General features: G+C 61.1%; 112 protein-coding genes and 1 tRNA gene (1 of these 113 running past the window's edge). 83 read left to right on the top strand and 30 right to left on the bottom strand.

Annotation, left to right across the window (positions count from 1 at the left end):
- Window positions 1–107 precede the first annotated feature (107 nt).
- From C0V73_RS06140 to C0V73_RS06195, 12 genes are all read left to right on the top strand, one after another.
- Window positions 108–407, top strand: coding sequence for an STAS domain-containing protein (locus tag C0V73_RS06140; protein ID WP_102019613.1), 300 nt, complete (start codon window positions 108–110; stop codon window positions 405–407).
- Complete coding sequence (gene cheY1, locus C0V73_RS06145; protein WP_006726298.1) at window positions 404–769, top strand: chemotaxis response regulator CheY1; 366 nt, start codon at window positions 404–406, stop codon at window positions 767–769. Before C0V73_RS06140 ends, cheY1 begins: the two co-directional genes overlap by 4 nt.
- A 16-nt stretch (window positions 770–785) precedes the next feature.
- On the top strand, window positions 786–3,044 hold the full coding sequence (locus C0V73_RS06150; protein WP_102019125.1) for a chemotaxis protein CheA: 2,259 nt from the start codon (window positions 786–788) through the stop codon (window positions 3,042–3,044).
- Window positions 3,045–3,048: 4 nt separating this feature from the next.
- Window positions 3,049–3,519: a chemotaxis protein CheW gene (locus tag C0V73_RS06155; RefSeq protein WP_102019126.1), complete on the top strand. Its 471-nt coding sequence runs from the start codon at window positions 3,049–3,051 to the stop codon at window positions 3,517–3,519.
- On the top strand, window positions 3,516–4,418 hold the full coding sequence (gene cheR / locus C0V73_RS06160) for a protein-glutamate O-methyltransferase CheR (RefSeq protein WP_102019127.1): 903 nt from the start codon (window positions 3,516–3,518) through the stop codon (window positions 4,416–4,418). The genes C0V73_RS06155 and cheR overlap by 4 nt, the downstream gene beginning before the upstream one ends.
- Window positions 4,418–5,464, top strand: a complete 1,047-nt coding sequence (cheB, locus tag C0V73_RS06165; protein WP_102019128.1) for a protein-glutamate O-methylesterase CheB — start codon at window positions 4,418–4,420, stop codon at window positions 5,462–5,464. Before cheR ends, cheB begins: the two co-directional genes overlap by 1 nt.
- Window positions 5,464–5,853 (top strand): response regulator, encoded by a 390-nt coding sequence (locus C0V73_RS06170; RefSeq protein WP_006726293.1) that lies wholly within the window; start codon window positions 5,464–5,466, stop codon window positions 5,851–5,853. Before cheB ends, C0V73_RS06170 begins: the two co-directional genes overlap by 1 nt.
- A complete protein-coding gene (cheD, locus tag C0V73_RS06175; protein ID WP_102019129.1) occupies window positions 5,850–6,404 on the top strand; it encodes a chemoreceptor glutamine deamidase CheD in 555 nt (184 codons plus the stop codon). Before C0V73_RS06170 ends, cheD begins: the two co-directional genes overlap by 4 nt.
- A gap of 13 nt (window positions 6,405–6,417) precedes the next feature.
- Window positions 6,418–6,807: a hypothetical protein gene (locus C0V73_RS06180; RefSeq protein ID WP_102019130.1), complete on the top strand. Its 390-nt coding sequence runs from the start codon at window positions 6,418–6,420 to the stop codon at window positions 6,805–6,807.
- A gap of 160 nt (window positions 6,808–6,967) precedes the next feature.
- Window positions 6,968–8,662 (top strand): flagellar basal-body MS-ring/collar protein FliF, encoded by a 1,695-nt coding sequence (fliF, locus tag C0V73_RS06185; protein WP_102019131.1) that lies wholly within the window; start codon window positions 6,968–6,970, stop codon window positions 8,660–8,662.
- A gap of 322 nt (window positions 8,663–8,984) precedes the next feature.
- Window positions 8,985–9,677, top strand: coding sequence for a helix-turn-helix transcriptional regulator (locus C0V73_RS06190; protein ID WP_245407919.1), 693 nt, complete (start codon window positions 8,985–8,987; stop codon window positions 9,675–9,677).
- Between the two features lie 10 nt (window positions 9,678–9,687).
- Window positions 9,688–10,437 carry a helix-turn-helix transcriptional regulator gene (locus C0V73_RS06195; RefSeq protein ID WP_102019133.1) on the top strand — a complete coding sequence of 250 codons (750 nt, stop codon included), beginning with the start codon at window positions 9,688–9,690 and terminating at the stop codon, window positions 10,435–10,437.
- Between the two features lie 7 nt (window positions 10,438–10,444).
- On the opposite strand, the gene C0V73_RS06200 is transcribed toward C0V73_RS06195, so the two are convergent.
- The 6 genes from C0V73_RS06200 to motA form a co-directional block, all read right to left on the bottom strand.
- Window positions 10,445–10,885, bottom strand: coding sequence for a hypothetical protein (locus tag C0V73_RS06200; RefSeq protein ID WP_102019134.1), 441 nt, complete (start codon window positions 10,883–10,885; stop codon window positions 10,445–10,447).
- 5 nt (window positions 10,886–10,890) lie between these two features.
- Window positions 10,891–11,973, bottom strand: a complete 1,083-nt coding sequence (flhB, locus tag C0V73_RS06205; RefSeq protein WP_102019135.1) for a flagellar biosynthesis protein FlhB — start codon at window positions 11,971–11,973, stop codon at window positions 10,891–10,893.
- 180 nt (window positions 11,974–12,153) lie between these two features.
- On the bottom strand, window positions 12,154–13,191 hold the full coding sequence (fliG, locus tag C0V73_RS06210) for a flagellar motor switch protein FliG (RefSeq protein WP_102019136.1): 1,038 nt from the start codon (window positions 13,189–13,191) through the stop codon (window positions 12,154–12,156).
- 28 nt (window positions 13,192–13,219) lie between these two features.
- Window positions 13,220–13,846 (bottom strand): flagellar motor switch protein FliN, encoded by a 627-nt coding sequence (gene fliN, locus C0V73_RS06215; protein ID WP_102019137.1) that lies wholly within the window; start codon window positions 13,844–13,846, stop codon window positions 13,220–13,222.
- 61 nt (window positions 13,847–13,907) lie between these two features.
- Entirely contained in the window at window positions 13,908–14,861 is a 954-nt protein-coding gene (locus C0V73_RS06220) for a FliM/FliN family flagellar motor switch protein (protein ID WP_102019138.1), read from the bottom strand.
- The gene (motA, locus tag C0V73_RS06225; RefSeq protein ID WP_102019139.1) at window positions 14,858–15,736 is read right to left on the bottom strand and encodes a flagellar motor stator protein MotA; all 879 of its coding nucleotides are present in this window, start codon (window positions 15,734–15,736) and stop codon (window positions 14,858–14,860) included. Before motA ends, C0V73_RS06220 begins: the two co-directional genes overlap by 4 nt.
- A gap of 225 nt (window positions 15,737–15,961) precedes the next feature.
- On the opposite strand from motA, the gene flgF reads away from it, so the two are divergent.
- From flgF to folD, 38 genes are all read left to right on the top strand, one after another.
- Window positions 15,962–16,696, top strand: a complete 735-nt coding sequence (flgF, locus tag C0V73_RS06230; protein WP_102019140.1) for a flagellar basal-body rod protein FlgF — start codon at window positions 15,962–15,964, stop codon at window positions 16,694–16,696.
- Window positions 16,697–16,714: 18 nt separating this feature from the next.
- A complete protein-coding gene (gene fliI, locus C0V73_RS06235) occupies window positions 16,715–18,103 on the top strand; it encodes a flagellar protein export ATPase FliI (RefSeq protein WP_172450075.1) in 1,389 nt (462 codons plus the stop codon).
- Window positions 18,104–18,105: 2 nt separating this feature from the next.
- Window positions 18,106–18,672, top strand: a complete 567-nt coding sequence (locus C0V73_RS06240; RefSeq protein WP_102019142.1) for a flagellar protein — start codon at window positions 18,106–18,108, stop codon at window positions 18,670–18,672.
- Between the two features lie 75 nt (window positions 18,673–18,747).
- On the top strand, window positions 18,748–19,143 hold the full coding sequence (gene flgB / locus C0V73_RS06245; RefSeq protein WP_102019143.1) for a flagellar basal body rod protein FlgB: 396 nt from the start codon (window positions 18,748–18,750) through the stop codon (window positions 19,141–19,143).
- Window positions 19,143–19,565 (top strand): flagellar basal body rod protein FlgC, encoded by a 423-nt coding sequence (gene flgC, locus C0V73_RS06250; RefSeq protein WP_102019144.1) that lies wholly within the window; start codon window positions 19,143–19,145, stop codon window positions 19,563–19,565. Before flgB ends, flgC begins: the two co-directional genes overlap by 1 nt.
- Entirely contained in the window at window positions 19,562–19,900 is a 339-nt protein-coding gene (locus C0V73_RS06255) for a flagellar hook-basal body complex protein FliE (protein ID WP_102019145.1), read from the top strand. The genes flgC and C0V73_RS06255 overlap by 4 nt, the downstream gene beginning before the upstream one ends.
- Before the next feature lie 15 nt (window positions 19,901–19,915).
- Window positions 19,916–20,704 carry a flagellar basal-body rod protein FlgG gene (gene flgG / locus C0V73_RS06260; protein WP_102019146.1) on the top strand — a complete coding sequence of 263 codons (789 nt, stop codon included), beginning with the start codon at window positions 19,916–19,918 and terminating at the stop codon, window positions 20,702–20,704.
- Window positions 20,705–20,721: 17 nt separating this feature from the next.
- The gene (flgA, locus tag C0V73_RS06265) at window positions 20,722–21,198 is read left to right on the top strand and encodes a flagellar basal body P-ring formation chaperone FlgA (RefSeq protein ID WP_102019147.1); all 477 of its coding nucleotides are present in this window, start codon (window positions 20,722–20,724) and stop codon (window positions 21,196–21,198) included.
- Between the two features lie 35 nt (window positions 21,199–21,233).
- Window positions 21,234–22,316 carry a flagellar basal body P-ring protein FlgI gene (locus tag C0V73_RS06270; protein WP_245407920.1) on the top strand — a complete coding sequence of 361 codons (1,083 nt, stop codon included), beginning with the start codon at window positions 21,234–21,236 and terminating at the stop codon, window positions 22,314–22,316.
- Window positions 22,313–22,849, top strand: a complete 537-nt coding sequence (locus tag C0V73_RS06275; protein WP_102019149.1) for a MotE family protein — start codon at window positions 22,313–22,315, stop codon at window positions 22,847–22,849. The genes C0V73_RS06270 and C0V73_RS06275 overlap by 4 nt, the downstream gene beginning before the upstream one ends.
- Window positions 22,846–23,565: a flagellar basal body L-ring protein FlgH gene (gene flgH / locus C0V73_RS06280; protein WP_102019150.1), complete on the top strand. Its 720-nt coding sequence runs from the start codon at window positions 22,846–22,848 to the stop codon at window positions 23,563–23,565. Before C0V73_RS06275 ends, flgH begins: the two co-directional genes overlap by 4 nt.
- A gap of 20 nt (window positions 23,566–23,585) precedes the next feature.
- On the top strand, window positions 23,586–24,104 hold the full coding sequence (locus tag C0V73_RS06285; RefSeq protein WP_102019151.1) for a flagellar basal body-associated FliL family protein: 519 nt from the start codon (window positions 23,586–23,588) through the stop codon (window positions 24,102–24,104).
- Window positions 24,101–24,838, top strand: a complete 738-nt coding sequence (gene fliP / locus C0V73_RS06290; RefSeq protein WP_102019152.1) for a flagellar type III secretion system pore protein FliP — start codon at window positions 24,101–24,103, stop codon at window positions 24,836–24,838. The genes C0V73_RS06285 and fliP overlap by 4 nt, the downstream gene beginning before the upstream one ends.
- 248 nt (window positions 24,839–25,086) lie before the next feature.
- A complete protein-coding gene (locus tag C0V73_RS06295; RefSeq protein ID WP_102019153.1) occupies window positions 25,087–26,004 on the top strand; it encodes a flagellin in 918 nt (305 codons plus the stop codon).
- Between the two features lie 402 nt (window positions 26,005–26,406).
- Window positions 26,407–27,405, top strand: coding sequence for a flagellin (locus C0V73_RS06305; RefSeq protein ID WP_102019154.1), 999 nt, complete (start codon window positions 26,407–26,409; stop codon window positions 27,403–27,405).
- 222 nt (window positions 27,406–27,627) lie between these two features.
- A complete protein-coding gene (locus tag C0V73_RS06310) occupies window positions 27,628–28,626 on the top strand; it encodes a flagellin (protein ID WP_102019155.1) in 999 nt (332 codons plus the stop codon).
- 304 nt (window positions 28,627–28,930) lie between these two features.
- Window positions 28,931–29,890 carry a flagellin gene (locus C0V73_RS06315; RefSeq protein WP_102019156.1) on the top strand — a complete coding sequence of 320 codons (960 nt, stop codon included), beginning with the start codon at window positions 28,931–28,933 and terminating at the stop codon, window positions 29,888–29,890.
- Between the two features lie 263 nt (window positions 29,891–30,153).
- Window positions 30,154–30,807: a GTPase gene (locus tag C0V73_RS06320; protein ID WP_102019157.1), complete on the top strand. Its 654-nt coding sequence runs from the start codon at window positions 30,154–30,156 to the stop codon at window positions 30,805–30,807.
- Entirely contained in the window at window positions 30,804–32,150 is a 1,347-nt protein-coding gene (locus C0V73_RS06325; RefSeq protein WP_102019158.1) for a MotB family protein, read from the top strand. Before C0V73_RS06320 ends, C0V73_RS06325 begins: the two co-directional genes overlap by 4 nt.
- Window positions 32,151–32,152: 2 nt before the next feature.
- A complete protein-coding gene (gene motC / locus C0V73_RS06330) occupies window positions 32,153–33,481 on the top strand; it encodes a chemotaxis protein MotC (RefSeq protein WP_102019159.1) in 1,329 nt (442 codons plus the stop codon).
- A gap of 2 nt (window positions 33,482–33,483) precedes the next feature.
- Entirely contained in the window at window positions 33,484–34,884 is a 1,401-nt protein-coding gene (locus tag C0V73_RS06335) for a flagellar hook-length control protein FliK (protein ID WP_102019160.1), read from the top strand.
- Window positions 34,808–35,389: a lytic transglycosylase domain-containing protein gene (locus C0V73_RS06340; protein WP_102019161.1), complete on the top strand. Its 582-nt coding sequence runs from the start codon at window positions 34,808–34,810 to the stop codon at window positions 35,387–35,389. The genes C0V73_RS06335 and C0V73_RS06340 overlap by 77 nt, the downstream gene beginning before the upstream one ends.
- A 280-nt stretch (window positions 35,390–35,669) precedes the next feature.
- Window positions 35,670–36,341, top strand: coding sequence for a winged helix-turn-helix domain-containing protein (locus C0V73_RS06345; protein WP_102019162.1), 672 nt, complete (start codon window positions 35,670–35,672; stop codon window positions 36,339–36,341).
- 143 nt (window positions 36,342–36,484) lie between these two features.
- The gene (locus tag C0V73_RS06350) at window positions 36,485–37,693 is read left to right on the top strand and encodes a flagellar hook protein FlgE (RefSeq protein WP_102019163.1); all 1,209 of its coding nucleotides are present in this window, start codon (window positions 36,485–36,487) and stop codon (window positions 37,691–37,693) included.
- A gap of 21 nt (window positions 37,694–37,714) precedes the next feature.
- Window positions 37,715–39,169, top strand: a complete 1,455-nt coding sequence (flgK, locus tag C0V73_RS06355; RefSeq protein WP_102019164.1) for a flagellar hook-associated protein FlgK — start codon at window positions 37,715–37,717, stop codon at window positions 39,167–39,169.
- 6 nt (window positions 39,170–39,175) lie between these two features.
- Window positions 39,176–40,240, top strand: a complete 1,065-nt coding sequence (locus C0V73_RS06360; RefSeq protein WP_102019165.1) for a flagellar hook-associated family protein — start codon at window positions 39,176–39,178, stop codon at window positions 40,238–40,240.
- A 36-nt stretch (window positions 40,241–40,276) separates the two neighbouring features.
- Entirely contained in the window at window positions 40,277–40,624 is a 348-nt protein-coding gene (gene flaF / locus C0V73_RS06365; RefSeq protein ID WP_102019166.1) for a flagellar biosynthesis regulator FlaF, read from the top strand.
- Window positions 40,621–41,070, top strand: coding sequence for a flagellar biosynthesis repressor FlbT (gene flbT / locus C0V73_RS06370; RefSeq protein WP_006726382.1), 450 nt, complete (start codon window positions 40,621–40,623; stop codon window positions 41,068–41,070). Before flaF ends, flbT begins: the two co-directional genes overlap by 4 nt.
- Window positions 41,061–41,516 carry a flagellar hook assembly protein FlgD gene (flgD, locus tag C0V73_RS06375; protein WP_102019167.1) on the top strand — a complete coding sequence of 152 codons (456 nt, stop codon included), beginning with the start codon at window positions 41,061–41,063 and terminating at the stop codon, window positions 41,514–41,516. Before flbT ends, flgD begins: the two co-directional genes overlap by 10 nt.
- 58 nt (window positions 41,517–41,574) lie before the next feature.
- Window positions 41,575–41,841 (top strand): flagellar biosynthetic protein FliQ, encoded by a 267-nt coding sequence (locus C0V73_RS06380; RefSeq protein WP_102019168.1) that lies wholly within the window; start codon window positions 41,575–41,577, stop codon window positions 41,839–41,841.
- A 105-nt stretch (window positions 41,842–41,946) separates the two neighbouring features.
- Window positions 41,947–44,034, top strand: a complete 2,088-nt coding sequence (flhA, locus tag C0V73_RS06385) for a flagellar biosynthesis protein FlhA (RefSeq protein WP_102019169.1) — start codon at window positions 41,947–41,949, stop codon at window positions 44,032–44,034.
- Complete coding sequence (gene fliR / locus C0V73_RS06390) at window positions 44,031–44,780, top strand: flagellar biosynthetic protein FliR (RefSeq protein ID WP_102019170.1); 750 nt, start codon at window positions 44,031–44,033, stop codon at window positions 44,778–44,780. Before flhA ends, fliR begins: the two co-directional genes overlap by 4 nt.
- A 10-nt stretch (window positions 44,781–44,790) precedes the next feature.
- Window positions 44,791–45,201 carry a hypothetical protein gene (locus tag C0V73_RS06395; protein ID WP_102019171.1) on the top strand — a complete coding sequence of 137 codons (411 nt, stop codon included), beginning with the start codon at window positions 44,791–44,793 and terminating at the stop codon, window positions 45,199–45,201.
- Between the two features lie 34 nt (window positions 45,202–45,235).
- Window positions 45,236–45,796: a rod-binding protein gene (locus C0V73_RS06400; RefSeq protein ID WP_102019172.1), complete on the top strand. Its 561-nt coding sequence runs from the start codon at window positions 45,236–45,238 to the stop codon at window positions 45,794–45,796.
- A 28-nt stretch (window positions 45,797–45,824) separates the two neighbouring features.
- Window positions 45,825–46,190 carry a hypothetical protein gene (locus C0V73_RS06405; RefSeq protein WP_102019173.1) on the top strand — a complete coding sequence of 122 codons (366 nt, stop codon included), beginning with the start codon at window positions 45,825–45,827 and terminating at the stop codon, window positions 46,188–46,190.
- Window positions 46,190–46,729, top strand: a complete 540-nt coding sequence (locus C0V73_RS06410; protein ID WP_102019174.1) for a flagellar basal body-associated FliL family protein — start codon at window positions 46,190–46,192, stop codon at window positions 46,727–46,729. The genes C0V73_RS06405 and C0V73_RS06410 overlap by 1 nt, the downstream gene beginning before the upstream one ends.
- 132 nt (window positions 46,730–46,861) lie before the next feature.
- The gene (locus C0V73_RS06415; RefSeq protein ID WP_102019175.1) at window positions 46,862–47,686 is read left to right on the top strand and encodes a WecB/TagA/CpsF family glycosyltransferase; all 825 of its coding nucleotides are present in this window, start codon (window positions 46,862–46,864) and stop codon (window positions 47,684–47,686) included.
- 122 nt (window positions 47,687–47,808) lie between these two features.
- Entirely contained in the window at window positions 47,809–48,711 is a 903-nt protein-coding gene (folD, locus tag C0V73_RS06420; protein ID WP_102019614.1) for a bifunctional methylenetetrahydrofolate dehydrogenase/methenyltetrahydrofolate cyclohydrolase FolD, read from the top strand.
- A gap of 23 nt (window positions 48,712–48,734) precedes the next feature.
- Here the strand turns inward: folD and C0V73_RS06425 are convergent, their stop codons facing one another.
- Window positions 48,735–49,760, bottom strand: coding sequence for a substrate-binding domain-containing protein (locus tag C0V73_RS06425; RefSeq protein ID WP_102019615.1), 1,026 nt, complete (start codon window positions 49,758–49,760; stop codon window positions 48,735–48,737).
- A gap of 280 nt (window positions 49,761–50,040) precedes the next feature.
- On the opposite strand from C0V73_RS06425, the gene C0V73_RS06430 reads away from it, so the two are divergent.
- The 8 genes from C0V73_RS06430 (at window position 50,041) to C0V73_RS06465 (ending at window position 59,614) form a co-directional block, all read left to right on the top strand.
- On the top strand, window positions 50,041–51,393 hold the full coding sequence (locus C0V73_RS06430) for an ABC transporter substrate-binding protein (RefSeq protein WP_102019176.1): 1,353 nt from the start codon (window positions 50,041–50,043) through the stop codon (window positions 51,391–51,393).
- Window positions 51,394–51,488: 95 nt separating this feature from the next.
- Window positions 51,489–52,730 (top strand): sugar ABC transporter permease, encoded by a 1,242-nt coding sequence (locus C0V73_RS06435; protein WP_102019177.1) that lies wholly within the window; start codon window positions 51,489–51,491, stop codon window positions 52,728–52,730.
- A gap of 14 nt (window positions 52,731–52,744) precedes the next feature.
- Window positions 52,745–53,908 carry a carbohydrate ABC transporter permease gene (locus tag C0V73_RS06440; RefSeq protein ID WP_102019178.1) on the top strand — a complete coding sequence of 388 codons (1,164 nt, stop codon included), beginning with the start codon at window positions 52,745–52,747 and terminating at the stop codon, window positions 53,906–53,908.
- 37 nt (window positions 53,909–53,945) lie between these two features.
- Window positions 53,946–55,601: an alpha-glucosidase gene (locus tag C0V73_RS06445; RefSeq protein ID WP_102019179.1), complete on the top strand. Its 1,656-nt coding sequence runs from the start codon at window positions 53,946–53,948 to the stop codon at window positions 55,599–55,601.
- Between the two features lie 14 nt (window positions 55,602–55,615).
- On the top strand, window positions 55,616–56,704 hold the full coding sequence (gene ugpC / locus C0V73_RS06450; protein WP_102019180.1) for a sn-glycerol-3-phosphate ABC transporter ATP-binding protein UgpC: 1,089 nt from the start codon (window positions 55,616–55,618) through the stop codon (window positions 56,702–56,704).
- A 155-nt stretch (window positions 56,705–56,859) separates the two neighbouring features.
- Window positions 56,860–57,267 carry a hypothetical protein gene (locus C0V73_RS06455; protein WP_102019181.1) on the top strand — a complete coding sequence of 136 codons (408 nt, stop codon included), beginning with the start codon at window positions 56,860–56,862 and terminating at the stop codon, window positions 57,265–57,267.
- 124 nt (window positions 57,268–57,391) lie between these two features.
- Window positions 57,392–58,096: an SDR family oxidoreductase gene (locus tag C0V73_RS06460; RefSeq protein ID WP_102019182.1), complete on the top strand. Its 705-nt coding sequence runs from the start codon at window positions 57,392–57,394 to the stop codon at window positions 58,094–58,096.
- Window positions 58,097–58,282: 186 nt separating this feature from the next.
- Entirely contained in the window at window positions 58,283–59,614 is a 1,332-nt protein-coding gene (locus tag C0V73_RS06465) for a DUF2778 domain-containing protein (protein WP_102019183.1), read from the top strand.
- An 86-nt stretch (window positions 59,615–59,700) separates the two neighbouring features.
- Here C0V73_RS06465 and C0V73_RS06470 read toward each other — a convergent pair whose 3' ends face one another.
- Window positions 59,701–60,486: a DUF4394 domain-containing protein gene (locus tag C0V73_RS06470; RefSeq protein WP_102019184.1), complete on the bottom strand. Its 786-nt coding sequence runs from the start codon at window positions 60,484–60,486 to the stop codon at window positions 59,701–59,703.
- A gap of 263 nt (window positions 60,487–60,749) precedes the next feature.
- Between C0V73_RS06470 and C0V73_RS06475 the strand changes: the two genes are divergently transcribed.
- Window positions 60,750–61,301: a sigma-70 family RNA polymerase sigma factor gene (locus C0V73_RS06475; RefSeq protein ID WP_102019185.1), complete on the top strand. Its 552-nt coding sequence runs from the start codon at window positions 60,750–60,752 to the stop codon at window positions 61,299–61,301.
- Window positions 61,298–62,005 (top strand): anti-sigma factor, encoded by a 708-nt coding sequence (locus C0V73_RS06480; protein WP_102019186.1) that lies wholly within the window; start codon window positions 61,298–61,300, stop codon window positions 62,003–62,005. Before C0V73_RS06475 ends, C0V73_RS06480 begins: the two co-directional genes overlap by 4 nt.
- 43 nt (window positions 62,006–62,048) lie before the next feature.
- Here C0V73_RS06480 and C0V73_RS06485 read toward each other — a convergent pair whose 3' ends face one another.
- The 7 genes from C0V73_RS06485 to C0V73_RS06515 form a co-directional block, all read right to left on the bottom strand.
- On the bottom strand, window positions 62,049–63,854 hold the full coding sequence (locus tag C0V73_RS06485) for a methyl-accepting chemotaxis protein (protein WP_102019187.1): 1,806 nt from the start codon (window positions 63,852–63,854) through the stop codon (window positions 62,049–62,051).
- A gap of 277 nt (window positions 63,855–64,131) precedes the next feature.
- Complete coding sequence (gene edd, locus C0V73_RS06490) at window positions 64,132–65,949, bottom strand: phosphogluconate dehydratase (protein WP_102019188.1); 1,818 nt, start codon at window positions 65,947–65,949, stop codon at window positions 64,132–64,134.
- A gap of 122 nt (window positions 65,950–66,071) precedes the next feature.
- Complete coding sequence (gene pgl, locus C0V73_RS06495; RefSeq protein WP_102019189.1) at window positions 66,072–66,770, bottom strand: 6-phosphogluconolactonase; 699 nt, start codon at window positions 66,768–66,770, stop codon at window positions 66,072–66,074.
- Between the two features lie 11 nt (window positions 66,771–66,781).
- The gene (gene zwf / locus C0V73_RS06500; protein ID WP_102019190.1) at window positions 66,782–68,254 is read right to left on the bottom strand and encodes a glucose-6-phosphate dehydrogenase; all 1,473 of its coding nucleotides are present in this window, start codon (window positions 68,252–68,254) and stop codon (window positions 66,782–66,784) included.
- 86 nt (window positions 68,255–68,340) lie between these two features.
- Window positions 68,341–68,724 (bottom strand): hypothetical protein, encoded by a 384-nt coding sequence (locus C0V73_RS06505; RefSeq protein WP_102019191.1) that lies wholly within the window; start codon window positions 68,722–68,724, stop codon window positions 68,341–68,343.
- Between the two features lie 2 nt (window positions 68,725–68,726).
- Window positions 68,727–70,013: an FAD-binding oxidoreductase gene (locus C0V73_RS06510; RefSeq protein WP_102019192.1), complete on the bottom strand. Its 1,287-nt coding sequence runs from the start codon at window positions 70,011–70,013 to the stop codon at window positions 68,727–68,729.
- A 13-nt stretch (window positions 70,014–70,026) separates the two neighbouring features.
- Entirely contained in the window at window positions 70,027–71,463 is a 1,437-nt protein-coding gene (locus tag C0V73_RS06515) for a glutamine synthetase family protein (RefSeq protein ID WP_102019193.1), read from the bottom strand.
- Window positions 71,464–71,585: 122 nt separating this feature from the next.
- Here C0V73_RS06515 and C0V73_RS06520 point away from each other — a divergent pair, with 122 nt between their 5' ends.
- The 3 genes from C0V73_RS06520 (at window position 71,586) to C0V73_RS06525 (ending at window position 75,895) form a co-directional block, all read left to right on the top strand.
- Window positions 71,586–72,767 carry an NAD(P)/FAD-dependent oxidoreductase gene (locus C0V73_RS06520; protein ID WP_102019194.1) on the top strand — a complete coding sequence of 394 codons (1,182 nt, stop codon included), beginning with the start codon at window positions 71,586–71,588 and terminating at the stop codon, window positions 72,765–72,767.
- A 172-nt stretch (window positions 72,768–72,939) separates the two neighbouring features.
- Window positions 72,940–73,089 carry a hypothetical protein gene (locus C0V73_RS23050; RefSeq protein WP_172450079.1) on the top strand — a complete coding sequence of 50 codons (150 nt, stop codon included), beginning with the start codon at window positions 72,940–72,942 and terminating at the stop codon, window positions 73,087–73,089.
- Between the two features lie 280 nt (window positions 73,090–73,369).
- Window positions 73,370–75,895: a HAMP domain-containing methyl-accepting chemotaxis protein gene (locus C0V73_RS06525; protein ID WP_245407895.1), complete on the top strand. Its 2,526-nt coding sequence runs from the start codon at window positions 73,370–73,372 to the stop codon at window positions 75,893–75,895.
- A gap of 55 nt (window positions 75,896–75,950) precedes the next feature.
- Here the strand turns inward: C0V73_RS06525 and C0V73_RS06530 are convergent, their stop codons facing one another.
- A complete protein-coding gene (locus tag C0V73_RS06530) occupies window positions 75,951–76,172 on the bottom strand; it encodes a hypothetical protein (protein ID WP_102019196.1) in 222 nt (73 codons plus the stop codon).
- Between the two features lie 89 nt (window positions 76,173–76,261).
- On the opposite strand from C0V73_RS06530, the gene C0V73_RS06535 reads away from it, so the two are divergent.
- The gene (locus C0V73_RS06535) at window positions 76,262–77,137 is read left to right on the top strand and encodes a LysR family transcriptional regulator (protein ID WP_102019197.1); all 876 of its coding nucleotides are present in this window, start codon (window positions 76,262–76,264) and stop codon (window positions 77,135–77,137) included.
- A gap of 103 nt (window positions 77,138–77,240) precedes the next feature.
- On the opposite strand, the gene C0V73_RS06540 is transcribed toward C0V73_RS06535, so the two are convergent.
- The gene (locus C0V73_RS06540; RefSeq protein WP_102019198.1) at window positions 77,241–77,489 is read right to left on the bottom strand and encodes a hypothetical protein; all 249 of its coding nucleotides are present in this window, start codon (window positions 77,487–77,489) and stop codon (window positions 77,241–77,243) included.
- Window positions 77,490–77,617: 128 nt separating this feature from the next.
- Window positions 77,618–78,907 (bottom strand): isocitrate lyase, encoded by a 1,290-nt coding sequence (aceA, locus tag C0V73_RS06545; RefSeq protein ID WP_102019199.1) that lies wholly within the window; start codon window positions 78,905–78,907, stop codon window positions 77,618–77,620.
- Window positions 78,908–79,146: 239 nt separating this feature from the next.
- On the opposite strand from aceA, the gene C0V73_RS06550 reads away from it, so the two are divergent.
- The 5 genes from C0V73_RS06550 (at window position 79,147) to C0V73_RS06570 (ending at window position 84,802) form a co-directional block, all read left to right on the top strand.
- Entirely contained in the window at window positions 79,147–80,574 is a 1,428-nt protein-coding gene (locus C0V73_RS06550; RefSeq protein WP_102019200.1) for a helix-turn-helix domain-containing protein, read from the top strand.
- 138 nt (window positions 80,575–80,712) lie between these two features.
- Entirely contained in the window at window positions 80,713–81,813 is a 1,101-nt protein-coding gene (locus tag C0V73_RS06555; RefSeq protein ID WP_102019201.1) for a polyamine ABC transporter substrate-binding protein, read from the top strand.
- Between the two features lie 84 nt (window positions 81,814–81,897).
- Complete coding sequence (locus C0V73_RS06560; protein ID WP_102019202.1) at window positions 81,898–83,052, top strand: ABC transporter ATP-binding protein; 1,155 nt, start codon at window positions 81,898–81,900, stop codon at window positions 83,050–83,052.
- A 12-nt stretch (window positions 83,053–83,064) separates the two neighbouring features.
- Complete coding sequence (locus C0V73_RS06565; protein ID WP_102019203.1) at window positions 83,065–83,970, top strand: ABC transporter permease subunit; 906 nt, start codon at window positions 83,065–83,067, stop codon at window positions 83,968–83,970.
- Window positions 83,971–83,980: 10 nt separating this feature from the next.
- On the top strand, window positions 83,981–84,802 hold the full coding sequence (locus C0V73_RS06570; protein ID WP_102019204.1) for an ABC transporter permease subunit: 822 nt from the start codon (window positions 83,981–83,983) through the stop codon (window positions 84,800–84,802).
- A 21-nt stretch (window positions 84,803–84,823) separates the two neighbouring features.
- Here C0V73_RS06570 and C0V73_RS06575 read toward each other — a convergent pair whose 3' ends face one another.
- Together C0V73_RS06575 and C0V73_RS06580 are read right to left on the bottom strand one after the other, a co-directional pair.
- Window positions 84,824–85,066: a DUF6460 domain-containing protein gene (locus C0V73_RS06575; RefSeq protein ID WP_245407896.1), complete on the bottom strand. Its 243-nt coding sequence runs from the start codon at window positions 85,064–85,066 to the stop codon at window positions 84,824–84,826.
- An 84-nt stretch (window positions 85,067–85,150) separates the two neighbouring features.
- Window positions 85,151–87,022 (bottom strand): AsmA family protein, encoded by a 1,872-nt coding sequence (locus tag C0V73_RS06580; protein WP_102019206.1) that lies wholly within the window; start codon window positions 87,020–87,022, stop codon window positions 85,151–85,153.
- A gap of 149 nt (window positions 87,023–87,171) precedes the next feature.
- Between C0V73_RS06580 and C0V73_RS06585 the strand changes: the two genes are divergently transcribed.
- Window positions 87,172–89,124, top strand: a complete 1,953-nt coding sequence (locus C0V73_RS06585) for an acetoacetate--CoA ligase (protein WP_102019207.1) — start codon at window positions 87,172–87,174, stop codon at window positions 89,122–89,124.
- 243 nt (window positions 89,125–89,367) lie between these two features.
- Here the strand turns inward: C0V73_RS06585 and C0V73_RS06590 are convergent, their stop codons facing one another.
- Entirely contained in the window at window positions 89,368–90,942 is a 1,575-nt protein-coding gene (locus tag C0V73_RS06590) for an iron ABC transporter permease (RefSeq protein ID WP_245407921.1), read from the bottom strand.
- 202 nt (window positions 90,943–91,144) lie between these two features.
- Window positions 91,145–91,786, bottom strand: a complete 642-nt coding sequence (locus C0V73_RS06595) for a LysE family transporter (RefSeq protein WP_102019208.1) — start codon at window positions 91,784–91,786, stop codon at window positions 91,145–91,147.
- Between the two features lie 338 nt (window positions 91,787–92,124).
- On the opposite strand from C0V73_RS06595, the gene C0V73_RS06600 reads away from it, so the two are divergent.
- From C0V73_RS06600 to C0V73_RS06610, 3 genes are read left to right on the top strand one after another with little or no spacing between them, the layout of a single operon-like run.
- On the top strand, window positions 92,125–93,606 hold the full coding sequence (locus C0V73_RS06600; RefSeq protein WP_102019209.1) for a DUF4173 domain-containing protein: 1,482 nt from the start codon (window positions 92,125–92,127) through the stop codon (window positions 93,604–93,606).
- A gap of 46 nt (window positions 93,607–93,652) precedes the next feature.
- Window positions 93,653–94,351: a response regulator transcription factor gene (locus C0V73_RS06605; RefSeq protein WP_102019210.1), complete on the top strand. Its 699-nt coding sequence runs from the start codon at window positions 93,653–93,655 to the stop codon at window positions 94,349–94,351.
- Window positions 94,348–95,370: a HAMP domain-containing sensor histidine kinase gene (locus C0V73_RS06610; RefSeq protein ID WP_102019211.1), complete on the top strand. Its 1,023-nt coding sequence runs from the start codon at window positions 94,348–94,350 to the stop codon at window positions 95,368–95,370. Before C0V73_RS06605 ends, C0V73_RS06610 begins: the two co-directional genes overlap by 4 nt.
- Before the next feature lie 18 nt (window positions 95,371–95,388).
- Here C0V73_RS06610 and C0V73_RS06615 read toward each other — a convergent pair whose 3' ends face one another.
- Window positions 95,389–99,096, bottom strand: coding sequence for an ATP-binding protein (locus tag C0V73_RS06615; RefSeq protein ID WP_102019212.1), 3,708 nt, complete (start codon window positions 99,094–99,096; stop codon window positions 95,389–95,391).
- Between the two features lie 248 nt (window positions 99,097–99,344).
- On the opposite strand from C0V73_RS06615, the gene C0V73_RS06620 reads away from it, so the two are divergent.
- From C0V73_RS06620 to C0V73_RS06630, 3 genes are all read left to right on the top strand, one after another.
- Window positions 99,345–99,785 (top strand): phasin, encoded by a 441-nt coding sequence (locus tag C0V73_RS06620; RefSeq protein WP_102019213.1) that lies wholly within the window; start codon window positions 99,345–99,347, stop codon window positions 99,783–99,785.
- Between the two features lie 164 nt (window positions 99,786–99,949).
- A tRNA-His gene (locus C0V73_RS06625) sits at window positions 99,950–100,026 on the top strand.
- A 185-nt stretch (window positions 100,027–100,211) separates the two neighbouring features.
- Window positions 100,212–100,514, top strand: a complete 303-nt coding sequence (locus C0V73_RS06630) for a PilZ domain-containing protein (protein ID WP_172450081.1) — start codon at window positions 100,212–100,214, stop codon at window positions 100,512–100,514.
- Here the strand turns inward: C0V73_RS06630 and C0V73_RS06635 are convergent.
- The 6 genes from C0V73_RS06635 to C0V73_RS06660 all read right to left on the bottom strand — a co-directional run bounded on the left by C0V73_RS06635 (window position 100,501) and on the right by C0V73_RS06660 (window position 105,329).
- Window positions 100,501–100,800, bottom strand: coding sequence for a DUF6074 family protein (locus C0V73_RS06635; RefSeq protein ID WP_102019215.1), 300 nt, complete (start codon window positions 100,798–100,800; stop codon window positions 100,501–100,503). The two genes, C0V73_RS06630 and C0V73_RS06635, sit on opposite strands and share 14 nt — an antisense overlap.
- A 149-nt stretch (window positions 100,801–100,949) precedes the next feature.
- The gene (locus C0V73_RS06640) at window positions 100,950–101,804 is read right to left on the bottom strand and encodes a DUF6671 family protein (protein WP_143708312.1); all 855 of its coding nucleotides are present in this window, start codon (window positions 101,802–101,804) and stop codon (window positions 100,950–100,952) included.
- A gap of 183 nt (window positions 101,805–101,987) precedes the next feature.
- Entirely contained in the window at window positions 101,988–103,091 is a 1,104-nt protein-coding gene (locus C0V73_RS06645; protein ID WP_102019217.1) for a branched-chain amino acid aminotransferase, read from the bottom strand.
- A 158-nt stretch (window positions 103,092–103,249) separates the two neighbouring features.
- Window positions 103,250–103,855: a HupE/UreJ family protein gene (locus C0V73_RS06650; RefSeq protein WP_102019218.1), complete on the bottom strand. Its 606-nt coding sequence runs from the start codon at window positions 103,853–103,855 to the stop codon at window positions 103,250–103,252.
- A 97-nt stretch (window positions 103,856–103,952) separates the two neighbouring features.
- The gene (locus C0V73_RS06655) at window positions 103,953–104,834 is read right to left on the bottom strand and encodes a LysR family transcriptional regulator (RefSeq protein ID WP_102019219.1); all 882 of its coding nucleotides are present in this window, start codon (window positions 104,832–104,834) and stop codon (window positions 103,953–103,955) included.
- A gap of 33 nt (window positions 104,835–104,867) precedes the next feature.
- On the bottom strand, window positions 104,868–105,329 hold the full coding sequence (locus C0V73_RS06660) for an Rrf2 family transcriptional regulator (RefSeq protein WP_102019220.1): 462 nt from the start codon (window positions 105,327–105,329) through the stop codon (window positions 104,868–104,870).
- Between the two features lie 136 nt (window positions 105,330–105,465).
- On the opposite strand from C0V73_RS06660, the gene C0V73_RS06665 reads away from it, so the two are divergent.
- The 5 genes from C0V73_RS06665 (at window position 105,466) to C0V73_RS06685 (ending at window position 110,711) form a co-directional block, all read left to right on the top strand.
- Window positions 105,466–106,371, top strand: coding sequence for an NAD(P)/FAD-dependent oxidoreductase (locus C0V73_RS06665; protein WP_102019617.1), 906 nt, complete (start codon window positions 105,466–105,468; stop codon window positions 106,369–106,371).
- A 106-nt stretch (window positions 106,372–106,477) separates the two neighbouring features.
- Window positions 106,478–107,974: a CoA-acylating methylmalonate-semialdehyde dehydrogenase gene (locus tag C0V73_RS06670; RefSeq protein WP_102019221.1), complete on the top strand. Its 1,497-nt coding sequence runs from the start codon at window positions 106,478–106,480 to the stop codon at window positions 107,972–107,974.
- A 107-nt stretch (window positions 107,975–108,081) separates the two neighbouring features.
- Window positions 108,082–108,474: a GFA family protein gene (locus C0V73_RS06675; protein ID WP_102019222.1), complete on the top strand. Its 393-nt coding sequence runs from the start codon at window positions 108,082–108,084 to the stop codon at window positions 108,472–108,474.
- A gap of 121 nt (window positions 108,475–108,595) precedes the next feature.
- Window positions 108,596–109,663: a DUF898 family protein gene (locus tag C0V73_RS06680; RefSeq protein WP_102019223.1), complete on the top strand. Its 1,068-nt coding sequence runs from the start codon at window positions 108,596–108,598 to the stop codon at window positions 109,661–109,663.
- The gene (locus tag C0V73_RS06685; RefSeq protein ID WP_102019224.1) at window positions 109,653–110,711 is read left to right on the top strand and encodes a M48 family metallopeptidase; all 1,059 of its coding nucleotides are present in this window, start codon (window positions 109,653–109,655) and stop codon (window positions 110,709–110,711) included. Before C0V73_RS06680 ends, C0V73_RS06685 begins: the two co-directional genes overlap by 11 nt.
- 91 nt (window positions 110,712–110,802) lie before the next feature.
- Here C0V73_RS06685 and C0V73_RS06690 read toward each other — a convergent pair whose 3' ends face one another.
- Window positions 110,803–111,840, bottom strand: coding sequence for a Fe(3+) ABC transporter substrate-binding protein (locus C0V73_RS06690; RefSeq protein ID WP_102019225.1), 1,038 nt, complete (start codon window positions 111,838–111,840; stop codon window positions 110,803–110,805).
- A 170-nt stretch (window positions 111,841–112,010) separates the two neighbouring features.
- Between C0V73_RS06690 and rirA the strand changes: the two genes are divergently transcribed.
- Window positions 112,011–112,487, top strand: a complete 477-nt coding sequence (rirA, locus tag C0V73_RS06695; protein WP_102019226.1) for an iron-responsive transcriptional regulator RirA — start codon at window positions 112,011–112,013, stop codon at window positions 112,485–112,487.
- A 183-nt stretch (window positions 112,488–112,670) separates the two neighbouring features.
- A protein-coding gene (locus C0V73_RS06700; protein WP_102019227.1) for a GMC family oxidoreductase N-terminal domain-containing protein crosses the window boundary here: on the top strand, window positions 112,671–113,706 show its 5' portion. Its footprint extends 629 nt past the window's final position; the window shows 1,036 of its 1,665 coding nt (coding positions 1–1,036); its start codon is at window positions 112,671–112,673; its stop codon lies off the right edge, out of view.

A 113,706-nucleotide genomic window follows, 5' to 3' on the forward strand; every position in this document is an offset into this window, starting at 1 on the left:
AAGGAAGTTAAGGGCGGGAATTTCGGCAATCTGTCCGGGGGAATGGTTCTCCCGGGACCCACGTTTGGGCCTGGTTGCCGCAGCCTCGGGACACAAGGAAAGAAATGATGGCAAGTAAGAAAGGCGAACAGAAGGCCCTGAAGCTGGCCGCTGTGTTGGACCTTAATGAGGCCTCCAATCTCAAGGCCAATATTCTCTCGATGCGCGGTGCTCCTTTGACGATCGACGCGTCCGGCGTCGAACGTGTCGGTGCTCAGTGCGTGCAGGTTCTGATGGCCGCGGCCAAGACCTGGGAAGCCGAAAAGCACCCCTTCTCGTACGGAAAGGCCTCTGAGGCTTTTCTGAAAACCCTTCAACTAATTGGCGTGAACATCGACCATCTGCTCGCTAAGGAGATCCGGCAATGAAGAAAAAAGTGCTCACAGTGGATGACTCCAGAACCATCCGAAACATGCTTCTGGTTACCCTCAACAATGCTGGCTTCGAGACCATCCAGGCCGAAGATGGCGTCGAGGGCCTGGAAGTGCTCGAGGAATGCAATCCCGACGTCATCGTGACCGACATCAACATGCCGCGTCTCGACGGCTTCGGCTTCATCGAGGGTGTCCGCCGGAACGAAAAGTACCGCGCTGTCCCGATCCTGGTTCTGACCACGGAAAGCGATGCCGAAAAGAAGAACCGCGCTCGCCAGGCCGGCGCGACAGGCTGGATCGTGAAGCCCTTCGATCCGACCAAACTGATCGATGCCATCGAGCGTGTAACCGCCTAAGCCGGGATTTTCTCCTATGGATATGAACGAAATCAAAGAGATCTTTTTCCAGGAATGCGAGGAGCAGCTCGCAGAACTGGAATCCGGTCTTCTGAAAATGAATGATGGAGATCGGGATCCGGAAACGGTGAACGCCGTGTTCCGCGCGGTCCACTCCATCAAGGGCGGTGCTGGCGCCTTCGGTCTCGACGACCTGGTCGCCTTCGCGCACGTCTTCGAGACGACTCTTGATTGCGTTCGTTCCAACAAGCTGGAACCCGGCCCTGAAGTCATGAAGGTGATGCTGAAGTCGGCCGACGTTCTGGCCGACTTGGTCAGCGCTTCGCGCGACGGCGGAAGTGTCGACGAAAGCCGTTCGAGCGGCCTGGTCAAGGAACTGGAAGCGCTCGCCAACGGCGAGATGCCAGCTCCCTCTGCAGCGCCTGTCGCCGTAGCCAAGCCGGCTCCGAAGGCCGCTGCACCGGCCCCAGTGGCCGCGCCGAGCGATGACAGTGGCTTCCAGCCGATCCCCTTCACCTTCGACGGCTTCGGCGGCGAAGATGAAGCAGCCGCTGAAATCTCCACATTCGACGTGACTTTCAAGCCACGCCGCGACCTCTATTCGAAGGGCAACGAAGCCGCCCTCCTGTTGCGCGATCTGTCCCGCCTCGGCGAGATGAGCATCAACTGCAACATGGACGACCTGCCGTCGCTCGACGACATCGATCCGGAAGCCGCCTATTTCCACTGGACCATCCAGATCAAGGCGGAAAAGGGCGAAGAAGGCATCCGCCAGGTCTTCGAATTTGCCGAGTGGGACTGCGACCTCGACGTAAAGCTCCGCGAGCCTGAAGCAGCCGCCCCGACGGAAGAACTGCCGATGGTGCCGGTTCCATTCGACCTGTCTGCTCTTGACGACAGCGCCGACGCTCCGGAAGAAACCGTAGCAGCAGCCGTCGAAGCTGCCGAGACGGCCTCCAACGTCATGAAAATGGCGGCAAGTGCTGCCAAGACCGAGAAGAAGGAATCGCCTGCCGCCGCCGCTGCAGCCGCAGCAGCCGCTGCCGCCGCCCAGGCCAACAACACGGCCGGTCAGACCATCCGCGTTGATCTCGACCGCGTCGACCGCCTGATCAACCTGGTGGGCGAGCTCGTCATCAACCAGGCAATGCTCTCGCAGAGCGTTATCGAAAACGATGCAACCGGCACGTCCGCCGTCAACATGGGCCTCGAAGAGCTGCAGCAGCTCACCCGCGAGATCCAGGACTCGGTCATGGCGATCCGCGCGCAGCCGGTGAAGCCGGTCTTCCAGCGCATGTCGCGTATCGTTCGCGAAGTGGCCGATATGGTCGGCAAGTCGATCCGCCTGGTCACGGAAGGTGAAAACACCGAAGTCGACAAGACGGTCATCGACAAGCTCGCCGAGCCGCTGACCCACATGATCCGAAACGCCGTCGACCACGGCATCGAAAGCCCCGAAAAGCGTGCGGCCGCCGGCAAGGAGCCGGAAGGCACGATCAAGCTGACGGCAAAGCATCGCTCGGGCCGTATCGTCATCGAACTCGTCGACGACGGTGCCGGTATCAACCGCGAACGCGTCCGCCAGAAGGCCATCGACAACGAACTGATCGCTGCCGACGCCAATCTGACCGATGAAGAAATCGACAACCTGATCTTCGCACCGGGCTTCTCGACCGCCGACAAGATCTCCGACATTTCCGGCCGTGGTGTCGGTATGGACGTGGTCAAGCGTTCGATCCAGGCACTTGGCGGTCGTATCTCGATCACCTCGCGTCCGGGCCTCGGTTCGACCTTCACCATGAGCCTTCCGCTCACGCTCGCCGTTCTCGACGGCATGGTGGTCACGGTCGCCGGCCAGACCCTGGTCGTCCCGCTCACCGCGATCGTCGAAACGCTGCAGCCGGAAGCGCAGAACATCCACTCCTTCGGTGCCAACCAGCGCCTGATCTCGATCCGCAACTCCTTCTGCCCGCTGGTGGATGTCGGCCGGATCCTGAACTTCCGCGGCATTCAGGCAAACCCCATGGAAGGCGTCGCCCTCCTGGTGGAATCCGAAGGCGGTGGCCAGCGCGCCCTCATGGTCGATGCGATTCAGGGCCAGCGTCAGGTCGTCATCAAGTCGCTCGAAGCCAACTACACCCATGTCCCGGGCATCGCAGCCGCAACCATCCTCGGTGATGGTCGAGTGGCACTCATCCTGGACGTGGATGCCGTCGTCGCCGCCTCGCGTGGTCAGTCACTCAAGCAGGAAATGTCGTTAGCCGTCGCAGGGTAATAGTATGTCGTATGCGGTCAAAAACTTAGGTCAGGGAAACCGTGAACTCATCGCCTTCCGTATCGGCGATCAGGAGTTTTGCGTGAACGTCATGTCGGTGCGTGAAATCCGGGGTTGGTCCCCGGCGACCCCGCTGCCGCACTCCCCGCACTATGTCTTGGGCGTCATCAACCTGCGTGGTGCCGTCCTGCCGATCATAGACCTGTCTTTGCGCCTGGGCATGAAGCCCGCTGAACCGACCGCCCGCCACGTGATCATCGTGGCCCAGGTCAAGTCCAGGATCGTGGGACTGCTCGTCGAAGCAGTCTCGGACATCCTGACCGTGACCGACGACGACATACAGCCGACGCCGGAGGTCTCCTCCGACCTCGAACGACAATATGCCCGAGGCATTCTCGCCATCGACAAGCGGATGATCTGCTTGATCGAGCTTGGTGCACTTTTCAACGAAGCCGCCGAAAGCGAGGCTGCATGACCTTTGCAATGAGTACATCCCGTCAATCGGACGACGAGGTCCTGGCCAGCGGCGAATACCCGCTGACCCGGCGGGATTTGAACGAGATTGCTGCCATGATCTATTCGGATGCGGGGATCGCGCTGAACGACAGCAAGGCCTCGCTTGTCTACTCGCGCCTTTCCAAGCATATCCGCAATCTCGGCCTCTCCGGCTTCCGCGCCTACTGTCAACTCGTCGCTTCTCAGGAAGGGGCAGGCGAGCGCCGCGAAATGCTGTCGCATCTGACGACCAACTTCACCCGCTTCTTCCGCGAGAACCATCACTTCGAGCATCTGCGCGACGAGGTTCTGCCGGGTCTGATCCAGCGCGCGAAGTCCGGTGGCCGAGTGCGTATCTGGTCGGCAGCAAGCTCTGACGGCCAGGAACCCTATTCGATCGCGCTCACCGTCTTCCAGGCCTTCCCGAACGTCCTCGACTACGACTTCAAGATCCTGGCGACAGACATCGACCCCAAGATCCTCGCCATCGCCCGACAGGGTGCCTATGACGAGCAGGCGCTCGAGACGGTGTCGCCCGCCATGCGCAAGCAGTGGTTCAAGGAAGTCGAAATCGCCGGACGTCGCAAGTTCCAGGTCGACGAGCGCCTGAAGCGGCTGATCACCTATAATGAGCTCAACCTGATGGCCCAATGGCCATTCAAGGGCAAGTTCGACGTCATCTTCTGCCGCAACGTCGTCATCTACTTCGACGAACCGACACAGATGCGGATCTGGACCCGCTTTGCGGACCTGCTCCCGATCGGTGGCCATCTCTACATCGGCCATTCGGAGCGCGTTTCCGGCGACTCGAAGAACGATTTCGACAATATCGGCATCACGACCTATCGCTACCTGGGCAAGAACGGAGGGCGCAAATAATGGCAGCACCTGCTCGCGTTCTCGTCGTCGACGATAGCCCGACCATGCGCGGCTTGATCACGGCCGTGCTAAGTCAGGACCCGGATGTCAGCGTCATCGGCCAGGCCGGCGACGCCATGGAAGCCCGCGCGGCCATCAAGCAGCTCAATCCCGATGTCGTTACACTCGACATCGAGATGCCGAACATGAACGGACTGGAGTTCCTGGAAAAGATCATGAAGCTCCGGCCGATGCCGGTGATCATGGTCTCCACCATGACCCACCGCGGCGCCGAAGCAACGCTTGCGGCCTTGGAAATCGGTGCTTTCGACTGCGTGGCAAAGCCGCAGCCGGGTGATGCCCGTCCCTTCGGCGAACTGGCCGAAAAGGTAAAGGCTGCGGCCCGCTCTCAGCACCGCCACCACGCCGCACCGCATGTGCAGCCCGTGTCGGCAGCCCCGGTCGCGGACTTCCGGGTCGGCCGCAAGATCGTCGCGATCGGTTCGTCGACCGGTGGCGTGGAAGCACTGATCGCCGTGTTGCAGAAGTTCCCGCGCAATTGCCCCCCGACGGTGATTACGCAGCACATGCCGCCGACCTTCACCAAGAGCTTTGCCGAACGTCTCAATCGTCTCTGTGCCCCTGTGGTGGAGGAGGCCACGGATGGTGCAAGGCTTGAGATCGGCAAGATCTATCTGGCTCCGGGTGGGGAACGGCATCTGCAGGTGTCGAATGCCTCGGCTCCCTGCTGCCGCCTCGTCGAGCGCGCGCCGGTCAACGGACATCGTCCTTCGGTGGATGTCCTGTTTGATTCCGTCGCAGAACTCGCTGGCCGGAACGCCGTCGGGGTTATCCTGACGGGCATGGGGCGCGATGGTGCGTCCGGCCTATTGAAGATGCGTCATGCCGGTGCTCGCACCGTTGGCCAGAACGAAAAGACCTGTGTGGTCTATGGGATGCCTCGAGTCGCCTATGAGCTGGGCGCTGTCGAGCATCAACTACCTCTCTCCTCCATTGGCGAGGAAATCCTCAAACTCACTGCTGCCCGAAAAGAAGGTATCGAATAATGTCCCTAGCTGAAAAAATCAAAGTTCTGATCGTCGACGATCAGGTCACAAGTCGCCTGCTGCTCAGCGACGCGCTGACCCAGCTCGGCTTCAAGCAGATCACTGCCGCCGGCGACGGCGAGCAGGGCATGAAGATCATGGAGCAGCAGCCCCATCACCTGGTCATCTCGGACTTCAACATGCCGAAGATGGACGGTCTGGGTCTTCTGCAGGCCGTGCGCACCAACCCGAATACCAAGAAGGCCGCCTTCATCATTCTGACCGCGCAGGGTGACCGCGCGCTGGTCCAGAAGGCCGCACAGCTGGGCGCCAACAACGTCCTGGCAAAGCCGTTCACCATTGAAAAAATGAAGGCAGCCATCGAGGCTGTATTCGGAGCCCTAAAATGACTGAAGACGGTGCAGCAAAGCGCGTCCACATAATTCAAGGGGAGTGGAAGGTCAGCAAGGACCCAAACGTGGTTCTGTCGACCATCCTCGGTTCGTGTGTTGCTGCCTGTATTCGGGATCCGATTGCAGGGGTAGGTGGCATGAACCACTTCCTGCTGCCGGGTTCGGCCGTGCCGGGAGCCGGTGGCGGTGACGCCACCCGCTACGGGGTTCACCTGATGGAACTCCTGATCAACGGTCTTCTGAAGCAGGGCGCCCGCAGGGACCGCCTTGAGGCAAAGATCTTCGGTGGCGCCAAGACGATCGCGACCTTCTCGAACGTCGGCGAACAGAATGCCGCCTTCGCCCAGCAGTTCCTGCGCGACGAAGGCATCAAGGTGGTTGGGTCCTCCACGGGCGGAGACCACGGCCGCAAATTGGAATTCTGGCCGGTCAGCGGTCGGGCAAGACAGTATCCGCTCACGGGCGCAGAAACACAGAAGACGGTGGCGCTGGAGCAGCGTCCAGTTCCTGTTTCGAAGCCGGTGGAAACTTCAATCGAGTTCTTCTAGTACTGGACATCGGATGCAAAACGAACACTTGGCGGGAAACCAGGACACTCAGGAAGAACTTCCGGAGATCCTCATGCGCATCGTCAGCGAGCTGCACGACGTAGCTTATCTGATCGAGCGTGTGGAGCCGCACCTCCTTGAACTCGGTGGTCCAACGGTGCTGCAGCATCCCGAAAGCCTGAAAGTATTGCAGGGCATTGACCTGGCTGTTCAGAAGACACGGGGCCTGGCCGAATTCGTCGATACCATCACGGCGACGATCCCGTCCGACTGGATGATCGACATGACGACGGCGCTGAGCCTGGTGAAGCTTGCCGACATGCAGAAGGCCCTGGGGGCAGGTCTTCGTCATGGTCATTCCCAACCGCTCGTCAAGGCGGCTGGCGACTTCGACTTCTTCTAACCGTCCTCTAAAGGACGGCCGGGCCGCAGATTCTGCGTTTGCGATCAGCCGAAATGAATTCGGCTTTCCCGCCCCGCGAAACGTTCGCACAAGTTTCGATTTCTATTGTCGCGCCAAGGGCAAAAACGCCCGAACCTTCTTGTAGATGGTGCGAGACAGAATGAATCTGTTAAATCAATTACTTCAGATACCAAAAAATTTCGCGGCGATGGGTCAGGCGAAGATTTTGGCGATGGCTGGTGTGGCCGTTGTCTCCTTTGCGATCATCATTGCCGGCGCCCTCTACGTCAACAAACCCTCCTACGAGAACCTTTACGTCGGTCTGGAACCCGTCGATCTGAACCAGATCAGCATTGCGCTGGCTGAGTCGGGCATCGATTTTGAAACGGGTGCGGACGGTCAGAGCATCAGTGTGCGCGCCGGCATGACCGGAAAGGCGCGTCTTTTGCTCGCCGAACGCGGCCTGCCCAACAGCGCCAATGCCGGCTATGAACTTTTCGACAATGTCGGCTCCCTCGGCCTGACCTCGTTCATGCAGGAAGTAACCCGGGTTCGCGCTCTGGAAGGTGAAGTCGCACGCACCATCCAGCAGATCTCGGGCATTGCCGCAGCACGGGTTCACATCGTCATGCCGGATATCGGCAACTTCCGAAGAGGCGAACAGAAGCCGACGGCTTCCGTCATGATTCGTGCCTCCTCGGATGCCGGCCGCAAGGCTGCTGCATCCATTCGTCAGTTGGTGGCCTCTTCCGTCCCAGGCCTCGATGTCGAGGACGTCACGATTCTCGATTCGACCGGCCAGCTTCTGGCAGCCGGCGACGAGACGGGCGGCGAAGCCTCGCGTTCGCTCGGCGTCGTCCAGTCCGTCCAGCGCGAGATCGAGACCAACATCGACAAGGCGCTCGCACCATTCCTCGGGATGGACAACTTTCGCTCCAGCGTCACGGCCCAGATCAACACCGACAGCCAGCAGATCCAGGAAACCATCTACGATCCGGAATCGCGCGTCGAACGGTCTGTCCGTGTGACCAAGGAGCAGCAGAAGTCGCTGCAAAGCCAGTCCGATACGGCAGCCACGGTCGAACAGAACATTCCCCAGGCGGCACCTGAAGCAAGTGGCGGCGGTCCTCAGTCCTCGGATGAACAGGACAAGAAGGAAGAGCAGACCAACTACGAAATCAACAGCAAGACGGTCGCCACGGTCAAAAATAGCTACACCGTCGAGAAGCTGTCGGTTGCCGTTGTCGTCAACCGCGGTCGCATCGCCAAGATGGTCGGCGAGCCCGTCGACCAGGCGAAGATCGACGCCTATCTTGCCGAGATGCAGAAGATCGTCAGCTCGGCTGCCGGCCTCGACGGCGAGCGCGGCGACGTGGTCACTCTGACCGCCATGGACTTCCTCGAAAACCAGCTGTTGGAAGAATCCGCGACCGGCCCCGGCTTCATGGAAATCCTCAGCCGCAACCTCGGCGGCATCATCAACTCGCTCGCCTTCGTTGCTGTCGCTTTCCTGATCGTCTGGATGGGCATCCGTCCGATGATCCGCACCGCAGGCGGCGGCGGAGCAGAAACGGCACTCGCTGGTGGTATCGGCGAGCAGGCCGCGGGTCTCGAGCTTCCGGACTTCTCTCCGGCGCTGGGCGGTGGATCGAGCGGCGGCCTTATGGATGGCTTCGGTTCGGATTTCGGTTTCGACTCGACCGACGACCTACTCACCATGGACGACGATCCGAATGGCGGCTTCAACCGCCGGGTCAAGGAAGGTCCCGAGCGGCGCCTGTCGCGCATGGTGGAAATCTCGGAAGAGCGCGCCGCCAAGATCCTTCGCAAATGGGCTGTGGACAACGCAGCCTGACAATCAAGAACAAACGAGTACCAACCGCGCCCCCTGGGCGCGGTTTTGCGTTGTAAGCCCATCAGCATGCGGGATTGCAACATGGCCCACAGACGGGCATGCTTCCAGCCGTCCAAGATTACCGAAGACACCTGTGACCTTTGCCACTTTATATTTTACAGTGAACATGATTCGGTAGCTTGAGATTACGGAGCGGTCTGAGTCGTCCGTGATCTTTCGCGGGGAAGACTGCGATACTGCAAGGCTGTTCAAAGGGGCACATTGAATGGATGCCGAGCTGACAACGGAGGGCCAAGAGGGGCGGGCTCGTGCGGCTGCTCCTATGGAGCCTCCGCAAAAAGGCTCTTCGTCGAAGGACGTCTTGATCCGAAAGCTGGCAACGCCGGCGCTTTCGGGCGATATGGGGCAGTGCCTGCGGGTTCTGTGTGACTATGTCGGCGCCTCGCGTCACCTTCTGGCGCGTTACGACCTTGTCCAGGAAGAAGGCCTCGATTTCGTGGTCGCTGCCGATTGGCCGTTTGACCTCGTCCGTCGCCTCGAAAGCGAACTGGCCACCAGCTATTCCCAATCGACCGAGCTGGAGAAATGCCTCTCGGTCCTGCAGCCCAAATACGCGATCCTGCCCGACGACGCGCATGTGCCGCTCGGCATCAGCCGTCAGTACTGCACGGTGACGATGAATGTCGGCCGCACCCGTCTCGCTTTGATGCTGCTGTTCCCGCAGGACTATGTGCTCTCACCCGAAAGGCTTCGGGAAGTCGGGCTGCTCGCAGGTTATGCGCTCAGCCTCTCCACGAACAAGGGCCACAAGAGCGATCGTGATTTCGACCTGACCGATCGCGAGCTTGAGTGCCTTTTCTGGATTGCAGAAGGCAAGACGAGCGACGAAATCGCGACGATCCTTGGCATCTCGCGCAATACGATCAACAATTACATCACCAGCGTCATGCGTAAGACAGCAACGAAGACACGCTCGGAAGCGATCGCTTATGCGGTCCGCAACAATCTCGTCTAAGGGAGCAGGAATGGCCACCAATACCAGACCAGGCGGAGCCATCCTCGAAGATGCGACTTGGTCCGGCCAGCGCCCCGTTACCTCCCGCTCGGACATCTTCCCAAAACTGGTATCCCTGCAGCGGTCATTGAACGCGCGCGGTTTTGCAGCATTTCGTGTCGGAGGCGCAAGCCTGCCGCACAAGCGGCGTCTCGACCCCGAATTCGAGAACTGGAGCAGCGGCCTCAGCAGCGGCCGTGACGCCTTCGTCGCCGCGTATGGTGACATCTTGCTCGCGCATATCGAAACATCGACCCTGCCGCTGCTCTGGAGCGCAGAGGAGAAGACGAGCTTCCTCGATGCCTCGGACTTCACCCCGTTTGCCGTCCAGCTGCAGGAGCGCCTGCTGCCCTATTCCGGCGTCGCATTCCCTGTCCGCCTCGGAGCTGTCGGAAACGGCTATGTCGTCTTCCCGACGATCGGTGGGGCCGATCTTCCTGGTGAACTCATCCTTGCCGTGCACAGCCGTTGCTACAAGGTGATGACGGACATCCTGTCGCTGGACGAGCGGCGTGCAGCACCGTCGGAGACCTTGAGCGAACGCGAGATCGCCTGCCTTCAATTGGCCGGCGACGGTCGTATCAGTGAAGAAATCGCTGAGCGCCTCGGCCTCTCGGTCCATACCGTCAACGCTTATCTCGGCTCTGCCACGATTAAGCTTGATTCGGTCAACCGCATCCAGGCGATCGCCAAGGCGATCCGCCTCGGCTACATCACCTGATCAAACCTCATCCGTAGAGGGGGGACGTCTGTCCCTTTACGAAACGCGCCTCCTGCAGGCGTTCTTCGAGCATGCGCGTGTTGGTGTCCGGATCGCCGGACGAATCGTGAAACGCGATATGCTTGATGTCGAGCCCGGCCTGCTCGTTGGTGAGCGTCAGCTGGGAATAAATCGTGATGCCGCGCGGCTTGATCTCGAGATCCAGCACGATTTCCGGTGGGCCACCCCATTCCAGCCGATAATCTCCACCTGCACCGAAAACCACGGTGCCCGGGTGGAAATAGAGCTCTGCTGCCGACGAGACGAGGTCCGACAGATTGCCATAAAGTTCAAAACGCAGAAGTGAAATAAGGTCGGCAGCATCGAGAAGGCGCAACTCGCTCGCGACGGGGCTGATCGCCTCGGCCACAATGCGTTCACGCTGGTTGGTATATGAGCATTTCTTCATCGGGCCTAGCGTATCCGTCTTTTGGGGGCCTTCGACGCATAGACCCGGTGCACGAGTTCTGCGACTGCCTTGTAAAATATTGACGGAATGACGCTATCCACCGAGACTTGCGCAAACATGGAGCGCGCGAGCGGCGGGTCTTCAAAAATTGGAATGTCGTGTTCGCGGGCAATCTCGCGAATCTTGAGCGCAACCAGGTCCTGCCCCTTGGCAACGACCACCGGAGCATCGCCTTCCTCGCGGACATAGCGCAGTGCCACGGCATAGTGGGTCGGGTTGGTGATCACCAGTGTCGCACGCGGCACGCTCGCGATCATGCGCTTGCGGGCGCGGTCACGTGCGATCGATCGCTGGCGCGCCTTGACGATAGGGTCACCCTGCGCCTGCTTGTACTCTTCCTTGACCTCCTGCTTGGTCATGCGCAGCTGTTCATACCAATGATAGCGCGTCCAGAAGACGTCGACGGTCGCCAGTAGCGCCGTTGCCATCACCACGATGATCATCATCTTGTTCAGGATTTCCGAGAACTTGACGAAGATGACCTGCGGGTCGGAGAACATCGTGTCGATGACGCCGAAATAGTCGCTCTTCAGGGCAAAAACCATGATCACGGAGAGCACGACGATCTTGAAGATCGATTTGCCAAACTCCACCATGCCCTGGGCGCTGAAGATCCGCTTCCAGCCGGCGAACAGCGAAATCCGGTTCATCTGCGGCCTGATTCGCTCGAGCACGAAGTAGGGCATGTTCTGAGCGACGTTCGCGCTTACCCCCAACAGCACCAGCATGATCAGCATCGGTGCCAGGAATGCACCGATTTCCCATGCCAGGTGGGTAAAGAGCGACACCACGTCGACGGCCGTCCCGAGATACCATTGGTCGGGACGCTCAAAGATGTCCTTCAGGGTCTGCCCGAGGCGGCCAATGGCATCGGGCAGAAAGAAGACGGCGTAGAGATAGAAACCAAGCGCGGTGGCAAAGAGCGGCGCCTCGCGCGAGGTCGGGACATTCCCCTTCTCGAGCGCGTCCCGAAGCTTTTTCTCGGTCGGGTCTTCTGTCTTGCTGTCTTCGTCGTCATCTTCGGCCATGACCGCTGCCCTCCAGGAGGCGTGCACCGGGCGGGATCGATGCCCTGGCTGATCCAGTCACCGGTGGCGGGCACCGACGGCTCGCCGGAGAACTCCCGGCGACATGAACGTAAACACCCGCCGATTGGGGTTCAATCGGCGGGTGACAGAAAGCTTGTGGTTTTCAACAGAGGTGACCGATCAGGCCGCCTGCGTATCGCCCTCGGTTTCCTTGAGCTGGATCTGACCGGCATTCGCAAGGCGGATGGCTTCCTGGGCAACGGCGCGTCGTGCGATGGCGATCTCGCGCGGATTGATGCCGGCAGTCCCTGCCTGCAGATCCGATTCGATCATGCGGCGTGAGCGCGGGCTGATGGAGGCCAGCACGCATTCCTTGATTTCCGCGCTCGCACCGCGCAACGCCATGGTCAGGATTTCGCCCGAGATGTCGTTGAGGAGCAGGACGCGGCTGCGCTGCGGCATGACGAGCAGATCCTCGAACAGGAAGATCTTCGGACGAACCTTGTTGACCGATTCCTTGCTGATCGATTCGAGCGAGGTGAGCAGCGTGTCGACTTCGGTCTTTTCCAGTTCGTTCATCAGTTCCGCGACCTTGGCCGAACCGGTGGAGTTCTTCTCGGCTTCGATTTCCGCAATCAGGTCATGGACCCGGTTTTCGATGATCTGGGCAGCCTTCGGGCTGACGTTCTTCAGGTTGACCGTGCGGTTCATGATGTCAGCGCGCCGGCTTTCCGGCAGCTTGAGCAGAACCTTTGCACCGAAGGAGGAGGGCAGCATCGAGAGAATGTAGGCAACGGTCTGGGGATGCTCGCGCATCAGGAACCGGGCGATGAAATCGGGATCGGCATCCTGAAGGCGATCCCAGATGGATGCTTCGAACGCCTGGAAGGCGGTGCGACGACCGAGCAGTCCGTCGACTTCTTCCGGCGTCAGGCCTTCCTCGAGAATGCTCTCGATGGCCTTCGCATTGTCCATCAGGCCGGCGCCCTCGGTGAAGAGGTCCTCGAATTCGTTGACGAGTTCGGTCAGTTCATCCGGCGGGATCGTGCGAAGGGTCTGCGCAGACGCAATAATCGTCTGCAGCTCGGCCTGCGTGAAATACTTGAGCAGCTTGCCGGCGACACCCTTCCCCATGGCCAGCAGCACTGCGGCTGCCTTATCGGCCTGGGAGAGGGGTTTTCCGGTTAAGGGGCCGCCAAAATCGTCAAAGTCCATCATGGTCTTGTCCTCTCTGGCCCATCATGGGTCAGGATGTCTTGGTCGCCATCACTTCAATCAGTTTGACACCAAATCGCGTATCGTCGTTTTCGAGAACGGTGATCTCGCCGCGCGCGATGCGGCGGCCATTTACCATGATCTCGACAGGCTCGCCGATCTTCTTGTCCAGCGCGATGATGGCGCCTTCCTCGAGGTTCATAAGCCCTGAAACCTGCATGCGGCTGGATCCGAGCACGATCTGGACCTCGATCGGAATGTCCATGATCAGGTCGAGATTGGCGCTGAGACCGCTGCCTGGCTCCTGCTGGCTGCCGGTCGAGCCGCCAAAATCGCCACCGCCAAAGTCATTCGACCCGCCGAAATCGCTGGAGCCACCGAAGTCGCTACCGCCGCCGAGATCGCTGGAACCGCCGAAATCGCCCAGTCCGAAGTCATCGCTCGGGGCCGCTGCAGCGCCGCCGCCGAAATCTGATTCGAACGCTGCCAGCGGATCGTCCTTGAGGCCGAGATCGGAACCGAAATCGCCCAGTCCGCCGTCTGCATCTGCCTTCAGGACGCCGCGAAGGTCATCGACCGCTTGGTCGAAATCGCTGTCGCTCGCGCCCGGCATCGCCAGCGCGTCGTCATCCTTCGGTGGTGTCTTCTTCGTTGCCATGGATTGATTATTCCTCTTGAAACTTGCCTCAAGCTGCCGTGGGTCAAGCCCGGGTAAATTGCTAGCTCATCAAATGTTTTAGAATTTCATCTTCGCTGCTCACATTGTCCTTCACCCGGACCGTGTAGCGGTCGCCCGCCCGGCCGAATTCGCAGACGTAGAGGTTCTTGCCGTTGGCGCTGACATCGACCATCACGTCGCCCTTGTCGCGGAACGGGATGACATCGCCGGCGATCAGGCGGGAGACGGTGGCCAGCGTCAGCGAGTCGAGCCGGATCCGCGCTTCCAGGGTGACCTGGGAGCGACGCACCTGTTCGGCGATCTGCTCCTGCCACTCCTTCTTCGACTTGCCGGCCTGGCCCTTGGACTTCGGCATGGTAACGACGGTCTTCAGCAGCGCCTTCTGCGGAATGACCAGATAGAATTCGGAGGTCACCGTGCCGAGTGTAATGCCGAGCTTGACCGTCACGGCATATTCGTCGACGTGATCCTCGTCCGGCTTCGGGCGATCTTCAGCGTTGTGAGCCTTTTCGAGCAGCGGCTCGAAGCCACCGGCAGCGTTGACGCCGGAACGCAGGACATTGGCGATCTTGTCGTAGACCATCACGGCCAGATCAAGTTCGATCTGGGAAAGCGGGCGTTCGATCGGCTCCTGAATGGTCTCAGGCAGGGCGCCGAGCAGGTTCTCCATCAAGGTGATGACGAAACTGTTGCCGCAGGCGAGCACGAAGTTCGGCGACCAGTTGCGCAGCTGTCCGTCGGCCAGCGAGACATTGTCACCGAGATCGGCGATCAGGTCCGTCATGAGGCCGCTTTCGTGGCCGTTATAATGAACCTGCATCGTCAGGCCCGTCTCGCTGTGGAAGACGTCGGGCAGGAACTCCACGTAAAGCTGGCCGAAATCTGCGCAAAGCTTCTGCAGCGTCTTGGAATCACCCAGCCCGCCGGTCAGCTTGGCGAGAAGGGCGCGGTCCATCTGCGGTGCTGTGTCAGTCTGTGCTTCCGTCATGATCAGGCCGCCTTGCTCTCACCGCCGCCACCGGGGTTCATCATTTCCTGCTCAACGGCGTCGATAGACGGACGCTCGTAGGAAGAAATGGTCTTGCGGCCGTATTCCAGGGCCACCTGCGGAACAGAACCGTTCATGTAGGCGAGCAGTGTCTGCTTCACGATGATGTAGAGGCGGTGCTGCTTGGTGCGAACCATCTTGATCTGGGCGATGATCGGGTTGCAGAGGCAGTAGGACAGGAAGATGCCGAGCATGGTGCCGACGAGCGCGGCGCCGATCAGGCCCCCCAGAACTTCCGGGGATTCGTTGATCTTGCTCATCGCCTTGATAACCCCGAGAACGGCCGCGACGATACCGATTGCCGGGAAGCTGTCGCCCATGGCGGTCATGGCGTGGTACGGCTTCATCTTGTCGTAGTGGATGGTCTCGATTTCCTCATCCATCAGCGCTTCGATCTCATGGCTTCGGGCGTTGCCGATGATGATCAGGCGGACATAGTCACAGATGAATGCGGTCAGCTCCTTGTTCTTCAGGAGGTTCGGCGCTGCCGTGAAGATCGAGGACTCTTCCGGGTTGTCGATATGCGCTTCGATCTCGTTGCGCGACTTGGTGCGGAGGTCGCGCATCAGGGAGTACAGCACGCCGAGAACGTCGAGATAGTCGCGCTCCTTCGGAACCGTCTGCTTAAAGGCCTCGCCCATGGCCTTGCCAGTGTCTTTGATGACCTTCATCGGATTGGCCATGATGAAGCCGCCGACACCGGCACCGCCGATGATGACGAGCTCGAACGGCTGCACGAGGACGTCTAGGTGGCCGCCCATGGCCATGAAGCCGCCGAGGACGCAGCCCAGTGTGATGATGAAACCGACGATTAAGTTCATTTTGCCCGCACCCGAACGTTACTATTCACCGTAAGCGATAGAGCCCCTGCCTTGCGTGAGGCTGAATCACGGAGCCAATTTTGGGCTGCGCTTCCCCCCGGATTTCCGGGCGTTCCCTCGACAGTTTCGCGCAAGCCTTTTGCCGCAAGAAGAGTGGAATGGAGCGTAGGCTATCCTGCGTTAAATAATGATTTACTGATATTCTTCACCTGCGGAGGCAAAACAGTGCAATCCGGTATCTACGTGTCCCTGTCGTCGCAGATGGCCCTCGAGCGCCGTCTCACCACGATCGCCGACAACATGGCCAATGTGAACACGGTCGGTTTTCGCTCGACGGATGTGAAGTTCGACGAGATGCTGAGCCGCACTGGCAATGAAATGAATGCCAAGATCGCCTTCGTCAGCCAGGGCAACGACTATCTCTCCACGAAGAGCGGGGAGTTGATGGAAACCGGCAACGTCCTCGACTTTGCAATCAAGGGAGACGCCTGGTTCGCGATCGATACGCCGGTCGGTCAGGTTCTGACGCGGGACGGCCGTTTCACGATGACCGATACCGGAGAGCTCGTCTCCACCCGCGGCTATCCCGTCCTGGATGCCGGCGGCGCGCCGATCCAGCTCAACCGTGCCGGCGGTCCGCCGGAAGTCGGTGCCAGCGGTCAGATCATGCAGGACGGCCGTGTGGTCGCAACCCTCGGCGTCTTTACGGCCGACGTCCGCAACGGCTTTCTCCGCTTCGAAAACAGTGGCGTGACTACGGTCGACGATCCGCAGCCGGTTGTCGACAACCCGGAAATCTCGATCCTTCAGGGATATGTCGAGAACTCCAACGTCAACGGCATCAGCGAGATGACGCAGCTTATTCAGGTGAACCGCGCCTTCGAAGCGATCAGTGCCCTGATCAGCACCAGCGAGAGCACCACGAGCGAGGCGATCAAGGTCCTCGGCGGCGGCAACTGAGCCTGAGATCGGATGGACATGAGCGCGCCGACACCAGACGAATTTCCGCTTTCCCCCAAGCTCGGACAACTGGCGGCATTGTCGCAGCGTTATTCGCGCCCGGCTAATTCTGTGACCCAGGGCGGGCATGTCCGCACGATCGCTGCCGGACATTATACGGTGACCGGTCTGTCGCGGCATGTGCGCCTCGGCGAGTTCGTCGCCCATCGCTCGGCCACCGGCGTACATCTGGGCGAAGTCGTCCGCGTCGAGCCTGACGTTTGCTATGTCTGCCCCATCGAGCCCGGAGAACCGATCGGCATCCATGACGTCGTGATCCGCAAGGGCGCCTTCCGTGTCGCGCCTGATGACAGCTGGTGTGGCCGCACGATCAACGCGTTGGGTGACCCGATCGACAATGGACCGGCGCTGGCACCCGGACCGGAGCGGCGGCCGATTTCGACGACGGCACCACCGTCCATGACCCGCAGCCGCGTGGAAACGGGCTTCAAGACAGGCGTCCGCGCCATCGATATCTTCTCGCCGCTCTGCCTTGGCCAGCGCCTAGGCATCTTCGCGGGCTCCGGCGTGGGTAAATCCACGCTTCTGTCGATGCTCGCGCGTGCCGATGCCTTCGACAAGGTCGTCATCGCCCTGGTCGGCGAACGCGGTCGCGAAGTCCGCGAATTCATCGAGGACACGCTCGGCGACAACATGGCGAAGTCCATTGCCGTGGTCGCCACCAGCGATGAAAGCCCGATGCTGCGCAAGATGGCGCCGCTGACGGCGATCACCATTGCCGAGCATTTCCGCGACAAGGGCCAGAACGTTCTCTTTATCGTCGATAGCGTGACCCGCTTCGCCCATGCGATCCGCGAAGTCGCGACCGCAGCCGGCGAGCCGCCGATTGCCCGTGGCTATCCGGCTTCCGTGTTCACGGAACTGCCGCGCCTACTTGAGCGCGCAGGTCCCGGTGCCGAAGGTGCCGGTACGATCACTGCGATCATCTCGATCCTTGTCGATGGCGACAACCACAACGACCCGATCGCCGACTCCACGCGCGGTATTCTCGATGGCCACATCGTGCTCGACCGTGCGCTCGCCGACGAAGGGCGCTACCCGCCCATCAATCCGCTCACCTCGATTTCGCGTCTCGCCCGCAAGGCCTGGACCTCCGAGCAGGAAAAGCTGGTGTCGCGCCTGAAGGCGCTGATCCACCGCTTCGAGGAAACCCGCGATCTCCGCCTGATCGGCGGTTACCGAAACGGTTCCGACCCCGATCTCGACATGGCGATCAAGCAGGTGCCGGTCATCTACGACATTCTGAAGCAGACGCCCGGCGAAAAGCCGGTGCTCGATGCCTATGCCGATCTGGCCAATGCCTTGAAGGCGGCCGCCGGCGGGCAGGGTATGAGACAAAGGGGCTGACCATGACCGATTTCGATGCTGACGAGCCCGTGGCTCCGCTGCGCCCGGTCTTCACCCGTCGCCGGATCCCGACAATCGACCGCGTGTTGGCCATGACCGGCATCGCGCTCGCCTGCGGCGCGGCCTTTTTTCCCTGGTACGTCTTCTTCAACGAAGAGAAATTCGGCATCCAGGTTGCCGATTGGGAACGCACCCGCGATTTGCCGGAGGGCCCGGGCCGAGACGTTTTCAGCGTTTCCCCGCTTGCTCTGGTCGATCGTGACGACGAAGGCGGCGATGGTGAAGGCGACCCCGAAGTCGATCAGATCGTCACCGCGACTGTTCCGACCCTCGGTCTGGAAAAGCCCGAGGGTCTGGACACCGCGGCCACACAGCCCTTCCCGGGCAAGTCCGGCTTCCGCCTGCTGCATGTCGCCAATGGTCGTGCGCTGATCGAGGACAAGGCCGGCATGTATCTGGTCCGCATCGGCTCCATCCTGCCCGACAACAGCCGCGTTGCGACGCTTGAACAGCGTGAGGGCAAGTGGGTCATCGTCACCTCTACGGGTGAGGTTGTCCAAAACAATTGAAGAAGTGTGGGACGGGCAAGTCCCACGCAAGATTACTGGCCTAGGCTCCGATCAATAATAGACGGAGTGATGTGAATGAATCCCATCCAGTTGTTCGAGCTGGCCTCCCGACAGGCCGAGTGGCTCTCGGTGCGCCAGCAGGTTGTTGCGACCAATATCGCCAACGTCAACACGCCGAAATTCATGGCCAAGGATATCACGCCCTTCAGCGCGGTTCTGGACAAGACCGGCATGGTGCAGGGCATGGCCGTGACGCAGCCGGGCCATATGGCCGCTGCCGATTACAGTGACCGTAACATCGCTGTCGAAGAAGAAGATCTCAACAAGGAGATCGGCATCCAGGAATCGGGCAACACCGTCGCCTTGTCGGACGAGTTGCGCAAGACGGGTGAGATCAAGCGCAATCACGAGCTCAATACCTCGCTGATGTCTTCCTTCCATCGCATGATGCTAATGACGGTGAAACGCTGATGACCGATCCCCTGCTCGCAACGCTGAAGGTTGCCGGAAGCGGGCTTGAAGCCCAGTCGACCCGCCTTCGCATCGTTTCCGAAAACATCGCCAACGCCCGCACCACCGGTGACACGCCCGGCGCCGATCCATACCGCCGCAAGACGGTGAGCTTTGGTGCCGAACTCGATCGCATCACCGGTGCAGAGACCGTCGAGGTCAAGAAGCTCGGCGTCGATCTGGCCGATTTCATCGAGGAATACGACCCCGGCAATCCGGCCGCGGATGAGCGAGGCATCGTCAAGATGCCGAACGTCAATGTCCTGATCGAAATGGCGGACATGCGCGAATCCAACCGCAGCTACGAAGCGAATCTGCAGACCATCAAGCAGACACGCGAGATGATTTCCCAGACCATAGCGCTCCTGAAGGCCTCGCAATGATTGAATCCGTGACCAAGACCAGCGCTCTTTCAGGCATCAACGGCCTGGACTCGCTTTCAAGCTCCTTCTCGACCAAGGGCCTCACCGCCGAGGGCACAACGCCTGGCACGGCGACCGGAGAAACCTTTCTCTCGGCGCTCAACAGCATGGCGATGCAAGCATCCGACAATCTGAAGCAGGCCGAACAAACCTCCTTCGACGGTCTGATGGGCAAGGCGAACACCCGTGAGGTCGTCGATGCCGTCATGCAGGCCGAGCAGTCGCTCCAGACGGCGATCGCGTTCCGCGACAAGATCGTCAACGCCTATCTCGAAATCACCAAGATGCAGATCTGACAGGGGTACCAAACTATGAGAGCGCTCGCCATCGCAGCCACGGGTATGGACGCCCAGCAGACCAATCTTGAGGTCATTGCGAACAACATCGCCAACATCAACACGACCGGCTTCAAGCGGGCGCGTGCTGAATTCTCCGACCTTCTCTATCAGACGGAGCGCGCCCAGGGCGTGCCGAACCGTGCCAACCAGGCCATCGTGCCGGAAGGCGCCAATATCGGTCTCGGCGTGCAGACGGCGGCCGTCCGCAACATCCACACCCAGGGTCAGCTGACCCAGACGGGCAACGAACTCGACCTCTCGCTGATCGGTCGCGGCTGGTTCCAGATCGAAAGCCCTGACGGCACCACGCTCTACAGCCGCTCGGGTGCATTCAACATGAATGCCGAAGGCCAGCTCGTGACGATCGACGGCTACCTGGTAACGCCGCAGATCACCATTCCGCAGGATGCCAGCGAAGTCGTCATCAGCCGCACCGGCCAGGTTCAGGCGCGCATCGGCAACGATGCCGACTACACCGACCTTGGACAGCTGACGATCGCCAACTTCGTCAACGAGGCGGGCTTGAAGCCGCTCGGTGACAACCTGTTTGCCGAAACCGCAGCCTCGGGTGCCGCCATCGTCGGCGCGCCGGAAGATCCGGGCTTTGGCTACATAAAGCAGTCCTATCTGGAAGCATCGAACGTCGACTCGGTGAAGGAGATCACGGACATGATCTCTGCGCAGCGCGCCTACGAGATGAATTCCAAGGTCATCACCACTGCCGACGAGATGGCTCAGATCGTCAGCAAGAACCTCAAGTAAGACAACTGGAGGCAAACATGAGGTTTCGCCGGATATTCGGACATGCCCTGCGGGCGGCGGCAATCGCCGTCGCAGCGTTTGGCTTCGCCGCCGGCACTGCGCTGGCACAAAACACGGCTGTGATCCCCAAACAGGTGATCTATCCGGGCGAAACCATTTCCGCCGAGCAGATCGACGTCGTCGCTGTCACCAATCCCAACCTCGCGGGCGGCTACGCCCGTGTGCGGGAAGAAGTGGTCGGCATGGTCGCCAAGCGCACGCTGCTTCCCGGTCGAACCATTCCGGTGCATGGCCTGCGCGAAGCCTTTGCGGTGAAGCGCGGCAGCAGCGTTCGTCTGACCTTCGCCATCGGCAACATGTTGATCAGCGCAAGCGGTACCCCTTTGACCGACGCTTCCGTCGGTGAGGTCGTCAAGGTCCGCAACATCGATTCCGGCTCGATCGTCTCCGGCACGGTCATGGCCGATGGTACCGTACAGGTGATGGCAAAATGAAACTGATTGCACCCATACGGATCGCATTCTGTGCAATGGCGCTGGTTCTGGCTCCTCTTGAGCCGGCACTCAGCGCCAATTCGCGCATCAAGGATATCGCCTCGCTGCAGTCTGGCCGTGATAACCAGCTGATCGGCTATGGTCTCGTGGTGGGCCTGCAGGGAACCGGCGACAGCCTGCGCTCCTCGCCCTTCACTGACCAGTCCATGCGCGCCATGCTGCAGAACCTCGGTATTTCCACCCAGGGCGGCCAGTCGAACGCGAAAAACGTGGCGGCCGTCATGGTAACGGCCAATCTGCCGCCGTTCGCCAGCCCCGGTAGCCGTATCGACGTGACCGTGAGCTCGCTCGGTGACTCGACCTCGCTCCGCGGCGGAACGCTGGTCATGACTTCGCTCACCGGTGCTGATGGCCAGATCTATGCCGTGGCGCAAGGCTCAGTGGTCGTTTCCGGCGTCAACGCGCAGGGTGATGCTGCAGCCGTCCAGCAGGGCATCACGACCTCCGGCCGCGTGCCGACAGGCGCGATCATCGAGCGTGAGCTGCCGTCCAAGTTCAAGGACAGCGTCAATCTCGTGCTGCAGCTCCGCAATCCGGACTTCACCACCTCCTTGCGCGTGGCCGACACCATCAATGCTTATGCCGCCGCCAATTACGGCGCGCCGATCGCCGAAGCCCGCGACAGTCTGGAGATCGTGGTCCAAAAGCCCCGGACCGCAGACCTCGCAAGACTGATGGCCGACATCGAAAATCTCGTCGTGGCGACCGACTCGCCGGCACGCGTTGTCATCAACGAGCGCACGGGCACCATTGTTATCGGCGCCGATGTCCGCGTCTCGCGCGTTGCCGTGAGCTACGGCACCTTGACCGTGCAGGTCCAGGAAACACCGCAGGTCATTCAGCCAGGACCGTTCTCCCGTGGGGAAACGGCGGTCCAGCCTCAGACCGATATCTCCATCCGCCAGGAAGGTGACCAGATCGCCATCGTCGATGGCCCTGATCTCAGAACCCTCGTGAGCGGCCTCAACAGCATCGGCGTCAAGCCGGACGGCGTCATCGCGATCCTTCAGGGGATCAAGTCCGCCGGCGCCCTGCAAGCGGAGCTCGTCCTGCAATGATCAAGCCGAACCAGCTTCATTTCTCTCGCGTGGCACTGCGCAACGCTGTGGCAGTCCTCGCGATTGTTACCCTTCCGGCCTTCGCGCAGACAGCCCTTGGCCAGCAGCAGCCCCCGGAAAGTGCGACGGAAGCCGAAATCCGCCAGTTCTGCACCGGCATCGCCGATGCCGCACGCGATCAGCGTTACCTCTTGCAGAAGCAGGAGCTGGAAAAGCTCCAGGCCGATGTCGACAGCCGCATCGCCATCCTGGAACAGCGCCGCGCCGAGTATGAGGACTGGCTCACGCGCCGCAACGAATTCATGAAGCAGGCCGAAGGCCAGCTCGTGGAGATCTACAAGAAGATGGCGCCGGATGCGGCAGCACCCCAGCTCGAGGAGACGAATGTCATCCTCGCCGCCGCCATCATCATGAAGCTGCCGCCTCGCCAGTCGAGCCTCATCCTGACCGAGATGAGCCCGGACAAGGCGGCGGAAGTCGCCTCGATCATGTCGAGCGCCGGCGACCCCAATACATCGAAGGACCCATCATGATGAAGCGTTTCCCGGCTCTGCTGGCCGTTCTCCTCCTCGCTGGCTGCCAGAGCCAGACCATCAAGGAAATCGGCAACGCGCCTTCCATGAGCCCGATCGGGTCCGGACTGCGTTATAGCCAGACGCCGCAGATGGCCATGTATCCCAAGCAGCAGGCCCAGACGGCCAGCGGCTATTCGCTGTGGAGCGACAGTCAGTCGGCCCTGTTCAAGGACGCCCGCGCGCTGAACATCGGCGATATCCTGACAGTCAACATCGAGATCAACGACCGCGCCTCGTTCAACAACGAAACGGACCGGAGCCGTGACAACAACACCGGCCTGTCCTGGGGTGCGGAGATCTCGAACTTCCTCGGCTTCTCCACGGACACCGGGACGTCGGGCGATCTCTCGACCGATTCCACCACCAGTTCGTCCGGCAAAGGCTCGACCGAGCGCTCGGAACGCTTGAACCTGCTCGTCGCAGCCGTCGTCACCGGCGTGCTCGAAAACGGCAACCTCTTGATTAGCGGTTCCCAGGAAGTGCGGGTGAACCACGAACTGCGCATCCTCAACGTTGCCGGTATCGTTCGTCCGCAGGATGTGAATGCAGACAACGAGATCTCCTACGACCGGATTGCCGAAGCACGCATCTCCTATGGTGGCCGTGGCCGTCTGACCGAGGTCCAGCAGCCGCCGATCGGCCAGCAGGTCGTCGACATCTACTCGCCCTTCTGACCGGATCCGAGGACAGTTAAATGGAAGAACCTCAGGAAGGCGAAGGCAAGAAGAAGTCGGGCATGATGGCGCTCGTCATCCCCCTCGTCGTGCTGACGGCTGTCGGCGGCGGTGGCGGCTGGGTCATCGGCAATATGCTCGCCCCGCAGGTGAAGCAGGCCGAAGATGCAGCCAAGGCTGCAGAGGCGGCTGCTTCAGGCGGGGAGGGCGAGGCCAAGAAGGAAGAGGAGGGGCTCCCTCCGATCTCGACGGAAGCCAACGGCGTGGTCGCGCTTGAACCGATCACCACCAACCTTGCCTACCCCTCGGAGAACTGGATCCGGCTTGAAGTCGCGTTGATGTTCAACGGGCCTCCGGACGTCAAGATTGCCGAAGATGTCCACCAGGACATCATGGCCTATCTGCGCACGGTATCACTGCAACAGGTCGAGGGCCCACGGGGCTTTCAATATCTCAAGGATGACCTTCAGGAGCGAGTTGACCTGCGCTCGGAAGGCCGCGTATCCAAGGTAATGTTCAGAACGCTCGTGATCGAATGATTCGGTTTCTCATCTTCGTCGCCGTCATGATGATGGCGCCGGAACTGGCTGTGGCCCAGCAGTTCCCGACGGATATCTTCAACACCCCGATCGATGGATCGGTGGCGGCGTGGATCATTCGTACCTTCGGTCTGCTCACGGTGCTGTCGGTGGCGCCGGGCATCCTGATCATGGTCACGAGCTTCCCGCGTTTTCTGATCGCCTTTTCGATACTTCGCTCCGGCATGGGGCTTGCGACCACTCCTTCCAACATGATCCTGACCAGCATGGCCTTGTTCATGACCTTCTATGTCATGGCGCCCACCATGGACCGGTCGTGGCGTGAAGGCGTGCAGCCGCTGCTCAGCAATCAGATCACGGAAGGTGAGGCCGTCGCCCTCATCGCAGAGCCCTTCCGGACCTTCATGACGGCGAACACGCGTGACAAGGATCTCGCGCTCTTTGTCGACATCGCCAACGAACGTGGCCAGGCAACCATCGTCGACGGCAAGGTCGACTACCGGGTGCTCATCCCGGCCTTCATGCTGTCGGAAATCCGCCGCGGTTTCGAGATCGGCTTTCTCATCATTCTGCCGTTCCTGGTCATCGATATGGTCGTCGCGACCATCACCATGGCCATGGGTATGATGATGCTCCCGCCCACCTCGATCTCACTGCCGTTCAAGATCCTCTTCTTCGTCCTGATCGACGGGTGGAACCTGCTTGTCGGCAGCTTGGTCCGATCCTTCGTTTAAGTTAACTATAAGCGCTTACGATTGCTTCACCACGCTCTCTTACGGACGATTCACCACGTCCCAAGCGCCCCTTGGGCTACCTCAAAATGTAAAGAAGTTGGCAAGTATTGGCTGCGAGTTTGGAGCTCGCACGACGGGTCTGGTAGCAACGAAAAATACCAAAGGCATGATGCCGAACGTCCGTGACCGGTAAATTTTTGTAAGTCCGGTATGTCCCCTCTTGTATCTCGTTTAAGGGACAAATTGACATGGCCAGCATTCTGACCAACTCCAGCGCGATGTCCGCGCTCGCCACCCTGCGCTCGATCTCTTCCAACATGGAAGCGACGCAGAACGCCATCTCGACCGGCCTGAAGGTTTCCAAGGCATCTGACAACGCTGCTTACTGGTCGATCTCGACGAGCATGCGTTCTGACAACATGGCACTGTCCGCTGTGACCGACGCTCTCGGCGTCGGCGCTGCAAAGGTCGATACCGCCTATGCCGGTATGGATTCCGCAATTGACGTCGTCAAGGAAATCAAGGTCAAGATCGTTGCCGCCAAGGAAGAAGGCGTCGACAAGGCCAAGATCCAGGACGAAATCACGCAGCTCCAGGAACAGCTTGTCTCGATCGCGAAGAGCTCGTCCTTCAACGGCGAAAACTGGATCGCGGGCACGGCTGACACGAAGACTGTTGTCAGCGGCTTCGTCCGTAACTCTGACGGCAACGTCAGCGTCAAGACGACCGAATACACCATGGACAACACGTCCATGCTGTACACCTTCGACGCCGACGGCGAAGTTGAAGATGACAACGGCATTCTCGGCGCAAACGGCGACACGATCACCGTTGACGGCACCGACTACACAACCATCGCTGTGAAGGACATCGACGTCGAGAACGACGATATCGACGCCGCACTGGTTTCGGTTGATGCCGCACTCGAGAAGATGACGAGCGCCGGCGCAAAGCTCGGTTCTATCTCTTCCCGTATCGAGCTGCAGACCGACTTCTCCGAGAAGCTGTCTGACGCCATCGAAAAGGGCGTTGGCCGTCTCGTTGACGCCGACATGAACGAAGAGTCCACCCGCCTCAAGGCCCTGCAGACCCAGCAGCAGCTGGCAATCCAGGCGCTCTCGATCGCCAACAGCGACTCGCAGAACATCCTGTCGCTCTTCCGTTAATCGAAAGAACGGGCCGGCCCGTACGGGCCGGCTAGACTGTCCCGACGCCGATATGCCTTGGTGGCTGACCAGAGGCGTGCGAAGGGAGAGCTTCAACATCCGGGGGCTGACCTGGACACGAGGCAAGGCAAAGGCCGCATTCGGAAACGAATGCGGCCTTTCCGTTTTGTTAAACATAATCTGCTACGCGCGCGCACGCGTGAAGGTTGCAGAAATTTTCAGAAAAATTCGATTTCCCGTTTTCGTTTAGGCCTTCATTAACCTTGATAGTTTTATCTAGGCCTATCGAAGCGGCGAGCTAACTCTTAAAAATCAGCCAGTTAGCAGGCATGATGCTGTGCGCCGTTACCGGAGAGACCGGAATGTCCCTTCTTAGTCAGCCATTCAAGGGGCAATACTACTATGACGAGCATTCTCACCAATATCGCCGCCATGTCCGCACTCCAGACGTTGCGCTCTATCGGCAGCAACATGGAAGACACACAGGCCCGCGTTTCCTCCGGTCAGCGCGTCGGCGAAGCCTCCGACAACGCTGCCTATTGGTCGATCGCCACCACCATGAAGTCCGACAACATGGCGCTGTCTGCCGTGTCTGACGCACTCGGTCTCGGCGCATCGAAGATCGATACTGCCTATGCCGGTATGGAATCTGCCATCGACGTCGTAAAGGAAATCAAGGCCAAGCTGGTCACCGCCACTGAAGAAGGCGTCGACAAGGCTAAGGTTCAGGAAGAAATCGACCAGCTGCAGCAGCAGCTCATGTCGATCGCAGAATCGGCTTCGTTCAGCGGTGAAAACTGGATCGCTGGCGGCACCGACACGGCAACCGGCGCTGCCGATGTGACCGTCGTTTCCGGCTTCGTTCGCGACGCTGGCAACAACGTATCGGTCAAGACCACGACCTACTCGCTCGACGCTACCACTGCTGGCGAAATGACCATCCTGTTCGGTGGCGACGCGACGGGCGCAATCGACGAAGTGACCGGTATCCTGGGTACTGTCGGTTCCGACTGGACCACCACGACCTTCACCCTGCCCGACGGTACGACCAACTCTGGTGCGACCACCGACGTAGCCGGCATGTCTGTCTACACGCTCGACATCACCGACTTTGAAAACGACGACATGGCAGAAGCCCTGACGCTCGTTGACGCAGCGCTCGCCAACATGACCAGCGCTGGCGCAGACCTCGGCTCGATCTCCATGCGTATCGAACTGCAGGAAGACTTCGTCAACAAGCTGTCTGACTCGCTCGACTCCGGCGTTGGCCGTCTCGTCGACGCCGACATGAACGAAGAGTCCACCCGCCTCAAGGCACTGCAGACCCAGCAGCAGCTGGCCGTCCAGTCGCTCTCGATCGCCAACTCTTCCACAGAAGTCATCCTCTCGCTCTTCCGTTAAGACTGAAGAGCTCCAATATGGAAGCCGCCCTCCGGGGCGGCTTTTTTTCGTATTAAGGATTTTTACAGTTTCGATTAACCATGCGTTAACCATAAGCCGGTTACATGAGGTCATGTAACGATGAGTTAACCAAGACGAAGAAATGGTTAAGGGCATTACGCCGCGTCATCGTTCCCGGAAAGACCGGGATGTCCCCAGATCTAGCCATTAAGGGACACGACCGTGACCAGCATTTTGACAAACAACGCAGCGATGGCTGCACTTCAGACACTCCGCTCGATCGACTCGAAGATGCAGGACACCCAGGCGCGTGTATCCTCCGGTCTGCGTGTCGGCGACGCCTCTGACAACGCCGCCTATTGGTCGATCGCAACCACCATGCGCTCCGACAACATGGCGCTCTCCGCCGTCCAGGACGCTCTCGGCCTCGGCGCCGCGAAAATTGACACCGCCTACGCCGCGATGGAAAGCTCCATCGAGGTGATGAAGGAAATCAAGGCCAAGGTTGTTGCCGCCACCGAAGAAGGCGTCGACAAGACCAAGATCCAGGAAGAAATCGACCAGCTGCAGGAGCAGCTTCGCTCGATCTCCGAATCCGCAAGCTTCAGCGGCCAGAACTGGGTTGCTACCGGCACCGACACAGTGACTGCCCCCGTGGATGTGACGGTCGTTTCCGGCTTCATCCGCGACTCCAGCGGCAATGTTTCGGTTTCGACGACGCTCTATTCCCTCGATGCGACGACGCCGGATGGCATGACCGTCCTGTTCGGTGGTGATGCGGCCGGTCTGATCGACTACAACTCCGGTATCATCGGCAGCATTTCGGACACCTTCGACGCCTTCGTCGACTGGGACAATGACGGAACGGCCGGTGTCGCAGCTGCCGAAATCGCAGGCGTTTCCATCGACCAGCTCGACATCACCGGCCTGACGACCGCCGGCATGCAGGAAGCCCTGTCACTCGTCGAATACGGCCTTCAGCAGATGACCAGCGCGGCTGCTGCTCTCGGCTCGATCTCCATGCGAATTGGCATGCAGGAAGACTTCGTCGCGGCTCTCACCGACTCGATCGACAGTGGTGTCGGTCGCCTCGTGGATGCCGACATGAACGAAGAATCGACCCGCCTGAAGGCACTGCAGACCCAGCAGCAGCTGGCCATCCAGTCGCTCTCGATCGCCAACACCTCTTCCGAAAGCATCCTGACACTCTTCCGTCAGTAAGCGGCGCTCTGGCTAGGGGCGACTTCGTCCCGCCCTGACTGTGTCGGATGTTATCGGTTTGAATCCGCGCCTCGCAAGAGGCGCGGATTTTCGTTTGAGCCTTGCGCGAAACTTTTGGCATTTTCGTTTGGACTACAAAAGACAATCCGATGCCTTGCCATGCCCTTGGTCTCTTTGTTAACTGCCGCTGTTAACGATTTGTTAACAGTGACGGGGACCGCGCGCTTAAGTGGTCTGCATGATGCCCTCCCGTCTTGCCGGCCAGCGCCGGATGCGCAGTCCTGAACGCTTAGGGGCACCAAGCATGACCAGTATTATGACCAATGCGGCCGCCATGGCGGCGCTGCAGACGCTTCGTTCGATCGACAACAACCTCGAGACGACCCAGCGGCGTGTTTCCTCGGGCTACCGGGTAGAAACCGCAGCCGACAATGCCGGCTATTGGTCCATTGCCACCACGATGCGCTCCGACAATGCGGCGCTCTCGACCGTTTCCGACGCGCTCGGCCTCGGTGCGGCGACCGTTGATACCGCTTACACGGCGCTCGACAACGTCGTCGACGTTATGTCGAGCATCAAAGCGAAGCTCGTGGCCGCCAGCGAGCCGGGCGTCGACAAGAACAAAATCAACGAAGAAATGACGCAGCTGAAGAATCAGCTGATCTCCGCAGCGCAGTCCGCATCCTTCTCCGGTGAGAACTGGCTCTACAATACCAATGCAGCGGAGCTCGGCACGAAGCAGGTTGTCTCGTCCTTCGTTCGCGGTGCCGATGGCAGCGTTCAGGTCACGACACTCGACTTCGATACCGAAGAATCGGTCCTGATCGACATCCAGGATGCCTCGCGAGGCTTTCTGACGAAGTCGATCGATGCCGATGTGCTGCGCAACACCGGTACGGGTGCCCGCGAATACTATCTCCTCGACATGGGCGCACCGACCAGCGGCGATGAAATCGCGATCGACACCAACACGACCAAGGAACAGCTAGACGACATGATCGCCGTCGTCGACGACGTCATCCAGCAGCTGACGGATGCCGCCGCCACGCTCGGCGCGATCACCTCGCGCATCGAGATGCAGGACAATTTCGTCTCCAACCTGATGGACGTGATCGACAAGGGTATCGGACGTCTGGTCGATGCCGACATGAACGAGGAATCGACACGCCTGAAGGCCCTGCAGACCCAGCAGCAGCTCGGCATCCAGGCCCTCTCGATCGCCAACAGCAGCGCCGAAAAGCTTCTCACCCTCTTCCAGCGCTAACAGTTGAGACGCCGGATGCGCAAGCGTCCGGCGCACTCGTGTCGATTTGAAGCAGGTGGCCGCAAACGTCATTCATCTTCGCGCAAGTTTGAACCCCTAGTTTTAGGAAAGCACGTGGCACAAGAGCGCCAATCCGTGCCGAACGAGCTTCGAATAACTTCGGAAGATGAGAGAACGCGTACGGATATGCTGAAGTTTGATCTTCTTCTCGCGGAAGGCCGCGTTTCCTGGCCTCGCCATGTCGCCGATGGAGGCGATTGCCGATGAGCATGCCACTGGCCCGTTATCTCAAGGATTTTTCCAGCGACGTTGCGCCGCCGGCACCGCCGACGTCGGCGCCGACTTTCGATCTGCCGAGCGTCGATGCGTTCGACATGGACTTTCCGGCACTGCCCGAACCTGACCCGATTGATGTCGAAGCTCTCAGACGCGAAGCCTATGCCGAAGGGCATGAGGCTGGCGAAAAGGCTGCCGCCGAGCGTTTCGAGGTCGACCGACAGGCGATGGAGATTGCCCACGCCCAGGCGCTCGCCGAACGCGACCAACGGCTGCGCGACGAGTTCGCAACCATCGTCGGCACGAAGCTTCCCGAGTTGATCCAGAAGCTTTCTCTTGCCGTTAGCGAACAGGCGGCTGTTGCCCTGGCGCCGGTGATCGGCGAGGCGCTTGCGGAAAAGGCGGTCAAGGATCTCGCCGTCGTGCTCCAGGCAGCCATCTCCTCTGGCGACGCGGGTACGATCGAAGTGAAGGGTCCGCGCCTGCTGTTCCAGAAATTGCAGTCCGAAATGCCAGAGCACATGAGCTTCCTTCGCCACACGGAGGATGACGATCTCGACCTGACGGCCGAGTTCGGTGACGCGGCGCTTGTGACCCGCATCTCCGCCTTTACGGCGAGCCTGAAGAAAGTGCTGGCATGAGCGACGAAAATCACCACCACGGCAAAAACGAGATCATCATCGTCAAGCGCCATAAGGGTGACCACGATGGTGCCCATGGTGGCGCCTGGAAGATCGCCTATGCCGACTTCATGACCGCGATGATGGCCTTCTTCCTCGTCATGTGGCTGGTCAACGCCGCGAACGAGGAAACCAAGGCCTCGGTCGCCAGCTACTTCAATCCGATCAAGCTCTCTGACGAAAAGCCCACAGAAAAGGGCCTGGAGAAACCGGTCGAGACCAGCGAAGGCGAAGAGAAGAAGGAACGGTCCCAGGTCGACGAGGACGAGGACAAGGTCGGTTCGGCCGCCGCAACTGGCGACGATCAGACGGCGTCGTCCGGCGACGAGGCCAACTATTCCGAGGCCGATTTCTTCGAAAATCCCTATTCCGTTTTGGCCGAAATCGCGCAGGAAGTTGGCCAGCAGGCCAATGTCAGCGCCAAGGGCGAGGGCGGTGCAGCCGATTCCGGCCCGTCGACCGGTGCGCAGGGCGGTGAAGCCTATCGCGATCCCTTCGATCCCGACTTCTGGACCCAGCAGGTGCAGACGGCCAACGGCCCGCCGGGTGAGCCGACCGATGCGCCGACACCGGCGGAGCAGGCCCAGACCGCAGCACAGCCGGCGACCGAACCGGTTGATCCGTCAACCGAGCCTGAGCAGCAGATCGCCCTTGTCGTTCCCGGACAGAAGCCTGTGGATCCGGCAACCCCCTCCGAGGCATTGACTGGCGACAAGCCGGCGGAAGCCGACATGCCGAAAAGCGACGTCGGCGAAACCGACCAGTCCGAGACCAAGACCGAAGACAAGGTTGAGACCGCCAAGGTAGATGCCACGGCAGAGGCGCAGCTCGAGGTCCAGCTCGCCGCAGCCGACAAGTTGAAGGCAGAGATTGAGGAAACGCTCGGCGGCGCCGCCGGCAAGCTCGCCGAAGGGCTCCTGGTCACACCGTCGGAAGGCGGCTTGCTCGTCACCATCAGCGATCAGAGCGACGCTGCCATGTTCAATGTCGGCTCGGCCGTCCCGCGCCGCGAACTGGTGCTGGCGATGGAACGACTGGGCAAGCTTTTGCAGGACAAGCCCGGCCGTATCGTCATCCGCGGTCATACCGACGCCCGCCAGTTCAAGGGTACGGAAAACGACAACTGGCGCCTCTCCATGGCCCGCGCCCACAGCGCATACTACATGCTGGTGCGTGGCGGCCTGAGCGAGGACCGCGTCGAACAGGTTTCCGGCTTTGCGGATCGCCGCCCACAGGTTGCCGATGATCCGCTCGCGGATGCCAACCGCCGCATCGAAATCCTGATCGAAGCGGACGAGGGCTGAGCATGGCCATTCGGCGACTGTCCCTCTGCGTTCTGCTCTCCGGTCTGGCGGCTTTTGCTGCCGGATCGCCGAGCCATGCGCAGTCGGTGGACGAGACGCTCGAACCCTACCGGATGCTGCGTTCGCTGCAATTCGTCCAGGATACCGTCATCAGGGGTGACCATTCCGCAGCAGACATGCAGCGTTTCATGCTGGGCACGATCGACGAGCGGCTGCGCACGGCCGATCCGAAGATCTTCCAGGATCCGCGCAACGTCGATGCGGCCCTGATCTATGCGATGAGCGGCGGGAATCCCGCGACGCTGGAATTGCTTGTTGCCCGTGACATCGAAGGCAATTTCGACAACCGCGTCAGCGATGCCTTACGCAAATATCTGACCGGCAAGGGCACCTTGATCGCCAAGACACTGGGCGACATGGCCGTCGAATACAAGAACGCCAAGATCGGGCCGTATCTCGCGCTCGTTGCCGGCAATGTCACCCTTGCCAAGGATCCGGCTGCCGCCTTGAAGTTCTACGACTGGGCGCGCCTCACGGCTCCCGGCACCATTGTCGAAGAGGCAGCCCTTCGCCGTTCGCTCGCCGTCGCCGTCGACGCCAAGATCGTCGACAAGGCGTCGCTCTATGCGAATGGCTACGCACGCCGCTTCCTCTATTCGCCCTATGCCAGCCAATTTGCCGATCTTTTCGTCCGGTTCGTCGTCGAGCACTACGATGTGCTGAAGCCCGCCGACATCGACGCGACGCTGGGCTATATGGATATCGACCGGCGCCGTGAGGTCTACCTCCGCGTTGCGCGCGAAGCGGCGATCGCAGGTCGCAAGGAACTCGCCACCATGGCCGCCGACCAGGCAAAGCTCCTGTCCGGCAGCGAAGAGGGCGCAGACGCCCTTGCCAAACTCTACGGCAGCCTCGTCGGCGTCCCGACCGAGAATGTCGACGATGCCATGGCTGTCCTGATGAATATCCCGGAAGACGCGCTTTCGCCTCGCGACCGCGCGCTGCGCCAGGCCGCCGAAACCGTGGCCAAGGAGGTTCTGCGCAAGCCGGAACCAGCCGCCGCCCCGCAGGCGCCCCCGCCGGTAGACGCTCCGCAGGCAGGCGAAGCGGTTGAGGCTGCTGCGACCGACCAGGAGCTGCAGGATCCCTTTGCCCAGCCGCAGGCGGCAGACGCAGCCCCCGGTGAGGCTGAAGTACAGCCCGCGGCGGCAGAGTCCGGTACGCCACCGGCCGAGCAGGCCGAGATCGATCCCGAACTGCGAACCTTCGTCGATGCGGGACGGTCCAAACTCGATGCCATAGACGATCTTCTCCAGAAAGAAGGCCCCTGATCATGATGGATGCACTCTCAGCTCCCAGATTGCCTGTTTCGGATGGCGCCGCGTCGCAATCCGCCTCCGGTCGTAGTGACAGGGCGGAAGACGGCGGCAGCTTCTCGAAGGTACTTTCGAGCTCGGGAGAGCAGGAGCGTGGCACGTCGCAGGGCGGAAATTCTGACGAAGATGCGGCAAGCGTAGACGCCGACGGTGATCTTCCGGCGGCCAAGACCTCCACGCGCGGCGCCGACCCATCCCTGTTTGGCATCGACGATGCCTTGCTTGCAGAGCTCGAAGCTCTGCCGGACGACGTGTCCATGGGCGACCTCGTGCGCCTTCTGGCAAACGCCAAGGCGCAGGGCAAGGGAAGCGCCAAAGAGGGCAAGGAGCCCGAGGTCGAGATCGAAGGTCTCGATCCCGCACTCAAGGCTGAGCTCGCCAAGGCCATGGCCGCCGTTCGCGACCGCAAGGGCGAGGAAGGCACCGAGGAGGTTTCGGCCGAACAGGCATCCGGCGAGACTGCAGGCGCCGAGGCGAAGGCCACTGACCTCGCAGATGTGCTGCAGCTTTTGGCCGGCGGTGAAGCCAAGATCGCAGAGAAGAACGAGGAACCCGTCAAGGGCGAGAAGAGCGCTAAGGCAGATCAAAAGGCCGTTGAAGGCCTTGCCGTGGCCGCCGTCTCAGAGGGGGAGACAGATGCCTCCACCGCGGATGACAGTGGCTCGGAAGGCAATCGCGACTTCCGCTTCGTTAGGGCTGATGGCAAGGGAGAGCCCGTACTTCTGCGCAGCGAAGGATCTGAACAGACCGAGCAGAAGGCAGTCGAGACGGTTACCGTGGTCGACAGCCGACGCTATATCGCGCCGGTCTCGACGACCAACGGTGCTTCGATCACAGCGGCCATGCTGGGCGACAGTGAGTGGGTCGGCGCCATGTCACCGGGTTCTGAACTGGCCAACGCTGCGACCCAGTCCAGCCAGGGCAAGGTCGTGCATACCTTGAAGATCCAGATGACACCGATCGACCTTGGAAGTGTCACCGCGACCTTGCGGCTATCGGGTGAGGAGCTGAGCGTCCAGTTGACCGTTGACAATCCGGCAGCGCTGCGCCAGCTCTCCAACGATCAGAGCGACATCCTGAAGGCCCTGCGCGCGCAGGGTCTGGTGGTCGATCAGGTGCAGGTGAACATGCAGGTCGCGACTGTCGATCGCAGCGCCGATACCGGTCAGAACAGTGCGCAAAACCAGCAAGCTGGCCAGCAGACATTCCAGTCCGGAAACCAGGGTGGCAGCGAACGGCAGCAGCAGGGTGAGACTGCAGGAAACGGGGTACGGACGGCAGATGAGCGCCTGGTTCAAACGACGGATACTCCGGCTACCGACGCTCGCAGCACTCGCCCTGATCAGCTTTACGTCTGAGGCAGCGGCAAGCCTTGGGGCCTGTGAGGGCGCCATCAGTGCGGCCGCCGCCAAGTTCGGCATACCCGAAGGCATCCTCTATTCGGTGGGTCTCACCGAGACGGGGCGCAAGGGCAGCCTTCAGCCCTTCGCCATGAATGTCGAAGGCAAAGCCTATTACTTCGATGAGTTGGAGGAAGCGCTCGAGGCGTTCCAGCGGGCGAGGGAAGGCGGCGCGGTCCTCATCGACGTCGGCTGCATGCAGATCAATCAGCACTTCCACGGAGAGCATTTCAGCTCCGTAGAAGCGATGTTTGACCCTCGGCGAAACGTGGAATATGCAGCGCGCTTTCTCAGCAATCTGCATAGCCGTCACGAAACGTGGACCATGGCTGTTGCAAGGTACCACGCGGGGCCGAACAACGACCCGGCCCAGAAGCGCTACGTGTGTCGCGTGATCGCAAATTTGGTGGCGACGGGCTATGGAAGCTGGACGCCCAATGCGCGACAATTTTGCGGTGAATAACAATCGAAGGTTGTTTGACAGCCACGATTGTGCCGATTTGCGAAATGTGGCGAGACTGCGATGAAAGAGGCATTAGCAAGAGCTTGTGCGAAACTTGCGTTAACTTTTCCACTGGAAAATAGTGCCTTACAACCCGGATAGCTACTATATCTAGTTCAAATCGGCACCAAATGGTTAATCAATCGTTAATTACTATGGTTAAGTTCTCCTAGTTGTTCATAAATCCCCCGATTCGTACCCATGGTGCATCGAAACACCACACTGATTCGGAGGCGGCTGAATGATCGTCGTGGTAGATGAGCGCGAGCTCGTGAAAGACGGATACACATCACTATTTGGGCGCGAGGGAATTCCCTCGACGGGTTTCGACCCACGCGAGTTCGGGGAATGGGTCAATACGGCGGCCGATTCCGACATCGCGGCGGTTGAAGCATTCCTTCTCGGACAGGGCGAGGCGACCCTGGAACTGCCGCGGGCAATCCGCGACCGGACCCAGGCACCTGTGATCGCAGTCAGCGATCAGCCATCCCTGGAGGCAACCCTCGCACTCTTCGACTGCGGCGTCGATGATGTCGTGCGCAAGCCGGTCCATCCTCGCGAAATCCTGGCACGCGCTGCGGCCATCCGCCGGCGTCTGCGGGCGATCACCAATTTCACCGAGATCGGCCCGATCAAGGTCTTCTCCGACGGCCGCGATCCCGAGATCGCCGGCGACGTCTTCCCCTTGCCGCGCCGCGAGCGCCGCATTCTCGAATATTTGGTCTCCAACCGCGGTCGTCGCGTCTCGAAGACCCAGATCTTCAACGCGATCTACGGCATCTTCGACGAAGAAGTCGAAGAGAACGTCGTCGAAAGCCACATCTCCAAGCTTCGCAAGAAGCTTCGCAAGAAGCTCGGTTTCGACCCCGTCGATTCCAAACGCTTCCTCGGTTACTGCATCGACTGGAGCTGATGATTACATCCCGCGGCCGCCCTTGTGCGGCCGCAGTTTTTTCCTCGCCACGAGGTGAAAAAACGGCAGGGCCCTCCAGCCAGACAGCTTCACGCAAGGCCCACCTCATACTCTCCCATTGACTATAAAACGAGGATTTTGACATGAGCCTTTACGGAACCATGCGAACGGGTGTCTCCGGCATGAACGCCCAGTCGAACCGGCTGAGCACTGTCGCTGACAACATCGCCAATTCCAGCACCGTCGGCTACAAGAAGGCCTCGGTGCAGTTTTCATCCATGATTTTGCCGACCACGAACGGCGCCTACAATTCCGGCGGCGTCGAGACCGATGTCCGCTACTCGATTTCGAGCCAGGGCACCTTCAGCTACACGACCTCCGAGACGGACCTCGCAATCAATGGCGACGGCTTCTTCATCGTGAAGGGCGACGACGGCACTCCCTACATGACCCGTGCGGGTTCCTTCGTTCTCCAGGATGACGGCACGCTCAAGAACACCGCAGGCTATACCCTCCAGGGTTACGAATACGATTCCACGGCTGATCCGACCATCGTCGTGAACGGCTTCGATGGACTTGAAGACGTAGATTTGTCCGGTTCGGGCATCTCCGCTGTCGCCTCGACGACGGGTACCCTCAACGTCAACCTGCCCAACGGTGCGGAAGACGGTTTTGTGCAGACGACCTCTCTGAAGGTGTTCGACAGCCAGGGTTCCAGCCGCCTCATTGAATTCACCTACACGAAAGTCACCGACAACGAGTGGACGGTAGAAGCAACCGGTCCCGGTGTTCCGGCCACGGTACTCGGCGTGACCAGCCTCTTCTTCACCACGGACGGCCAGCTTGATACGGCATTGAGCCCGACGCCCCTCACGCTGCAGACCTTCGATATCGACGGTGCTGTGGTGCCGGATATCACCTTGGAAATCGGCGACACGACGCAGCTCGCGTCTGCCTTCTCCGTTGAAGAAGGCAAGGTCAACGGTAACGCTGCCTCGAAGGTCAAGGGCTACGAGATCGACGACAAGGGCGTCGTCTCGATCGCCTACGAAAACGGCGACCTGGTGCCGAAGTTCCGCGTCGCTCTTGCGAGCGTCCAGAGCCCGGACAACCTCAATCCGGTTGCCGGCAACATGTACACCCAGTCGAACGATTCCGGTGTCGTCATCCTCGGTTATGCCGGCTCCAGCGGCTTTGGCACGATCCTGTCCGGCGCTCTCGAAGACTCCAACGTGGACGTCGCTGAAGAGCTGACGGCCATGATCGAGTCCCAGCGGAATTACACCGCAAACTCCAAGGTTTTCCAGACCGGCTCCGAATTGATGGAAGTCCTGGTCAACCTGAAGAGATAATCGAAAGAGTAGGTTAGTCCTATGTCGCTTGCATCGTCGCTCAATACGGCCAATTCGATTTTCCGGAATACGTCCCAGCAGACGTCCGTAATCTCGACGAACATCGCCAACACCGGCAACGAAAACTACGTTCGCCGTGACGCGGTGGTCACGCAGTCCGTATACGGTTTCTCGTCGGTGCAGAACGAGCGGTCGCAGCAGATGGCTCTGTTGCGGCAGATGTCATCCTCGACTGCGCAGCAAAGTGCGCAGTCGACCCTGCTCGATGGACTGACCACGCTTTCCGATGCGCTCGGCGGCAATGACTACGAACTCTCGCCGTCTGCCTATCTTGCCAATCTGCAGAGCAGCCTCCAGTCGTTTGCGGCATCGCCAGGCGAATATGCACTCGCCTCCACGGTGGTGACGGATGCGATCGACGTGGTGAACTCGCTCAACAACGCGACCACCACGACGCAGGAATTGCGCGAAGACACCGACGCTCAGATGTTCGAGCAGGTGGAGACGCTGAACAAGCTGCTCGCCGAGTTCAAGATCGTCAACGACACGGTGGTGCGCCAGACGGCAACCGGCGGGGCTGCCGACGACTATCTCGATCGCCGCGACACGCTGCTCAAGGAAATCTCCGGGATCATCGGCGTTTCCGTGAACATGCGCGACAACAGCGACATGGTTCTCTACACCTATGACGGCACGACGCTGTTCGAGACCGATCCGCGCGAAGTCAGCTTCGTCCGCACCTATACCTACGACGCAACCGTGTCCGGCAACGCGATCTACATCGATGGCACACCGGTCCGCGCCGGCGTCGGTGGCAATACGGACGGCCAGGGTTCGCTGGCTTCGCTGGTTCAGATCCGCGATGTCATCGCTCCGACCTTCCAGACCCAGCTCGACGAAATTGCTCGTGGCCTGGTCGAGGCCTTCCAGGAGACCGACACAGGTGGCGGTGGTGAACTGCCCGGCCTGTTCACCTGGCCGACCGGCACTGTTCCGGCAACAGGCACTGTCGAATCTGGACTGGCTGCCCTCATTCAAGTCAACCCGGCCGTTCGCTCCGATGCCGGCGGCGACCCGATGCTGATCCGCGACGGCGGGATCAATGGTGCGGCCTATGTTCAGAATGTCGATGGTTCCTCGGGTTTCACCGACCTCATCAACTCCTATGTGGATGAGCTGGCGGCCAACCGCAGCTTCTCCGCCGATGCCGACCTGAAGACGGATGCAAGTGTCCTGTCCTTCGCCAGCAACTCGATCGGCTGGCTCGAAGAACTGCGCTCGAACGCGACGACGGCGAACGAAAACAAGCAGGCGCTCTATGAGCGGACCTTCCAGACCTACTCTTCCAAGACGGCAGTCAGCCTCGATGAAGAGCTATCGCTGCTGCTCGATGTAGAGCAGTCCTACAAGGCCGCGGCCAAGCTCGTCTCTACCGTTGACGAGATGCTGAAGGCCGTTCTCGAAATGGCGGGGTAATCCCTGATGTCGACAGCCAGCGTTTCTAACCTATCGACCCAGACATCGATGCGCCTGACGATCCGGCAGGCCCAGAACGAACTCCTGAAGTCCCAGCAGGAAGTCAGCACGGGTTTCTACGCCGACATTGGCGCCGAGCTCGGCAGCAAGACGTCGACGGTGGTCGACCTCAACCGGGAAAGCCTGCGGCTGAACTCGATGATCAGCAACAACTCGATCGCGACCCAGCGTCTCTCGGCCTCTCAGGAAGCCTTGAAGCAGATTGCTACGGCCGCCGAGGATATGAACAACGCGCTGATCACCATCTCCGGTTCGTCGAACAGCGACACGATCGAAACCACCGTCATGACGGTGAAGAATTCGCTGTCGACCATGACCAGCATGGCCAATCAGTCGGCCAACGGCGAATTCCTGTTCGCCGGCATCAACACCGACGTCCAGCCGCTTGCCGAATACACCGAGACTTCGGCCGCAAAGACCGCGTTCGACACGGCATTCACTGCCTATTTCGGCTTTGCGCCCACCGACACGGCCAATACGGCAACGATTGCGGCTAGCGGTGCAGCGCCCAGCATGGAGGACTTCATCACCTCCACGCTCGAGCCGATGTTCACCGGTCCGGACTGGAACACCAACTGGTCCAGCGCCACCGATGAGGCGATGACGAGCCGCATCACGCAGTCCGAAACCGTCCAGACCTCTGCATCCGCGAATGAAGACGGCTTCCGTTACTTCGCGCTGGCTGCAGTGTTGACCACGGAACTTATGAGTATCGGGGCTCCGGCCAATGCTGTGACGGTCGCGATCAACAAGGCCATCGACTACACCGGCCGCGCAATCACCGGCATCAACTCCACGCGCTCAGAACTCGGTCTTTCTCAGAACCGAGTTGAGAAGGCGGATGCCTCGCTCAAGGTTCAGGTGGATATAATCGAGACCAGCCTGTCGAGCAAAATTGAAGTAGATGCGTACGAAGCCTCGACTCGCGTTAACTCTCTGCTTTCCATGGTGGAAGCATCTTACACGCTGACCTCGAAGATCCAGGCGCTGAGCCTTGTCAACTACCTTTGATGAGCAAAGGGTGAAATGAACCTGAAGGGCAACTGAATGTACCAGTTCTCATATGCCGAAATTATGGAGGATGGCGTCGCTGACGCCAAGGATCGCGAACGTCAGGCCCTTGACCGTTGCATCCAGCTTCTTAGCGCGGCGCGGGACAAGAAGGGTTACTCCCGCGAAGCGATCGAGGCACTTTTCTATACGCGCCGGGTCTGGGTCCGGCTGATCGAAGATCTGCAAAACCCGGAAAACCAGTTGGGCGAGGAAATCCGCGCCAATCTGATTTCCATCGCCATCTGGATTTTGAAAGAATGTGACCGGATCCGCAAACGCGAGTCGGAAAACTTCCAGGGCATTATCGACGTGACAACCATCATCAGGGATGGACTTAAATGAAGAGCACTTTGCGCATCTCGCTCAAGTCGGGCGAACGTATTTTCATCAATGGAGCGGTTCTGCGCGTCGACCGCAAGGTTGCCCTCGAGTTCCTGAACGATGTGACTTTCCTGCTTGAGAACCACGTTCTCCAGCCCGAACAGGCCACGACCCCGCTGCGTCAGCTGTACTTCATCGCTCAGATGATGCTCATCAATCCGGAAGGCAAGGATCAGTCGCTTGCGATGTTCCGTAAGTCCGTGATCATGCTGCTGTCGTGCTTCGAGAACGAGGAAATCCTCGCCGAACTGAAGCGCATCGACGGCATGGTGTCATCCGGCCGCGCCTTTGATGCTCTCAAGGCCATCCGTCAGCTGTATCCGATCGAGGACCGCATCCTGAACAATCAGGAAATGGCGCCGGCAACGATCGAACAGATCCGCAAGGAAATTGCGCCATGGCGGTAGACGCAGTCACCGGCACGACCACCACAACGAGCACGACATCCACGTCGTCGACATCCAGCAGCGCGGCAAGCCAAGCCTCTGCCAAGGCGTCTCTGGATTATGACAGCTTTCTGCAGCTGCTCATTGCCCAGATGAAAAACCAGGATCCGACGGATCCGATGGACGCCAGCGAGCAGATCGCCCAGCTTGCCACCTTCTCGCAGGTCGAGCAGTCGATCCAGATGAACTCGAACCTCGAGACTCTGATCACCGGCAATGCTCTGACCAATGCCTCGTCCTACATCGGCAAGACCATCACGAGCGCCGATGAAAAGACCAGCGGTGTCGTGGCCTCCGTCCGCGTCTACAGTGACACGATGGTTGCGACCACGACGGACGGCAAGGAAATCCCGATTATTGTCGGCGTTCGCGTCGGCACTGCAAGCACCACGACGACCGGTTCTTGATATGCTAGGCCTTTCGGGGTGGATGGCATGATTCGCCGCTCCGAAAGGATACCGTCTCATGAATGAGGCAGACGCTCTCGACATTCTCCAGGCTGCGATCTGGACCATCATCATCGCGTCCGGCCCGGCCGTTGCGGCGGGCATGATCGTCGGCGTCGTCATCGCCCTCATCCAGGCGCTCACCCAGGTTCAGGAAATGACCCTGACCTTCGTGCCGAAGATCCTCGCGATCATGATTACCATCGGCATTTCGGCCCCCTTTGTCGGGGCGCAGATCAATCTCTTCACAACGCTGGTCTTCTCGCGAATACAATCCGGGTTCTAGCCGGGCGCCTGACACCCTCGCGCAAGCTTCGACCGTTATCTCTCTGGGGCAGACTGCCGGAAGCATGATCTTCCGGATGACTTCTCATGAAGAGATGGAACGGAAATGGCGCAACCTCCTGCACTCGTAATTCCGAAGGTAAGCCCCAGCGGGCGTGACATCGGCTTCGCGCTTGGGATCGTGATGATCCTGTGCATCCTGTTCCTGCCGATCCCGCCTTTCCTCATCGACGTCGGTCTCGCTTTCTCGATCGCGCTTTCCGTTCTGATCCTGATGGTCTCGCTGTGGATCCAGCGACCGCTCGATTTCTCGTCCTTCCCGACCATCCTGCTGATCGCCACCATGATCCGCCTGTCGCTCAACATCGCGACGACGCGCGTGATCCTGACCCATGGCCACGAGGGCCATAACGCAGCTGGCGGCGTCATTGCAGGCTTCTCGAACCTCGTGATGGGCGGCGACTTCGTCATCGGTCTGATCGTCTTCTTGATCCTGATCACGGTCAACTTCATCGTCATCACCAAGGGCGCCACCCGTATCGCGGAAGTTGGCGCCCGCTTCACCCTCGATGCCATCCCCGGCAAGCAGATGTCGATCGATGCCGACCTGTCCGCCGGTATCATCGACGAGAAGGAAGCCCAGCACAGACGTCGCGAACTTGAGCAGGAAAGCTCCTTCTTCGGCGCCATGGACGGTGCCTCGAAGTTCGTCCGCGGCGACGCCATCGCCGGCCTGATCATCACCGCGATCAACGTCGCCGGCGGCATCATCATCGGCTACTTCCGCCACGGCATGGAACTCGGCGAAGCAGCCGACGTCTTCGTCAAGCTCTCCGTCGGTGACGGTATCGTCTCGCAGGTTCCGGCCCTGATCGTCTCGCTGGCAGCCGGCCTTCTGGTCTCGCGCGGCGGCACACCAGGCTCGACCGACCAGGCCGTCGTCAATCAGCTGAGCGGCTATCCGCGCGCGCTGTATGTGGCAGCAGGCCTGATGGGGGCCCTCGCGATCGTACCGGGCCTGCCGTTCATTCCCTTCGTCGCACTCGGTGGCCTCATGGCCTTTGGTGCATGGTTCATCCCCCGCCAGCTCGAAGCGGAAAACCAGCTGAAGCGCGATCAGGAAGAAAAGAAGGTCATCCAGAACAAGGAAGCCGAGAAGGATTCGGTCAAGTCCGTCCTCAAGACCTCGGAAATCGAACTCGCGCTTGGCAAGCTCGTCTCGACCCGTCTTCTGGGTGCACACCAGGAACTGGCCTTCCGCGTCGGCAAGATGCGTAAGAAGTTCGCCAGCCAGTACGGCTTCGTCGTGCCCGAGATCAAGGTGACAGACGACATCATGATCCCGGAAAAGGCTTACCAGATCCGTATCCACGGCACGACGGTCGCCTCCAACAACCTGCGCGTCGGCGAAGTCCTCGTCGTCACTGGTTCCGGCCGCAGGCCCAATGTTCCCGGCGACGAAATCCGCGAACCCGCCTTCGGCATGCCGGCGGTCTCGGTCCTCGAAACCTTCACTGAGGAACTGAAGCGCGAAGGCTTCCACCCGATCGACAACGTCTCTGTCGTCTTGACCCATGTCTCGGAAGTCATCCGCAACAACCTGCCGCAGCTCCTGTCCTATAAGGACGTCAAGGTCCTGATCGATCGCCTCGATCCCGAATACAAGAAGCTCGCCGACGAAATCTGCTCGTCGCACATGTCCTATTCGGGTCTGCAGGCTGTGCTGAAGCTGCTGCTGGCCGAACGCGTCTCGATCCGCAACCTGCACCTCATTCTGGAAGCCGTGGCAGAGCTTGCGCCGCATGTCCGCAAGACTGAGCAGATCGTCGAACACGTCCGTGTCCGCATGGCCCAGCAGCTCTGCGGCGACCTCACCGACAACGGTGTCCTTCGCGTCCTGCGACTCGGCTCCAAGTGGGACCTCGTCTTCCACCAGGCCCTCAAGCGCGACGCCAAGGGCGAGATCGTCGAATTCGACATCGATCCCCGCAGCCTGGAAGAGTTTTCCGAGCAGGCAAGCCAGGTAATCCGTGAATTCATGGACCGCGGTCTGCCCTTCGTGCTTGTCACATCGCCCGAAACGCGGTCCTATGTGCGCATGATCATCGAACGACTCTTTGCGACCTTGCCCGTTCTGTCCCATGTCGAACTGGCCAAGGGCATCGAGATCAAGATTTTGGGCTCCATTTCATGATTGCTGACCCGCAGGGGACTGTGCTGGTGCTGGTGGCGATTTTCTGTCGCATCGGCGCCTGCATCATGACCCTTCCGGGTTTTTCCTCTGCCCGAATCTCGACCACCATCCGGTTCTTCCTCGCGTTTGCCGTCTCCATGGCCATGACGCCGCTGCTCTTCGACACGATCTACCCGAGCGTCCAGGGTACCGCGGCGACCCTCGTCGGCGTGATCTTCGCCGAGCTGCTGATCGGTGTGATGTATGGCCTCGTCCCGCGCCTCTATGTGCTGGGACTGCAGTTTGCCGGCTCGGCGATATCAATGGCGATCGGTCTCAACACACCGGGCGCCACCGACATTCTGGAAGACACCTCCGAAAACCAGATGACCAACCTCATCTCGTTCAGCGGGCTCCTCGTCCTTTTCATGCTGGATTTCCATCACGTGGTGTTTCGTGCGCTGGTCGATTCCTACACCGTGATGCCGCTGGGCGGCATGCCGGACAGCCAGAAGATGCTGATCACGCTGACCGATACGCTGTCGCAGACCTTTATGCTGATGCTGCGCCTCGCCAGTCCGTTCCTGATCTTCGGCTTGATGTTCAACTTCGCCGTCGGCCTCGTGAACAAGCTCGCTCCCCAGGTGCCGGTCTTCTACATCTCGACCCCGTATCTGCTGCTCGGTGGCCTGATACTGGTTTATTTCACCATTGCTGCCATGGTGATGCAGTTCGGTCAGTATTTTCCGATGATCTTCAACTTCTGAAGAGGACGCCATGGCAACACAGAAGAAATCCGACAAGCTGAAGCGTCTGGTCGCGGTGCAGCGCCATATGGAGCGCATGGCCGAAAGCGATCTTGGAATTACCGCCCAGCGCATCGAGGAGAACGCCCGCTCGATGGAAAACGTCATGGAGGCGATCGGCTCGCTCGAGCCGCTGCACCGGCTGTTTGCGCAGAATTATGCCGACCGCTTCGACCGCCTCTCCAACACGGACAAGCAGTTGCACGGCCTGCAGCAGGTTCAGGAAATGAAGCTGATGCGCGAGCGTGCCAAGGGCGACCGGCTGGAAGAAAACATGAAGGATGCCCGCGATCACGAAGAACGCGAGCGTGACGACGACGCGATCTACGACCTGATCGACATCAAGTTCGCCACACCAGCCTCCAGCAAGCTTCACGAGTGATAGTCGCCTCGAACAAAAAATCGAGGATGTCACCGTGGCCATTTCTCCTCCGAGCGATCTGGTGCTGGACGTGATCCGCGCCGCCGATCCGGCGCAAGTCGCCGCCGCCCAGGAACAGTTGAAGATCAATCGCGCCAACTTCATGGCGTCCAGTCTCGCTGAAAAGGGCGCAGGTTTCGGCGCGACCGTCGACATCCTGAACCGCACCACCAATGCAGCTCGCACGGAAGCGACGGCCGAGAAGGTCGAAGACACCGGCAAGCCACCGAAGATCTATCGCGATTTCGAGGCCGTTTATCTGACGAACTTCGTCCAGAGCATGCTGCCGGACGAGAGCGAGGAAGTGTACGGCAAGGGCAATGCTGGCGAGATGTGGAAGAGCATGATGGCCGAACAGCTCGGCTCGACCATTGCTGAGTCAGGCGGCGTGGGCATTGCAGAGCAGATGTATGAGACAGCTCTTCAGCGCGTTCGTGGTGAGGACGCCGACGCCGTGAACGCCTCCACCGACGAGACTGATCGCGGTCTGGCGATGAGCTGGGTGACAGATCTTGAGCGCCGCACCTTGGGTGCCGGCGCTGACGGCAACAACTGATTGTTTTAGGAAGATAGGGCAGAATTTCATGGAAGTTGTTTCGAGCGAATATCGCGTCAAGACGGTACTGAGCCGCCTGGAGCGCATCATCGACAACGAAAACGAGCGCATCGGTAAGGATCCGGAATTCGACTTCAAGGTCTCCAACGCGCACAAGAGCCGTTGCCTCTACGAATTGACGATGCTGTTCCGTGACACCGATCCGCGCGAGTTCGCCGTCAACTATGTGGAGCAGCTCCATGCTCTCAAGGAAAAGCTCGCCCTCAACGCGCGCCGTGTCGAGGCCCACCTCGCAGCCGTTCGCGCCGTCGCCGATCTCCTGAAGAATGCTGTCCGTGACGCCGATGGTGACGGCACCTATTCTCAGGAACAGTTCCAGTTCAGCGAGTTCTGATGGGCAAGATACTCGGAATCGGCCTTTGGGTCTGCATCGTCACGCTGGGAGCCGTCTACGGCTCGATCTTCCTGGCGACAGCCCCTGCCGGCCCGAGCGAGGAAGAAACCAAGAAGGCCGCCCTGGAGCTGATCCGGGGCGAGCCGATCACCATTCCCGTCATCGGTAATGGCGATGTCACCGGCTACTTCCTGACCCGCATTTCCTTCATGATGGACAAGGAAAAGGTCAAGGGACAGGACTTGCCCACGACCGAACTGATGACCGACCAGCTCTTCACCCTGCTTGTCGGCAACAAGATGGTCGACATCGGCAACGTCTCCGCCTTCGACGTCAATGACTTCCGCGAGAAGATCAAGGTCGAGATGAATGCGAGACTGGGCGAAGGCATGGTCGATCAGGTGCTGATCGAGCAGCTCGACTATGTCTCGAAGGACGCCGCCCGCAAGGCCGCTGACGGTGGGTCCAAGCCCATGGAGATGACCACTGTCGTCGAAGGCGAGAAGGTCGAAGAGGCGCCGGCTTCGTCTGGCCACTGATCAGGCTTAGGCCTCGTTTTGCCAACATGGTGAACGAAGCCTTAATCCGATCCTGAGAGTTTTAGCCCCGTTTTTCACTTGAATTTCAGCGATGGCTGATAGGTTCCGAGCCTCAGATCTTCGGGACCCGCCATGCGACCTTCTTCATCTTCCGCCCGGAAGCAGCCGGTAGAAATTTCTGCGGTCGGCTCCGCCGAGCGTGCAATTCCTGTGCTGCCCATTCTCGGTATGCCGGTCCGTGATCTCGGCTGGAACGAGGCTCTGGTGCATCTGGAGCAGAAGCTGGTCGCCCGAGACGGTTTCACCCACATTGCCTTCCTGAATGCCAACAACGCCAATGTCATGGTGGGCGACCCGGAATACCGCGCAGTTCTGGAGCGCTCTCTGGTCCTGCCGGATGGTATTGGGGTGGATATCGCTGCGCATTTCCTGCACGGCGGTCGCTTCTCCGCCAATCTCAACGGCACTGATTTCGTGCCGGCAGCGCTGACATTCATCTCCAGGCCCCTGCGGGTAGGGCTGCTCGGAGCGACCTCTGCAGTTCTGAAGTCCGCGGCGACAAACCTCCGCCGACAGACTCCCTGGCACGAATTCGTCGAAATCTCGGACGGCTATTTCGACCGGGCCGATCCGGCCCTGATCCTGAAACGCATCGAGACTGCCCGCATCGACCTGCTGCTCGTTGCCATGGGCACGCCCTTGCAGGAAAAATGGGTAGACCGGCACCTAACCAGTGAACATGCCCGTGTTGTGATCAGCGTGGGCGCATTGCTCGATTTCGTCTCCGGGCGGGTGGCGCGTGCGCCGCGCTGGATGCGACGGCTGCGGTCCGAATGGCTCTTCCGCCTGTGGCTTGAGCCCTCGCGTCTCTGGCGGCGCTATGTTCTCGGCATTCCCGTGTTCCTTGCCCATGTGGTGAGCTACCGGCTGCGCCATCAAAACACGCCTACCACCTGAGGCACCCCGCAAATTCCTGCCTTGCAATATGCCGCAATTTGACAGCATAGGACGGTGACAGGCAAATGGTGCCCCTGCGTTGGCGCTAGCTTGCTGCCAGTGGAAGACGGGGATTGAGCACAGTGACGACCACGGTAATCGATGGAAAGGCAGCCGCCGCTTCGGTAATCGAAGCGGTAACCTCAGCGGCAACGACGCTGAAGACCTCCGGCCACCGCAAGCCGGGCCTTGCAGTCGTCATCGTCGGGGATGACCCGGCAAGCCATGCCTATGTCGGCGCCAAAAGCCGGATGGCCAAGCAGTGCGGCTTCAATTCAATCCAGCACACGCTGCCAGAGGACACCTGTCAAGCCGACCTCATGGCGCTGGTTGCCTCGCTCAATGACGATCCTGACATCGATGGCATTCTCGTTCAGCTGCCGCTGCCCAAGCATCTCGACAGCGAGCCCGTCATCCAGTCGATCCTGCCGGAAAAGGATGTCGATGGCCTGCACATCGTCAACGCCGGCAAGCTGGCAACCGGCGACCTGAAGACCGGCCTTCTGTCCTGCACCCCGGCTGGCGCCATGATCCTGGTGCGCCAGATCCACGGCAACGATCTCTCGGGCCTCAACGCCTTGGTGATCGGCCGCTCCAACCTCTTCGGCAAGCCGATGGCGCAGCTCCTTCTCAATGCAAACGCCACCGTCACGATCGGCCATTCGCGAAGCCGCGATCTGCCCGAACTCGCCCGTCAGGCCGACATCTTGGTCGCCGCCGTCGGCCGCGCGGAAATGGTCAAGGCTGACTGGTTGAAGCCGGGTGCGACCGTCATCGACGTCGGCATCAACCGCGTGGCGGCACCCGAAAAGGGCGAGGGCAAGTTCAAGCTGGTGGGTGACGTCGCATTTGCCGAATGCAAGCCCGTCGCCAAGGCCATTTCCCCGGTTCCGGGCGGTGTCGGCCCGATGACCATCGCCATGCTGATGGCCAACACCGTGATTGCCGCCCATCGTCGGGCGGGTGTGGCAGCGCCGAGCTTCTGACGGATTGAACTGGGCGCCGTGTCTTAGGCCGGCGCCGGTCCCGTCGAGGCCCGCACCACCAGCTCCACCTTCCACAATTCCTGCTCCGGCAAGGCCGGTTCGCTCTGGTTGATCATGGCAATCAGTCGCTCGCCGACCCGTTTTCCTGCTGCCCGCAGCGACGACCGGGTCGTGGTCAGCGGCGTCGAGAAGTTCTCCGGCTTCAGCAGCGGCAGCTCGTCGTCATGGGCGATCAGCGATATGTCGGTCCCGAGCTTCAGCCCGAATTCGTTCATCGCTCGGACGGCCCCAAGCGCAAGCACGGTACTGGCACACAGAACCGCGGTCGGACGATCGGGTAAGCCCAGGATCTCCTTCATGCCGCGATAGCCCTGCTCGTCGCCCATGAAACTGTGCCGGGTATGCCGGGGATCGAGCAGGAGCCCTTTCTCAGCAAGCGCCTTCTCCGTTCCAAGTCGACGCCGATAGGCAAAGTCGAGCTCCGCCTGACCGTTCAGGAGCGCAATGCGCTTGTGCCCAAGCTGGAGCAGGAAGCGTGTCGCATCGTAAAAGGCGCCTTCGTTGTCCACGTCGAGGAAGGGGTAATCCAGATCGAGACCGGAGGATCGTCCGTGCACGATGAAGGGCAGGGACAAGGACTTCGCCATCGCGATCCGCGGATCCTTCTCGCGCACATAGGCGAGATAGTAGCCATCGACACTGCCGCTCGAGACGAGCCAGCGGATCGCCTGTTCCTCTTCTTCAGCCCGGGACGGCATGATGACGAAATGGAAATCATGGACGATCGACGCCTCGGCGAGCCCGCTCTGGAATTCGGCGAAGTGCATGTCCGAGCTATGGTCGGGAGAAATCGGCATGATCAGCCCGATGGATCCCGCCTTGCCGGTTGCCAGACGTTGTGCCGCCCGGTTCGGACGATAGCCGGTGTCCTTGGCAGCCTGGAGCACGCGTTGGCGCGTCTCCTCGTTGACTTCAGGGTAGCCATTGAGAGCGCGGCTGATTGTCGTCTGCGACAGGCCGAGCATCTGTGACAATTCTTTCAGATTCACTGCAGGCATTCCTCTCCCTTGCCGGGCCGCCAGTTCCCTCCACAGGTGGCCAAAGCGCTTCGACTATGGCGCAGACGCCGGGCCGGCGACAAGAGAAAAATGCTTTAAATCAATGCAGATGCCGCTGGGCGTGCGAAGCCTTGCGCCAAAATGCGGCAGAACCAGAAAAGCGCTTGACTCAATATGGAACCCAATGGGATGAAATAGGGGCCAAAGCGCTTTGAGGATAATGCGCTGACCAAGGACGTTTGGCCGTCCGATGTGATGGGAGGTAAATCACATGAAGAAGATGTTTTTGATGACCGTGGCAGCCGCTGCGCTCGTGGCCGGTTCTGTCGGCGCGCAGGAGTTGAAGTTCGCGCCGGGTGAGGACGCTAAGTTCAACTGGGCGAGCTTCGAAGAGCTGAAGAAGACCCAGCTTGCTGGCGAACAGATCACGATCTTTGGACCCTGGCTCGGCCCGGACCAGGTGCTCGTGGAAAGCGTTCTGGCCTATTTTGCAGCCGCCACCGGCGCTGATGTTCGCTACACCGGTTCCGACAGCTTCGAACAGCAGGTTGTTGTCGACCTCGAAGCAGGCTCCGCTCCGAACATTGCAATCTTCCCGCAGCCGGGTCTCGCATCCGACATGGCAAAGCGCGGCTTCCTGACCGACCTTGGTGCTGAAAACGCATCCTGGCTGAAGGACAACTATGCAGCTGGTCAGTCCTGGGTTGACCTCGGCACCTACGCCGGCAAGGACGGCAACAAGGCTTTCTACGGCTTCCCCTTCAAGACCGACCTGAAGTCGCTCGTCTGGTACTCCCCGGAAAACTTTGAAGATGCCGGGTACGAAGTGCCAAAGAGCATGGAAGAGCTGAAGGCTCTCACCGAAAAGATCGTTGCTGACGGCGGTACGCCGTGGTGCATCGGTCTCGGCTCGGGTGCCGCCACCGGTTGGCCGGCCACTGACTGGGTCGAAGACATGATGCTGCGCACGGCATCGCCGGAAGACTACGACAAGTGGGTCTCCAACGAGATGAAGTTCGACGATCCGGTTGTCGTCAACGCCATCAACGAATTCGGCTGGTTCGCCAAGAACGACAAGTTCGTCGTCGGTGGCGCCGGTGCCGTTGCATCGACCGACTTCCGCGACAGCCCGAAGGGTCTCTTCGCATCGCCGCCGCAGTGCTACATGCACCGCCAGGCCTCCTTCATCCCGTCCTTCTTCCCCGAAGGCACGTCGGTCGGTGAAGATGCTGACTTCTTCTACTTCCCCGCCTATGCCGAAAAGAACCTCGGCAGCCCGGTTCTCGGTGCCGGTACCACCTTCACCATCACCAAGGACAGCAAGGCTGCCCGCGCCTTCATCGAATTCCTGAAGTCGCCGATCGCCCACGAAGTCTGGATGGCACAGAAGGGCTTCCTCACCCCGCATAAGGGCGTGAACCCGGAAGTCTTCACCGACCCGACGGTCCGCAAGATGAACGACATCCTGCTGCAGGCAACTACCTTCCGCTTTGACGGTTCCGACCTGATGCCGGGCGCCGTTGGTGCCGGCAGCTTCTGGACCGGCATGGTCGATTATGTCGGTGGCAAGTCTGCTGAAGATGTTGCAAAGTCGATCCAGACGTCCTGGGACGGCATCAAGTAAGCTGCCGTAGAGCAGAGCTGCCACACGAGTGTCCGGGCCATTGGGTCCGGCACTCGCACAAAATAATCAGAAGGCATGCGGAGGGGGAGACCATCATGAATCCAGCGTTGCAGGCTCTGATCACGATCGTCATCGGTGTCGGTGGGTGTGTCGGTTATTTCTATCTGTCGAACATGTTCATCGACAGGGTGCTGTTCCCCGCAAAGGGTGAGCATGCCGGGCGCAACATCAACCGCGCCAATATGGTTCGGCCGTGGCTGTTCCTGTTTCCCGCAATTTTCGCTCTTGGCATGTATCTGGCCTATCCGGTGGTGGCCACGCTCTGGCTTTCGGTGACCGATCGCAGCGCTGGTGGCGCATTCGTCGGCCTCGATAATTACCAGAGGATGGTCGGCGAACCGAAGTTCTGGGAAGCGATCAGCAACAATCTGCTGTGGCTGACGGTCGTTCCGGCCGTGTCGACCGCTTTCGGTCTGCTCGCCGCACAGCTTACCGACCGGATCTCCTGGGGCAACATCGCCAAATCGCTGATCTTCATGCCGATGGCGATTTCCTTCGTCGGCGCCTCCGTCATTTTCAAGCTGGTCTATGACACGCGCCCTGCAGGCGAGGAGCAGATCGGCATCCTGAATGCATTGTGGCTTTCCTTCGATGGCGGAGTGGGCACCGTCCTCGTTCTGCGCGTGCTTCCTGCACTCCTACTGGTCGCCTTCATCGCTTTTGTCGCCTACGGCATCTACCAGCTGCTGCGCCCGCTCGCCGGCGGTATTGGCTATCGCGGCGGCAGCTCGAAGTTCGGCGTGGTCGTCCGCGCGGCCGTGACGCTTGCCGGTGTCTGGCTCGCCTACCGCGCCGTCATATCAATCTACTCCGTGCTCACTTTTGCCTATCCCTATGGTGAACCGCAGACCTGGCTGACGGTGCCCTTCTGGAACAACTTCTTCCTGATGGTGGTGCTGATCTGGATCCAGACCGGCTTCGCCATGGTCATTCTCTCGGCTGCCCTCCGCGGTATCCCGGAGGAAACCATCGAAGCCGCCGTGATCGACGGAGCCAACGATTTCGAGATCTTCTTCAAGATCAAGATCCCGCAGATCATGGGAACCGTCGTCGTCGTCTGGACGACGATCACGCTCGTCGTGCTCAAGGTCTTCGACATCGTCTTTGCGATGACCAACGGCCAGTGGGAGACCCAGGTCCTCGCCAACTACATGTTCGACAAGCTGTTCCGCGCCAATGACTGGGGTGTCGGCTCGGCCAGCGCCATGGTCATCATGCTGCTCGTGCTGCCGATCCTGGTCTGGAACGTCTACAACGCTCGAAAAGAAATGCGCTGAGGGGAGGCGGGACCATGGCAAAGATCGCAGGCAAGAAATCCGGTCTCGTCTGGACCGTCCATATCTCGGTAGCGGCACTGGTCATCCTGTGGCTGCTCCCGACCACCGGCCTTTTCATCTCGTCCTTCCGGACCGCTGATCAGATATCGACCAGCGGCTGGTGGAGCTCGCTGTTCTCCCAGGAGCAGAACCTCGTCTTGAGAACGGCGGCACCGTCGACCCAGCGCCAGGAGGGCAATCTCTGGGTCATCGAAGGCAATGTGCTGAGCGAAGGTGGAGCCACTGCCGAGGCGGAAATTTCGGCCTGGGGCACCTCCTCGCGCGCCATCAGCGAATACGAACCGGGTGCGACAGCTACCCTCGGCGACAGCGGCCGCGTGACGGTGCAGGCGAACGGCGACTACCGCCTGGAAAGTGATATCGAACTGACCGGCAGCCGTGGCGATCGCATCTTCGTGACGGCCGAACTGCCGCCGAAATTCACCCTCGACAACTATCAGACGGTGCTTTTCTCCGGCTCTACCACGGACTCGATGGCCAAGGCCTTCTTCAACACGCTTACCGTCACCATTCCGGCGACCATCATCCCGATCGTCATCGCCGCCTTCGCCGCTTATGCGCTGGCCTGGATGGAATTTCCGGGACGTGCACTGCTGATCGCAGCCGTCGTCGCACTTCTCGTCGTGCCGCTGCAGCTCGCGCTCATTCCGCTGCTGCGCCTGCATCTCTCCATCGGCATCGGCAAGGGCTATCTCGGCGTCTGGCTCGCCCATACCGGCTTCGGTCTGCCGCTCGCGATCTATCTACTGCGCAATTACATGGTCGGGCTTCCGCGCGACATCATCGAATGCGCTAAGGTGGACGGTGCGACCGACTTCCAGATCTTCACGCGCATCATCCTGCCGCTCTCTTTCCCGGCGCTAGCGTCCTTCGCCATCTTCCAGTTCCTCTGGACCTGGAACGATCTGCTCGTCGCCAAGGTCTTCCTGATCGATGCGACCGGCGACACCACTGTTATGACAAACCAGATCGTCGAACTGCTGGGAACCCGCGGCGGCAACTGGGAAATCCTGGCAACGGCGGCCTTCGTGTCGATCGCCGTGCCGCTCCTCGTCTTCTTCTTCATGCAACGCTATCTCGTGCGTGGCCTCCTTGCCGGTTCGGTCAAGGGTGGCTGACGCCGGGACGAAAGACCAAGCCAACAGGAATGTCTAAATGAGTGCAGTTTCAAATCCCGTCATGACGCCCGACAAGGACTGGTGGCGCGGCGCGGTGATCTATCAGATCTATCCGCGCTCCTACCAGGATTCCAACGGCGACGGCATCGGTGACCTGAAAGGCATCACGGCCCGTTTGACGCATATCGCCGAGCTCGGCGCAGACGCGATCTGGATCTCGCCCTTCTTCGCCTCGCCGATGAAGGACTTCGGCTACGACGTCTCGAACTACGTCGACGTCGACCCGATGTTCGGCTCTCTGACGGATTTCGACGGCCTGATCGCCGAAGCCCATCGCCTCGGCATTCGCGTCATGATCGACCTCGTGATGTCGCATTCGTCGGATCAGCATCCTTGGTTCGTGGAAAGCCGGTCCAGCCGGGTTAATCCCAAGGCCGATTGGTATGTGTGGTCCGATCCGAAGCCGGATGGCTCGCCGCCGAACAACTGGCTGTCGATCTTCGGTGGTTCTGCCTGGCAGTGGGACCCGACCCGCATGCAGTACTACCTGCACAACTTCCTGACCTCGCAGCCCGACATGAACCTGCACAATCCGGAAGTGCAGGATGCACTCTTGGCCGCCACCCGCTTCTGGCTGGATCGCGGCGTCGATGGTTTCCGTCTCGATACCATCAACTTCTATTTCCACGACAAGGAACTGAGGGACAATCCGGCGCTGGCGCCTGAGCGCCGCAATGCCTCGACGGCGCCCGCGGTCAATCCCTATAACTTCCAGGAACACATCTACGACAAGAACCGCCCTGAGAATATCGCCTTTCTCAAGCGCTTCCGCGCGCTTCTGGACGAATATCCGGCGATTGCAGCGGTCGGAGAAGTCGGTGACAGCCAGCGTGGTCTCGAGATTGTCGGCGAATACACCTCCGGCAACGACAAGATGCAGATGTGCTACGCCTTTGAATTCCTGGCGCCGGAACCGCTGACCCCGTCTGTTGTCCAGAATACGCAGAATGCTTTCGCAGCCGCCGCCCCCGAAGGCTGGGCCTGCTGGGCCTTCTCCAACCACGACGTGGTGCGCCATGTCAGCCGTTGGGGCGCGACCGTCCTCGACCGCGATGCCTATGCCAAGATGGCGTCTGCCCTGCTGCTCACCCAGCGCGGCTCGGTCTGCATCTATCAGGGCGAAGAACTCGGCCTCACCGAAGCCGAAATCGCCTTTGAGGATATGCAAGACCCTTACGGCATTCAGTTCTGGCCGGAATTCAAGGGCCGTGACGGTTGCCGCACGCCGATGGTCTGGGACGATCATGCCGTACAGGCCGGTTTCTCGACGGCGCAGAAGACCTGGCTGCCGATCCCGGTGGAGCATGTGCTTCGCTCGGTCAACACGCAGGTCGGCAAGCCGGAATCCGTGCTGGAGCACTATCGCCGCTTCCTGGCCTTCCGCCGCCAGTATCCGGCCTTTGCCAAGGGCGACATCACCTTCCATGAGGCGGGCGAAGACACGCTCGTCTACACCCGCGCCTTCGGCAATGAGAAGCTGCTCTGCATGTTCAATATGGGCGCGGATCAGGCCTCGCTCTCGATGCCGGCGGGCAACTGGGTCGAGCTGGAAGGCCATGGGTTTGTCAGTAACGTCAACGATAACAAGGTAGAATTGCCGGCTTGGGGCGCCTATTTCGCGCGTCACGCCTGACAGGGGAGGATAGCATGACGGGTCTGGTACTCAAGGATATCCGCAAGGCATACGGGCAGGTCAAGGTCCTGCACGGTATCGATCTGGAGATCAAGGAAGGCGAGTTCGTGGTCTTCGTCGGCCCGTCGGGCTGCGGCAAGTCCACACTGCTGCGCATGATCGCGGGCCTTGAGGACATCACCGGCGGTGAACTCTACATCGACGGCCAGCTCGTCAACGACGTGCCCCCGTCCAAGCGTGGCATCGCCATGGTGTTCCAGTCCTATGCGCTCTATCCGCATATGACGGTCTACGACAACATGGCCTTCGGCATGCGCATTGCGGGCGAAAGCAAGGAAGAGATTGACCGTCGCGTCCGCTCGGCTGCTAACATCCTGCAGCTCGGCCCTTATCTGGATCGCCTGCCCAAGGCGCTGTCCGGTGGCCAGCGTCAACGCGTCGCCATCGGCCGTGCGATCTGCCGCAACCCAAAGGTCTTCCTCTTCGATGAGCCGTTGTCCAACCTGGATGCAGCTCTTCGCGTCGCGACCCGCATCGAGATCGCCAAGCTGAACGAGCAGATGGCCGATACGACGATGATCTACGTCACGCACGATCAGGTCGAGGCGATGACGCTGGCGGACCGGATCGTCGTGCTCTCAGCCGGCCGGATCGAGCAGGTGGGACCGCCGCTCGAACTCTACGAGCGTCCGGCAAACCTGTTCGTCGCCCGCTTCATCGGCTCGCCCGCCATGAACATCATGCCGGTGACCGTCATCGGCACGGGGGATGCAACACGGATCAAGCTGAAGGACGGCTCGGAAGTTACGGTCGATGTGGCAACGTCTGCGTCTGACCAGGGTAAGGCCGCAAGCTTCGGCGTGCGACCGGAAGACCTGGCGATCGCCACCGGCGACGAATTCCTTTTCGAGGGCGTCGTCGACATCGTCGAGGCGCTCGGCGAAGTCACGCTGCTTTATGTGAACGGTCCGGTCGAAGAAGAGCCGGTCGTGGTCAAGCTGCCCGGCATCGTGGACGTCAAGAAGGGCCAGACACTGCGGTTCTCCGCAGACAAGACCAAGCTTCATCTCTTCGACGCCGACGGGCAGACCTATCGCCGCTGAACGTTTCGTCATCGCCTTCCTTAAGGCCCTGTTATCCTTACCGATAACAGGGCTTTTTTGCTGTCAGGAATGACCTCTCCGCCAACACCGACTGTTAAACAGTGGCTGGTAGCTTTTTGCCCATAACAACGGACAAAAGACGAGGGCATGAAACGATGAGAACGGCAGGTGGCGGATCTCATTTCCTGAAAAAGGAGGAATCCTTCATGTATGACCGGGAAAACCGGTATCGCATGGAGGATACGATGAATGCCGGGCGCCTCGAATACACAGAGAACGGCATGACCCACATGGCGGCGCGCCGTTGCGACGTGCTGCGCATCTCGCTAAGCGGTGCCGTGATCAGCCTGATCACGCAGGTCAACCTGCCCAAGCAGTTCTATCTCGACATCCCGGACGCCCGCATCAACAAGGTCGGCGCCATCCTGATGAAGAGTTTTGCCAACAACACCGCCGAGATCCGCTTCCTGCGCCTGCTGACGCAGAAGGAGCTCGACCGCATCTTCGTCTTCTCGACCCACCCTGCGCACAAGGACCGCGTGCTCGACGTCCGCAGCTGGTAACAAGCGAGCGCGAAAGTTTTCGGCTGGGCCGGTGCAGCGAAGGCTGCATCGGCCTTCAGCTTTTCTGACTGGACATCACCGAACGGACCTCCGATCTTCCGGAAACAGAAAAGGGAGAGCATGCATGTCCAGTGAAAAGGTGGCCATCGTCACAGCAGGGGGAAGCGGTATGGGGGCGGCCGCTGCAAGGCGTCTCGCCGCAGATGGCTTCAAGGTCGCCATCCTGTCGTCCTCCGGCAAGGGTGAGGCGCTTGCCGCCGAGCTCGGGGGCTTCGGCATCACCGGTTCGAACCAGTCTCCGGAGGATCTCGCACGCCTCGTTGACGGCACGATGGAGCGCTATGGCCGCGTCGACGTTCTGGTCAACAGTGCCGGCCACGGACCGCGCGCGCAGATCCTGGAGATCACCGACGAGCAGTGGGCGAGGGGCATGGATGTTTACCTGCTCAACGTCATCCGCCCGACCCGTCTCGTCACCCCGATCATGCAGGCGCAGAAGTCCGGCACAATCATCAACATCTCCACCGCCTGGGCCTTCGAGCCCTCCTCGATGTTCCCGACCTCCGCCGTCTTCCGCGCAGGCCTCGCCTCCTTCACCAAAATCTTTGCCGATACCTATGCGGCTGAAAACATCCGGATGAACAACGTGCTCCCGGGCTGGATCGACAGCCTGCCCGCGACCGAGGAGCGTCGCGATGGTGTTCCAATGAAGCGCTACGGGACGAGCGAGGAGATCGCCGCCACCATCGCCTTCCTGGCATCTGATGGCGCCGCCTACATCACCGGCCAGAACCTCAAGGTCGACGGCGGACTAACCCGTCACGTTTGAGACTGTTTCGAACGCCGCGCCCGGAATGTGACAAGAAACCTCCGGGCGTAAACCTCTTGGTTACCAAACTTCTTCATTCTTTAGGACAGTCGACAGGACGACCTTGCGGTTGCCTGTCCCAGTAAAGTCGGTTTCCGCTGTTAGGCGGTCGGCTCTCCAGAGTTTTGGTAAGCGAGTTCAAGTATCATGGCGTCCTCGACCCTGAAGGTCACCGGTGGCGATCGTGCCGCCGTTCAAAAGACGAAGTCGCGCAGGAAGACGCGCGGCTCCAGCCTGCCGACGGTCTTGGGCATCTCACTCGCCTGCCTCTTCTGGGGCACCGCGAGCCTCGCTGTCTTCAAGGGGCTATCATCCTCCACCATCCAGGCACCGGCAATTGCAGGTCACAGCCTGCCGAAGCCGGATCTTGCTCTCGTCAAGCCGGTCCCTTCGCAGGCGACGCCGGCAAAAGCCGCGAACCTTGCGGCTCTCGAAGAGATGCACAATCGCTTCGCCGAGGCGATGGCCGCGACCGACCATCTCGGTCTTCTCATGCTCCCGGCCGCCATGCGGCTTGCAGAAGTCGATAAGTCTGACCGGCTGCTCCTCGCACGCGTCGAAAGTGTGACTGGCTCCCAGGCACTCGCCGTTCTGCGCGACGCCCTTCTGCAGGCAGAGGCAGGCCGCCAGCAGGCGGCCCTCGCAACAGCAGCCGGTGAGCGCCGCAGCGGCGTCGATGACATCGATCCGGTCGTCACTGCGTCAATCCCGAGCGATACGACAGCGGCCACCCCCGTTGCGCTCGGCTATGCCGCCGTGCCTTCCGCGCCTGAGATGATGGCAGCCGCGGATCCGCGTGAAGAGCCCTTCCAGGAGCTCTTGTCCGAGCCCGCGGCCGAAGATCACGGTGCTCTTCCGGATGATGGCCCGCTTCCCGGCGCCAAGCCGCAGTCCAAGCCCCGTGTCGAGCGCGTGCCGGCCCCAGAGGCCCCAGCTGCTGCCACGGCGCCGGAAAAGCCGAAGAAAAAAACACTGATGGACATGCTGGCCTATGCCAAGCCCGACAATCCGGTGACCACGGATGACGGGGCAGGCGGCATCTTCCAGCGCAAGAACAACCTGCCGGGTCCCGGAAGCCGGATCGCCGTCTATGTTATCGAAGATTCCGTCGTCCATATGCCGAACGGCGAGAAGCTCAAGGCGCATTCCGGGCGTGGCCATATGCGCGACAATCCGAAGTTCGTGCATGTGAAGAACTACGGTCCGACCCCGCCCAACGTTTACAAGCTGCGCATGCGCGAAGCCCGCTTCCACGGCATCGAGGCGATCCGCATGAACCCGGTCGGTGACGCCAAGATGTACAATCGCGATGGCTTCCTGACCCACACCTATCTGCTCCGCCGCCGCGGCGACAGTTCGGGCTGCGTTGTCTTCGAAGACTACAATCGCTTCCTGAACGCTTACAAGCGCGGGAACGTACACACCTTGATCGTTGTCCCGAGCATGCGGGATCTGCCAAAATACATGGCGATGCTCTGACGAAAAGGCCTCCGCGACAGTGTCACGGAGGCCTTCTTGTTTTCAGCTCGGTTTCTTCAGGCCCCGCATCGCGGGGCCTGTTCGACTTACATCGCCGGGATCACGGTGATCGACTTGATCGCCGCCGGGGCGCCGGTGATGTCGCCGGCCTTCGTGGCTGCACCCGTCTCCAGGTTCACCGTGTAGAGGGCGCTGTCCGCGACCAGCCATGCGGTGTTCTTGCCCTCGGCGCCTGCTTCGATGTCGAAGGCGTAGGAGGTCGGGCTGCCTTCGATGCCGAGCTTGCCGATTGCCTTCAGCGTGCCGTCATTCGGCTTGGTCTGCTGGATGAGCGCACCGATCGTCGCGTCGATGTTGTACATCGCCGTCTTTTCCGGCTTGCCGACCGAGTTGGTATAGGCAGCCGCGACAGTGTTCGGGGTCTCGCCCTTGTGCATGTCGCCCTCTTCGAAGGCAAGGCTGCCGTCGACGGTCACTGCACCCGTGTCGGGATGGACGCGGTGGTTGGTCGTGCCGGTCATGTAGCGCAGGCGGTCAGCGGCCGGATTGAAGTTCACGACGACAGGCGCGTCACCGATGGTCAGCGGCTTGTCCATCTTGGCAAGTTCGGTCGCAGCGCCTGTTGCCGGATCGATGGTGACGATCACATTGTCTGCAGTCACGCCGACGATGGTCTGGTTGGCCGGGCGGTAGTCAATGCCGACGAGACGGTCAACGCCGGTGACATCCATCGACTTGGAGACTTCAGGCTTGGCTGTGTCGAACATGACAAGGGTCTTGTCACCGGCGAGACCGACGACCTGGGCGGCCTGCGCTCCGAAGGCCGTAAGGGCGGTGGCGGCGGCAAGGCTGAGGATACGGATGCTGGTCATGAAAACTCTCCCATTTGAATGGCGGTGGCACCGGTCTGGTGCCTCCTGATCCCTAGACACACGGCAGCTGCGTTTTGGATGCAGCGCCCGGAAGATTTTTTTCTGCTGCATCCAGAAAGGCGCCTCCGGTGTCTTGTGAATGAAGGAGAAAAGCGATGGATGTGACGATGACAGCGAGCGGCTCCTCCATTGGTGCGCGCGGGGCAGGTTGCCAAATCAGGCGTGCGAGCTACTTTCCGCACAGGACCTTGGAAGGAAGCTGGATGGGGAATGAGCAAGACGAGCTCGGCGCAGCGCTGAAAGCCTGTGCCGCCGGTGATCGCAAGGGATTGGCCGTCATCTACGAAAGCGAGGCGGCGCGCATGGTGACGGTCGCCGAGCGCATCCTGCGCCGCCACGATCTGGCAGAGGAAATCGTCCAGGAAGCCTTCCTGCAGATCTGGAACAAGGCCTGGCAGTATGATCCCTCTCGGGGCTCTGCGCGCGGCTGGATATTCTCGATCGTCCGCTCGCGCTCGCTCAATGCTCTTCGAGACGGTGGCCGGGAGGATCTGGCCGAAACCGACAGTCTCGAGCGCCTGCAAGATGAGGGTGCCGATGCGCTCTATCACGATCTTTTCGATCAGCTGGATACCGCAAGCCGCCTGCGCACTTGCCTCGGACGATTGGACGGCCTGCGCCGCAAGACGGTGATCATGGCCTATGTCTCCGGCTACAGTCACGGCGAGATCGCCGGTCGGCTGAAGCTGCCGCTCGGAACCGCGAAGGCCTGGATCCGGCGTTCACTCTCGGCCTTGAGGGAGTGCATGGCATGAGCACCTGGTACACGCTTGCCGAACGCGCAGACGCCTATGTCCTCGGCCTCGTGGATGAAGCCGAGCGACGTGCGATCGATGCGGAAATGGAAACGGATGAAAACCTCGCCCGCGCCGTCGGTGAGGCGCGCGATCGTTTTCTCGAACTCGACCTCGTCGGACCGACAGCAACAGTATCAGCCGATCTGTGGACCCGGATCGAGGCGCAGCTCGGACCGCAGCAGCGCCCGGCTCTGAAGTCGGCCCCACCATCCGCCGTCAACGACAACCGCCTTGCCTGGTGGCGCGGTGTCGGCATGTCGGCGGCGGCTGCCTCTCTGCTGCTCGTTGGCGCCTTGTCCTATACGCTGGTCACACGCTCCGAGCCGCAGGTCATCGCGATCCTGATGGATGCCGCAGGCGAACCTGTCGTGATGATCGAGGATTTCGGCAACGACACCGCGAAGGTGACGCCGCTCTCCGATGTATCGGTAGCGGCAGATCAATCTCTTCAACTCTGGACCTTGCCCTCGAAGGATACCGGACCCGTATCGCTCGGTGTCCTCGATGGCTGGCGCACCGCAACGGTCGATGGCCCCGACCTGCCAGGCCCGCTGGAGGAGCAACTCTACGAGATCACCGTGGAGCCTCTGGGCGGATCGCCGACGGGCAAACCGACCGGCCCAATTCTCGGCAAGGGATTTGCCAAAACGCCAAGGCCTTGAATGGACGTCGCGCCCGCCGAAGCGAGCGCGACCGGTTTTGGGCTCAGAATTCCTGCCACTCGTCCTGCTTCAGCGCGGCATTGCCGTGTGTCGGTGCCGGTCGCCCGGCTGCACGACGAGGTGCAGCAGTCACGGCTGACGGAGCCGCCGGAGCATGGGCTCTTGCCGCACCGTGGGACGCCGCTGCTGGCGCATGCTGTCCGGCATAATGTTTGCCGAGCGTGAACCGCGAGATGAACTGACGCAGTCGCTGGGTCTCTGTCGCCAGTGTCGCGCTCGCAGCGTTGGATTCCTCGACCATCGCGGCGTTCTGCTGGGTCACCTGGTCCATCTGGTTGACGGCCGAGTTGACCTCGGAAAGGCCGGTTGCCTGTTCGCGGGCCGAGCTTGCGATTGCCTGCATGTGATCATTGACCGCGACGATGTTGTCCTGGATCGTCTTCAGCGCCTCGCCGGTCTCGCTGACCAGCTTCACGCCGTTCTTGACCTCTTCCGACGAGTTGCGGATGAGTTCCTTGATCTCCTTTGCCGCCTGCGCCGAGCGCTGGGCGAGCTCACGCACTTCCTGGGCGACAACCGCAAAACCCTTGCCGGCTTCACCGGCACGTGCTGCTTCGACACCGGCGTTCAACGCCAGCAGGTTGGTCTGGAAGGCGATTTCGTCGATCACACCGATGATGTTCGAGATCTGGTTCGACGACTGCTCGATGCGGGCCATCGCGCCCACGGCTTCGGCCACGATCTGGCCGGAGCGGGTGGCGCTGGTGTCGGCTGCCTGGGTGGCGTGACGGGCTTCCTCGGCACGCTTCGACGCGTTGTTGACGTTGACAGTGATCTGGTCGAGCGCGGCTGCCGTCTCTTCCAGCGATGCCGCCTGCTGTTCGGTCCGCTTCGACAGGTCCTCGGCGCTGGAGCTGATCTCACGGCTGCCACTGTCGATCTGGTCGGTCGACTTTGCAACGGCACCGAGGGTGGTTGCCAGCTGCGTCACGGCTTCGTTCAGATTGGTCCGTAGGGCTTCGAAATCCGTGGCAAAAGGTTTGTCGAGAGTGAAGCTGACGTCACCATGGGCCATGCGTCCCAGCGCATCGCCGATGGTATCGACCGCGTGTACGCGTTCGGTCACATCGGTTGCGAACTTCACCACCTTGGTCACGCGACCACGATCGTCGAGGATGGGATTGTAGGAGGCGTTGATGACGACCTTCTTCCCACCCTTGCCATAGCGGGTGAACTCGGCCGCCTGAAACTTGCCAGCCCGCAGGTTCTTCCAGAACTCAGCATAGTCCGGCGACCTCACATATTCGGGATCGACGAACAGGCTATGCTGCTTGCCCTTGATCTCGTCCATCCGGTAGCCGAGGGCGTCGAGGAAGTTCTGATTGGCCGAAACGACCTCGCCTTCTGGCGTGAACTCGATGATCGCCTGAACGCGGCTAATGGCTTCCATCTGGTTTTGGTAATCGAGGTTCTGGAGGCGCTCCTTGGCATTCGCCCATTCGACGACGAATCCGGTGGTCTTGGCCCCATTCTTCAGCGGCGTGACGATCAGGTCGAAGGCTCGGTGCCCGACCCAGATGGTTGCCTTGTGCTGGTTCTTCAGGCTCGACAGCATATTGCGCTGATGGCTTGGGTCCTTGTGGAAGATGTCGATATTGCTGCCGATAAGCTTGTCGAAGTCGAAGCGCGGCAGTTCCTTCTTCAGGTCGCTTTCCGCTTCCTTCAGAAGCGCCTTGGTGGCGGTGTTCATGTAGCGGATGTTGAGCTTTTCGTCGGCGATCATGATGTTCGCGGTGATGACTTCAAGCGATTCGAGTTGCGAGCGGGTGTTGCTGGACATTCCAAACATATTGCCTTGGTCCTTTGGCCAATTTCCTGCTTCAGAAACCGGACCGCGCATTCAAAAGGTAGACAAAGGGCGAGGATGCTGGTGCAGGATCGTCAATTTGTACAACTTGTTGATATCGCGTGTGTTTCTGCAACAAGATATACAAAATTAGAAGTGTCGAATGTGTTAATGTGGCGCGTACCGGCACGCCTCTACACGAAATTGGTGCAATAAAGCGCATACAGAAAAGGCCGCGATCGCTCGCGGCCATTGAAGTTATTCTTATGAACTGAGACGCTTAGAACAGGACGCTGGCACCCTGGTCGGCTGGACCTGCGATACGCCGGAAGCTGGCGAACAATTCGCGTCCCATGCCGAACTCGTTGTCGTCGAGATTGATCGTGGCGAGTGGCCGTGCGTTGAACTCGGCGGCGTCGACCAGAACTTCAAGCGTGCCTGCAACAGCATCCAGCCGCACCATGTCACCGTCCTTGATCTTGGCAATCGCGCCGCCGTCGACAGCCTCGGGCGTCAGGTGGATCGCTGCCGGGATCTTGCCCGATGCGCCGGACATGCGCCCGTCTGTGACGAGAGCCACCTTGAAACCGCGGTCCTGCAGCACGCCGAGCGGCGGCGTCAGGCGATGCAGCTCCGGCATGCCGTTGGCCTTCGGACCCTGGAAGCGCACGACGGCAACGAAGTCCTTCTCCAGCTTGCCGGCCTTGAAGGCATCCTGAAGCGCCTGCTGGTCGTTGAAGACGATCGCAGGGGCTTCGATGACATGACGCTCCGGCTTGACGGCAGAAATCTTGATGACCGCCTTGCCGAGATTGCCGGTCAGCATCTTCAAGCCGCCATTCGCCTGGAATGGCTTGTCGATCGTGGTGAGGACCTTCGGATCGGCACTCTCCTCAGCGGACGGCGCGCGATGCACCGTGCCGTCCTCGGCAAGCTTGGGGTCGATGGTGTAGGCGGCGAGACCCTGGCCGTAGACGGTGCGCACATCGTCATGCACGTAACCGGCTTTGAGCAGCTGCTTGATCAGGAAGCCCATGCCGCCAGCGGCGTGGAAGTGGTTCACGTCGGCAAGCCCGTTCGGATAGACGCGGGCAAGCAGCGGCACGATGTCGGAGAGTTCCGAAATATCCTGCCAGGTGAGCTGGATGCCGCCGGCACGGGCCATGGCGATCAGGTGGATCGTGTGGTTGGTCGAGCCGCCCGTCGCATGCAGACCGACCACGCCGTTGACGATCGAGCGTTCGTCGATCATCTCGCCGGCCGGTGTGAACTCGTTGCCGAGCGCGGTGATGGCGAGCGCCCGCTTGGTTGCTTCCTTGGTCAGCGCGTCACGCAGCGGCGTGCCCGGATTGATGAAGGAGGCGCCGGGCAGATGGAAGCCCATGATCTCCATCAGCATCTGGTTGGAATTGGCTGTGCCGTAGAAGGTGCAGGTGCCCGGGCCATGATAGGACTTGGATTCGGCTTCGAGCAGTTCGGCGCGGCCGACCTTGCCCTCGGCATAGAGCTGGCGGATGCGCGATTTCTCGTCATTCGGCAGGCCGGAGGTCATCGGTCCAGCCGGAATGAAGACGGCCGGCAGGTGCCCGAAGGTGAGGGCCGCGATCATCAGCCCCGGCACGATCTTGTCGCAGACGCCGAGATAGACGGAGCTGTCGAACATGTTGTGCGACAGGCCGATGGCTGCCGACATGGCAATTGCATCGCGCGAAAAGAGCGAGAGCTCCATGCCCGGCTGGCCCTGGGTCACGCCGTCGCACATCGCCGGAACGCCGCCCGCCACCTGGGCCACTCCACCCACTTCGGATGCCGCCTGGCGGATCATCGCAGGATAGGTCTCGAAGGGCTGATGCGCCGAGAGCATATCGTTATAGGCCGTGATGATGCCGAGGTTCGGCACGACATCGCCGGCAAGCGCTGCCTTGTCCTTGGGGGAACAGACGGCAAAGCCATGGGCAAGGTTGCCGCATGACAGCGTCGATCGGTGCACGCCCTTGGAAATGGCACGACGTGTGCGGTCGAGATAGACTTCGCGTGTCGGCTTCGATCGCTCGACGATCCGCTTGGTGATGGCTTCGATGCGGCTGTCTGCACTCATGAGATATGGCTCCTCATCTGGCGCGGGCGCTCAAGGCACATATCGCGCAAAGGCCTCCTCGGCCGTGAAACTCGTCTTATGCGCATCACCTGCCGAAAGCTCCGGCAGGCGAGGGCTCTCCCTCAGGGCGCCCAGTAGATGTCGGTGGCTGTCTGGGCCCGTTCAAGAACGGCCCGGATCGGCATCTCTGCCTCGTCCGTGCCGGCAAGCGCCTTGTCCAGCACAGCTTTCTTTTCTGCACCTTCGATATGCACGACCAGCAGGCCGGCATCATGAAGAGCGGAGAATGACAGCGTCAGGCGGGCTTCGCCCGCACCTGGCGCTTCCATGGTCATGACGCGGCGCGGCTGCTTCAGATCGAGCGCGGCGTCCAGGTGGTCGCCGCCGGGAAAGAACGAGGCGGTATGACCGTCCGTGCCCATGCCGAGGATCGCAACGTCGAAGGGTTTCGTCATGCCGGGCACGATGCCGGAGGCCGTCTTTGCAGCCACCTCGATCGTCGCTTCCGGACGGTAGAGCGGCACGAACTCTGCCGCTTCAGCCGCATTCTTCAGAAGATGCGTCTTCACCAGCAGATGGTTCGAACGCGGATTGTCTTCGGGCACGAAACGTTCGTCGACCAGCGTCACCTTCACCTTGGCCCAGTCGAGGGCCCGCGTCGACAGAGCCTCGAAGAAAGCCTTGGGCGTCGAGCCGCCGGAGACGGCAAGCGTCGCTTCGCCGCTTCGTGCAATCGCTGCGGACAAGGCCGAAGCGACCGCATCAGCGAGGCCAGCTGCAAGAGCCGCTCCGCTTTCGAATGTCTTCATCTGATGCGCCATAGATCCCGGCCTCAGTCGTTTTCATGCCAGGTGCGGCCGTCACGCTCGATGAGCGCAATAGCCTGGCTCGGACCCCAGGTGCCGGACGTGTAGCCCTGCGCCCGCTGGCCAATCTCTTCCCAGGCCTTCAGGATAGGATCGCACCAGTTCCACGCCGCCTCGACTTCGTCGCGGCGCATGAACAGCGTCTGGTTCGAGCGGATGACGTCCATCAGCAGGCGTTCATAGGCGTCCGGATTGCGGACGTCGAAAGCCTGGGCGAAGCTCATGTCGAGCGACACGTGGCGCAGGCGCATGCCGCCCGGACCCGGATCCTTGATCATCAGCCATTGCTTGACGCCTTCGTCGGGCTGCAGGCGGATGACGAGCTTGTTGGCCTCGATACGGCCGGCAGCATCGCCGAAGATCGAATGCGGGATCGGCTTGAAGGCGATGACGATTTCCGACATGCGGGTCGCCAGACGCTTGCCCGTGCGCAGGTAGAAGGGAACGCCGGCCCAGCGCCAGTTGTTGATCTCGGCCTTGATCGCCACGAAGGTTTCCGTGTCGGAGGCCGAGCCCAGCTCTTCCTGATAGCCGTTGACGGCACCGCCGGCGGAAGCGCCAGCGCGATACTGTCCGCGCACCGTGAGCTTCTCGACATTGGCCTCGGTGATCGGCTTCAGCGAGCGCAGCACCTTGAGCTTCTCGTCGCGAACGCCCTCGGCATCCATCGAGAAGGGCGCTTCCATGGCGACGAGGCAGAGCAGCTGCAGGATATGGTTCTGCACCATGTCACGCAGCGCACCGGCCTTGTCGTAATAGGTCACGCGGCCTTCGAGGCCGACGGATTCGGCGACCGTAATCTGTACGTGGTCGATATGGGCGGAATTCCACAGCGGCTCGTAGAGCGCGTTGGCAAAGCGCAGCGCCATCAGGTTCTGCACCGTCTCCTTGCCGAGATAGTGGTCGATGCGGAAGATCTGCTCTTCCTTGAAGACCTTGCCGATCGTGTCGTTAAGGATCTGCGCCGAGGCGAGATCCCGGCCGATCGGCTTTTCGACGACGATGCGGGTCGACTTGGTGATCAGCTTGTGGTCGCGGATCTTGTCGGCGATATCGCCGAAGATCGACGGCGAAACGGCAAGGTAGAAAGCCCGCACGATGTCCTTGCCCTGGTCGAGCAGCTTCTTGAGGTCTTCCCAGCCCTGATCCGACTTGGCGTCGACAGGGATGTAATAGATGCGCTCGAGGAACTTCGCGACTTCGGCCTCGTCGAGCTCTTCGGCCTTCAGGTGCTCGTGCAGGGCATCGAGCGTGAACTTCCGGTATTCTTCATGTGTCATCGCCGTGCGCGAAGCACCGATGATACGGGTCGGTTCCGTCAACTGGCCCGCGAGCTGGCGATGGAACAGGGCCGGCAGAAGCTTCCGCTCGGCCAAGTCGCCGGTGCCGCCGAAGACGACATAGTCAAAGGGTTCAACGGGGATGATCTGGCTGCTCATGCGGCATCTCTCGTTCGGCAATCTGGTTGGACCGGTTCTAATCTAATCGATTTAAAAAAGCCACCCTCACGGCAGCGATTTTGTCTTTACACGGCCTCGAAGCCCTGTGCGAGCGCCGTTCTGCGACAATGAATCACACGCCCGGATGACGGCGGCGCGATGCCGAGGCCACAGAGAACACCAAACAGAAGTATGTAAGCCAGTCTGCGGAAAGGGCTAATCCTGCCGCCGTGCCCGGCTTCCTCGACTTCGATCAACAATTCCGCGGCCTCGCCTGCCTGCGACGCGGGGACCAGGATCGGAATGCCACCTAGCGCGGTCGCAAGGTGTGAGTAGTTGTTGATCAGATGGATCGGCTCGGCCGCGATGAGGATGCCATGCGCGGCAAGGAACGAGCGTGTCACGCCAAACTCGGCGGCGTTGAACACGGTCGCGACGCGCACCAGTTCATCGGCCTGCCGATCTGCCATTCTCAGAAACGGTCTCGAAGGGCATACCAGGTAAGCGCCAGGAACAGCAGCGGCTTGCGTAGGCTGGCACCTCCGGGGAACGGCGGGATCTTCAGGTCCTTCAACAGCTCGAGTTCCCGCGCATTGCCGGCCACCATGTCGGCATACATCTTGCCGCAATAGTTGGAGAGCATCACGCCGTGCCCCGAATATCCCGCAAGCGAGGTCACGCCCGGCATCACGTCCCGGGCGAAAGGCTTGCGCGGCAGGGTGATGCCAACAGAGCCACCCCATCCATGAGTAATCTCGATCGTCTTCAGATCCGGATAGATTTCGGCAATCTGCCGGCGGATATGGCTGGAAATATCCCGCGGGCTGTCCGCCGTATAGGCCTCGCGCCCGCCGAACAGCAGCCGCCCGTCGCGGCTCTTGCGGAAGTAGCGCACCACGAAGCGGCTGTCGGCCACGGCCTCTGAGCCGCGCAGCACCTGCGGGAAGCGGTCGAGCGGTTCCGTTGCCCCGATGAAGGACCGGATCGGCATGACATGGGCCGCCGTCACCGGCTCCAGATTGCCGATATAGGCATTGGTCGCGATCAGCAGGCGGTCCGCAGTGATAGTGCCTTTCGGCGTCTCGATGATGGTCTTGCCACCAGCCTGGCGGATCGCGCTTGCTGGCGTCATCTCGTGGATGCGAGCCCCGGCGGCCGCCGCGACCTTCGCCAGGCCAACCAGCAGTTTCAGCGGATGGATATGCCCGGTGCCAGTATCGCGAACGCCAAAGTGATAGCGCGTGGAGCCCACACGATCATGCGTTTCCTCCCGGTCCATGAAGGAGACATGCGGATAGCCGTAGCGCACCGCCATGATCTCGGCCTCGTGCCGGTAGTCGGATTCGCCGTTCCGCTTGTGCGAGACATTCATCTGCCCGGGCAGATATTCGATGTCGATGCCGTGCTGTTCGGCAAAATCGAGCAGGTAGTGCTTGGCATTCTCCGCCAGATCGAACAGCGCCTTGGAACGCTCGAAACCAAGCTCGGCCTCCAGCTCAGCCGGCCAAGCCCGCTGGCCGGTACCGAGCTGGCCGCCATTGCGCCCTGAAGCGCCATCGCCGAAGCGGCTGCCCTCGATCAGCACGACGGAAACACCAAGCCGTGCGAGATTGTAGGCCGCCTGCAGCCCCGTGAAGCCGCCGCCGATGATCGCGACGTCGGCCGTAACCGAGCCGTCAAGGGCCGGATATTCCGGCCGCTCACCAACGCTCGCCTGATACCAGGAGATCCCCGGTGCAATCGGGCTTTGCCATGTCATCGGATTGCTATCCTCATACGTTCAGCAGGAGGAATTCGCGTTCCCACGGGCTGATCACCTGCATGAAGGTCTCGAACTCGCCGCGCTTCACACCGGCATAAAGACCGATGAATTCGGGCCCGAAGACCTCGTTGAAGTCGGCTTCACCTTCGAGCAGGGCGACCGCTTCCAGGAGGCCGCGCGGCAGATCGACAGATCCCTCATTCGCCGAACCCTCGGCTGCCGCCGTCGGCTCGATCTCCTTGATGATCCCGAGATAGCCGCAGGCGAGCGAAGCCGCGAGTGCGAGATAGGGATTGGCATCCGAACTCGGCAGACGGTTTTCGACACGCCGTGCGGCGGCATCCGAAACCGGCACGCGGAAGGCCGTCGTGCGGTTGTCATAGCCCCAAGCATTGTTGACGGGGGCCGCCATGTCGGGCGTCAGGCGGCGATAGGAATTCACGTATGGCGCCAGCATCACCAGCGAACTCGGCACGTATTTCTGCATGCCGCCGATGAAGTGGAAGAACTCCCGCGAGGCAGAGCCATCGGGGTTGGAAAACACGTTCTTACCGGTCTTGGCATCGACCACCGACTGGTGGATATGCATCGCCGATCCCGGCTGCCCCTGCATCGGCTTGGCCATGAAGGTGGCATAGATCCCGTGCTTGAGCGCCGCCTCGCGGATCGTGCGCTTGAACATGAAGACCTGGTCGGCAAGCTCGATCGGATTGCCATGGCGAAGGTTGATTTCCAGCTGTGCCGGCCCTTCCTCGTGGATCAGGGTATCGATCTCGAGCCCCTGCTTTTCCGAGAAGTGGTAGATGTCGTCGATCAACTCGTCGAATTCGTTGATGGCCGCGATCGAATACCCTTGGCCACCGATGATCGAGCGACCAGAGCGGCCCTTCGGCGGATGCAGCGGATAGTCCGGGTCGTCGTTCATCGCGACGAGATAGAACTCGATTTCCGGCGCGACGACCGGCTTCCAGCCCTTTTCGTCATAAAGGCGCAGCACGTTTTTCAGAACGTTGCGCGGCGTATAGGAGACGTTCTTGCCGTCGACATCGACGATGTCGCAGATCACCTGCGCCGTCGGATCGGTCTCCCATGGCACGACGGAAAGCGTCGAAAGATCCGGCAGCAGCTTCAGGTCGCTGTCGCGCGGCTCATAGCGGAAGTTCTCCGTCTCATCAGGATATTCGCCCGAAATCGTATGACGGTAGAGTGCCGAGGGAAGCGCCAGCGACGTGTTCGATGTGAATTTCGACGACGGCATCATCTTGCCGCGCGGAACGCCGGCAAGGTCGGGCGTGATGCATTCGATGTCTTCGATGCCGCGAGCGCGCAGCCAGGTTGCCGCTTCCTTCCAGCTCGAGACGCCGCGCTTCGATCCGGGATCCGGCGGGATGGCCGCTTTCTTGGAGGGCGCGTTCTGGGGTCTCAGCATGGACTTCTTCGCGGGCATGTCTCACCGGTTGGTTGTTAATGAGGGCCATCATAGCCAGACTTTGGCCTTTGGCGAGGGGGACGCGTTGACTTTGATCATAAGTTTGTCGAGACAGGCGGCAGATCCCCGGGAGCAGTATCATGGCCAGGAAGTATGACGTCGCGATCATCGGAGCCGGTGCCGCCGGCATGATGGCGGCATTCACGGCAGGTCGGCGCGGCCGTTCCGTTGTCGTGCTCGACCATGCCAAGGCCCCGGGCGAGAAGATCCGCATCTCCGGCGGCGGGCGCTGCAACTTCACCAATATCCATGCCGCGCCGAAGAACTACATCTCGCAGAACCCGCATTTCGCCAAATCCGCGCTGGCCCGCTACACGCCCGCAGATTTCATCGCCATGGTCGATCGCCACAAGATCGCCTGGCATGAAAAGACGCTCGGCCAGCTGTTCTGCGATGACAGCGCGAAAGACATCATCCGCATGCTGCTGGAAGAAATGCGCGCGGTACATGTCGACCTGAAACTCTCCTGCGAGATCTCGGATGTCGAGAACGGCCCAGACGGCTTCCGTCTGTCCACGAGCGAAGGCCCTATCCATGCGGCAAGTCTGGTTATGGCATCGGGCGGCAAATCGATCCCGAAGATGGGCGCGACCGGCTTCGCCTATCGGATTGCCGAGCAGTTCGACCTGCCCGTGACCGACACCCGGCCGGCGCTGGTGCCGCTCACGCTCGAACCCAATCTGCTCGGCGAATTGTCGGAGCTCTCGGGCGTCGCCGTTGATGCCGATGTCTCCTGCAGCAAGACCCGGTTCAACGAGGCGCTACTCTTCACCCACCGAGGCTTATCCGGCCCCTCGATCCTGCAGATATCGAGCTATTGGCGCGAGGGGGACGAGATCCTGCTCTCCCTGGAGCCGGGCGTGGATTTCCTCGAACACCTGAAGGCGGCGAAGCGCGAAAACGGCCGCCAGCAGGTCCAGACGGTGCTTGCCCAGCATTTGCCCAAGCGCCTCGCCCAATATCTCGCGGAGACTGCCAAGCTGGAGCGTCCGCTCGCAGATCTCCCCGACAAGGCCTTGTCATCGCTTGCCGAGCGCATTCGCCGCTGGCCGATCAAGCCGGCGGGTTCGGAAGGCTACCGCACGGCGGAAGTGACCCTCGGCGGCGTCGATACGAATGCGCTCGACAGCCGGACGATGCAGGCGAAAACCATGCCCGGGCTCTATTTCATCGGCGAATGCGTCGACGTCACGGGCTGGCTGGGCGGCTATAATTTCCAGTGGGCCTGGGCTTCAGGCCATGCCGCCGGCGAAAGCGTCTGATCGTCTCTCCCGCTCCGGGCAAGCTTTCCTTGGTAATTCAGGACTTGTTAACATGCGTCGGTCATCCTGCCTGAATGCCGGTGTGACGTCCCCAGATGTCGCGACATGAGGTCTGGCCGGCAAACGCCCGCAAGGGCATGACCTTCCCTGGCCGCATCAAGGACCGCGCCCCATGAACCATGAGACCCGCAAGCCCCGTGCCATCGCCATTGCCGCAACCCGTGCCCGTGACGAAGAGCGCGCCCGCTTTCGTCAAGTGACCATTCTCTGCCTCTATGCCGCAAGCGCCGTTGCCGCTCTCGCCATCGGTCTCCTCGGCTAATTCCAAGCTTCAGATGAACTGCAGGCGGCCCGCGTGCACCCTGACGCATGCGCCTAGCCGACCTGCTCGCATGCTCAGCGCCGATGAAGCGCTAGCCTCGTCCCGTCTTGGCTGTCCTCTCCCGCGCCGGGACCCTCCCACCACCTTAACTCCGTCTTGAGACTTTTACTGCAACCCTAGTCTTCGGAGTGGAGTGTAGACGGCGCCGATGCTGATCGGTGCTGTCAATTTTGAGGGGCATGCGCCGCGAGCGCAGCACCTTGTTGTTGGAGGAACTGTTTTGATCGACCATATTCTTTCGCGCTTTTCGATTTCGACCAAGGTGCTGGCTTTTGTGCTTCCCTTCGTCTTTTCGATCACCGCTGTCGGTCTGATGGGGCTCTATGCGTCCGGCCTCCTGCAGCAGCGCATGGAGATCTCCAACGGCACCATGCGGTCGCTGAACGGTTTCAAGAACGTCACCGCCGCAATGACCCGCTTCCTCGACCAGACCTCGGAGGAAACGCGCAGCGTCGTGATCTCCGAACTCTCAGGCCAGCAGGCAACACTCAATCAGAATATCGCCGAAATCGGCAGTGACGGCACGGGCCGTAATTTCCTCGACGAGGCAATCGCCGGCACGGGCAACGTCAACCAGAAGATCGACACGCTCTGGCAATTGCACGAGGCCGAGGTCAAGCTCGCCGCCGCCATTCAGGAACATCTCAAGGGCCTGATGGCTCAGCAGATCCGCGTCTCCGATGAGGCACAGAAACTGCAGCGTGCCGTGCTTGGCGGTGAAAACGACGCCAAGAGCGCGCTCAAGGAGGCCGATCGCCTCTCGGCCGCCGCGCGCCAGCTCGCAGACGTCAGCAAGGGTTACTTCTCCGCCGGCTTGCCGGAGGCCCAGTTCCCCTATCTGCAAAAGCAGGTGCCGGAACTGGTCAAGACCCATCGCAAGATCGCCAATGCGCTGCCCCCCGAACACAAGGGCATGGGCAAGGAGCTTCAGACGGCGATCAACGAGATCAAGAAGGTGGTTGGAGCAGGCGACACCAGCATGGAAGCTGGCCGCGCTGTGGGCAGCATCCTCGCCCGCTTCCGCGGTTTCCAAGATATTCTGCAGGAGAGCGCCGCTACCAAATACGCCGAATCCGTCCAGAAATTCGCAGCGGTCGAGACTGGTGCCGTGCAGGCAGCCGATATCCTCGTCGGCAGCCGTACCCTGATTGCCGATGTCTACGATCTGCGCATCATGACCGCGACCTTCCTCAATGTGAAGGACGACAAGACCCGCGAGCCGATTCTGCGCCAGATCAAGCTGATCGGCGACAATCTCACGGTGCTCGGCGGCAGCATCTCCGACAAGGCCTTCTACGACAGCCTCACCGCAGCCATCACACCGTTGCTGGCCAACCTGACGGCCGACACGGAAGGTCTGGTGAAGACCAGCGCCGAGCGCATCGCGAGCTTCGATGAAGCAAGCCGCACCATGGATTCGATCTGGGCATCGCTGACCTCTTTCGCGGACCTGCAAAAGGACGTCGCCGGCACCGAACGCCAGGAGGCGAACCGCCTGTCGATCGGCACCATGATCGCCGGCGTCGTGCTCGCCGTGATCGGCGGCATCGCCCTTGTCATGACCCTCCAGCGCCCGATTGCCCGCATCACCGCCACCATGCAGCGGCTGGCCGAAGGTGACCTCGAGGCCGGCATTGCCGGCGACAAGCGCGGCGACGAAATCGGCGCCATGGCCCGCGCGCTCGCCGTCTTCAAGACCAATGCCCGCAGCAAGCTTGAGATTGAATCCGAGCGCCAGCGCGAGCAGATGGAGGCGGAAGCCGAGCGCCGCCGCAACGACGAGGAAAAGCAGGCGCTCGACCAGCAGATCGAACATGCGGTCGGCAAGCTTGCTAAGGCCCTGGAACGTCTCGCCAATGGCGATATCTCCTTTGAGATCGAAGGCCGCTTCCACGGTCGCCTCGAACAGCTGCGCAACGACTTCAACCTGTCGCTATCCCGTCTGCGTGATACGATGCACCAGATCTCCGGCAACGTTGACCAGATCCAGAACAACGGCCGCCAGATGGCCCAGTCGGCGCTCGATCTCGCCCGCCGCACCGAACAGCAGGCCGCCTCTCTGGAAGAGACAGCCGCCGCCGTCGATGAAATCACCGCCGCTGTCCGTTCGTCCTCGGAGCGTGCCGAAATGGTCAACGGCGTCGTCCGCGAGGCCAAGAAGAATGCCGATGAATCCGCTGTCGTCGTCGGCAGCGCCATTTCGGCCATGGGCCGTATCGAGGAAGCCTCGCGGCAGATCTCGAATATCATCGGCGTGATCGACGAGATCGCGTTCCAGACCAACCTGCTCGCTCTGAACGCAGGCGTTGAGGCAGCCCGCGCCGGTGAAGCAGGCAAGGGTTTTGCGGTCGTCGCTCAGGAAGTTCGCGAACTCGCTCAGCGCTCAGCCGGTGCCGCCAAGGAGATCAAGGCGCTCATCAATCGCTCGGCCGAAGAAGTGTCGAGCGGCTCCACCCATGTCCAGCAGACTGGCACGGTCCTGTCGCGCATCGGCGGCCAGATCGCGACGATCAGCGAACACATCGAGAAGATCGCCGAGACCAGCCGCGAACAGTCCGGCGCCCTGCACGAAGTCAACGGCGCCGTCGGCCGCATGGACCAGATGACCCAGCAGAATGCCGCGATGGTCGAGGAGGCAACGGCGGCCACCCAGGACCTCTCGGCCCAGACCGACGCTCTGCGCGATCTCCTGCAGCAGTTCCGGATTGAAGCAGAGCGCGGGCATTCTGTCGGCCGAGCTGCCTGAACCGAATGATGTGCAAGACTAGAAGCCCGGCGCATCGCGCCGGGCTTTTTCTTGGTCAAGCTTTCGCCAGATGGCAAGCGTGGTGGTCGATCGTAAGGGTCTCCTCCATCAGCTTTCGCGACCGCACTCGATCAAGAAGACGACGGCTGAGCCGCACCATCCGCTGCCACGGCGCCTCGCTGTAGCGGGCATAGAATTCATCCTCGGATAGCCGGCCACGCTCGCCGAACTCTTTCTGCAGTGAGGCAATGGCCAGAGCGACATAGGTTTCATGCATGACGGATCTCCTCTCGTTGATGCCGTCCTCTCTTTTAGTCTCCATATTTGGATGCATGAACGGACAAGAATGTGCTATGTATTTCATCCATGAAAGACATAGCCTGGGACGCCTATCAGCTGTTTCTCGCAGTCGCCCGTCAGGGCGGCCTGACTGCGGCTGCGGAAACCACGGGTCTGAGTGCAGCGACACTCGGCCGGCGCATGGTCGAACTCGAGCAGGCCCTCGGCCGCGAACTCTTCCTCCGCAGCCAAACCGGTTACCGCCTGACCAGTGACGGTAGCCAGTTGCTGGAGCATCTGGTCGAGCTTGAGGCGGGCAGCAGGCGCGTGGAGGAGTGGCGGCGCGGCACGGCTGGCCAGTCGCTGGTGCGCATCAGTCTCGGTACCTGGATCGCCTGGCTGCTCTGCCAGAACATGTCCTTGATCCGCACCCCGCGTGATGAGTTCCGCATCGACCTGCATGTCGCCGAACAGCGTGCCCGCCTCGCGCATCGGGAAAGCGACATTGGCATCCGCGCTTTTGAACCTGAGGAACCGAACCTCGCCGCAATAGCAGCAGGCGAGGTGGCCTATGCCGCCTACAAGGCGCGCAACAGGGAATGGATGGGACCGGAGCCCTGGGTTGCGATCGATGATGAGAACGCCGTCTCCGCCTATCTGCGCTGGCCGCGCCAGCAGGCGGCAGAGCAGATTGTTGCCACCGTCAATCGCCCGCGCTCGCTGAGGGATCTGGTGAGGGCAGGAGCCGGCATCGGCGTTCTGCCATGCTTCGTTGGCGATCTCGATCCAACCCTGGAGCGGGCGGGAGACGAGATATCCGACCTTCGCCACCGCCAATGGATCGTCATGAACAATGATGACCGCCATCGAAGCGATATCCGCACCGTTGCCGATCGCCTGGCGAAACTCCTGAAGTCTCACCGGGATATCCTGGCCGGCAAGCGTCCGAGCACCACCGGCTAAGGCCAAACGAAAAACCCGCACGACGACCGGTGCTCTCTAAAGAGGCGGCATCGTGCGGGAACCGGTCCGGAGGTCAGGTGCCGGACGAGGGATAGACTTCGGCTCAGGCGGCCTGATGGCTGCCCTGGGTCACGATGACGGGGATCAGCAGATCACCCCAGTTGCCGTCGCCACCATGATGGCGGGCGGAGCGAACGAGTTCGACCGAAACGCCGGCATCGACGGCCTTCATGATCGAATGGTTGAGACGGTGCAGGTCGTTTGCCAGCATGCGGATCATCGCCTGCTGATCGCTGCTCATGGCCGAGGACTGTTCTTCGGCGCGTTCCTTGACTCGGGTCTGGGGTGTCATGGCATTTCTCCTCTTGGTGTCAGGGGTTTTTGAACTGTTGATCTCGTGAAGCTCGGCCCCTCATCCGGCTGCCGCCACCTTCTCCCCGCTTGCGGGGAGAGGGTAGGGTGAGGGGCAATTGCCTCGGATTACTCGGCCGCCGGGCGGAACTGCTCGGTTTCGGTCGATTCCTTCATCGCGGTCGTCGAGGACTGGCCGGCGGTGATGGCAAGCGAGACGGCGTCAAAGTAACCGGTGCCGACTTCGCGCTGGTGCTTGGTGGCGGTGTAACCGTTGACCTCGGCTGCGAATTCCGCCTCCTGCAGCTCCGAATAGGCGGCCATCTGGCGATCCTTGTAGCCGCGGGCCAGTTCGAACATGCCGTAGTTCAGCTGGTGGAAGCCGGCGAGCGTGATGAACTGGAACTTGTAGCCCATCGCACCGAGCTCCCGCTGGAACTTGGCGATCGTCGCGTCGTCGAGATGCTTCTTCCAGTTGAAGGAAGGCGAGCAGTTATAGGCGAGCTTCTTGCCCGGATGGACCTTGTGCACAGCTTCGGCAAACTTGCGGGCCTGTTCGAGGTCCGGCTTGCCGGTCTCCATCCAGATCATGTCGCAGTAAGGAGCGTAGGCGATTGCACGCGCAATGCAGGGCTCGATGCCGTTCTTGACCTGGTAGAAGCCTTCCGCCGTGCGGCCGGCATCATAGTCGACGAAGGGCTGGTCGCGTTCGTCGATGTCGGAAGTCAGAAGCTTTGCAGCTTCCGCGTCGGTACGGGCAACGATCAGTGTCGGGACGCCCATGATGTCGGCGGCCAGACGGGCAGCCGTCAGGTTGCGGATATGGGCAGCCGTCGGGATCAGAACCTTGCCGCCGAGATGGCCGCACTTCTTTTCAGACGCGAGCTGGTCCTCGAAGTGAACGCCTGCAGCGCCTGCTTCGATGAAGGCCTTCATGATCTCGAAAGCGTTCAACGGTCCGCCGAAACCGGCTTCTGCATCGGCAACGATCGGTGCGAACCAGGTGTCGACGGAAAGGCCCTTGCCTTCCTGCGTTTCGATCTGGTCGGCGCGCTGCAGCGTGCGGTTGATGCGCTTGGCAAGCTCCGGTGCGGCATTCGCCGGATAAAGCGACTGATCCGGATACATGGCAGAGGCCGTGTTGGCATCGGCAGCAACCTGCCAGCCGGAGAGATAGATCGCCTTCAGGCCGGCGCGGACCATCTGCATGGCCTGATTGCCCGAGAGCGCGCCAAGCGCGTTGATGAAGGGCTCCTCGTTGATCAGCTGCCACAGGCGGTTCGCACCCATTTCGGCAAGCGTGTACTTGATCTCGACGGAGCCACGCAGGCGCTGCACGTCTGCTGCAGTGTAGGGACGATCAATGCCGTCATAGCGGCCCTTAGGGGCATTCGGAACGAGATTGTAAAATTCAGTCATGACGTGTCTCCCTGTCACTGCGCGGCGCTGACCAAGTGAAGTTCTTCGGGTTGCCTTGGTTGCTTCTGATGTGACTAGATTTACATCGCACTGCAAAATACAGCCAGAAAATTCGATAAAACAACGGGATGAAAGAGGTTAGGCTGTCTTGTCTTTGACAAAGCGCGCGTGTAAATTTGTAAATTCAGTCAAGACGAGTGAGGCGCCGGGTTCGGCAATTCTTGTAAAGGAGCTGTAAAGTGGCAGAGCGCAAGATCTTCGCAGGCCCGCGTGTCCGCCGTATCAGGAACGGCCTTGGCCTGACCCAGACAGCCATGGCCGAGGCGCTCGAGATTTCCCCCTCCTATCTCAATCTGATCGAGCGCAATCAGCGCCCGCTCACGGTCCAGCTGCTGCTCAAGCTCGCATCCGTCTACAAGGTTGATCTGGACGAACTGCAGGGTGAGGCAGGCGGCTCGACGAGCCAGTTGCGCGAAGTATTCGCCGATCCGCTCTTGTCGGGCGAACTCCCTGGCGATCAGGAGCTGATCGAAGTGGCCGAGGCCGCACCCAATGCCGCGAGCGGTATCGTCAAGCTCTACCGTGCCTATAGAGAACAAGCGGCACGCCTCTCTGATCTCGCTGATCTCCTCGCCCGCGAGGGGCACGAGACCTCTCTGTCAGGTGCCCGCCTGCCGATCGATGAAGTCCGCGAAGTCTTCGAGCGCCGACCGAATTATTTCGTCCGGCTCGACGAGGCGGCCGAGAGTTTCCACGCCGGTCTTGGCCTGTCAGCCGGGGATGATCTGGCCGTCGCCCTCAAGGCCTGGCTGCGCTCCACGCATGGCATTGTGGTGCGCGCGCTTCCCGTCCAGACCATGCCCTCGCTGCGCCGCCGCTACGACCGCCATTCCATGCGCCTCTTCCTTTCGGAGCGCTTGTCACCCTTCGATCAGCTGCGCGAGGTTGCCATGGAAGTTGTGCTTCTGGCGCTCGGCGAACATGTCCAGGCAGAGCTTGAACTCCTGGAGCTCTCCTCCGGCGAGGCGCGCCGCATCGCCCGCTTCGAGCTGGCGCGCTACACCGCGCATGCCCTGATGATGCCTTATGGCGCCTTCCTCTCGGCGGCCATCCGCGCCCGTTACGACATCGACGTGCTGCGTGCACGCTTCAATGTCTCCTTCGAACAGGCTGCGAACCGGCTGACCATGATGCAGCGCCCGGGTGCTACGGGCGTGCCATTCTTCATGATGGAGATCGACAATGCCGGAAACCGTTTCCGCCGGGCAGGCGCAGCAGGCTTTCCGCATTCGAAGTTCGGCGGCGGCTGTCCCAAGCTCAATGTCCATGCCGCTTTTTCCCAGCCGGGCCAGATTCTGGTCGAGCAAGTCGAGATGCCGGATGGTAGCGCCTTCCTGACCATGTCGCGCACGTTGGAGGGCCCGCAGGCAAGCTTCGGCGAACGTATCCGCCGCACGGCGCTGCTCGTCGGCTGCGATGCATCGAGCCGGGACGAGGTCGCCTATGCCGCCGCCCTTCCGGACCGCTCCGTGCCCGCAATCGCCATCGGCCCGGCCTGTCGTCTGTGCGAAAGGTCGGGCTGTCTCGCCCGTGCGGAGCCGCCGCTCACCCGGCCGCTCGGCCTCGACGAAATGGTCACGGGCCTCTCTGCTTTCGATTTCCAGTAAGTGAAATCCCCCCGATAAAGCATTCGCGACTGCGAAGAATTTCGCTTGTCGCCCGTCCAATTCCTTTCTAGTCTCTTAAAAAATAACGGGAATGGCACCGGGGGCTCCTTGCTCCCGCAGGCTGGAACAGGAGAAAAAATGAAGGCTCATTTCATCCGTACGGCGTCGGTAGCCCTGGCGACGATCTTCATCGCATCGGCTGTCCAGGCGCAGGAACGCGTCGTCAACGTCTACAATTGGTCCGACTACATCGACGAATCCGTCCTTGCCGATTTCACCAAGGAAACGGGCATCAAGGTCGTCTACGACGTCTTCGATTCGAATGAACTGCTTGAGACGAAGCTTCTCGCCGGCGGCTCGGGTTACGACGTTGTCGTGCCGACAGCGCCTTTCCTCGCGCGTCAGATCCAGGCCGGCGTTTTCCAGAAGCTCGACAAGTCGAAGCTGCCCAACCTCACCAATCTCTGGCCGATGGTCAGCGAGCGTCTGGCGAAATACGACCCCGGCAACGAATACGCCGTCAACTACATGTGGGGCACCACGGGCATCGGCTACAACGTCGCCAAGGTCAAGGAAGCGCTCGGCGCAGACTTCACGGTCGACAGCTGGGATGCGATCTTCAAGCCTGAGAATGCCGAGAAGCTGAAGTCCTGCGGCATCAACATCCTCGATGCCTCGGACGAGACTTTCGCCATTGCCATGAACTATATCGGCAAGGACCCGGACAGCAAGGAAACGGCTGATCTGGAAGCCGGTGGCGAAGTCTACATGAAGATCCGCCCCTCGGTGCGCACCTTCAATTCTTCCGCCTATATCGACGATCTCGCCAATGGCGACGTCTGCGTGACGATCGGCTGGTCGGGCGACATTCTGCAGGCGAAGGCTCGTGCCGAGGAAGCCAAGAATGGCGTCGAGATCAACTACGTCATCCCGAAGGAAGGCACCTACATGTGGTTCGACAACATGGCGATCCCCGCGGATGCCAAGAACGTTGCCGAAGCGCATGAGTTCATCAACTTCCTGATGCGGCCCGACGTGATCGCCAAGGCCTCCAACTATGTCCAGTATGCCAACGGCAATCTGGCCTCCAAGGATCTGCTTGATCCGGAAGTGAAGGACAATCCGGCTGTCTACCCGCCGGAAGATGTCATGGCGAAGCTCTTCACGATCTCGCCTTACGGCTCGCGCGAACAACGCGTGCTGAACCGGGTCTGGACGACGATCAAAACCGGTAGCTGATCAAACACAAATCGCCGGGCGCCAAAAGCGCCCGGCGATTTACTTGCGGATAGGGGCAACAAGAATAACGGCTGGGATCGGGTAATGGCGAAGACACTGGGGCCTGTTAAGCGTAAATTCTCTCCTTGGACTGATCCGGATGCCGTACCGTTCATCCGCTTCGAAAATGTCACAAAGCGTTTCGGCGATTTCATCGCGGTCGACAATCTGAGCCTGGATATCTACGAGCGCGAGTTCTTCTCGCTGCTTGGACCATCGGGCTGCGGCAAGACCACTCTGATGCGCATGCTCGCCGGCTTTGAGGCGCCGACATCCGGCCGTATCCTGCTCCAGGGGCAGGATCTCTCCGGCGTGCCGCCCTACAAGCGTCCCACCAATATGATGTTCCAGTCCTATGCGCTCTTCCCGCATATGTCGGTCGAAAAGAACATCGCCTTCGGCCTCGAGCAGGACAATCTGCCGAAGGCCGAGATCGAGGCCCGCGTTCAGGAAATGCTGAAGCTGGTCAAGCTCGACCAGTTCGCCAAGCGCAAGCCCAATCAGCTCTCCGGCGGCCAGCGCCAGCGCGTGGCGCTCGCCCGCTCGCTCGCCAAGCGCCCCAAGGTCCTGCTCCTCGACGAGCCGCTCGGCGCGCTCGATCGCAAGCTGCGCGAGGAAACCCAGTTCGAGCTGATGGACATCCAGACCAAGCTCGGTCTCACCTTCCTGATCGTCACCCATGACCAGGAAGAGGCAATGACTGTGTCCGACCGCATCGCGGTCATGGACAAGGGCATCCTCGTCCAGGTGGCAACGCCCGCCGAAATCTATGAGGCACCGAATTCGCGTTACGTTGCGGACTTCATCGGCGACATCAACATCCTTGAGGCCAAGGTCGAAACCAAGGAAACCCATGGCGCCGCCGAACTCGTCCACATCGACAGCGAGGGCGTGAAGATCACCGTCGATCAGGCCTGCGAAGCGGTGAAGGGCGATGCAGTCGCCTTCGCGATCCGCCCGGAAAAGGTCCGCATCTCGACCACCGCACCTGAGGGCACTGTGGCCAACTCGCTGCATGGCGAGGTCTGGGATATCGGCTATCTCGGGGACTTCTCTGTCTTCATCGTCCGGCTCGACGATGGCCGCATGTTCCGCGCAGCACAGGCCAATGTCGCCCGTCTCGTCGATCGCCCGATCACCTTCGGTGACATGGTCTGGTTGTCCTGGTCGGCCGATGCCGGCCTCGTTCTGACCCGCTGAGGAGGGCGCCCCATGGCCGATAGTGTCACCGCCTCCAAACCAGGGTTAGCCCGCTGGCTGGTCGTCATCATTCCCTATCTCTGGATGGTGCTGTTCTTCCTGACGCCCTTCCTGATCATCGTGAAGATCTCGCTGTCCGACACCGAGATTGCCATGCCACCCTATACGCCGGTGCTGGAAAGCTTCTCGGCGATTGGCGATTTCATCTCGCAGCTCGACTTCGAGAACTATCTCTTCCTCACGGAGGACCCACTTTACGTCAACGCCTACATGTCCTCACTGCGGATCGCGTTGATCTCCACCCTGCTGCTGCTGCTGATCGGCTACCCCATGGCGCTCGCCATGGCGCGCGCCTCCGTCTCCGTTCGACCGACCCTGGTGATGCTGGTGATCCTGCCCTTCTGGACCTCCTTCCTGATCCGCGTCTACGCCTGGATCGGCATCTTGAAGCCGGAGGGCCTGCTGACCGTGCTCCTGCAGTCAGTCGGATTGATGGACGAGGGAAGTCAGGTGCAGATCTTCCGCACCGAAATCGCCGTCTTCATCGGCATCGTCTATTCCTATCTGCCCTTCATGGTGCTGCCGCTCTATTCGGCCCTCGAAAAGATGGACGGCACGCTGCTGGAGGCAGCAAGCGATCTCGGCTGCCCGCCCTGGAAGGCCTTCTGGAAGATCACTTTCCCCCTCTCGATCCCTGGCGTCATCGCCGGCTCGATGATCTGCTTCATCCCGATCACAGGCGAATTCGTCATCCCCGATCTGCTCGGTGGCGCCGATACGCTCATGATCGGCAAGACGCTGTGGACCGAGTTCTTCGGCAATCGCGACTGGCCGCTTGCCTCCGCCGTTGCCGTCCTGCTGCTCCTCATTCTGGTCGTGCCCATCGCGATCTTCCAGAACCAGCAGCAGAAAGTGTGAGGGCGGACCGATGAGACCTGGAAAATTCGACGCGACGATCCTGACACTCGGTTTCGCCTTTCTCTACATCCCGATCCTGATCCTGGTGATCTACTCCTTCAACGAGTCGAAACTGGTGACGGTCTGGGGCGGCTTTTCGCTCAAATGGTATGGAGAGATGTGGCGCAATGACGGGCTCATGAGTGCGGCCTGGGTGACGCTGCAGGTCGGCCTTCTGAGTGCGACGCTCGGCACGATCCTCGGCACGCTCGCGGCCCTGACACTCGTTCGCTACACGCGCTTTCGCGGCAGGCTGCTCTTCTCCGGCATGGTCTATGCACCACTCGTCATGCCCGAGGTGATCACCGGCCTGTCGCTGCTCTTGCTCTTCGTCGCAATCGGTATCGACCGAGGGCTGATGACGGTCGTGATCGCCCACACCACCTTCACCATGTGCTACGTCGCGATCGTCGTGCAGTCTCGCCTGCTCACCTTCGACACGAGCCTCGAGGAAGCAGCTCAGGATCTCGGCTGCCCGCCGGTCAAGACCTTCTTCAAGGTCACCCTGCCGCTCATCCTGCCCGCCGTCATTTCCGGGTGGATGTTGGCCTTCACGCTGTCCCTGGACGATCTCGTGATTGCGAGCTTCACCACTGGTCCGGGCGCCACGACCCTTCCGATCAAGATCTATTCGCAGGTCCGCCTCGGGGTCACGCCCGAGATCAATGCCATCTGCACCATCCTGATCGGCATTGTCACCATCGGCGTCATCATCGCCTCCATCGGCACCAAGCAGCGCGAACTCCAGCGTCAGCGGGACGAGCACGTCGCTGCCCGTGGCACCTTGGCCTGAAGCTCTTGAAGGCTGCCCCGGTCAACCCCGGGGCGGCATCAGAAGATAGGTGGTGAGCCAGATCGGCAGGATGACAACTGCCCCCATCACCATGCGCGGCGCGGCCCAGGCAAAGGCCGATATGATGCCATTGTGCAGATCTTGTGCCGTCACGCCCATGCTGTCGAGCACCGCCCTTGGCGTGATGCCGAAGAACGACAACAGACTGCCGGCCAGCAGCGAGGCCAACGCCAGTTTGAAAAACCCCGATAACACTGACTGCACGTCTCGTCCCCCGGATCCCCGACTCGGTCCATTCTAGTATTTGCAGTCTCGAATGAAACAGCAGGCGAGGCCAGGGCGAGACCTTTATTGACCCGTGACGGGAACGGGCGGGATGGGCGAGATCACGGGATCATGCCATGCTCCACCGATGAAGAAGCGCAATGGCGGCGAATCCGGTTGCGGCGCTGTCCCCGGCTGCGAAAGCGTGCCTGTCAGGGCCAGGGCCTGACGGCTATAGGGGATGATCCCGGAAAGGACGAAGGTTTCTGTCTCGCCAACGATCTGCGCCTTGCCCACCTCCGCCGAGCCGTCCGAAAACCGCACGGCTATGTCCAGCGTCTGATAGTCGAACTCCCCCGAACCGGCGGCACTCAGCTGGAAATAGGCACGATCCGACGACAAGCGTCGCAGCCCGTCTGCATTGAAGCCGAGGAGTGCGCCATTGTCGGCACGGATGCTGAGACTGCCCGACATCGCCTCGATATTGCGACGCCAGCCAGGCCCCACCAACTTGGCATTGAGCGTCACCGACCCGATGCCTTTGAGCGACAGGCTTGCGGGCGCTACCCGGGACATCAGCGATCCCAGATCGACGCGGTCCAGCATGATGGCGATGTCCGCGCCCTTGTCGAAGCCCTCGCCGCTGCCGCTGAGCAGCGCGGACAAGGTGCCGCCCATCAACTGCGTGTCTCCGATCACCAGCTTCAGTGACTCGTTGCCACCGATAAGGCTTGCGCCGAGGTCTTCGAGCTGAAAGCTCGCGAACGTCGCGGAACCGGCAGAGAGCCGCATGTCGACGTCGACCCAGCGAGTGAGGCTCGGCAGCCGCACATCGGTGCGGTCCTCGAGACTGATCGACAGCGCCTGCAGGAAATCGTCGAGATTGAGGAGGTCAACCGCCACCGTTCCGCTCAGAAGCGGTTTTGCATCGCCTCGCTTTTTGAGGGTCAGACTGCCGTCGCCGCGGCTGTCATTGATCTCGAATGCCAGGTTGTCGAACCGCCACTCCTCCTCTGCATTTGTCACCTGCGCGGTGAGCGAGGCGGTCTGCCACCGTTCGGTACCGGCGAGCCGCAATCCGAGCGCGGCGGCGGCCTGCGGCACATCCGAGATGCGCAACTCGAGATCGGCCTCATCGAGGCTCGATTGGTTGAGGTCGATCAATCCTTTGACCTGCCCGCTGAGGCCGGGAAGCGTGGCGGAAAGGTCAACCTCGCTGGCGGCACCCCCGAGCAGAAGCAGCGGGGTCGGCGTGGCCAGGGTGAGTGACATGCGACGCTCTGCAACGGTGAACGTCGCCTGACCGGAAAGAGCCGCCGTCAGACGCGGCCAATCGATCTTGGCATTCATCCCGTCAGCCACGACCGTTGAGCCGCTCTTCGCATCGATCAGGGTGACCTCGCCATCGACGATCTCGATCGATCCGATCTCCGGTTCCTCCGCCCCGTCTCGTAGCGGCTCGTCCACCTGCCCGGCCTGCGCACTTCGGACGGCGGCGTTCAAAAGCCCGTCGCCACTCCAGTCCAGCCGGCCATCGATATCCCGCTCGATCCGTATCCGCGGGCGCTCGAAACGGAAGTCGTTGAAGTCGGGCTGGCCTTTCACCGCGGACAAGAGGCTGAACTCGGCAGTGAGGCTCTCGATCTCGACGAAAGGCAGATCGTCACGCCGGATGGTCACGCCTTCAATCGTCACCTCGGGTCGCGGCCAGAAGCGTAGTTCCGATACATCCTCGATGGAAACCGGGTGGCCCGCCCATTGCGCCATGGCAGACTCGATCGCCGAGCGCACCACCGAGCTTGAAATCAGATAGGGGGCAGCGACGCGCAAGGAGATGGAGACGATGGCGCCCAGAGCCAGCACCAGAAGTCCGAGCTTCAGCAGCCGTCGGGTACGACGGCCACGGCCTGCGGATCCAGGGCTTTCAGATTGTCCGGCGCGTCGCAAGAATGTCATTCTGGCCGTGTCCAAGAGCTTCGTCTAGTTCTTGTGGCGGATATAGGAATTCCGCCGCCCGTGCAACGAATGGACGGTCGTCCATTGGTTTCACGGCTTTGTATCGCATTGCGGTATGCTATAGAAAAGACATGACGAGGAGGAGCGGAATGACTGAACAGGTACCCCTTTGGACGCCGTCCGACGCTTTCAAGGCGGCACAGCCCCTGACCCATTTCATGGCCTGGTGCGCCACCCGCGAGGGATTGAGCTTCGCCGACTATGATGCATTCTACGCCTGGTCCATCGAAGACCGCGCATCCTTCTGGTCGGCAGTCTGGGACTATTGCGGTGTGGTCGGAGACAAGGGGGATGTCGCACTCGCCGATGATGGCGACATGCTAAAGGCGCGCTTCTTCCCGAAGGCGCAGATCAACTTCGCTGAGAACCTCCTGGCCCATGCCGGCGATGGCGATGCGCTGATCTTCCGGGGCGAGAACAAGGTCTCAGACCGCTGGTCCTGGTCGCGTCTCACCGCCACAGTCTCCCGCCTGCAACAGGCGCTCGCAGCCATGGGCATCGGCGAGGGCGACCGTGTCGCGGCCATGATGCCGAATATGCCCGAGACAGTTGCCCTGATGCTGGCGGTAACGTCGCTCGGTGCCATCTGGTCCTCCTGCTCGCCCGATTTCGGCGACCAGGGCGTGCTGGACCGCTTCGGTCAGATCGAGCCCAAGCTCTTCATCGCCTGCGATGGCTATTGGTACAATGGCAAGCGCCAGGATGTTGCGGACAAGATCGTCAACGTCGCCGCCAAGCTCGACGTCCCGGTCCTGATCGTGCCCTATGCCGGTGACACCGCAGCACTGCTTGCGCGATTGCCCGACGGGCGCAGCTTCGACCAGTTCATCTCCGGCTTCTCCGTCCGGGATATCGAGTATCGCCGTCTGCCCTTCTCCCATCCGATCTACATCCTCTTTTCCTCCGGCACGACCGGTGTTCCGAAATGCATCGTGCATTCCGCCGGCGGCACCCTGTTGCAGCAGCTGAAAGAACACCGTCTCCACTGTGGCCTTCAGGCCGGTGAGAAGCTCTTCTACTTCACCACCTGCGGCTGGATGATGTGGAACTGGCTGGTGTCAGGCCTCGCCTGCGGCGCGACCCTCTGCCTTTATGACGGTTCACCCTTCTATCCCGACGGCAATGTGCTGTTCGACTATGCCGCCGACGAGAGTTTCGCGATCTTCGGCACCTCGGCCAAATACATCGACGCCGTGCGCAAGGGTGGGCTGACGCCGAAGACCTCGCATAATCTGTCGAGCCTCCGGCTGATGACCTCGACCGGTTCGCCTCTCTCGCCCGAAGGCTTCTCCTTCGTCTACGAGGGGATCCGCGACGATATCCAGCTCGCCTCGATCTCCGGCGGCACCGACATCGTCTCCTGCTTCGTGCTTGGAAACCCGCTGAAGCCGGTCTGGCGCGGAGAGATCCAGGGCCCGGGCCTCGGCCTCGCCGTCGATGTCTGGGATGATGACGGCAAGCCGGTGCGCGGTGAAAAGGGCGAACTCGTCTGCACGAGTGCCTTCCCCTCCATGCCGGTCATGTTCTGGAATGATCCCGATGGCGCCAAATACCGGGCGGCCTATTTCGAGCGCTTCGACAACATCTGGTGCCATGGCGATTTCGCCGAATGGACGGAGCATCATGGCCTTGTCATCCACGGCCGTTCCGATGCGACGCTCAATCCGGGCGGCGTGCGCATCGGCACGGCGGAGATCTATAATCAGGTCGAGCAGATGGACGAAGTGGTGGAGGCGCTCTGCATCGGTCAGGACTGGGAGGACGACGTGCGCGTCATTCTCTTCGTGCGTCTCGCGCCAGGACTGAGCCTCACGGAAGAGCTCGACAAGCAGATCAAGACCAAGATCCGCACTGGCGCATCACCCCGACATGTGCCTGCCAAGATCATTCAGGTTGAGGACATTCCCCGCACGAAATCCGGCAAGATCGTCGAACTCGCGGTGCGCGAAGTGGTGCATGGGCGCCCGGTCAAGAACAAGGAAGCGCTCGCCAATCCGGAAGCGCTTTCCCTTTTCGCCGACCTACCGCAGCTGCGCTCCTGACGAAAATCTGTCCCGAAACACAGCAATTTCAGGGCAATACCTCAAATGTTGGGTAGCTGGGCGACCCGCCCGGTAAGTTTCTCTTAACTGGCATTCGGCAAGACTGAGCCCAACTTGGAGATGCGCGATCAGACACGGCGAGGCCTCGCCTCCGACAGAATGTCGATCGCTCGACCACTCCGGTTCGACAGCATTGACTAAGGGCGGCTTCGGCCGCCCTTTTTTTATTCGGGATGACGTTGATCAGCGCTTTTCGTCGAGCGAGCGCGACACCAGGATGACGGGAATGAGGCCAGCCGCGATGATGATCATCGCGGCCACGGACGCGTCCTGCGCCATGCCGCGCGAGGCATCTTCGTAGATGAGGGTCGCCAGCGTGTTGAAGTTGAAGGGCCTGAGCAGGATCGTGGCCGAAAGCTCCTTCAGCGTCTCGATGAACACCAGCAGCGCAGCCGTCAGCACTGCTGGCCGCAGGTTCGGCAGAAGCACCTGCCGCAGCGTCTGCAGACCCGATCGGCCAAGCGTCCGGGCCGCCATATCCAGATGCGGCGAGAGCTTCTGGAAGCCCGCATCGACGGTCCCCTCTGCCATGGTCAGGAAGCGCACGGTATTGGCATAGACAATGGCAAAGCCCGTACCGGATAGGAGAAGGCCCGTCGAAATGCCGAAGCTCTGGCGCAGCCATCCATCCAGCGCATTGTCGAAGGCTGCAAGCGGGATCAGCACGCCGATGCCGAGCACGGTGCCGGGAATGCCGTAACCGAGGGCGGCCAGCCGTCCGGCCCCCTTGGCGAGACGCGAGCGATCAGTGCGCGCGGCATAGGACAAGACAAAGGCCAGAACCACCGTGATCAGCGCCGCCGCCGACGAGACCAGCGTCGAATGCCAGAGCGCGTCCAAGAGGCGCGGTTCGAGAAAATCCTCGATGCGCCGCAGGGCAAATCCACCGAGAACGAAGACGGGCACGAAGAAGCCGATCAGGATCGGGACCGAGCAGAAGAGCACGGCAAGCGCCGCCTTCATTCCGGTCAGCCGAAGCCGCACCGCATCCGGCACGACCGCCGTCGTCTTGTGGCTCGTGAAACGCTGACGTCGACGCGCCATGCGCTCGACGATCAGGAGACCCGCAACGATCACCAGCATCACGCAGGCAATCTGCGCCGCACCGGCAAGGCTCCCCCGATTGAGCCAGGTATCGTAGACCGAGAAGGTCAGCGTCTGCACGCCGAGATATTCCACCGCACCGATATCGTTCAGCGTCTCCATCATCACCAGCGTCAGGCCGATCATGATGGCGGGCCGCGCCATCGGCACCTGGATGCGGGCAAAGACCCGCAACGGGCAGGACCCGAGCGTGCGGGCAACATCCGCTGCCGCGCGGCCCTGCATCAGGAACATCGAGCGGCAGGCGAGATAGACGTAAGGATAAAGCACCGCCGACATGACCAGCACGGCACCCGAAAGCGACTTCACGTCGAAGAAACTGTACTCGCGGGACGAGGTGTAGCCGAACAGCGCTCGATATCCGGTCTGCACGGGGCCCGTGAAATCGAGGAACTCGCCGAAGGCATAGGCTGCCAGATAAGAAGGAATGGCCAGCGGCAATACCAGCGCTGGAGAGAGGAGCCGCCGAAGCGGAAACTCGCAAGCCGCCACCAGCCAGGCACTCCCGATGCCGACCACAGCCGTGACGATCCCCGTGAACAGCAAAAGCCAGAAGGTGCGGATCCCGGCCCGGGGGATGACATTCGTCATCATGTGCTGCCAGTTCTCAGGGTCCGCCGAAAAGCCGATGACGAAGATGGCGACGATGGGCATGGAGACGATTGCGGCAGCGACGAGTGCTGCGACGGTCGCCGTACCAATCCGCTTTCCGGCGGGTGCACCGGAGGAAATGGCGGGGTGGGCTGTGCCCGGGCGCGGGAGTGTGGACAAGCGATCGGCCCTTGCAAATGCGGGAATGGCTTTCCTCTAGCCGAAAGCGGCAGCGATGGAAACCTGCCGGAAGGTCACGCCTGTCTTACCGGCGCAGAACTGCCAGACTTTCGCCAATCAGCCGAAGCCCGAGCGCGCCGATCACCGCTCCCGCCAGCCGGTCGACCCAGAGTTTTCCGTTGAGATAGGCCTGCTGCGATCGCGGCGCTGAAAAGGCAATCGCGACCACGGCATACCATCCGGCCTCAATCAAGAGGATCAGGGGAGGCAGGGAAAGAACAAGTGCCAGCGGCGGTTCCTGCGGCATGAGAGCGGCGAAGATGCTGGCATAGACCACGGCGGTCTTTGGATTGCTGACCTGGGTGACGAGACCGAGAACGAGCGCCCGCGGAACGCTAATGGAGCCGCGTCCATTGGCAGAGGCAAGCTCAATCGGTTCACGTGCGCCACGCCAGATAGCGATGCCGAGATAGACCAGATAGAGCCCGCCGGCGCATTTCAGAACGAGATAGAGCCACTCGACCTTTTCCAGAAGCGTAACGAGGCCGGCCAGTGCCAGGACGGCGAAGAACGCCCCGCCAAGGCCCATGCCGATTGCCGCCGCAAGGCCATGCAGGCGGGAGTTCCCCACCGAAATACGCGAAACCAGCACGAAGCTCGGGCCGGGACTCATCGCACCGATCCCAATCGCAATCATGATGCCGAGGAGAACGCTGAAGGTTGCCATGCCGATGTCGTCTCCGTCCGGGGTCCGCTTGAGTGAAGTCAGAGGCTATTGGGCGCAAGGCGCGCTTGCAAGTCCTCTGCCAACGGTCGGTCAAGCCAGGACTAATCCTCACAAGCTGCGCGTCATCTGCACAGGATCTGCAAACACCGTCTGCATTCTGCGCCCATGACCTCACCCCGCAACGATCCCGATTTCCCCATCCCCCGCTTGCCGGCTCGCCTCATCCGGGAGGGTTGGTGGCTCGTGGATGATCCCCCGCAGCTGCGTCCCGATCCACCAGACGCGCCGGCCGGATCCGCGTGCCTCAGCCTCCCATCGAAAGAACACAGGAGCACAATGTGCCGAACAGTCATTCCCTTCTCCCGCGATTGAAGGGGCATCTCGCTCCTCTGCTGCTCGTCGGTTTGGTCGTTGCCGCAGACTTTCTGTTCTTCGGCCAGGAGCCGGGCATCAACCGCTTCGTGTTCTGCCTGCTGCTCGTGGCCTCCATCGTCCAGGTGGCACGCGTGGTCAGGCCGACGAGGGTGGCGCGTTTTGCCTTGCTGGCGCTTCTGTGCATGCTGCCGATGATCGAAGCTGCGACGCTTTCTTCGCGGATTGTATCGGCCTTTGCGATCACCCTGCTGGCGCTGGCGGCGGCAGGCCTGCTGCCGCGGTTGCCCTCCGCCATTCCCCCCGTTCTGGCGAGGTTCACACTGGCCATCCCGCTTCGAACCATCCGTGGCACGGGACGGCTTATGACGGCCGGAACGATCCCGGCAACCGCCCGCGGCATCGGCACTGAGCTTCGCTTCTGGGTCTTGCCGCTGGCGCTCGGCACCATCTTCGTCGGTCTCTTCGCTGGCGCCAATCCCCTCATTGAGCGCGCCCTTCATGCGATCGACCTCGCGGCGCTCCTGTCTTACATCAATATCCAGCGCATCTTCCTCTGGTCGGTGATTGCCGTCATGGTCTGGTTTCTCCTGCGCCCGAGGCTCGCCCGTCGCTGCTGCCGCAACCGCGCTGATACAGACATCCGCATCGGCAGCGCCTCGCATATCAGCGAGCCCGTCGTGCTCCGGGCGCTTCTGCTGTTCAACCTGCTTTTTGCAATCCAGACCGTGCTGGACGCGGCCTATCTCTGGGGCGGTCTCGACCTGCCGGAAGGCATGTCCCATGCCCAGTACGCCCATCGCGGCGCCTATCCGCTGGTGGTCACGGCGCTGCTTGCCGCCCTCTTCGTGCTGGTGGCCATCGGGCGCGGCGAAGATGGCGCCCGCGCGCGCCTGATCCGGGGCTTGGTCTATCTCTGGATCGGCCAGAACATCCTGCTTTGCATTTCAGCCATCCTGCGGCTCGACCTCTATGTGGAAGCCTTTTCGCTGACCGGCATGCGCGTGGCTGCAGGGCTCTGGATGCTTCTGGTCGCTATTGGCCTTGCGCTGATCATGATGCGGATCCTCCTCGACAAGAGCAACCTCTGGCTCTTTGCGACAAACGGCGCGAGCCTTTTGGTGGTGCTCTACGGGGTGGCTGTCACCGATATTCCAGCCTATGTCGCAAGCTACAATGTTCAGCATTCCAGCGATCTGGATGGTGGCGGCGAGTGGCTCGATGATTACTATCTGCGTTCCCTCGGCCCGGCGGCCCTCCCGGCGATCGATTTCTATCTCGAACGCGCTTCGTTTCACCACATTCCCCAATTCAAGCTGGCACGCATGAAAGAACTGCGCAGCGACCTTCTGTTCGATTTCCGGATCCGGTCACGTGATTGGCGAAGCTGGACATGGCGGGCCCAGAGGCTCGAAAATTACCTCGCAAGGTCCGGGACGGCAGATTAAGAGCATTGGATCAGGCAGGCGGAAGGCGCGGCGGAGGGGCAGAGACATGCAGCAGATACTGGTGGTCGACGACGAGCCGCATATCCGCGATGTCATCTGCTTTGCCATTGAGCGGGCCGGTATGCGGCCGGTCGTCGGCCGGTCGGGCCAGGAAGCCCTCACGGCCTTTCGTCGCGCCCGCCCCGATCTCGTCGTGCTCGACGTTGGTCTCCCTGATATCGACGGCTTGGAGGTCTGCCGCGAAATTCGCAAGACCTCCGCCTTGCCGATCCTTTTCCTGTCGGCGCGCGACGAGGAGATCGATCGCATCCTCGGTCTCGAAATGGGCGGCGATGATTACGTGACGAAGCCCTTCAGCCCGCGCGAACTGATCGCCCGCATCAGGGCTATTCTCAAGCGCACCGGGACGGGCAATGGCGCCGCCGATGCCTCGGCGACACTGACTGTCGGCGAAGTGGTGCTCGATCGGGCAGGACGAACGGTCCACCTGGCCGGCTGCGCTCTCCAGGTGACGGCGCTGGAGTTCGCCATCCTCGACGCCCTTATGACCAGGCCTGCCATGGTCTTCACCCGCGAGCAGCTGATGCAGGCTGCCTACGATCCCGGCGTCCATGTCTCCGACCGCACCATTGACAGCCACATCCGCAACATCCGCGCCAAGGCCGCCGAAGTCTCCGCCCAGCCGGTCATTGCGACCGTTCACGGGGTCGGCTTCCGCTTTCACCAGGCCGGTGCCGCATCATGACATCACGCCTGATCATCACTCCCAAATGGCGCCCGCCGCTGGCACTCGTCATCTATTCCGTCCTGTTGACGGTGATGGCTCTTCCCGTCCTCCTGCTGGCCTGGTTTCGCCCGGCGGCACTCGATGTGAAACCTTTGAGCATCACGGAGCTCGGAGCCCTTTGTGTCGTCCTCGCCTTCACCGTGGTCATTGGCTACGTGCTCGTCCGGGCCATCAAGGCACCGCTCGATGCCCTCGTGGCGCGCAGCCGGGAGATCGCTCTCGATGGCCGCGAAGCCATCCGCCCGCTCGAAAGTTATGGCACCCGCGAGGTTGCCACACTTTCCCAGGGCATTTTCGATCTCGCTTGCGATCTGGTGGAGCGAACGGACTATGTCCGAACCTTCGCCGCCCATGTCTCCCATGAGCTGAAGTCGCCGCTGACCGCCATCGCCGGTGCGGCAGAACTGTTGCGGGAGAGCGAGACGGACAGCGAGCCGATGACGCCCGCGCAGCGACGCCTGTTTCTCGACAACATCGTCTCCGACGCCCGCCGCCTTGACCGTTTGCTGATCCGCCTGCGCGAGCTCGCCCATGCCGAAACGCCCGTTGCCGGCGGCAGTTCGCAGCTTTCTGGCGTCGTCACGACACTCGCCGGGCGTTTCCCGGATCTGCAGATTGTCAACGACGGAGCCGCGCCAAGATCGGTCCCCTTGCCGGTTGAGGCAACGACGATCGCCTTGGCGAACCTGGCGGAAAACGCGCTCCAGCACGGCGCGACACGCGTGACACTTACGCTGAGCGAAGACGCGGGCGGACTTCATCTCCGGATAGAAGACAACGGATCCGGCATTCCCATGGAGACCGCAGACGTCATCTTCCGCCCCTTGTTTACAACCCGCGCAGAGGAGGGCGGAACGGGCATGGGGCTCCGCATCGTCGAGGCAGTGCTTGCCGCCCACGGAGCGACGATCCGACTTGATCAAGCATACCTAAACGGTGCCGCCTTCGAAATCACCATGCCGCGCGAGGCCTGCTAAGCGCCGCCCGCACGGACCTCAATCGGCCAGCACGCGCGGCGAGGGGAAAGTCACCTCGACCAATGTGCCTTCGTTCGGCGTCGAGGAGATCGCAAACTGTGCCCGGTTCGCATCGACCATGGCCTTGGTGAGCGGCAGGCCAAGACCCGTGCCGTCGCCACGATTGCGCGGCGTGCCGGTCGAGACCTGGCGGAACGGCTTCATCGCCTGCTCCAGCTCGCTGCGCGACATGCCGATGCCGGTATCACGGATGCGCAGAACCACGCTGCCATTCGGTTCATAGGCCGACGACACGATGATCTGCCCGCCGGACGGCGTGAAACGGATCGCGTTGGCCAGAATGTTGAGCACGATCTGCTTGATCGAACGGCCATCTGCCACGACGTTCGGAACGGCCTGCGACAAGGCTGTCCGGATGATCACCCGCTGGCTGTTTGCCTGCGGCTGCACGATCGAGACTGCCGCCTGCACCATCTCGTTCAAGCCCACGGAGGAGAAGTCGAGCTCCATCTCGCCGGCTTCGATCTTCGAGATGTCCAGGAGGTCGTTGACGATGTCGAGCACATGGCGGCCCGAGCGCACGATGTCATGGGCATATTCGCCGTAGCGCGGATGGCCGACCGGGCCGAAATGCTCGTTCGCCATCATGTCGGCAAAGCCGATAATCGCGTTGAGCGGCGTGCGGATCTCGTGGCTGACACGGGCAAGGAAGTCGGTCTTGTGCGCGTTTGCCGTCTCGGCCGCCCGCTTGGCGTTGCGCAGCTCTTCTTCCGTGCGCTTCCACTGGGTGATGTCACGGATGACGGCGCAGTAACCGTTCGACGAGTTGAGGCGCCCGATCGTCATGAACAGCGGCAGGAAGCCCCCGGAGGCCTCACGGCCGATCACTTCGCGCCCGTCGTTCAAGACGCTCGCAACGCCATGACCGGAAAGCCCATTTAGATAGTCGAGGATCGACTTCTGGCTTTCATGGGCAAAGAGCATGACGAAGGGCTTGCCGCGCGTTTCCATGTCGTCGAAGTTGAACAGCGCGCTTGCCGCCCGGTTCATCGAACGGATATCGCCGTCTGCATCCAGGATCACGACGCCATCGGTCGCCGTCTCCAGGATCGAGCGCAGCTCGTCCACTTCCACCTTGAGGCGGGTGACTTCTACCGTCTGGACCGGTGCCGCGACAGGCGCTGGTGTGACCACTGCCGGCTCGGCATCCGGCTCCGGTTGCGTCTGCAGTTCCGGCTGGGCGATCAGCGCCAGCATCAGCGCGCTCGTTTCCTCGAACCGCACCGACTGCAGCCGTGCAGTGACCGGCAACAGGCGATCATCGGCACAGAGCGCCACGACCTGGCCGGCCTCGTCGCCGGGTGTTTCGAGATCACGGCGCTGGATCAGCGTGTCGAGACCACCGGCCTCTTCGAGCTCGGCAAGGGTCTTATAGCCGGTGAGGTTGAAGAATTCCGGATTGGCATGGATCAGCCGGTCGCCGACATGGACGAGCAGCGCCACGGGCATCAGGTCGATGATCTCGGCCGTCAGGCTACGCTCGCGCTTGCCCGTCGGACGCTCAATCTGCGGTTCCGGCAACGGCGGCTCGACTGCGGCAATCGGGGCTGCAGGCGTGGCCGGCGGTTCGGGTGCCTTCACGACCGGAGCGGACGCCTCAGTGCGCAAGACAGGTGGTTCCGACGCCGTCAGCGACTGTTCCACCTTGGCGCGGAGCCCCAGCGGATCGAGCTTGCGCGCGATCTCCTGGAAGGCAGCCTGCTCACCCGGCGTCAGGCTGTCGCGCTGGCGCTGACGATGATCCTGCAATTGCACAACCTTGTCCGGCATAGCAGGCTTGCGCGGTTCCATGACCCGGAGCACCGGCGGCTCGAAGCCGGCAGGCCTCGGCGCGGGTTCGTCGATCTGGTGCGTCGGCGCGGCTTCGATGTCGTCTTCAGCCTCAGGCGCCTGGTCGTCGCCGCTGTCTTCCGCGTCGTCTGCCAGAGCTTCAAGCCTCTGCTCACCCGCTTCTGCAACCTGTTCCTCGACGAAGTCTTCCGGCGGATGGTTCTCGCCTTCGCTGAGCTCGCTCAAGAATTCGGCCAGCTCTTCGGCCCGTTCACTGTCGGTCAAAGGCGGCTCGTCGGAGAATGCGTCCGCCGAAACCTCAGACTCGACGAAGGTCATGCCGATCGCATCGGGATCCTCCTGCGCATCCGCGACGCGCACGATGCCGAAGCCACGGAAACCGTCAAAATCGCGATTGCGCGTATAGGTCGGAAGGGCCGCGAGATCGACCGGAACCACAAGCGTCGTTCCCTCGACCGGCCAGTAGATCGTCTTGCCCGACCACGTGTCACGCTTCTTCAACAACTCGCCGATCTTGCCCTCGGGATCAAGGTTGAAGAGAGCGGCGAGATCCGAGAAGGCAACACCGTTGATATCGGCTGCACGCGGGCCGACGGCCTGGGCAAACTCGGAGGAGACCTCGCTGAAGCGGCCTTCCGAATCGATTTTCCAGACGAAACGTGTCGCGCGGCGGTCCTGGCTGAAGATGAAACGCTCTGGCTCTGCAACAGGTGCAGGCGTTACTGGGGGAGCCGACAGGCGAGGAGCCTGCACCGGCTCGACGACAGGAGCGGGTTCCTCTGCCACGATCTCAACAGGAACGGATGCCTCCTCGTCCAGCGTCTCGGGGCTCTCCACCGTCTCGACCGCCGCGCTCTCAGGCTCCGGCTCGACGACATCATCAGCCTCTTCCGGCGCGATATCGTCTTCCGACGCATCATCATCGGCGACGTCGATCTCGTCCAGATCGTCCGTTCCGGCCTCGATTTCCTCGATGTCACCGATCGCCGCCATCACGCTCTCGAACGGCACAGCAGGCGAGGGCATGTCTTCGGCATGGGCCGGAGCTTCCGCTTCGGTCTCATCGGCAGACTGTATGTCGAGATCGCCGGCCGACGGCGCGCTGACGTCATCCGCAACCGTATCGTCGGCGCGAACCGGCTCGGCCACTGCGATCGGAAGGTCTTCATCCGCGTCGTTCGAAAAATCGTCGCTCGGGTCCATCTGGCCGAGGATCGTCTCGACCGTGAACAGGAGGTGCAGGCCGGGTTCATCGGCGATCTTGCCGATCGCGGCGGGCAGATAGCCGCGGCCCGTCGGGATCGGACGCTTCACCAGCCGGTCGGCATCGGCTTCGACAAGGTTCACCAGCATGCGCGCCGTCTGAGGCGTAATGCCGAGACCGGCAAAGCCTTCGGAGCTCGCGACCAGACCGCCGTCTCCGTCGAGGACGGCCATATGCGTATCGGGATCGTCGAAGCCGCTCATCAATTCGAGAGCAAGCTGGCGCAAGCTGCCATCGGTGCGCTTGAGCGGCGGCACGGCAAGCAGGATCGTCGGTTCGCCCTTGCGGATTTCCACGCATTCCGCGACCGCCGTCACCGGCACTTTCTGGAAACCGGAGCTGATGCGCAGCATCAGGCTGCGCGTATCGCCTACCGCCACCAGCTGCTGGGTCGCTGTCTCGATTTGCCGGAAGGTGATGTCGCCACGATTGGGACCTTCCTCGAGAAAGTCGTAGATGGACGGGGCGCCGAAGAAGCGCGCACCCGCGCCATTGCACCAGAGCACCCGCTCCAGACGCGGCGCAAACAGCACGAGCGCCTCGCCGCGCGCCAGGCGCGGTCGTATGAGGTCGTGCACGGCGACGTCGATAAACGGATATTGAGCGGGCATTTCGGGACCTGTCACTTCATGGCCTGCAAGCAAATTAACAGATTTTTAATAGCTAGGCAGTGCCTTTGGGTCCAGAAAGTGGGGCGCCTTTCGGTTGGTAAGGTTAATCCGGCCGGATTATCAACATGCAGAAAATCTAATTGTGCAGTGCACAATGATATTGCAATGCACAATATCCGGTGCTATATAGGGTTCATGAATGAAACATGAGGGGTCACCAAGGATCCCGCGACAAGAGGAAATGCGCCATGAACACCAAGGATATCTTCTCTTTCTCCTCCTTCGATCCTTCGAAGATGCAGGAAAGCTTCCGTGACTTCGCCGAAAAGGGTGCAGCCCAGTCGAAGGAAGCCTATGCCAAGATGAAGTCTGCCACGGAAGAAGCCACGAAGACCGTGGAAGCCACCGTCCAGACGGCTCAGGCCGGCACCGTCGAACTCGGCCTCAAGGCCATCGACGCCATGCGCACCAATGCTGATCTTTCGCTCTCCCACATGGAAGCGCTTCTCGGAGTGAAGTCGGTTGCCGAGCTCGTCGAGCTGCAGACCGCTTTCATCCGCAAGCAGGCTGAAGTGACGATCGAACAGGCCAAGGCCATCCAGGAAACCGCCAAGAAGGTTGCCGACACGATGACCAAGCCGGGCAAGGAAGCCGCCGAAAAGGTCATGTCCTCGCTCAAGGTTGCCTGATCGCCTGACGCGACTTCAGAAATCCTCCCAAGGATCTTGGGCCGGGCGCATAGCCCGGCCTTTTTCTTATCCCGAGCCTTTTCACGCAATGCGCAGAAAGGGCTTGAAAAAAAATCCATCTGCTCGTATGTGACCCCTCGACGGCGTCAGCGACGCGGTCATGTGCGGTTGTAGCTCAGTTGGTTAGAGCGCAGGTTTGTGGCACCTGAGGTCGGAGGTTCGAGACCCCCCAACCGTACCATTCTCTCCCAAAGTCCAGATATGTCATTGGCCTATACCCGCAATTGCGTGCTTTGGCAGCGCTGCGGCGCGACGATCGATTAAAATTCGATCCTTTGCGTTTACCCGAAAACAAGGGTTCCGGCACTTCCCGCTTTCTGGCAGCCCCGTTTGATGCTCTGACTATCCCGAACAATGGGAGAGCCGATGGAGCGTCGAAACGAGCAGCGTTCGCTTTGCGAGATGGACGCCCTGGTGCTGATGTACGGGTGCCATTTCCAGGCATCCATATCCGACTGGAGCCAAACCGGCTTGCGACTAGTCCTCAGTGACGGCCTAAGGCTGGAGGAGGCCGAAGCTTTCATCCTCCATGGCAACGCTTTCGGCGTCTTGCATGGCGAAGTCATCTGGTCTGAAGACGGTCAGATCGGCGCCCGAATTCGCAACGCCAGATCTGCCGCCGTCATGCAGCGGCTCGCGCCACAGCTCACCACCCTCATGCCTGCATGATTGCCGAAGACCGGTTGTCTCGGTTCATCGCCACGAGGGCTGTCAGAACAGCCTCCTGGAACGCCAGGATTTCCCCTCCAGCGCGTTCATGCGGACAGCCGAGCGATGTCAACTCGGCGCCGAGCGAACGGCATAGGGATATCCAGTAGCGGTCGGCGCTTGCCCCATTCAGGCGATCCAGCGCCCGTGCGGCCTGATGCACCAGATCCTTCCGGTGCATCAGTGGAAAGAAGTTGAGGGAACACGGTGGTTGGGCGTGTTGATCTGCCTGCAAGGGGAGCTCCATCGGTGCAAGGTTTATGCGTCATGCATGCGACTGCGACACGGTGGGCAACAAGGACTCGGCTTCATTAGAACTTAATAAAAGGCAAATTTGATTGTCAACTTCGGTTGACATATTTCCCCAAGGATTCAGCAGTGTAGGAATGATCCCCGTCAGGGATTGCAGAGCGGACAGTAGGTGGGGTCGGCGAAGGCGCCCTGGGAAAGCTCTTGTTTCTCCTCCGCATCGCAGGAGACGCAGCCATAGACATCGCGGCGAGGCAGGGCGGTCGGGCTACCGCAGAGGCTGCAGGGCAGGCCATATTCGGTCCTAACCTTGCCCCAGCCCGGATGGCAGCAGGTGGCGCAAGGTGTGGCCAGTCGAGATGCCAACTGCGCACCAAGCGCGCCGATCACCTCCCTACGGCGTGGGTTCATGAAGGCGCGCATGTCGGTTTCGATATGCGCCATGCCCTGATCGGAGAGCGTGACAGCCGCCGAGATCGAAGCCTGCAGTTCTAGGTCGTCGCGGATGCCCTTTGCCACCGGCTCGGCCAGCCGGCCCACAGGCGCGACGATCACTCCCTGTCCCGGATAGGCGATCCGTGCGAGGAAGGCCCGGGCATCCGCAATCGAGGCGGCCTGGCAATGGCCGAAGGTCGGACGGTCGTCGATCGCCATTTCGGCGATCTCGTAACCCTGCTCGCGATCGACAAACAGGATCAACTCGCGGCCAGCCGCGAGAAACGGGATGGTCGGGTGCGGCCCGTAAGCGCCTTCGCTGGCGATTGCCGCCTGAAGCCCCGTTTCCTGCATCGCGGCCTGCGCCTTGGCTCTCGCCGCCTCCAGCATTGAGCCGGCGCGGGGGCGATCGCGGGTGAAGGTGCCGAACTGGTCCGTGTCGAGGCTCGACGGCAGGATGAGCTCTATGCCGATGGCAGCCAAGGGCAGTTTCAACACCTGCTCCTTGCCATGCATCGTTGCCATGGCCACCCGCCTTGGAAGCTCCATGCCCGAACTGGTCTTCACATCCTTTATCCCGTTTCCTCGTTTCCCCGTCACATCCGCCATGTGTCGCATCGGATCGAGATTGAAAAATTCATTGTTCGCCGGTCAACGTTCCATTTTCTAGAACGTCGTTGTCTCCAGCAAACGAAAAACCCCGCCACGGGACCGTGGCGGGGTTCAAACTTCGAGGACGCTCTAGAGGTCTCAGACCCGCGTGACTTCCTTCACCCAGCCATGGGCATCGGCAACTGAGCCGCGCTGGATGCCGGTGAGCTGGTTGCGCAGCTTTTCCGTTTCGATCCCGGTGCCGGCATTGCCGATGACGAATTCGCCGCCCGGATGGCGCACGGTGCCGATCGCGGCGACGACGGCAGCCGTGCCGCAGGCAAAGGCCTCACGCAGCTTGCCGCTGCGGGCATCCGCCATCCATTCGTCGAAGGAATAGGGGCGCTCGACAACCTTCAGCCCATTGTCATTGGCAAGCTTGATGATCGAGTTGCGCGTGATGCCGGGCAGAATGGTGCCAGAGAGCGGCGGCGTGACCACGGTGTTGTCGTCCATGACGAAGAACACGTTCATACCGCCCAGTTCCTCGATCCACTTGTGCTCGGCGGCATCGAGGAAGACGACCTGGTCGCATCCACGGCTGGCGGCTTCCTTCTGGGCGAGAAGGCTGGCTGCGTAGTTACCGCCGCACTTGGCCGCACCCGTGCCACCGGGAGCAGCGCGCGTGTAGTGCTCGCTGACCCACAGCGTGACCGGCTTGCTGCCGCCCTTGAAATAGGGGCCGACAGGCGAGGCGATGACGCAGAAGATGTATTCGCGCGACGGGCGAACGCCGAGGAATGCTTCGCTCGCAAACATGAAGGGACGCAGATAAAGGCTGCCTTCGCCTTCCGGAACCCACTTGGCGTCGATCTTCACCAGTTCTTCGACTGCCTTGAGGAACAGCTCTTCCGGCACATCAGGCATCGCCATGCGCTCGGCCGACTTGTTGAAGCGGCGGGCATTTTCTTCCGGGCGGAAGAGCGTGATGCGGCCATCGGCAGCCTTGTAGGCCTTCATGCCTTCGAAGATTTCCTGGGCATAGTGCAGGACGCTTGCGGCCGGATCGACCTGGAACGGCTTGCGGGCGGAAACCTCCGGGCTGTGCCAGCCCTTGTCGACATGCCAATGCACGACCGCCATGTGGTCGGTGAACAGCGTTCCAAAGCCCAGGTTTTCAAAAGCCGCGAGCCGCTCGGCTTCCGGCATGGGCGAGGCATTCGGAACGATCTGGAAGTCGAGAAGTGCGGTATTCGTGGTCATGGAGAGCCTGTGCCTGAGCTGTTCACGGTTGCGCTGGCCACGCCGATGAAACGGTCGCAGCCGGTGCCGTCGTTTGTGCGGTTTGAGCCCGGTTTGTCAACAGAAACCGTGCTATCGCGATGCAGCAAAACGCTTGGTCTGCAGGGCCGGGAGCTGGTTTAGCCCGTCACGAGCCCAAACAGGAACCAGAAGCCGGCAAGCGAGATGGCAGCGCCCAGCGCCTGGACCAGCCGTCCGCCGCCGATTGGCTTCAGCGCCGCGCCGATCGCAATCCCGATCACGTGGATCACGCCGGTCGAGACCACGAAGCCGACGGTAAAGGCGGCCGGGTCGCTGGCGCGGGGTGCCAGGACGCCGTGTGGATAGCCATGCATCAGCGCAAAGGCTGCAATCAGCACCAGCGCCGCCCATTCCGGCGCTCGCCAGGCCGCCGCAATCGCACCACCGAGAACGATGACCGAAACGGCAATGCCGTATTCGATCGGCTGGTCCGGCAGGACGCCGGTCATGCCGATGATCCCGCCCACGCACATGATCATCGGGAAGGTCGCCGGCAGCGTCCAGACCGACCGCCCGCCCATCTGCGCGCCCCAGAGACCGACGGCGAGCATCGCAAGCAGATGGTCAAAACCGGCGAGGGGATGGCCGAAGCCCGAGCCGAACCCGCCGAGCGGCCCGTCCATCACATGGGCCTGGGCGGGAAGTGCCGAGAGAAGTGCGAGCAGAAAGGCGGGAAGGCCGAGATGAAGCAAGGGCTGGCGCATGTCAGTATCCATGGGTGATGAGACCGGTGCAGTCTATCTGCGTCGATCGTGACGGAAAAGCGTCCTCAAAACGCGCTCCGCGCATTGTCCAGCTGCATCAGCTGAAGATCGCCCGATCCTGCTCGACGGCATCCTGCAGGAACTGCACGACCGCCCGAACGCGCACAAGTTCCCGCGCGCTTTCATGGAAGGTCGTCCAGTAGGCCCGCCGGAGCGTGATATCAGGCAGGACGCGCACAAGGCTCTCGTGCTGCCGCGCGATATAGCTGTGCAGGATCCCGATGCCCGCACCCGCCAGCACCGCCTCCGTCTGGCCGATCGCAGACGAGATTTCGAAACCCGCATTCCAATCGCGCATCACCTCGCCGGTGAAGTTCAGCGAGGGGGTGAAGATCAGGTCCTCCACATAGCCGATCCGTCGATGGGCCTTGAGCTCCTCCGGCGTCGTCGGCAAGCCATGCGCTTCGACATAACCTTTCGAGGCATAGAGGCCGAGCGTGTAGTCGACAAGCTTCGACGAAACGAGCCGCCCCTGACCCGGCCGCTCCAGCGTCACGGCAATATCCGCCTCGCGCTGTGATAGCGAAAACGAGCGCGGCACCGGCACAAGCTGGATCTTCAGTTCCGGATGCCGCTCGATCAGCGCGCCCAGCCGCGAGGCGAGGAAGAAGACGCCGAAACCATCGGGGGCGCCGATGCGCACCGTACCGGCAACTTGCGTATCGGTGCGCCCAAGCCTGGCCTGCACCTCCAGCATTTCCGTTTCCATGCGCTCGGCGGAGGCGAGAAAGGCTTCGCCCTCGGCGGTCAGTTCGCAGCCATTCGTGCGGCGGATGAAGAGGCGTGTCTTCAGCGCCGTTTCCAGCGCCGTCAGCCGGCGCGACAGCGTGGCGTGGTTGAGGCCCAGACGTCTTGAGGCGGCCAGAATCTGGCCCGTGCGCGCGACAGCCAGAAAGATGCGAACGTCATCCCAGTTCATGCCAAGGCCTCCTCCGTTCCGCATCTCCAGGCATCATGTGTCGAAGCCATGTGCGCCGTTGCTCAATCCCAGCATGTCCATCCGTCTGTCGAAATCGCTGGCGATATCAGAGAGCTTGAGCGTCGCGAAACGCGAGAGCAACAGCGCCTCGGCCTCTCGCCGGGCGTCCTCGAGGGCCTCGTTGACCGATAGCTCCACAAGGCAGCCGGGATGGTCGGACGCGCTGACGAGGCAGAAGAGTTCCGGCCGCTCCAGCGCTTCATAGACATCGAGCAGACTGATCTTGTCCAGGCTCCTGGTGAGCTTCCAGCCGCCGCCATGTCCCTTCTCGGATTGCACATAACCGCGTTCGCGCAAACCCGCCATAGTCCGGCGAACGACCACCGGATTGGTGTTGAGCATCTTGGCGATCATCTCGGACGTTGCCGCTTCCTTGCGGCGTCCGAGATGGATCAGCACATGCAGCATGCGGGACAGGCGGCTATCCCCGCGCATCGGCGTTTCCTCCACTGTTGACTGATCCGTAGCGGAGCCATCGTCATGCAACAAGTCAAGTTACATCACTTGACGGCGAAGGTTCACGTAACTTAATAAGATACATAACATCAAAAGTTACATGAAAGGGTCTGCCGTGAAGTATGATGCCGTCGTCGTGGGTGGAAGTTTCGCCGGTCTCTCGGCCGCCATGCAGCTCACCCGCACCCGCCGCAACATCCTGCTCATCGATGCGGCGCGCCCGCGCAATCGTTTTGCCGAAGCCTCGCATGGCTTCCTCGGACAGGACGGAGTGGCGCCTTCAGAGATCCGCCGCCGGGCTTTGGAGCAGCTTTCCCGCTATCCAAACTTCACCCTTCTGGAAGGAGAGGCGGAGAGCGCCGAGCGGTGCCTGGGCGGGTTCAGGGTCGGCCTGGCCGATGGCCATGTCATTGAGGCGCAGGTTCTCGTGCTCGCTCTCGGTGTCACTGATACGCTCCCGCCCATCCCGGGCCTGACCGAGCGCTGGGGTCGCACAGTCCTGCATTGCCCTTACTGCCATGGCTACGAGATCGGCGGCGGCCCGATCGGCATCCTCGCCTCGTCGCCGCTTGCGGCCCATCAGGGCAGCATCCTGCCGGATTGGGGCCGCACGACCATGTTTGTCGAACCCGGGGTCACCTTCGACGAAGAACAACAGGCCATGCTCGCCGCCCGAGGTGCCACGATCGAGACCGAACGCGTCGTGGAACTGATCGGCGAAGGGCAGGGGCTTGAAGCCGTTCGCCTGGCTGACGGACGCATTGTGGAAGTCCACGCCCTCTTTGCCCAATCAAAGGTGTCCATCGCCTCGCCGCTGGCATCGAAGCTCGGCCTGGAATTGGAAGAGGGGCCACAAGGCTTTCACATCAAGGTGCAGATGGGCTGCACCAGTGAGCCCGGCGTGTTTGCAGCCGGCGACGCGGCAAGTCCCATGCACAATGCAACGCTCGCCAGCGCATCGGGCGTGATGGCCGGAATCTCGGCACACCGTGCACTTATCGAGGCCTCTCTGTGGAAATAAGAAAACCACCTTGCTTCAATCTGCGCACAACAGATGCGTAAATCATCGCGTTGATTTGTAGAAATCAAAGCGCATACTGCCTCCATAACAATCCAGGAGGATACCCATGTATCAGGTAGGTCATTTCATCGGCGGCAAGCATGTCGCCGGCACCTCGGGTCGCAAGCAGCCGATCTACAACCCGGCCACCGGCGAAGTGCAGGGCGAAGTCTCGCTCGCCAGCGCCGAGGAACTGAACGCTGCCGTCGAGAATGCCAAGGCCGCACAAGCCAAGTGGGCCGCCACCAATCCCCAGCGCCGCGCCCGCGTCTTCATGAAGTTCGTCCAGCTCTTGAACGACAACATGGACAGCCTTGCCGAGACGCTTTCGCGCGAACACGGCAAGACCATTGAAGACGCTAAGGGCGATATCGTCCGCGGCCTTGAAGTCTGCGAATTCGTTATCGGCATTCCGCATCTGTCGAAGAGCGAGTTCACCGAAGGCGCCGGCCCGAACATCGACATGTATTCGATCCGCCAGGCTGTCGGCATCGGCGCCGGCATCACGCCGTTCAACTTCCCGGCCATGATCCCGATGTGGATGTTTGCCCCGGCAATCGCCTGCGGCAACGCCTTCATCCTGAAGCCTTCGGAGCGCGATCCGTCCGTTCCGATCCGTCTCGCCGAATTGATGATCGAGGCAGGCCTTCCCGCGGGCATCCTCAACGTCGTCAATGGTGACAAGTCGGCCGTCGACGGTATCCTGACCCATCCTGACATCTCGGCCGTCTCCTTCGTCGGCTCGACCCCGATCGCCCGTTACGTCTATGGCACGGCAGCGATGAACGGTAAGCGCGCCCAGTGCTTCGGCGGTGCGAAGAACCACATGATCATCATGCCGGATGCCGACCTCGATCAGGCCGCCCAGGCGCTGATGGGTGCCGGCTACGGCTCTGCCGGCGAGCGGTGCATGGCGATCTCGGTCGCTGTTCCGGTCGGTGAAGAAACCGCCAACCGCCTGATCGAGAAGCTGACCCCGATGGTGGAAAGCCTGCGCATCGGCCCTTACACCGATGACAAGGCCGATCTCGGCCCCGTCGTCACCAAGGAAGCCCAGGCCCGCATCAAGGGCCTGATCGATAGCGGCGTCGAAGCCGGCGCCAAGCTCGTGGTCGATGGCCGCGACTTCAAGCTCCAGGGCTACGAGAACGGCTACTTCGTCGGCGGCTGCCTCTTCGACCACGTCACGCCGGATATGGACATCTACAAGACCGAAATCTTCGGCCCGGTCCTCTCGGTCGTTCGCGCCAAGACCTATGAAGAAGCCCTCGACCTGCCGATGAAGCATGAATACGGCAATGGCGTTGCGATCTACACCCGCGACGGTGACGCTGCCCGTGACTTCGCCAGCCGTATCAACATCGGCATGGTCGGCATCAACGTGCCGATCCCGGTTCCGCTCGCCTACCACTCCTTCGGTGGCTGGAAGTCCTCGTCCTTCGGTGACTTGAACCAGCACGGCACGGACTCCATCAAGTTCTGGACCCGCACCAAGACGGTCACCAGCCGTTGGCCGTCGGGCATCAAGGACGGTGCCGAATTCGTCATGCCGACGATGAAGTAAGCGAACCACCCGTTCGATCACATTTGCGCCACTCCGTCGAAAGACGGGGTGGCGTTCTCTTGTCAGCCTGTTGCCACTTGATAGCTTTGCTGTCGGGAGGGCTGACCATGCCGAAAAAGAAGATCCACACCGGAGGCTGTCTCTGCGGAGCGGTTCGCTTCGAAGCCGATGCGCCGGCTGCCAGACCACACACCTGTTCCTGCAAGATGTGCCAGCGTCACACCGGAAGCCTGACGGCCAGCTGGGTCGAATTCCCGCGCGAGGCCGTCCGCTGGATCGGGCCTTCAGGGGAGCCTGCCACCTGGCGCTCATCCGACATCTCGTCGCGCGCCTTTTGCGGCACGTGTGGCTCCTCGCTCGGCGCTATCGATGACCAGCCCACGGTCGCGCTCCTGCTGGGTGTCTTCGATCGGACAAGCGCCGCCGATCTCAAACCCGCCTATCATTCCTACAAGGGTGGCCGGCCGAAATGGTGGTGCATCGAGATCGCCGAAACCTGAAGCCTGCAGGCGTCCGAAGTGTCCTAGCGCACTTGAGTGCGTGGTGGTCTCATGATCAATGTTCAGGCGCGCGTCGCGGGGGATAGCGACGTGCCGGTTTTGATTTCATGAGGGACATTTCATGCAAGAGGCAGTTTTTGGCCGCGCGGCCAATTTGCGTCGCGGCGAGTTTCGTGGCAGCGCCGGTGAGTATTTCGGCATCTGGATCGTCAACATCCTGCTGACCATCATTACGGTCGGCATTTATTCGGCCTGGGCCAAGGTCCGGCGCAATCGCTATTTCTACGGAAACTCGTTCATTGACGGTCACTCCTTCGACTACCACGCCCGTGGCCTGCAGATCTTCATCGGCCGTGCCATCGTCTTCGGCTACATCGTCGCCTACAATCTGCTTCTGACCTTCAGCCCGATCATCGGCGGTATCCTGGCGCTGCTGATGCTGGTCCTCCTGCCGTGGATCGTCATGCGCAGCCTGCGCTTCAACGCACGCGTCACCAGCTACCGGAACATTCGCTTCGACTTCGTCGGCAAGACCGGCGGTGCCTTCTTCGCGATCATCGTCGGCGGTCTCGTGTCCTTTTTCTCGCTCGGCATTCTCGCACCCTTCGCCAGCCGCTGGCTCTATCGCTACATCTTCAACAACCTGCGCTATGGCGACCGCGCGTTCGACACCGATCCGAAGATCGGCGCGCTCTACCGCGTCTGGTTGCCTGCCTTCCTGCTGATGCTGGTTGGTGCTGCGGTCGGCGGCTTGCTCGGCATCGCGGCCTACTACAGCGCGGTCGAAGGTGCCGGTACCAGCATGGATCCGGAACTGGATCTCATTCTCGGCATCTATGGCGCACTGGTCCCGGCGATCGTACTCTGGGGCGTGGCCGCGATCTTCTACCGCATCGGCGTTCGCAACGTGGTGATGAACGCCACCCGCTTCGATAGCCGCCACACCCTGTTCTCCGATCTCGGACGCCTGCGCTACTTCTGGATCGTCATCTCGAACCTGGTGGTGACGGTCCTCACCCTCAGCCTGATGCGCCCCTGGGCAGCGGTTCGCGAACATCGCTATGTGATCGAGCATTCCGGCATCGTGGTCGATGGGGAACTCGATGATGTGGTATCGTCGATGCAGGCCTCCGGTTCTGCCGTGACGGCAGAATATCTCGATCTCGAAGGATTCGACTTTGGCTTCTGACGACAAGCGCATCGCCTCCGGTCGCTGGCATCCGCCCGGCTCCAGCCGCGCGGAACCAGCCGTCCTGCTGGGCGAGAGCAAGACGCTCTATGTCCGGCTGGCTGCAGGGGGCGATCCGGTCTCTATCGGAGATCTGGCCCGGACGGAGATATCCGCCCGGGTCGGTCGCATTCCGCGCAGGATCAGTTTTGTCGACGGCTCCATGTTCGAGACCGAAGACAACGAGGCCGTCGATCTCTGGCTGAAAAGGCATGGGAAAAGCGGCTTCGTCCACGAACTGGAGCGCTTTCATCCGCGGCTGATCGCCTTCGTGCTTGCCGTCTTCCTGTTCGCCGGCCTGATCTATCGTTATGCGGTGCCGGCGCTGGTCGAGGTTGCCGTCCTGGTGACACCGCCAGCGGTGACCCAATGGATGGCGAGCGGCACATTGCTCTCGCTCGATCAGGCAATTTTCGACGACAGCAAACTGCCGGATGCCCGACAGGCAGAAATCCGCGAGGCCTTCAACGGGATCGCGGATCTCTCGTCACGCGGACGCGCGGGTTACAACCTGAACTTCCGCCATGGCGGCGTCATCGGACCCAACGCCTTCGCCTTGCCGGATGGCACGCTTGTGATCACCGATGAGCTGATCGAGCTTGCGGATGGCGACATGGACATGATCATCGGGGTTCTTGCCCACGAGATCGGCCATGTCGAGGAAGAGCATTCGCTTCGGCAGCTGTACCGGGCGGCCGGGATGGCCGGCCTGATCATGCTGATTGCAGGCGATGTTGGTGCGGCCGGTGAGGATATCCTGACCAATGGTGCAGCTCTCATGTCGCTTTCGCATTCGCGCGATGCGGAAAACCAGGCAGACCGTATCTCGGTGGAACTGATGGCGAAGGCGGGACGCGATCCGCGCGCCATCGGCCGCTTCTTCGCGCTGCTGGAGGAGAAACTCGGGCTCGACGGAGACTCGACCTTTCTTTCCACGCATCCTGGAACAGCTGAGCGGCGCAAGGCGATCGACGATCATGCCCGCGAGGTCGGAGCCGGCGGGTCCTAGACGGGCGAACGGAAACGCAATCCCCCTGTGCCGAAATGCAAGAAGGGGCGGTCCAAGACCGCCCCTTCTGCTTTTTGGGATGTGCCGAAGCTTACTGCGTCGGACCTTCGTTCAGGCCGACCTTGTCGACCAGTTCCGACGCCGTCTTGCGGTTGGCGGCGATGTCGACGAGCGGCAGCGGGTCGGCCTTGATCGGGCCGAAGCCGGCGACGATTTCGGAGACCTTTGCGTTCGGTCCGACCGGATATTCGAAGACCTGCTCGGCATAGATCGACTGTGCTTCATCCGAGGCAAGGAATTCCATCAGCTTGACGGCGTTGTCCTTGTTCGGGGCATTCTTCGCCAGCGCCATGCCGGAGATGTTCACATGCGTGCCGCGATCGGCAGCATTCGGGAAGAGAACCTTGACCGAAGCGGCCCATTCCTTCTCTTCCGGCTCCTTCTCATTGGTCTTCATCAGACCGAGATAATAGGTGTTGGCGAGACCGAGATCGCATTCGCCGGCATGGATTGCCTTGGCCTGGGCGCGGTCATTGCCGTCAGGCTTCTTGACGAGGTTCTGCTTCAGGCCAGCGAGCCACTTCTCGGTGTAGTCGGCGCCATGATGAGCGACCATCGAGGCAAACAGGCCGATGTTATAGGAGTGCTGGCCATCACGCATGCAGATACGGCCCTTCCACTTCGGGTCGGCGAGCTCTTCATAGGTAATCGCATCTTCCGAGACGCGGTCCTTGGAAGCATAGACCACGCGACCGCGGGTCGTCAGGCCGAACCAGTTGCCATCGGTATCGCGATACTGTGCCGGAATCTGCTTGTTGATGTCGTCATCGTTGAGCGGCTGCGTCACGCCGCCGTCCTTGGCTTCCGTCAGGCGCGCGATGTCGATCGTCAGGATCACGTCGGCCGGCGAATTGGCGCCTTCCGCCGTGATGCGCTCAACGAGGCCCTTGTCGAGGAAGAGCACGTTGGTCTTGATCCCCGTCTCCTTGGTGAAGGCATCCATCAGCGGCTGGATCAGTTCCGGCTGGCGGTAGGAATAGATGTTGACCTCGCCTTCGGCCTGCGCTGCGCCGGCCGAAAGAGCCAGAACGGAAACAGCACCGAGTGCGAGTGTGCGAATAGATGTCATGGCATAGCCTCCCTCTTGGATTGTTGAGGGGGATATTCATGAATTCATATAAGCTGTCAATTGTACTCGACTTTAATCACGGACACGTGAGTCGTGAACTTGAGTATTTTGGAATTGTTCAAAACTGCAAAAGGCGCTATATAAGAGCCAACAAAACAGAGGAATCGTGCATGCGTTTGACAAAGCAGACAAATTACGCCGTGCGCATGCTGATGTATTGCGCAGCCAACAGCGACCAGCTGAGCCGGATCCCGGAAATCGCCAGGGCTTATGGCGTCTCTGAACTCTTCCTGTTCAAGATTCTGCAGCCGCTGAACAAGGCCGGTCTGGTCGAAACCGTGCGTGGCCGCAACGGCGGCGTGCGCCTGGGTCGTGCTGCCGAGAAGATCACCTTGTTCGATGTCGTCAAGGTGACCGAAGACAGCTTCGCCATGGCGGAGTGCTTCGAGGATGACGGTGACGTCGAATGCCCGCTGATCGACAGCTGCGGTCTGAACTCGGCGCTGCGCAAGGCGCTCAATGCCTTCTTCGACGTGCTGTCCGAATACACGATCGACGACCTGGTCAAGGCCCGCCCGCAGATTAACTTTCTGCTCGGCATCGACGAACTGCAGCCGCGCCGTGTTGCAGCCGCACCGGCCGCCTGAACCATCCAAAATCGCCAGTCTGGTTGAACCCGCCGCAAGGCGGGTTTTTCTTTGCGCGGCAAGCCTTTGAGACAGTCTTGCGTCCCCCCGCCGCTATGCTACGCTTACGTTCACGGCAATTTAAATCTGCTTAATGTAGGCGCAGTGGAAATGCTGTGCTGCCGGTGGTCTCTGGGGGAGAGCATGTACGATTACGTGATCATCGGCGGGGGCTCGGCCGGGTCGGTCCTTGCGGCGAGACTGAGCGAGGATCCCTCTCTCACCGTCTGCCTTCTCGAAGCCGGAGGGCGCGGCGACGGCATCTTTGCTCGCGTGCCCATGGCTGCAGCTGCGGTCGTGCCCGGCCATGTGAAGAGTGCCAACTGGCGTTTCTCCACGGTGCCGCAATCCGGATTGAACGGTCGCCGGGGCTACCAGCCGCGAGGGAGGGGGCTTGGCGGATCGAGCCTCATCAATGCCATGCTCTATGTGCGCGGCCATGCGCGCGATTATGACGAATGGGCCGCACTCGGCTGCGAGGGCTGGTCCTGGGACGATGTGCTGCCCTGGTTCAAGAAGTCGGAAGACAACATCCGCGGTGCCGACGATCTGCACGGACGGGGCGGACCGCTGCAGGTCTGCGACCAGAACTGGACGCGCCCGGTCAACCAGGCCTTTCTGAAGGCCTGCGAACAGAGCGGATACCGACAGAACGACGATTTCAACGGTCCGGTTCAGGAAGGGGCGGGCGTCTATCAGACGACGCAGTTCTGGAACGGTCCAAAACGCGGCGAGCGTTGCTCGGCCTCGGGTGCCTATCTGCACGACGTGATGACCCGCCGCAATCTGACTGTTATCACCGAGGCGCAGGTCACCCGCATCATCGTCGAGCGTGGTAGGGCGGTCGGTGTCGCCTATCGCCATGGCAAGGAGCAAAGGGTTGTCCGCGCGGGCCGCGAAGTCCTGCTCTCGGCAGGCGCTTTGCAATCCCCGCAGATCCTGATGCTGTCAGGCATCGGTCCCGCCGATCATCTCACCTCTCTCGGCATCAGTGTCGTTGCCGACAGCCCTGAGGTCGGTGCAAATCTCCAGGACCATCTCGATTACACGATGATCTTCCGCTCGCCGGATACTGACATGTTCGGCATGGGCCTGACGGCGGCGCGGGATCTGATGCGCGCGGCCAATGAATGGCGCACCGAGCGCATGGGTCACCTGCGTTCGACCTGCGCGGAATCGG

This window comes from Rhizobium sp. TH135, from assembly GCF_002855515.1.
Lineage (GTDB): Bacteria > Pseudomonadota > Alphaproteobacteria > Rhizobiales > Rhizobiaceae > Allorhizobium.

Excerpts from the sequence above, each read along its gene's own strand:
- aceA (WP_102019199.1), bottom strand. The coding sequence starts at position 78,907 with ATGACTGAATTTTACAATCTCGTTCCGAATGCCCCTAAGGGCCGCTAT.
- motC (WP_102019159.1), top strand. The coding sequence starts at position 32,153 with ATGGCCATTCGGCGACTGTCCCTCTGCGTTCTGCTCTCCGGTCTGGCG.
- C0V73_RS06515 (WP_102019193.1), bottom strand. The coding sequence starts at position 71,463 with ATGCCCGCGAAGAAGTCCATGCTGAGACCCCAGAACGCGCCCTCCAAG.
- C0V73_RS06335 (WP_102019160.1), top strand. The coding sequence starts at position 33,484 with ATGATGGATGCACTCTCAGCTCCCAGATTGCCTGTTTCGGATGGCGCC.
- flgH (WP_102019150.1), top strand. The coding sequence starts at position 22,846 with ATGATGAAGCGTTTCCCGGCTCTGCTGGCCGTTCTCCTCCTCGCTGGC.
- C0V73_RS06325 (WP_102019158.1), top strand. The coding sequence starts at position 30,804 with ATGAGCGACGAAAATCACCACCACGGCAAAAACGAGATCATCATCGTC.
- C0V73_RS06590 (WP_245407921.1), bottom strand. The coding sequence starts at position 90,942 with ATGCCCATCGTCGCCATCTTCGTCATCGGCTTTTCGGCGGACCCTGAG.
- C0V73_RS06190 (WP_245407919.1), top strand. The coding sequence starts at position 8,985 with ATGGAGCCTCCGCAAAAAGGCTCTTCGTCGAAGGACGTCTTGATCCGA.
- C0V73_RS06605 (WP_102019210.1), top strand. The coding sequence starts at position 93,653 with ATGCAGCAGATACTGGTGGTCGACGACGAGCCGCATATCCGCGATGTC.
- fliN (WP_102019137.1), bottom strand. The coding sequence starts at position 13,846 with ATGGCAACGAAGAAGACACCACCGAAGGATGACGACGCGCTGGCGATG.
- C0V73_RS06690 (WP_102019225.1), bottom strand. The coding sequence starts at position 111,840 with ATGACATCTATTCGCACACTCGCACTCGGTGCTGTTTCCGTTCTGGCT.
- flhA (WP_102019169.1), top strand. The coding sequence starts at position 41,947 with ATGGCGCAACCTCCTGCACTCGTAATTCCGAAGGTAAGCCCCAGCGGG.
- C0V73_RS06580 (WP_102019206.1), bottom strand. The coding sequence starts at position 87,022 with ATGACATTCTTGCGACGCGCCGGACAATCTGAAAGCCCTGGATCCGCA.
- C0V73_RS06350 (WP_102019163.1), top strand. The coding sequence starts at position 36,485 with ATGAGCCTTTACGGAACCATGCGAACGGGTGTCTCCGGCATGAACGCC.
- C0V73_RS06465 (WP_102019183.1), top strand. The coding sequence starts at position 58,283 with ATGGCGTCCTCGACCCTGAAGGTCACCGGTGGCGATCGTGCCGCCGTT.
- C0V73_RS06460 (WP_102019182.1), top strand. The coding sequence starts at position 57,392 with ATGTCCAGTGAAAAGGTGGCCATCGTCACAGCAGGGGGAAGCGGTATG.
- C0V73_RS06670 (WP_102019221.1), top strand. The coding sequence starts at position 106,478 with ATGTATCAGGTAGGTCATTTCATCGGCGGCAAGCATGTCGCCGGCACC.
- C0V73_RS06150 (WP_102019125.1), top strand. The coding sequence starts at position 786 with ATGGATATGAACGAAATCAAAGAGATCTTTTTCCAGGAATGCGAGGAG.
- flgG (WP_102019146.1), top strand. The coding sequence starts at position 19,916 with ATGAGAGCGCTCGCCATCGCAGCCACGGGTATGGACGCCCAGCAGACC.
- C0V73_RS06680 (WP_102019223.1), top strand. The coding sequence starts at position 108,596 with ATGCAAGAGGCAGTTTTTGGCCGCGCGGCCAATTTGCGTCGCGGCGAG.
- fliP (WP_102019152.1), top strand. The coding sequence starts at position 24,101 with ATGATTCGGTTTCTCATCTTCGTCGCCGTCATGATGATGGCGCCGGAA.
- C0V73_RS06320 (WP_102019157.1), top strand. The coding sequence starts at position 30,154 with ATGAGCATGCCACTGGCCCGTTATCTCAAGGATTTTTCCAGCGACGTT.
- C0V73_RS06620 (WP_102019213.1), top strand. The coding sequence starts at position 99,345 with ATGAACACCAAGGATATCTTCTCTTTCTCCTCCTTCGATCCTTCGAAG.
- edd (WP_102019188.1), bottom strand. The coding sequence starts at position 65,949 with ATGAGTGCAGACAGCCGCATCGAAGCCATCACCAAGCGGATCGTCGAG.
- C0V73_RS06485 (WP_102019187.1), bottom strand. The coding sequence starts at position 63,854 with ATGTTTGGAATGTCCAGCAACACCCGCTCGCAACTCGAATCGCTTGAA.
- flbT (WP_006726382.1), top strand. The coding sequence starts at position 40,621 with ATGAAGAGCACTTTGCGCATCTCGCTCAAGTCGGGCGAACGTATTTTC.
- C0V73_RS06555 (WP_102019201.1), top strand. The coding sequence starts at position 80,713 with ATGAAGGCTCATTTCATCCGTACGGCGTCGGTAGCCCTGGCGACGATC.
- C0V73_RS06315 (WP_102019156.1), top strand. The coding sequence starts at position 28,931 with ATGACCAGTATTATGACCAATGCGGCCGCCATGGCGGCGCTGCAGACG.
- cheD (WP_102019129.1), top strand. The coding sequence starts at position 5,850 with ATGACTGAAGACGGTGCAGCAAAGCGCGTCCACATAATTCAAGGGGAG.
- flgK (WP_102019164.1), top strand. The coding sequence starts at position 37,715 with ATGTCGCTTGCATCGTCGCTCAATACGGCCAATTCGATTTTCCGGAAT.
- C0V73_RS06415 (WP_102019175.1), top strand. The coding sequence starts at position 46,862 with ATGCGACCTTCTTCATCTTCCGCCCGGAAGCAGCCGGTAGAAATTTCT.
- C0V73_RS06430 (WP_102019176.1), top strand. The coding sequence starts at position 50,041 with ATGAAGAAGATGTTTTTGATGACCGTGGCAGCCGCTGCGCTCGTGGCC.
- C0V73_RS06595 (WP_102019208.1), bottom strand. The coding sequence starts at position 91,786 with ATGGCAACCTTCAGCGTTCTCCTCGGCATCATGATTGCGATTGGGATC.
- C0V73_RS06285 (WP_102019151.1), top strand. The coding sequence starts at position 23,586 with ATGGAAGAACCTCAGGAAGGCGAAGGCAAGAAGAAGTCGGGCATGATG.
- flaF (WP_102019166.1), top strand. The coding sequence starts at position 40,277 with ATGTACCAGTTCTCATATGCCGAAATTATGGAGGATGGCGTCGCTGAC.
- flgB (WP_102019143.1), top strand. The coding sequence starts at position 18,748 with ATGAATCCCATCCAGTTGTTCGAGCTGGCCTCCCGACAGGCCGAGTGG.
- C0V73_RS06585 (WP_102019207.1), top strand. The coding sequence starts at position 87,172 with ATGACTGAACAGGTACCCCTTTGGACGCCGTCCGACGCTTTCAAGGCG.
- C0V73_RS06445 (WP_102019179.1), top strand. The coding sequence starts at position 53,946 with ATGAGTGCAGTTTCAAATCCCGTCATGACGCCCGACAAGGACTGGTGG.
- C0V73_RS06505 (WP_102019191.1), bottom strand. The coding sequence starts at position 68,724 with ATGGCAGATCGGCAGGCCGATGAACTGGTGCGCGTCGCGACCGTGTTC.
- C0V73_RS06520 (WP_102019194.1), top strand. The coding sequence starts at position 71,586 with ATGGCCAGGAAGTATGACGTCGCGATCATCGGAGCCGGTGCCGCCGGC.
- fliI (WP_172450075.1), top strand. The coding sequence starts at position 16,715 with ATGAGCGCGCCGACACCAGACGAATTTCCGCTTTCCCCCAAGCTCGGA.
- C0V73_RS06155 (WP_102019126.1), top strand. The coding sequence starts at position 3,049 with ATGTCGTATGCGGTCAAAAACTTAGGTCAGGGAAACCGTGAACTCATC.
- C0V73_RS06560 (WP_102019202.1), top strand. The coding sequence starts at position 81,898 with ATGGCGAAGACACTGGGGCCTGTTAAGCGTAAATTCTCTCCTTGGACT.
- fliR (WP_102019170.1), top strand. The coding sequence starts at position 44,031 with ATGATTGCTGACCCGCAGGGGACTGTGCTGGTGCTGGTGGCGATTTTC.
- C0V73_RS06675 (WP_102019222.1), top strand. The coding sequence starts at position 108,082 with ATGCCGAAAAAGAAGATCCACACCGGAGGCTGTCTCTGCGGAGCGGTT.
- flgA (WP_102019147.1), top strand. The coding sequence starts at position 20,722 with ATGAGGTTTCGCCGGATATTCGGACATGCCCTGCGGGCGGCGGCAATC.
- C0V73_RS06530 (WP_102019196.1), bottom strand. The coding sequence starts at position 76,172 with ATGCATGAAACCTATGTCGCTCTGGCCATTGCCTCACTGCAGAAAGAG.
- C0V73_RS06610 (WP_102019211.1), top strand. The coding sequence starts at position 94,348 with ATGACATCACGCCTGATCATCACTCCCAAATGGCGCCCGCCGCTGGCA.
- C0V73_RS06645 (WP_102019217.1), bottom strand. The coding sequence starts at position 103,091 with ATGACCACGAATACCGCACTTCTCGACTTCCAGATCGTTCCGAATGCC.
- C0V73_RS06270 (WP_245407920.1), top strand. The coding sequence starts at position 21,234 with ATGGCGCTGGTTCTGGCTCCTCTTGAGCCGGCACTCAGCGCCAATTCG.
- C0V73_RS06395 (WP_102019171.1), top strand. The coding sequence starts at position 44,791 with ATGGCAACACAGAAGAAATCCGACAAGCTGAAGCGTCTGGTCGCGGTG.
- ugpC (WP_102019180.1), top strand. The coding sequence starts at position 55,616 with ATGACGGGTCTGGTACTCAAGGATATCCGCAAGGCATACGGGCAGGTC.
- fliG (WP_102019136.1), bottom strand. The coding sequence starts at position 13,191 with ATGATGGACTTTGACGATTTTGGCGGCCCCTTAACCGGAAAACCCCTC.
- C0V73_RS06475 (WP_102019185.1), top strand. The coding sequence starts at position 60,750 with ATGGGGAATGAGCAAGACGAGCTCGGCGCAGCGCTGAAAGCCTGTGCC.
- C0V73_RS06635 (WP_102019215.1), bottom strand. The coding sequence starts at position 100,800 with ATGGAGCTCCCCTTGCAGGCAGATCAACACGCCCAACCACCGTGTTCC.
- C0V73_RS06275 (WP_102019149.1), top strand. The coding sequence starts at position 22,313 with ATGATCAAGCCGAACCAGCTTCATTTCTCTCGCGTGGCACTGCGCAAC.
- C0V73_RS06195 (WP_102019133.1), top strand. The coding sequence starts at position 9,688 with ATGGCCACCAATACCAGACCAGGCGGAGCCATCCTCGAAGATGCGACT.
- motA (WP_102019139.1), bottom strand. The coding sequence starts at position 15,736 with ATGAACTTAATCGTCGGTTTCATCATCACACTGGGCTGCGTCCTCGGC.
- C0V73_RS06200 (WP_102019134.1), bottom strand. The coding sequence starts at position 10,885 with ATGAAGAAATGCTCATATACCAACCAGCGTGAACGCATTGTGGCCGAG.
- C0V73_RS06305 (WP_102019154.1), top strand. The coding sequence starts at position 26,407 with ATGACGAGCATTCTCACCAATATCGCCGCCATGTCCGCACTCCAGACG.
- C0V73_RS06360 (WP_102019165.1), top strand. The coding sequence starts at position 39,176 with ATGTCGACAGCCAGCGTTTCTAACCTATCGACCCAGACATCGATGCGC.
- C0V73_RS06615 (WP_102019212.1), bottom strand. The coding sequence starts at position 99,096 with ATGCCCGCTCAATATCCGTTTATCGACGTCGCCGTGCACGACCTCATA.
- C0V73_RS06295 (WP_102019153.1), top strand. The coding sequence starts at position 25,087 with ATGGCCAGCATTCTGACCAACTCCAGCGCGATGTCCGCGCTCGCCACC.
- C0V73_RS06455 (WP_102019181.1), top strand. The coding sequence starts at position 56,860 with ATGAGAACGGCAGGTGGCGGATCTCATTTCCTGAAAAAGGAGGAATCC.
- C0V73_RS06180 (WP_102019130.1), top strand. The coding sequence starts at position 6,418 with ATGCAAAACGAACACTTGGCGGGAAACCAGGACACTCAGGAAGAACTT.
- C0V73_RS06540 (WP_102019198.1), bottom strand. The coding sequence starts at position 77,489 with ATGACACCCCAGACCCGAGTCAAGGAACGCGCCGAAGAACAGTCCTCG.
- C0V73_RS06340 (WP_102019161.1), top strand. The coding sequence starts at position 34,808 with ATGAGCGCCTGGTTCAAACGACGGATACTCCGGCTACCGACGCTCGCA.
- C0V73_RS06435 (WP_102019177.1), top strand. The coding sequence starts at position 51,489 with ATGAATCCAGCGTTGCAGGCTCTGATCACGATCGTCATCGGTGTCGGT.
- C0V73_RS06240 (WP_102019142.1), top strand. The coding sequence starts at position 18,106 with ATGACCGATTTCGATGCTGACGAGCCCGTGGCTCCGCTGCGCCCGGTC.
- C0V73_RS06170 (WP_006726293.1), top strand. The coding sequence starts at position 5,464 with ATGTCCCTAGCTGAAAAAATCAAAGTTCTGATCGTCGACGATCAGGTC.
- cheR (WP_102019127.1), top strand. The coding sequence starts at position 3,516 with ATGACCTTTGCAATGAGTACATCCCGTCAATCGGACGACGAGGTCCTG.
- C0V73_RS06480 (WP_102019186.1), top strand. The coding sequence starts at position 61,298 with ATGAGCACCTGGTACACGCTTGCCGAACGCGCAGACGCCTATGTCCTC.
- C0V73_RS06405 (WP_102019173.1), top strand. The coding sequence starts at position 45,825 with ATGGAAGTTGTTTCGAGCGAATATCGCGTCAAGACGGTACTGAGCCGC.
- cheY1 (WP_006726298.1), top strand. The coding sequence starts at position 404 with ATGAAGAAAAAAGTGCTCACAGTGGATGACTCCAGAACCATCCGAAAC.
- C0V73_RS06345 (WP_102019162.1), top strand. The coding sequence starts at position 35,670 with ATGATCGTCGTGGTAGATGAGCGCGAGCTCGTGAAAGACGGATACACA.
- C0V73_RS06650 (WP_102019218.1), bottom strand. The coding sequence starts at position 103,855 with ATGCGCCAGCCCTTGCTTCATCTCGGCCTTCCCGCCTTTCTGCTCGCA.
- C0V73_RS06470 (WP_102019184.1), bottom strand. The coding sequence starts at position 60,486 with ATGACCAGCATCCGTATCCTCAGCCTTGCCGCCGCCACCGCCCTTACG.
- fliF (WP_102019131.1), top strand. The coding sequence starts at position 6,968 with ATGAATCTGTTAAATCAATTACTTCAGATACCAAAAAATTTCGCGGCG.
- C0V73_RS06410 (WP_102019174.1), top strand. The coding sequence starts at position 46,190 with ATGGGCAAGATACTCGGAATCGGCCTTTGGGTCTGCATCGTCACGCTG.
- C0V73_RS06140 (WP_102019613.1), top strand. The coding sequence starts at position 108 with ATGGCAAGTAAGAAAGGCGAACAGAAGGCCCTGAAGCTGGCCGCTGTG.
- C0V73_RS06510 (WP_102019192.1), bottom strand. The coding sequence starts at position 70,013 with ATGACATGGCAAAGCCCGATTGCACCGGGGATCTCCTGGTATCAGGCG.
- C0V73_RS06535 (WP_102019197.1), top strand. The coding sequence starts at position 76,262 with ATGAAAGACATAGCCTGGGACGCCTATCAGCTGTTTCTCGCAGTCGCC.
- C0V73_RS23050 (WP_172450079.1), top strand. The coding sequence starts at position 72,940 with ATGAACCATGAGACCCGCAAGCCCCGTGCCATCGCCATTGCCGCAACC.
- C0V73_RS06255 (WP_102019145.1), top strand. The coding sequence starts at position 19,562 with ATGATTGAATCCGTGACCAAGACCAGCGCTCTTTCAGGCATCAACGGC.
- C0V73_RS06570 (WP_102019204.1), top strand. The coding sequence starts at position 83,981 with ATGAGACCTGGAAAATTCGACGCGACGATCCTGACACTCGGTTTCGCC.
- C0V73_RS06565 (WP_102019203.1), top strand. The coding sequence starts at position 83,065 with ATGGCCGATAGTGTCACCGCCTCCAAACCAGGGTTAGCCCGCTGGCTG.
- C0V73_RS06660 (WP_102019220.1), bottom strand. The coding sequence starts at position 105,329 with ATGCGCGGGGATAGCCGCCTGTCCCGCATGCTGCATGTGCTGATCCAT.
- pgl (WP_102019189.1), bottom strand. The coding sequence starts at position 66,770 with ATGGCGCATCAGATGAAGACATTCGAAAGCGGAGCGGCTCTTGCAGCT.
- rirA (WP_102019226.1), top strand. The coding sequence starts at position 112,011 with ATGCGTTTGACAAAGCAGACAAATTACGCCGTGCGCATGCTGATGTAT.
- C0V73_RS06440 (WP_102019178.1), top strand. The coding sequence starts at position 52,745 with ATGGCAAAGATCGCAGGCAAGAAATCCGGTCTCGTCTGGACCGTCCAT.
- zwf (WP_102019190.1), bottom strand. The coding sequence starts at position 68,254 with ATGAGCAGCCAGATCATCCCCGTTGAACCCTTTGACTATGTCGTCTTC.
- C0V73_RS06655 (WP_102019219.1), bottom strand. The coding sequence starts at position 104,834 with ATGAACTGGGATGACGTTCGCATCTTTCTGGCTGTCGCGCGCACGGGC.
- flhB (WP_102019135.1), bottom strand. The coding sequence starts at position 11,973 with ATGGCCGAAGATGACGACGAAGACAGCAAGACAGAAGACCCGACCGAG.
- flgD (WP_102019167.1), top strand. The coding sequence starts at position 41,061 with ATGGCGGTAGACGCAGTCACCGGCACGACCACCACAACGAGCACGACA.
- cheB (WP_102019128.1), top strand. The coding sequence starts at position 4,418 with ATGGCAGCACCTGCTCGCGTTCTCGTCGTCGACGATAGCCCGACCATG.
- C0V73_RS06630 (WP_172450081.1), top strand. The coding sequence starts at position 100,212 with ATGGAGCGTCGAAACGAGCAGCGTTCGCTTTGCGAGATGGACGCCCTG.
- flgC (WP_102019144.1), top strand. The coding sequence starts at position 19,143 with ATGACCGATCCCCTGCTCGCAACGCTGAAGGTTGCCGGAAGCGGGCTT.
- C0V73_RS06380 (WP_102019168.1), top strand. The coding sequence starts at position 41,575 with ATGAATGAGGCAGACGCTCTCGACATTCTCCAGGCTGCGATCTGGACC.